Origin of the sequence: Streptomyces sp. NBC_00012 (assembly GCF_045040875.1) — a bacterium.
GTDB lineage: Bacteria > Actinomycetota > Actinomycetes > Streptomycetales > Streptomycetaceae > Streptomyces.
This window is the reverse complement of the sequence record NZ_CP108309.1, coordinates 6,065,932-6,179,701: the sequence shown is the minus strand read 5'-3', so window position 1 is coordinate 6,179,701 and position 113,770 is coordinate 6,065,932. Positions and strand designations below refer to the sequence as shown.

101 protein-coding genes, 1 tRNA gene, 4 pseudogenes and 1 riboswitch (2 of these 107 running past the window's edge) are annotated in these 113,770 nt (G+C 71.1%); of the genes and pseudogenes, 57 read left to right on the top strand and 49 right to left on the bottom strand.

All coding sequences use genetic code 11. The features are described from left to right. Both OHA19_RS28355 and OHA19_RS28350 read right to left on the bottom strand, forming a co-directional pair. Positions 1-624, bottom strand: the 5' portion of a protein-coding gene (locus OHA19_RS28355; RefSeq protein ID WP_405712153.1) for a Nif3-like dinuclear metal center hexameric protein. Its footprint begins 219 nt before the window's first position; 624 of the gene's 843 nt are visible here — the first part of the coding sequence; it begins with the start codon at positions 622-624; its stop codon lies beyond the left edge, outside the window. Positions 625-707: 83 nt separating this feature from the next. Then, positions 708-1,748, bottom strand: a complete 1,041-nt coding sequence (locus OHA19_RS28350; protein WP_405712155.1) for an ABC transporter substrate-binding protein — start codon at positions 1,746-1,748, stop codon at positions 708-710. A gap of 216 nt (positions 1,749-1,964) precedes the next feature. Between OHA19_RS28350 and OHA19_RS28345 the strand changes: the two genes are divergently transcribed. Then, positions 1,965-3,266: a hypothetical protein gene (locus tag OHA19_RS28345; RefSeq protein WP_405712157.1), complete on the top strand. Its 1,302-nt coding sequence runs from the start codon at positions 1,965-1,967 to the stop codon at positions 3,264-3,266. A gap of 531 nt (positions 3,267-3,797) precedes the next feature. On the opposite strand, the gene OHA19_RS28340 is transcribed toward OHA19_RS28345, so the two are convergent. The 3 genes from OHA19_RS28340 to OHA19_RS28330 are packed head-to-tail and all read right to left on the bottom strand — an operon-like array spanning position 3,798 to position 6,777. After that, a complete protein-coding gene (locus tag OHA19_RS28340) occupies positions 3,798-4,739 on the bottom strand; it encodes a 3-oxoacyl-ACP reductase (protein WP_405712159.1) in 942 nt (313 codons plus the stop codon). Positions 4,740-4,778: 39 nt separating this feature from the next. Next, positions 4,779-5,855, bottom strand: coding sequence for a Zn-dependent alcohol dehydrogenase (locus tag OHA19_RS28335; RefSeq protein WP_405712161.1), 1,077 nt, complete (start codon positions 5,853-5,855; stop codon positions 4,779-4,781). 49 nt (positions 5,856-5,904) lie between these two features. Next, on the bottom strand, positions 5,905-6,777 hold the full coding sequence (locus OHA19_RS28330; RefSeq protein WP_405752090.1) for a MaoC/PaaZ C-terminal domain-containing protein: 873 nt from the start codon (positions 6,775-6,777) through the stop codon (positions 5,905-5,907). Positions 6,778-7,056: 279 nt separating this feature from the next. On the opposite strand from OHA19_RS28330, the gene OHA19_RS28325 reads away from it, so the two are divergent. From OHA19_RS28325 to OHA19_RS28305, 5 genes and pseudogenes are all read left to right on the top strand, one after another. Continuing rightward, a complete protein-coding gene (locus OHA19_RS28325) occupies positions 7,057-8,007 on the top strand; it encodes an ABC transporter ATP-binding protein (RefSeq protein ID WP_405712165.1) in 951 nt (316 codons plus the stop codon). Then, a complete protein-coding gene (locus OHA19_RS28320; protein WP_405712167.1) occupies positions 8,007-8,729 on the top strand; it encodes an ABC transporter permease in 723 nt (240 codons plus the stop codon). The genes OHA19_RS28325 and OHA19_RS28320 overlap by 1 nt, the downstream gene beginning before the upstream one ends. An 11-nt stretch (positions 8,730-8,740) precedes the next feature. Continuing rightward, positions 8,741-10,099 (top strand): sensor histidine kinase, encoded by a 1,359-nt coding sequence (locus OHA19_RS28315; protein WP_405712169.1) that lies wholly within the window; start codon positions 8,741-8,743, stop codon positions 10,097-10,099. Between the two features lie 84 nt (positions 10,100-10,183). Next, positions 10,184-10,324, top strand: a pseudogene (locus OHA19_RS28310) (serine/threonine protein kinase); the annotation flags it as partial. Between the two features lie 300 nt (positions 10,325-10,624). Next, positions 10,625-11,257, top strand: a complete 633-nt coding sequence (locus OHA19_RS28305; RefSeq protein WP_405721403.1) for a response regulator — start codon at positions 10,625-10,627, stop codon at positions 11,255-11,257. Positions 11,258-11,272: 15 nt separating this feature from the next. Here the strand turns inward: OHA19_RS28305 and OHA19_RS28300 are convergent, their stop codons facing one another. The 3 genes from OHA19_RS28300 to OHA19_RS28290 form a co-directional block, all read right to left on the bottom strand. Then, positions 11,273-12,703 carry an MFS transporter gene (locus tag OHA19_RS28300; RefSeq protein ID WP_405712171.1) on the bottom strand — a complete coding sequence of 477 codons (1,431 nt, stop codon included), beginning with the start codon at positions 12,701-12,703 and terminating at the stop codon, positions 11,273-11,275. A gap of 119 nt (positions 12,704-12,822) precedes the next feature. Beyond that, the gene (locus OHA19_RS28295) at positions 12,823-14,019 is read right to left on the bottom strand and encodes a lipid-transfer protein (protein WP_405721406.1); all 1,197 of its coding nucleotides are present in this window, start codon (positions 14,017-14,019) and stop codon (positions 12,823-12,825) included. Between the two features lie 62 nt (positions 14,020-14,081). Continuing rightward, positions 14,082-16,274, bottom strand: a complete 2,193-nt coding sequence (locus tag OHA19_RS28290; protein ID WP_405712173.1) for an acyl-CoA dehydrogenase — start codon at positions 16,272-16,274, stop codon at positions 14,082-14,084. Between the two features lie 260 nt (positions 16,275-16,534). Between OHA19_RS28290 and OHA19_RS28285 the strand changes: the two genes are divergently transcribed. After that, the gene (locus OHA19_RS28285; protein ID WP_405712175.1) at positions 16,535-18,331 is read left to right on the top strand and encodes an MFS transporter; all 1,797 of its coding nucleotides are present in this window, start codon (positions 16,535-16,537) and stop codon (positions 18,329-18,331) included. On the opposite strand, the gene pepE is transcribed toward OHA19_RS28285, so the two are convergent. Next, complete coding sequence (pepE, locus tag OHA19_RS28280; protein ID WP_405712177.1) at positions 18,294-19,022, bottom strand: dipeptidase PepE; 729 nt, start codon at positions 19,020-19,022, stop codon at positions 18,294-18,296. The two genes, OHA19_RS28285 and pepE, sit on opposite strands and share 38 nt — an antisense overlap. Before the next feature lie 29 nt (positions 19,023-19,051). Beyond that, complete coding sequence (locus tag OHA19_RS28275; protein ID WP_405721409.1) at positions 19,052-19,879, bottom strand: IclR family transcriptional regulator; 828 nt, start codon at positions 19,877-19,879, stop codon at positions 19,052-19,054. Positions 19,880-20,031: 152 nt separating this feature from the next. Here OHA19_RS28275 and OHA19_RS28270 point away from each other — a divergent pair, with 152 nt between their 5' ends. From OHA19_RS28270 to OHA19_RS28260, 3 genes are read left to right on the top strand one after another with little or no spacing between them, the layout of a single operon-like run. Then, a complete protein-coding gene (locus OHA19_RS28270) occupies positions 20,032-20,985 on the top strand; it encodes a DUF1177 domain-containing protein (RefSeq protein ID WP_405752088.1) in 954 nt (317 codons plus the stop codon). After that, positions 20,985-22,376, top strand: a complete 1,392-nt coding sequence (locus tag OHA19_RS28265; protein WP_405712181.1) for a cytosine permease — start codon at positions 20,985-20,987, stop codon at positions 22,374-22,376. Before OHA19_RS28270 ends, OHA19_RS28265 begins: the two co-directional genes overlap by 1 nt. Then, positions 22,373-23,701 carry a M20/M25/M40 family metallo-hydrolase gene (locus tag OHA19_RS28260; protein WP_405712182.1) on the top strand — a complete coding sequence of 443 codons (1,329 nt, stop codon included), beginning with the start codon at positions 22,373-22,375 and terminating at the stop codon, positions 23,699-23,701. Before OHA19_RS28265 ends, OHA19_RS28260 begins: the two co-directional genes overlap by 4 nt. 119 nt (positions 23,702-23,820) lie before the next feature. Here OHA19_RS28260 and OHA19_RS28255 read toward each other — a convergent pair whose 3' ends face one another. The 4 genes from OHA19_RS28255 to OHA19_RS28240 all read right to left on the bottom strand — a co-directional run bounded on the left by OHA19_RS28255 (position 23,821) and on the right by OHA19_RS28240 (position 25,897). Then, a complete protein-coding gene (locus OHA19_RS28255) occupies positions 23,821-24,255 on the bottom strand; it encodes a VOC family protein (protein ID WP_405712184.1) in 435 nt (144 codons plus the stop codon). An 81-nt stretch (positions 24,256-24,336) separates the two neighbouring features. After that, a complete protein-coding gene (locus OHA19_RS28250) occupies positions 24,337-25,059 on the bottom strand; it encodes a hypothetical protein (RefSeq protein ID WP_405752085.1) in 723 nt (240 codons plus the stop codon). Between the two features lie 65 nt (positions 25,060-25,124). Further along, positions 25,125-25,334 carry a DUF397 domain-containing protein gene (locus OHA19_RS28245; protein ID WP_405712188.1) on the bottom strand — a complete coding sequence of 70 codons (210 nt, stop codon included), beginning with the start codon at positions 25,332-25,334 and terminating at the stop codon, positions 25,125-25,127. Positions 25,335-25,339: 5 nt separating this feature from the next. Beyond that, positions 25,340-25,897: a DUF5753 domain-containing protein gene (locus OHA19_RS28240; RefSeq protein ID WP_405753320.1), complete on the bottom strand. Its 558-nt coding sequence runs from the start codon at positions 25,895-25,897 to the stop codon at positions 25,340-25,342. A gap of 260 nt (positions 25,898-26,157) precedes the next feature. On the opposite strand from OHA19_RS28240, the gene OHA19_RS28235 reads away from it, so the two are divergent. The 4 genes from OHA19_RS28235 to OHA19_RS28220 all read left to right on the top strand — a co-directional run bounded on the left by OHA19_RS28235 (position 26,158) and on the right by OHA19_RS28220 (position 29,901). Then, the gene (locus OHA19_RS28235; protein WP_405721412.1) at positions 26,158-26,751 is read left to right on the top strand and encodes a class I SAM-dependent methyltransferase; all 594 of its coding nucleotides are present in this window, start codon (positions 26,158-26,160) and stop codon (positions 26,749-26,751) included. Positions 26,752-26,785: 34 nt separating this feature from the next. Next, positions 26,786-27,739 carry an N-acetylmuramoyl-L-alanine amidase gene (locus OHA19_RS28230; protein ID WP_405712190.1) on the top strand — a complete coding sequence of 318 codons (954 nt, stop codon included), beginning with the start codon at positions 26,786-26,788 and terminating at the stop codon, positions 27,737-27,739. Positions 27,740-27,930: 191 nt separating this feature from the next. Then, on the top strand, positions 27,931-28,773 hold the full coding sequence (locus OHA19_RS28225) for a hypothetical protein (RefSeq protein ID WP_405752082.1): 843 nt from the start codon (positions 27,931-27,933) through the stop codon (positions 28,771-28,773). 120 nt (positions 28,774-28,893) lie between these two features. Next, positions 28,894-29,901 carry an LLM class F420-dependent oxidoreductase gene (locus OHA19_RS28220; protein WP_405712194.1) on the top strand — a complete coding sequence of 336 codons (1,008 nt, stop codon included), beginning with the start codon at positions 28,894-28,896 and terminating at the stop codon, positions 29,899-29,901. A 41-nt stretch (positions 29,902-29,942) separates the two neighbouring features. Here the strand turns inward: OHA19_RS28220 and OHA19_RS28215 are convergent, their stop codons facing one another. The 7 genes from OHA19_RS28215 to OHA19_RS28185 form a co-directional block, all read right to left on the bottom strand. Beyond that, entirely contained in the window at positions 29,943-30,512 is a 570-nt protein-coding gene (locus tag OHA19_RS28215; protein WP_405712196.1) for a VOC family protein, read from the bottom strand. A gap of 4 nt (positions 30,513-30,516) precedes the next feature. After that, a complete protein-coding gene (locus tag OHA19_RS28210) occupies positions 30,517-31,593 on the bottom strand; it encodes a PHP domain-containing protein (protein WP_405752081.1) in 1,077 nt (358 codons plus the stop codon). Between the two features lie 92 nt (positions 31,594-31,685). Next, positions 31,686-32,462 carry a maleylpyruvate isomerase family mycothiol-dependent enzyme gene (locus tag OHA19_RS28205; protein ID WP_405712200.1) on the bottom strand — a complete coding sequence of 259 codons (777 nt, stop codon included), beginning with the start codon at positions 32,460-32,462 and terminating at the stop codon, positions 31,686-31,688. A gap of 40 nt (positions 32,463-32,502) precedes the next feature. Next, complete coding sequence (locus tag OHA19_RS28200; protein WP_405721415.1) at positions 32,503-33,054, bottom strand: hypothetical protein; 552 nt, start codon at positions 33,052-33,054, stop codon at positions 32,503-32,505. A 154-nt stretch (positions 33,055-33,208) separates the two neighbouring features. After that, on the bottom strand, positions 33,209-34,282 hold the full coding sequence (locus tag OHA19_RS28195; RefSeq protein WP_405752078.1) for a prenyltransferase/squalene oxidase repeat-containing protein: 1,074 nt from the start codon (positions 34,280-34,282) through the stop codon (positions 33,209-33,211). Beyond that, positions 34,279-35,046 carry a class I SAM-dependent methyltransferase gene (locus OHA19_RS28190; RefSeq protein WP_405712203.1) on the bottom strand — a complete coding sequence of 256 codons (768 nt, stop codon included), beginning with the start codon at positions 35,044-35,046 and terminating at the stop codon, positions 34,279-34,281. Before OHA19_RS28190 ends, OHA19_RS28195 begins: the two co-directional genes overlap by 4 nt. A gap of 50 nt (positions 35,047-35,096) precedes the next feature. Further along, a complete protein-coding gene (locus OHA19_RS28185; RefSeq protein WP_405712205.1) occupies positions 35,097-36,428 on the bottom strand; it encodes a glycosyltransferase family 4 protein in 1,332 nt (443 codons plus the stop codon). Between the two features lie 230 nt (positions 36,429-36,658). Here OHA19_RS28185 and OHA19_RS28180 point away from each other — a divergent pair, with 230 nt between their 5' ends. From OHA19_RS28180 to OHA19_RS28145, 8 genes are all read left to right on the top strand, one after another. Beyond that, positions 36,659-37,270, top strand: coding sequence for a TetR family transcriptional regulator (locus OHA19_RS28180; protein WP_405712206.1), 612 nt, complete (start codon positions 36,659-36,661; stop codon positions 37,268-37,270). 115 nt (positions 37,271-37,385) lie between these two features. Then, positions 37,386-37,736 (top strand): DUF4190 domain-containing protein, encoded by a 351-nt coding sequence (locus OHA19_RS28175; protein ID WP_405712208.1) that lies wholly within the window; start codon positions 37,386-37,388, stop codon positions 37,734-37,736. Between the two features lie 210 nt (positions 37,737-37,946). Continuing rightward, a complete protein-coding gene (locus tag OHA19_RS28170) occupies positions 37,947-39,188 on the top strand; it encodes a substrate-binding domain-containing protein (RefSeq protein ID WP_405752075.1) in 1,242 nt (413 codons plus the stop codon). Positions 39,189-39,191: 3 nt separating this feature from the next. Next, positions 39,192-39,983: an ABC transporter ATP-binding protein gene (locus tag OHA19_RS28165; protein WP_405712213.1), complete on the top strand. Its 792-nt coding sequence runs from the start codon at positions 39,192-39,194 to the stop codon at positions 39,981-39,983. A gap of 23 nt (positions 39,984-40,006) precedes the next feature. Next, positions 40,007-40,753, top strand: a complete 747-nt coding sequence (locus OHA19_RS28160) for an ABC transporter ATP-binding protein (RefSeq protein WP_405712215.1) — start codon at positions 40,007-40,009, stop codon at positions 40,751-40,753. Further along, on the top strand, positions 40,753-41,640 hold the full coding sequence (locus tag OHA19_RS28155) for a branched-chain amino acid ABC transporter permease (protein ID WP_072483430.1): 888 nt from the start codon (positions 40,753-40,755) through the stop codon (positions 41,638-41,640). The genes OHA19_RS28160 and OHA19_RS28155 overlap by 1 nt, the downstream gene beginning before the upstream one ends. After that, positions 41,637-42,794 (top strand): branched-chain amino acid ABC transporter permease, encoded by a 1,158-nt coding sequence (locus OHA19_RS28150; RefSeq protein ID WP_405712217.1) that lies wholly within the window; start codon positions 41,637-41,639, stop codon positions 42,792-42,794. The genes OHA19_RS28155 and OHA19_RS28150 overlap by 4 nt, the downstream gene beginning before the upstream one ends. Continuing rightward, entirely contained in the window at positions 42,791-43,675 is an 885-nt protein-coding gene (locus OHA19_RS28145) for an alpha/beta hydrolase (RefSeq protein WP_405712219.1), read from the top strand. The genes OHA19_RS28150 and OHA19_RS28145 overlap by 4 nt, the downstream gene beginning before the upstream one ends. Before the next feature lie 97 nt (positions 43,676-43,772). Here the strand turns inward: OHA19_RS28145 and OHA19_RS28140 are convergent, their stop codons facing one another. Further along, positions 43,773-45,758, bottom strand: coding sequence for a helix-turn-helix domain-containing protein (locus OHA19_RS28140; protein ID WP_405712221.1), 1,986 nt, complete (start codon positions 45,756-45,758; stop codon positions 43,773-43,775). 97 nt (positions 45,759-45,855) lie between these two features. Beyond that, on the bottom strand, positions 45,856-46,659 hold the full coding sequence (locus OHA19_RS28135) for a 3-hydroxybutyrate dehydrogenase (protein WP_405712223.1): 804 nt from the start codon (positions 46,657-46,659) through the stop codon (positions 45,856-45,858). 295 nt (positions 46,660-46,954) lie between these two features. Here OHA19_RS28135 and OHA19_RS28130 point away from each other — a divergent pair, with 295 nt between their 5' ends. Continuing rightward, positions 46,955-48,424 carry a PHB depolymerase family esterase gene (locus OHA19_RS28130; RefSeq protein WP_405712225.1) on the top strand — a complete coding sequence of 490 codons (1,470 nt, stop codon included), beginning with the start codon at positions 46,955-46,957 and terminating at the stop codon, positions 48,422-48,424. 228 nt (positions 48,425-48,652) lie between these two features. On the opposite strand, the gene OHA19_RS28125 is transcribed toward OHA19_RS28130, so the two are convergent. Further along, positions 48,653-49,393 carry a class I SAM-dependent DNA methyltransferase gene (locus tag OHA19_RS28125; RefSeq protein ID WP_405752072.1) on the bottom strand — a complete coding sequence of 247 codons (741 nt, stop codon included), beginning with the start codon at positions 49,391-49,393 and terminating at the stop codon, positions 48,653-48,655. A 188-nt stretch (positions 49,394-49,581) separates the two neighbouring features. Here OHA19_RS28125 and OHA19_RS28120 point away from each other — a divergent pair, with 188 nt between their 5' ends. Next, positions 49,582-49,917: a hypothetical protein gene (locus tag OHA19_RS28120; RefSeq protein ID WP_405712229.1), complete on the top strand. Its 336-nt coding sequence runs from the start codon at positions 49,582-49,584 to the stop codon at positions 49,915-49,917. Positions 49,918-50,066: 149 nt separating this feature from the next. Here the strand turns inward: OHA19_RS28120 and OHA19_RS28115 are convergent, their stop codons facing one another. Both OHA19_RS28115 and OHA19_RS28110 read right to left on the bottom strand, forming a co-directional pair. Then, the gene (locus tag OHA19_RS28115) at positions 50,067-50,300 is read right to left on the bottom strand and encodes a ferredoxin (protein ID WP_405712230.1); all 234 of its coding nucleotides are present in this window, start codon (positions 50,298-50,300) and stop codon (positions 50,067-50,069) included. Next, positions 50,300-51,760: an aldehyde dehydrogenase gene (locus tag OHA19_RS28110; protein WP_405712232.1), complete on the bottom strand. Its 1,461-nt coding sequence runs from the start codon at positions 51,758-51,760 to the stop codon at positions 50,300-50,302. Before OHA19_RS28110 ends, OHA19_RS28115 begins: the two co-directional genes overlap by 1 nt. Before the next feature lie 264 nt (positions 51,761-52,024). Between OHA19_RS28110 and OHA19_RS28105 the strand changes: the two genes are divergently transcribed. From OHA19_RS28105 to OHA19_RS28070, 8 genes are all read left to right on the top strand, one after another. Next, positions 52,025-53,065: an MBL fold metallo-hydrolase gene (locus OHA19_RS28105; protein WP_405712233.1), complete on the top strand. Its 1,041-nt coding sequence runs from the start codon at positions 52,025-52,027 to the stop codon at positions 53,063-53,065. A gap of 161 nt (positions 53,066-53,226) precedes the next feature. Then, a riboswitch (cobalamin riboswitch) is annotated at positions 53,227-53,362 on the top strand. A gap of 109 nt (positions 53,363-53,471) precedes the next feature. Then, positions 53,472-54,758: a prenyltransferase/squalene oxidase repeat-containing protein gene (locus OHA19_RS28100; RefSeq protein ID WP_405712235.1), complete on the top strand. Its 1,287-nt coding sequence runs from the start codon at positions 53,472-53,474 to the stop codon at positions 54,756-54,758. Continuing rightward, entirely contained in the window at positions 54,755-55,441 is a 687-nt protein-coding gene (locus OHA19_RS28095) for an SCO2322 family protein (protein WP_405712237.1), read from the top strand. The genes OHA19_RS28100 and OHA19_RS28095 overlap by 4 nt, the downstream gene beginning before the upstream one ends. Then, a complete protein-coding gene (locus OHA19_RS28090) occupies positions 55,438-56,607 on the top strand; it encodes an energy-coupling factor transporter transmembrane component T (RefSeq protein WP_405712238.1) in 1,170 nt (389 codons plus the stop codon). The genes OHA19_RS28095 and OHA19_RS28090 overlap by 4 nt, the downstream gene beginning before the upstream one ends. Continuing rightward, on the top strand, positions 56,604-58,316 hold the full coding sequence (locus tag OHA19_RS28085) for an ABC transporter ATP-binding protein (RefSeq protein ID WP_405712240.1): 1,713 nt from the start codon (positions 56,604-56,606) through the stop codon (positions 58,314-58,316). The genes OHA19_RS28090 and OHA19_RS28085 overlap by 4 nt, the downstream gene beginning before the upstream one ends. After that, positions 58,313-59,131, top strand: a complete 819-nt coding sequence (locus OHA19_RS28080) for an ECF transporter S component (RefSeq protein WP_405712242.1) — start codon at positions 58,313-58,315, stop codon at positions 59,129-59,131. The genes OHA19_RS28085 and OHA19_RS28080 overlap by 4 nt, the downstream gene beginning before the upstream one ends. Before the next feature lie 314 nt (positions 59,132-59,445). After that, on the top strand, positions 59,446-59,886 hold the full coding sequence (locus OHA19_RS28075; protein ID WP_405712244.1) for a transglycosylase SLT domain-containing protein: 441 nt from the start codon (positions 59,446-59,448) through the stop codon (positions 59,884-59,886). 260 nt (positions 59,887-60,146) lie between these two features. Next, positions 60,147-60,968, top strand: a complete 822-nt coding sequence (locus OHA19_RS28070; protein WP_405712246.1) for a hypothetical protein — start codon at positions 60,147-60,149, stop codon at positions 60,966-60,968. A gap of 92 nt (positions 60,969-61,060) precedes the next feature. Here OHA19_RS28070 and OHA19_RS28065 read toward each other — a convergent pair whose 3' ends face one another. Together OHA19_RS28065 and OHA19_RS28060 are read right to left on the bottom strand one after the other, a co-directional pair. After that, a complete protein-coding gene (locus tag OHA19_RS28065) occupies positions 61,061-62,347 on the bottom strand; it encodes an alpha/beta hydrolase (RefSeq protein ID WP_405712248.1) in 1,287 nt (428 codons plus the stop codon). A gap of 113 nt (positions 62,348-62,460) precedes the next feature. Then, positions 62,461-63,630, bottom strand: a complete 1,170-nt coding sequence (locus OHA19_RS28060) for a steroid 3-ketoacyl-CoA thiolase (RefSeq protein ID WP_405712250.1) — start codon at positions 63,628-63,630, stop codon at positions 62,461-62,463. 281 nt (positions 63,631-63,911) lie between these two features. Here OHA19_RS28060 and OHA19_RS28055 point away from each other — a divergent pair, with 281 nt between their 5' ends. Together OHA19_RS28055 and OHA19_RS28050 are read left to right on the top strand one after the other, a co-directional pair. Beyond that, complete coding sequence (locus tag OHA19_RS28055; RefSeq protein WP_405712252.1) at positions 63,912-65,162, top strand: cytochrome P450; 1,251 nt, start codon at positions 63,912-63,914, stop codon at positions 65,160-65,162. 84 nt (positions 65,163-65,246) lie between these two features. Further along, the gene (locus OHA19_RS28050) at positions 65,247-66,233 is read left to right on the top strand and encodes an AEC family transporter (protein ID WP_405712254.1); all 987 of its coding nucleotides are present in this window, start codon (positions 65,247-65,249) and stop codon (positions 66,231-66,233) included. A 196-nt stretch (positions 66,234-66,429) separates the two neighbouring features. Here the strand turns inward: OHA19_RS28050 and OHA19_RS28045 are convergent, their stop codons facing one another. Beyond that, positions 66,430-68,541: a bifunctional glycosyltransferase 87/phosphatase PAP2 family protein gene (locus tag OHA19_RS28045; protein WP_405712256.1), complete on the bottom strand. Its 2,112-nt coding sequence runs from the start codon at positions 68,539-68,541 to the stop codon at positions 66,430-66,432. 383 nt (positions 68,542-68,924) lie between these two features. Between OHA19_RS28045 and OHA19_RS28040 the strand changes: the two genes are divergently transcribed. The 5 genes from OHA19_RS28040 (at position 68,925) to OHA19_RS28020 (ending at position 75,184) form a co-directional block, all read left to right on the top strand. Then, positions 68,925-70,019, top strand: a complete 1,095-nt coding sequence (locus OHA19_RS28040) for a DUF2330 domain-containing protein (RefSeq protein WP_405752070.1) — start codon at positions 68,925-68,927, stop codon at positions 70,017-70,019. Between the two features lie 94 nt (positions 70,020-70,113). Continuing rightward, on the top strand, positions 70,114-70,608 hold the full coding sequence (locus OHA19_RS28035; protein ID WP_405712261.1) for a GNAT family N-acetyltransferase: 495 nt from the start codon (positions 70,114-70,116) through the stop codon (positions 70,606-70,608). A gap of 298 nt (positions 70,609-70,906) precedes the next feature. Then, the gene (locus OHA19_RS28030) at positions 70,907-72,304 is read left to right on the top strand and encodes an IS1380 family transposase (protein ID WP_405712262.1); all 1,398 of its coding nucleotides are present in this window, start codon (positions 70,907-70,909) and stop codon (positions 72,302-72,304) included. A gap of 207 nt (positions 72,305-72,511) precedes the next feature. Continuing rightward, positions 72,512-73,723, top strand: a complete 1,212-nt coding sequence (locus OHA19_RS28025) for an IS4 family transposase (protein ID WP_331734825.1) — start codon at positions 72,512-72,514, stop codon at positions 73,721-73,723. Positions 73,724-73,972: 249 nt separating this feature from the next. Next, complete coding sequence (locus OHA19_RS28020) at positions 73,973-75,184, top strand: IS4 family transposase (protein ID WP_331734825.1); 1,212 nt, start codon at positions 73,973-73,975, stop codon at positions 75,182-75,184. A gap of 202 nt (positions 75,185-75,386) precedes the next feature. Here OHA19_RS28020 and OHA19_RS28015 read toward each other — a convergent pair whose 3' ends face one another. After that, positions 75,387-77,723: an MFS transporter gene (locus OHA19_RS28015; protein ID WP_405712263.1), complete on the bottom strand. Its 2,337-nt coding sequence runs from the start codon at positions 77,721-77,723 to the stop codon at positions 75,387-75,389. A 49-nt stretch (positions 77,724-77,772) separates the two neighbouring features. On the opposite strand from OHA19_RS28015, the gene OHA19_RS28010 reads away from it, so the two are divergent. Both OHA19_RS28010 and OHA19_RS28005 read left to right on the top strand, forming a co-directional pair. Then, positions 77,773-78,729, top strand: coding sequence for a peptidoglycan-binding protein (locus OHA19_RS28010; protein ID WP_405712265.1), 957 nt, complete (start codon positions 77,773-77,775; stop codon positions 78,727-78,729). A 220-nt stretch (positions 78,730-78,949) separates the two neighbouring features. Beyond that, positions 78,950-79,612 carry an HAD-IA family hydrolase gene (locus tag OHA19_RS28005; protein ID WP_405712267.1) on the top strand — a complete coding sequence of 221 codons (663 nt, stop codon included), beginning with the start codon at positions 78,950-78,952 and terminating at the stop codon, positions 79,610-79,612. A gap of 110 nt (positions 79,613-79,722) precedes the next feature. Here the strand turns inward: OHA19_RS28005 and OHA19_RS28000 are convergent, their stop codons facing one another. Next, a complete protein-coding gene (locus OHA19_RS28000; RefSeq protein WP_405712269.1) occupies positions 79,723-80,457 on the bottom strand; it encodes an ABC transporter permease in 735 nt (244 codons plus the stop codon). A 267-nt stretch (positions 80,458-80,724) separates the two neighbouring features. Here OHA19_RS28000 and OHA19_RS27995 point away from each other — a divergent pair, with 267 nt between their 5' ends. The 3 genes from OHA19_RS27995 (at position 80,725) to OHA19_RS27985 (ending at position 83,648) form a co-directional block, all read left to right on the top strand. Next, the gene (locus OHA19_RS27995) at positions 80,725-81,369 is read left to right on the top strand and encodes an HNH endonuclease family protein (protein ID WP_405712271.1); all 645 of its coding nucleotides are present in this window, start codon (positions 80,725-80,727) and stop codon (positions 81,367-81,369) included. Between the two features lie 846 nt (positions 81,370-82,215). Continuing rightward, positions 82,216-82,671 (top strand): DoxX family protein, encoded by a 456-nt coding sequence (locus OHA19_RS27990; RefSeq protein ID WP_405712273.1) that lies wholly within the window; start codon positions 82,216-82,218, stop codon positions 82,669-82,671. Between the two features lie 305 nt (positions 82,672-82,976). Beyond that, complete coding sequence (locus tag OHA19_RS27985) at positions 82,977-83,648, top strand: DedA family protein (RefSeq protein ID WP_405712275.1); 672 nt, start codon at positions 82,977-82,979, stop codon at positions 83,646-83,648. Here the strand turns inward: OHA19_RS27985 and OHA19_RS27980 are convergent. The 4 genes from OHA19_RS27980 to OHA19_RS27965 form a co-directional block, all read right to left on the bottom strand. Next, a complete protein-coding gene (locus OHA19_RS27980; RefSeq protein ID WP_124717878.1) occupies positions 83,635-83,859 on the bottom strand; it encodes a DUF2277 domain-containing protein in 225 nt (74 codons plus the stop codon). The genes OHA19_RS27985 and OHA19_RS27980 overlap by 14 nt on opposite strands. A 123-nt stretch (positions 83,860-83,982) precedes the next feature. Further along, positions 83,983-85,317 (bottom strand): DUF1254 domain-containing protein, encoded by a 1,335-nt coding sequence (locus OHA19_RS27975; RefSeq protein ID WP_405712278.1) that lies wholly within the window; start codon positions 85,315-85,317, stop codon positions 83,983-83,985. 27 nt (positions 85,318-85,344) lie between these two features. Beyond that, positions 85,345-85,788, bottom strand: a complete 444-nt coding sequence (locus OHA19_RS27970) for a hypothetical protein (protein WP_405712280.1) — start codon at positions 85,786-85,788, stop codon at positions 85,345-85,347. Positions 85,789-85,922: 134 nt separating this feature from the next. After that, positions 85,923-86,618 (bottom strand): hypothetical protein, encoded by a 696-nt coding sequence (locus OHA19_RS27965; protein ID WP_405752067.1) that lies wholly within the window; start codon positions 86,616-86,618, stop codon positions 85,923-85,925. Between the two features lie 241 nt (positions 86,619-86,859). Between OHA19_RS27965 and OHA19_RS27960 the strand changes: the two genes are divergently transcribed. Continuing rightward, positions 86,860-86,934 carry a 50S ribosomal protein bL37 gene (locus OHA19_RS27960; protein ID WP_015034725.1) on the top strand — a complete coding sequence of 25 codons (75 nt, stop codon included), beginning with the start codon at positions 86,860-86,862 and terminating at the stop codon, positions 86,932-86,934. A 183-nt stretch (positions 86,935-87,117) separates the two neighbouring features. Here the strand turns inward: OHA19_RS27960 and OHA19_RS27955 are convergent. After that, positions 87,118-87,698 (bottom strand): annotated as a pseudogene (locus OHA19_RS27955) (flavoprotein). A 132-nt stretch (positions 87,699-87,830) separates the two neighbouring features. Between OHA19_RS27955 and OHA19_RS27950 the strand changes: the two are divergent. The 3 genes and pseudogenes from OHA19_RS27950 to OHA19_RS27940 all read left to right on the top strand — a co-directional run. Beyond that, positions 87,831-88,022: pseudogene (locus tag OHA19_RS27950) on the top strand (helix-turn-helix domain-containing protein); the annotation flags it as partial. 547 nt (positions 88,023-88,569) lie between these two features. Further along, positions 88,570-89,178, top strand: a complete 609-nt coding sequence (locus OHA19_RS27945; RefSeq protein ID WP_405712285.1) for a hypothetical protein — start codon at positions 88,570-88,572, stop codon at positions 89,176-89,178. A 438-nt stretch (positions 89,179-89,616) separates the two neighbouring features. Further along, positions 89,617-89,913, top strand: coding sequence for a GYD domain-containing protein (locus tag OHA19_RS27940; RefSeq protein WP_405712286.1), 297 nt, complete (start codon positions 89,617-89,619; stop codon positions 89,911-89,913). A gap of 167 nt (positions 89,914-90,080) precedes the next feature. On the opposite strand, the gene OHA19_RS27935 is transcribed toward OHA19_RS27940, so the two are convergent. Further along, positions 90,081-90,155: transfer RNA gene (locus tag OHA19_RS27935), tRNA-Val, on the bottom strand. 420 nt (positions 90,156-90,575) lie between these two features. On the opposite strand from OHA19_RS27935, the gene OHA19_RS27930 reads away from it, so the two are divergent. From OHA19_RS27930 to OHA19_RS27915, 4 genes and pseudogenes are all read left to right on the top strand, one after another. Continuing rightward, positions 90,576-91,292 carry a DUF4097 family beta strand repeat-containing protein gene (locus OHA19_RS27930; RefSeq protein WP_405721418.1) on the top strand — a complete coding sequence of 239 codons (717 nt, stop codon included), beginning with the start codon at positions 90,576-90,578 and terminating at the stop codon, positions 91,290-91,292. Positions 91,293-91,363: 71 nt separating this feature from the next. Beyond that, on the top strand, positions 91,364-92,731 hold the full coding sequence (locus tag OHA19_RS27925; protein WP_405712288.1) for a hypothetical protein: 1,368 nt from the start codon (positions 91,364-91,366) through the stop codon (positions 92,729-92,731). Positions 92,732-92,950: 219 nt separating this feature from the next. Next, positions 92,951-93,487, top strand: a pseudogene (locus OHA19_RS27920) (DUF4383 domain-containing protein); the annotation flags it as partial. A gap of 82 nt (positions 93,488-93,569) precedes the next feature. Then, the gene (locus OHA19_RS27915) at positions 93,570-93,794 is read left to right on the top strand and encodes a zinc ribbon domain-containing protein (RefSeq protein WP_093542989.1); all 225 of its coding nucleotides are present in this window, start codon (positions 93,570-93,572) and stop codon (positions 93,792-93,794) included. 69 nt (positions 93,795-93,863) lie between these two features. Here the strand turns inward: OHA19_RS27915 and OHA19_RS27910 are convergent, their stop codons facing one another. The 4 genes from OHA19_RS27910 to OHA19_RS27895 form a co-directional block, all read right to left on the bottom strand. After that, positions 93,864-94,523, bottom strand: a complete 660-nt coding sequence (locus OHA19_RS27910) for an O-methyltransferase (protein WP_405712290.1) — start codon at positions 94,521-94,523, stop codon at positions 93,864-93,866. Between the two features lie 47 nt (positions 94,524-94,570). Further along, on the bottom strand, positions 94,571-95,431 hold the full coding sequence (locus tag OHA19_RS27905) for an HAD family hydrolase (protein WP_405712292.1): 861 nt from the start codon (positions 95,429-95,431) through the stop codon (positions 94,571-94,573). Beyond that, positions 95,428-97,989 carry a phosphoribosyltransferase gene (locus OHA19_RS27900; protein WP_405712294.1) on the bottom strand — a complete coding sequence of 854 codons (2,562 nt, stop codon included), beginning with the start codon at positions 97,987-97,989 and terminating at the stop codon, positions 95,428-95,430. The genes OHA19_RS27905 and OHA19_RS27900 overlap by 4 nt, the downstream gene beginning before the upstream one ends. 207 nt (positions 97,990-98,196) lie before the next feature. Further along, positions 98,197-99,360 (bottom strand): HpcH/HpaI aldolase/citrate lyase family protein, encoded by a 1,164-nt coding sequence (locus OHA19_RS27895; protein ID WP_405712296.1) that lies wholly within the window; start codon positions 99,358-99,360, stop codon positions 98,197-98,199. Between the two features lie 220 nt (positions 99,361-99,580). Here OHA19_RS27895 and OHA19_RS27890 point away from each other — a divergent pair, with 220 nt between their 5' ends. Further along, positions 99,581-100,444, top strand: a complete 864-nt coding sequence (locus tag OHA19_RS27890; protein ID WP_405712298.1) for a TerD family protein — start codon at positions 99,581-99,583, stop codon at positions 100,442-100,444. Between the two features lie 102 nt (positions 100,445-100,546). Here the strand turns inward: OHA19_RS27890 and OHA19_RS27885 are convergent, their stop codons facing one another. From OHA19_RS27885 to OHA19_RS27860, 6 genes are all read right to left on the bottom strand, one after another. Next, the gene (locus OHA19_RS27885) at positions 100,547-101,281 is read right to left on the bottom strand and encodes a Tellurium resistance (protein ID WP_405712299.1); all 735 of its coding nucleotides are present in this window, start codon (positions 101,279-101,281) and stop codon (positions 100,547-100,549) included. 174 nt (positions 101,282-101,455) lie between these two features. Next, on the bottom strand, positions 101,456-102,598 hold the full coding sequence (locus OHA19_RS27880) for a DUF475 domain-containing protein (RefSeq protein ID WP_405712301.1): 1,143 nt from the start codon (positions 102,596-102,598) through the stop codon (positions 101,456-101,458). A 71-nt stretch (positions 102,599-102,669) separates the two neighbouring features. Next, positions 102,670-103,245 carry a TerD family protein gene (locus tag OHA19_RS27875; RefSeq protein WP_405712303.1) on the bottom strand — a complete coding sequence of 192 codons (576 nt, stop codon included), beginning with the start codon at positions 103,243-103,245 and terminating at the stop codon, positions 102,670-102,672. Between the two features lie 170 nt (positions 103,246-103,415). Then, positions 103,416-103,991: a TerD family protein gene (locus OHA19_RS27870; RefSeq protein ID WP_037696943.1), complete on the bottom strand. Its 576-nt coding sequence runs from the start codon at positions 103,989-103,991 to the stop codon at positions 103,416-103,418. Positions 103,992-104,137: 146 nt separating this feature from the next. Further along, positions 104,138-104,596, bottom strand: a complete 459-nt coding sequence (locus OHA19_RS27865) for a peroxiredoxin (RefSeq protein ID WP_388579896.1) — start codon at positions 104,594-104,596, stop codon at positions 104,138-104,140. A gap of 300 nt (positions 104,597-104,896) precedes the next feature. After that, positions 104,897-105,334: a DUF3052 domain-containing protein gene (locus OHA19_RS27860; protein WP_405712305.1), complete on the bottom strand. Its 438-nt coding sequence runs from the start codon at positions 105,332-105,334 to the stop codon at positions 104,897-104,899. 471 nt (positions 105,335-105,805) lie between these two features. Between OHA19_RS27860 and aceE the strand changes: the two genes are divergently transcribed. Further along, positions 105,806-108,547, top strand: a complete 2,742-nt coding sequence (gene aceE, locus OHA19_RS27855; protein ID WP_405752064.1) for a pyruvate dehydrogenase (acetyl-transferring), homodimeric type — start codon at positions 105,806-105,808, stop codon at positions 108,545-108,547. Positions 108,548-108,617: 70 nt separating this feature from the next. Here aceE and OHA19_RS27850 read toward each other — a convergent pair whose 3' ends face one another. Together OHA19_RS27850 and OHA19_RS27845 are read right to left on the bottom strand one after the other, a co-directional pair. Next, positions 108,618-108,995 (bottom strand): peptidase inhibitor family I36 protein, encoded by a 378-nt coding sequence (locus tag OHA19_RS27850; RefSeq protein ID WP_405712308.1) that lies wholly within the window; start codon positions 108,993-108,995, stop codon positions 108,618-108,620. Positions 108,996-109,204: 209 nt separating this feature from the next. Continuing rightward, positions 109,205-110,815 (bottom strand): MFS transporter, encoded by a 1,611-nt coding sequence (locus OHA19_RS27845; RefSeq protein ID WP_405712310.1) that lies wholly within the window; start codon positions 110,813-110,815, stop codon positions 109,205-109,207. Between the two features lie 117 nt (positions 110,816-110,932). Between OHA19_RS27845 and OHA19_RS27840 the strand changes: the two genes are divergently transcribed. The 3 genes from OHA19_RS27840 to OHA19_RS27830 form a co-directional block, all read left to right on the top strand. Then, entirely contained in the window at positions 110,933-111,610 is a 678-nt protein-coding gene (locus tag OHA19_RS27840) for a TetR family transcriptional regulator (protein WP_405752061.1), read from the top strand. A 273-nt stretch (positions 111,611-111,883) separates the two neighbouring features. After that, entirely contained in the window at positions 111,884-113,095 is a 1,212-nt protein-coding gene (locus tag OHA19_RS27835; RefSeq protein WP_405712312.1) for an alpha/beta hydrolase, read from the top strand. Positions 113,096-113,179: 84 nt separating this feature from the next. Next, positions 113,180-113,770 carry the 5' portion of a DUF4429 domain-containing protein gene (locus OHA19_RS27830; RefSeq protein WP_405712314.1) on the top strand. 378 nt of this gene lie beyond the right edge of the window, so only the first 591 of its 969 coding nucleotides appear in the window; its start codon is at positions 113,180-113,182; its stop codon lies beyond the right edge, outside the window.

Below are 113,770 nucleotides of genomic sequence, written 5' to 3'. Positions count from 1 at the left end.
GTCGGCGGTGAGGAAGGCGTCGACTCCCGCGGCGCGCACCGCGTCGAAGAGGCTGTCGCCGGAGCCGCCGCTCACGGCGACGGTGCGCACCGTCGCCGCCGGGTCCCCGGCGAGCCGGATGCCCTGCGCGGTGGCGGGCAGCCGGGCGGCCGCTCGGGCGGCGAACTCGGCCAGCGTCTCGGGGTGGTCGAGCACGCAGATCCGACCGAGGCCGCGCCGCCCCTCGTGGTCGGACGGGTCCGGCACGAGGGGGCCTTCGACGCGCAGGTCGAGCGCACCGGCCAGGGCGTCGGAGACGCCCGGGTCGGCGGTGTCGGCGTTGGTGTGGGCGACGTGCAGGGCGATGTCGTGCTTGATGAGGGTGTGCACGACCCGGCCCTTGAAGGTGTCGGCGGCGACCGTCGTCGTACCCCGCAGATAGAGCGGGTGGTGGGTGACGATCAGCTGGGCGCCGAGCCGGATCGCCTCGTCGGCGATCTCGTGGACGGGGTCGACGGCGAAGAGCACGCGGTCGACGGGTGCGTCGGGGTCTCCGCAGACGGTGCCGACCGCGTCCCAGCTTTCGGCCCGCTCGGGCGGCCAGAGAGCGTCGAGCTCGGCGAGGACATCAGACAGACGGGGCACAAGCAAAGGCTACCTGCCCTCCGTGCCCCGTCGCCCATGGCTGTGGCGGTCCGTGCGGACCGCCACGGTCTGCTCGGGAACGGTTACTTCACGAGGTCGGCGCGGAGGTCGTCGAGGACCAGGTCCGCGGCCGTGACACCGAGGCCGAGGTACCAGGTCTCGTCGGAGACGTTCTTGGCCCGGCCCTCCTTGACGGCCTTGAGGTTCTTCCACAGCGGGTTGGCCTGGGTGGTGTCGCGCTTGGTGGCCTTCACGTCGCCGTAGACACCGGTGAAGATCCAGTCGGCGTCGGCCTCGTCGATCTTTTCCGGGCTGATCTCCGCGGCGAGGTCGTCGATCTGCTGGTTCTTGGGCCGCGGCAGACCGGTGTCGTCAAGGATGGTGCCGATGAAGGACGCCTTGGCGTAGAGCCGGATGCGGTCCGGCAGGTAGCGGACCATGGAGATGGTCGGCTTGTCCGGGCCGATGTCCTCGCCGAGCTTCTTGGCCTTCGCCTCGTAGGCGCCGAGTTCGCTCTTCGCCTTGGCCGTCCGGTCCAGCGCGGCGGCGTTGAGGAGGTAGTTCTCCTTCCAGGTGAAGCCCGGACGGATGGAGAACACGGTCGGCGCGATCTTGGAGAGCGCCTCGTACTTGTCGGCGGCGCGCAGCTGGCTGCCGAGGATCAGGTCGGGCTTCAGGCCGGCGATCGCCTCGAGGTTGAGGTTGTTGATCGTGCCGACGTTCTTCGGGTTGCCCGCGTCCTTCTTCAGGTACGAGGGGATGGCCGCGTCGCCCTCGGAGGGGGCGTAGCCGACCGGCTTCACGCCCAGCGACACGACGTTGTCGAACTCGCCGACGTCCAGCACGACGACGCGCTTGGGGGCGGACTTGATCTCCGTCTTGCCCATGGCGTGGGTGAGGGTCCGGGGGAACTGGCCGGCCGCGGCGTCCGTCCCGTACGCCGCCGTCTTCTTCGCCGCGTCACCGAAGTCCTTGCCGCCGGTGGCGACGGCCGCCTTCTTGTCGCCGCCGTCCGACTTGGCCGAGCCGCCCGACTTCCCGTCGTCGCTCCCGCAGGCCGAGAGGGAGAGGGCGGCGGCGACCGCCAGGCCGACTGCGGCAGTACCACGACGACGAAGGGACATCACTTGCTCCAGTTGTAAAGGTCACGCAGGCGTAAGGGGCACACAGGCATTTATTAGGACTGCCTAACCTTACCCATCCGCCTCACACACAGCACAACCACCCCCTCCCTCTCCGGCGAATCAGGGCATCACCACCCTTATGTGTGAAGAGGCGGGTCTCGTGTTGTTCGGCAGGAAGTGCGAAAACTAACTTCGGTTGCCGGAGGTGATCAGCCCATGACTGCCTGTGCAATCGAGAGCGGGGCCGCGGAGGCGACCGGGGCCGCCGGAGACCCCGAGGTCCCCGGAGAAACGGTCCTGGAGGACAGCGCGCCGGACGACCCGCCGGACGACCCCGGCGGGCCGGACGACCCGCCCCTCGAAGCGGCCGCCGTCACGCTGCCCGTCACGCCCGCGTTCACGATCTCCGCGGACGGTTCGTACGCGGCCCGGCTCGCGCTCGCGAAAGTGGCGGCGGATCCGTCCGACGGGGCGGGCGAGGCGTGGTTCGTGGAGCGCTGGACGCTCGACGGGCACGAGCCGTACGCCGTGCCGCTCCCCCTCGGCCAGCCGGAGGAGCCGGACTCCGAGGTGCTGCCGCTGGCCGACGGGCGGGTGCTGATCCGGCGCCGGGTCGCGGACCGGCACACGGTGTCGCTGCTCTATCCGACCGGCCCCGGGACCGGTGAACTCCCGCTCGGCACCGTCGAATCCGCGGAGCTGACCCTGCTGCCGCCCTCGCCGGACGGCGTGAGCGCGTACGCGCTGTCGGCCGGCGCGCACACCACCTCCGTCTGGCTGGTGGCGGGCGGCGCCTTCGGGCCCGAGCCGGTCGCGGAGGTTCCGGGGCGCTGTTCCGGCGGCGTCTGGCTGGACCGGGCCGGCCGGATGCTGGCCCTGGACCGGGAGATGCCGGGCGGCGGCCCGGTCAAGGCGGTCGCCGTGGACCTGGAGCGGGGCGGCGAGGTGACGCCGCTGCTGCAGATCGCCCCGGACAGCAACGACCGGCTGCTGCTCGCCGACCCGGACAGCGGGCTGCTGCTGATCCGCTCGGACGCGCCTGGGCACGACCGGCTGGGGTGGGGCGTGCTCGGCAGCTGTCTGCCGGTGCGCTTCCCGGAGTGCCTGCGCCCGGCCGATGTGGCGGTGACGCCGTTCGCCGTGCAGCCGGGCCAGATGCTGATGCCGGAGAGCTGTGCGGTGGCGCTGCGGATCGACGGCGCTGCGGGCAGCTGGGTCGGGGTCTGGCGCCCGGCCGGGCGCCGGCTGCACCAACTCGCCGCCCCCGAGGGGTGGCAGGCCGGCCGCGGGGTGTGGACCCGGGACGGCGTGCTCGGGCTCCCGTACGCCGACGGGGACGTGGCGTGCGGTGTGGCCCTGCTGGAGGCGCCGGTGGACGACGAACGCGGCGTGTGGCCATCGTCGGCACCCGGAGCGGGAAGCGGTATGCAACCGTCCGCCGACGCCACGCCTCTACCCGTGTGCAAGCCGGTTCCGCTGGGCCAGGCGCCTCTCACGGGGCGCATGGTGCCTGGTTGAGACCGACCGGCAAGTGGGGGGGGTGGGAAAAGGAGCGGGGCTGGGTGCGTACGGCTGCAAGGCGGAGGATTGAGGCATGGCAGAGCCATGGTGATTGACGACAACGCCGCAGATGCGCGTGCCCAGCCCCGCGACGCCGCCCCCCGATTGCCGGTCGGTCTAAGATCTGGGCCCGGGCTGCGCAGCCGTGTCCGACGGTGACCGTGCCGGGGCGCGGCCGGCGTGATGGGCCTGGTGACACACATATGCAAGCGATCACAACGGGGTGACTTCCCACATGTCTGAAGCCCGAACCGACCCGACCCAGACGCGTCCGGCCGACGCCGACCGGGCCGAAGCCGGCGGCTACGGAAAACACCGAGGGGATGAGTCGGTGGACGACACGTCCGCACAGCCGCACGGCCGCCACCGTCGCCCCTCCGAGGGGGAAAGCCGGGCGGCCTGACCGCGCGGAACATCGACGAGGGACGGATGGGCCCCGGCAGCCGGCTCCGGCTGCCGGGGCCCATCCGTTTTCCCCGGGCGCCGCCGTCAACCCCGTTTCAGGCCGAGCACCTCCGCCGCGGCGAAGGTCTCGTTCGGCGGGCGGTCCTCGTAGTACGGCGAGATCAGCTCGTCCAGTTCGTCGAAGGAGAACGTCTCCTTCGACGAATCGAACTTCGCCGCCACCCTGGGGCGTTCGACGATCGCGACCATCCCGCCGTGCACCACGAGCAGCTGCCCGTTGACCTTGGCGGCGGCCGGGGAGGCCAGATAGCCGACCAGCGGCGCGACATGCTCGGGGGCGAGCGCGTCGAGCCGGCCGTCCGTCGGTTCCTGGAAGCCCGCGAAGACGTCCTCGGTCATCCGGGTGCGGGCCCGCGGGCAGATGGCGTTGGCGGTGACGCCGTACCTGGCCAGGGCCAGGGCCGTGGAGGTGGTGAGGCCGACGATGCCGCCCTTGGCCGCCGCGTAGTTCGGCTGGCCCGCCGAGCCGGCCAGGAACGCCTCGGACGAGGTGTTGATGATCCGTCCGTGGACCGGGCCGCCGGACTCCTTGGAACGGCTACGCCAGTGCGCGGCGGCGAAGTGCGTGGTGTTGAAGTGGCCCTTGAGGTGGACCCTGATGACCGAGTCCCACTCGTCCTCGGTCATCGAGAAGATCATCCGGTCGCGCAGGATGCCCGCGTTGTTGACCAGGATGTCGAGCTTTCCGTAGGTGTCGACGGCCAGTTCCACCAAGGCGCGGGCCTGTTCGTGGTCGGAGACGTCGCCGAGGTGCGCGACCGCCCGGCCGCCCGCGGCCCGGATCTCCTCGGCGACCTCCTCGGCGGGCGTCGCGGACGCCTCGCCGGAGCCGTCGCGGCCCGGCTGCCCGTAGTCGTTGACGACCACGGACGCGCCCAGCCCCGCCAGTTCCAGCGCTTCGGCGCGTCCGAGGCCGCGGCCCGCGCCGGTGACGATCGCGGACATGCCGTCCAGGGGAAGTGACATCGGAATCTCTCCAGTCCTCTCGGAAGGGGCGGGCGGTGGTCAGAGCTCGACGCAGGTGCGCAGCGACTCGCCGGTCCGCATCTGGTCGAGCGCGTCGTTGATCCCGTCGAGCCGCACCCGGTGGGTGATCATCGATTCGAGGTCGATCCGGCCGGCCCGCCAGAGCGCGATGGCCCGTTCGTACGAGCGGAGCACGTCGCCCCCGCCGTACATGGAGGGCAGGATCCGCTTCTCGTCGAAGAACAGCTCGAACATGTTGACCTGGAAGTTGTCGTCCATCGCGCCCGCACCGACGACGCACAGGGTGCCGCCGCGCCGGGTGTTCTCGTACGCGGTGCGTGCGGTGGCCGACTTGCCGACGACCTCGAAGACGTAGTCGAAGCCCTCGCCCGCGGTGATCCGCTGCTTGGCGTCGGCGAACTCGTCGGGCGACACCGCCTCGGTCGCGCCGAACCGCAGCGCCGCCTCACGCCGCGACGCGACCGGGTCCACGGCCACGATCTGGGCGGCGCCCTGCACCCTGGCGCCCTGGATGGTGGAGATGCCCACGCCGCCGCAGCCGATCACGGCGACCGACGAACCGGCCTCCACCCGCGCGGTGTTGATGGCCGCGCCGAGCCCGGTGGTCACCCCGCAGCCGATCAGCGCGGCGATCTCGAACGGTACGTCGTCCGGGATCGGCACCGCGCAGCCCGCGCCGACGACGACCTCCTCGGTGAAGGTGCCGGTGCCCGCGAAGCCGAACACATCGCCGCCGGGACGCTTGAAGTTGGGGGTGCCCGCGTTCATGAAGCCGGCCAGGCAGAGCTGGGTCTGACCCCGCTTGCAGGACGGACACGCCCCGCAGGCGGGCAGCCAGCAGACCAGTACCCGGTCCCCGGCGCTCAGCCCGGTGACGCCGTCGCCCACGTCCATGACCTCGCCGGCGCCCTCGTGGCCCGGGATGAACGGGGCGGGTTGCGGCAGCACCCCGCTCATCGCGGAGACGTCGGAGTGGCACAGACCGGTGGCCCGGATGCGGAGCCTGACCTTGCCGGGGCCGAAGCCCACCGCCTCGACGTCGTCGAGGACTTCGAGTTTCTCCTGGCCTATCTCGTGCAGTACGGCTGCGCGCATGGTGCGGCTCCCCTCATGGGCCTGCGGTCCTCTTGGAGTCGGTTCGGGTTCAGGAGTGTTCGACGAAGGTGTCGCCGAGGACCACGGCGTTGTCCCGCTCCACGGCCCTCACCTCGACGCGCACCTGGTTCTCGGCGGTCCACATCTCGATGCGGAGGGTCTCGCCGGGGAAGACGATCCCGGCGAAACGGGTGCGGTAGGAGCGGATACGGGTCACATCGCCGCCGAGGACCGTGTCGGTGACGGCCTTGAGCGTGATGCCGTAGGTGCACAGTCCGTGCAGGATCGGCCGGTCGAAGCCGGCGCGCGCGGCGAACTCGGGGTCGGCGTGCAGCGGGTTCCAGTCCCCGGAGAGGCGGTACAGCAGCGCCTGGTCCGGGCGGACGGGCCGTTCCACGATGTGGTCCGGGGCGATCGCGGGGTACGCGACCCGCTCGGACGGGCCGCGCTCACCGCCGAAGCCGCCCTCGCCCCGGACGTAGATCTGGGCGTCGTTGGTCCACAGCGGGCCCTCGTCGTCGGCTGCCTCGGTGCGCAGCACCAGCACGGCCGCCTTGCCCTTGTCGTACACCGCGGCGACCTTCGAGGTCTGTACGGCGCTGCCCTTCACCGGGATCGGCCGGTGCACCCGTACGCTCTGCCCGCCGTGCAGGACCGCGGCGAGGTCGATGTCGATGCCGGGCGAGGAGAGCCCGCCGACGACACCCATGCCGGCGCCCGCGACGGTGGCGAAGGAGGGCAGCACCTGGAGCCTGGACTCCAGCGTGTAGCGCAGCTCGTCGGGGTCGGTCGCGGCATCGGCACGGTCGGGGCCGGAGCCCGCACCGATCCCGAGGTGGTAGAGCTGGACGTCCTTGTGGCCCCAGCTGATCCGGGTGGATCGGGGTTCGGCGGCGAGAGCCTTTTCGGCATCAATGGGCATGGGAGAGCTGCTCCTTGATGGTGGGAAGACCTCGGCGCGGCCGTCCGCACCGTCGGCCGCACCGAGGTCGCGCGGGACCGGCCGCAACGCCCGTTCTAGAACGCGTTCTAGCCGATGAACCCATGTATAACGCAGCGCCCAGCAGTTGGGAAGACCAGTGCTGACGCAGCGTCAGATTCCTTGCCGGGCCTGCCTCCGCCCGGCCATGACATATGTCATGGCGAAGTCCGTACACAGCCGTCTGCCGGGGTCCATGGCGATCTCCGTAACGTCGGGTTCATGACGCAGACAACGGGGAACGGAGCCGCGGTGGACCTCACCGGGGTGGTCAGGACATTCGGCCGGGCGGAGCGCCGCGTACGGGCCGTGGACGGGATCGACCTGTCCATCGGCCGCGGCGAGACCGTCGCCCTGCTCGGCCGCAACGGAGCGGGCAAGTCCAGCACCATCCGGCTGCTGCTCGGCCTCGACCAGCCGGATTCCGGCACGGTGCGGGTGCTGGGCCGGACCGCCGACCACGCGGTGCGGGACGGTCTGGTCGGCGCCATGCTCCAGGACGGGCGGCCCATCCAGCGGGTCACCGTCCGCGAGCTGGTCGACTTCGTCGCCTCGACCTATCCGGAGCCGATGCCGGTCTCCGAGGCGCTGGCGCTGGCGGGCGTGAGCGAGTACGCGAACCGGCGCATCGACAAGCTCTCCGGCGGCCAGACCCAGCGCGTCCGCTTCGCCGTCGCGCTGGCCGGCAATCCGGAGCTGATCGTCCTGGACGAGCCGACCGCCGCCCTGGACGTGGAGGCGCGCCGCACGTTCTGGGACTCGATGCGGGCCTACGCCCGGCGCGGCAACACCGTCCTGTTCTCCACCCACTATCTGGAGGAGGCCGACGAGAACGCCGACCGGATCGTCGTCATCGACCGGGGCCGGATCGTCGCTGACGGCACCGGCGACGCGATCCGGGGCTCGGCGGGCCGCAGCCTCGTCTCCTTCGACCTGGCGGGCGGGCCGACCGGGGGCCTGGAGCTGCTGCCCGGCGTGGTCTCCGTCGAGGTGTCCGGGGACCGGGCACTGCTGTACACCGACGACTCGGACGCCACCGTCCGGGAACTGGCCCGCCTGGACGCGATCCGCGACCTCCAGGTCTCCCGGGCCACGCTGGAGGACGCGTTCCTCTCCCTCACCGCACCGGCCACCGCGACGCCCATGACCGATTCCCAGAGGGAGACCGTGTGATGTTCCGCTACATCGTGCTCGAAATCCGCCGGACCCTGCGCGACGCCACCTTCCTGATCTTCGGGACCGGGATGCCGGTGATGATGTACCTGGTCTTCACCAACATCGGCGGCGGCTCCGGCGTGGACGGCTGGAAGACCGCCTCGATGGTCGGCATGGCCGCGTACGGGGCGCTGGGCTCCGCCATGTCGATCGGTACGGGGGTCGCCTCCGACAAGACCCTGGGCTGGCTCCAGCAGTTGCGGGTCACTCCGCTCGCGCCTTCGCAGGCGGTCGTGGGCCGTGCGATCAGCGGTTCGGTGACGGTCCTGCCGACGATCTTCACGGTGCTGCTGGCCGGCGGGCTGGTCAACGGGGTGCGGCTGGACGCCTGGCAGTGGATCGCACTGGCGGTGCTGCTGTGGATCGGCGCGCTGCCGTTCACCCTGCTCGGCCTCGGCAACGGCTACCGGCTCACCCCACAGGGCACCGGAGTGGTCAACGTGGCCTGCCTGATGGGCTTCGGGATCGTCGGCGGTCTGTGGTTCCCGCTGGAGCTGCTGCCCGAATGGCTGCGCTCCATCGGCAGGTTCACCCCGGCCAACCGCTTCGCCGACCTGGGGTGGGCGACCACCACGGGCCACGCGCCCGGCGCCGGAACGATCGCGGTGCTCAGCGCCTGGCTCCTGCTGTTCGGCACGTACGCCGTGATCTCGTACCGTCGGTCCGCGAGGACCGTGTGACAGGAGTGGACATGGCCAGGAACGGAACGGACACACCCGCGGGCGGCCGGCCGGGCCCGTGGCGCCGCCGGCGCAGGAGGGGCGAGGAGCGGCGCCCCGGCCCGCCCGGCCCGTTCGCCCTGCTGCCCTGGCTGCTGATGGGGATGGGCTCCTTCTCCAATCTCTTCCAGGGCGAGGCGGCCAATCCCTGGCTCGGTGGTCTGGGACTGCTCGCCTTCAACTCCCTCTACGTCTCCGTGGTGTTCCGCGGCTTCCGCAAGGAGAAGCGCGAGAGCCCGGTGTCGTACTGGCTGCTCGCCGCGATGGCCGCCATCACCCTCGCGCTGGCGATCGGCTACGGCGGGAGCTGGCTGCTCTTCTTCCCGCTGCTCTCGCTGGCCTGCGGCGCCATCCTGCGCAACCGGCAGCTGGCGGTCGGCGTGCTCACGCTCGCCGCGGTCGCCACCGCCGTGGCGGTGTGGCGCGGCAACGGCAGCTCGGACCCGTGGACGATCGGCTACGGCACCTTCATCTCGGGAGCGGTGACCGCCGCGATCCTCACCCTCGCGGAGACCGTGATGGAGCTGCGCGCCACCCGGCAGGAACTGGCCCGTACCGCCGTCGAGAAGGAGCGGCTGCGCTTCTCCCGCGACCTGCACGACCTGCTGGGCCACACGCTCTCGGTGATCGTGGTCAAGTCGGAGGCCGCCCGCCGGCTCGCGCCGCGCGACGTGGACGCCGCGCTCGCCCAGGTCGCCGACATCGAGTCCGTCGGCCGCCAGGCGCTCACCGAGATCCGTGAGGCCGTCACCGGCTACCGGGAAGGCAGCCTGGCCACCGAACTGGACCGGGCCCGGTCCGCCCTGACCGCCGCCGGCATCGAACCGGTGCTCCGCCGCTCGGGGCCGCCGCTCGCCCCGCAGACGGAGGCGCTGCTGGGCTGGGTGGTGCGGGAGGCGGTCACCAACGTGGTGCGCCACTCCCATGCCACCACCTGCTCGTTCACGGTCGCCGGCAACGCCGACCGGGTCCGCCTGACGGTCACCGACGACGGCCGCGGCCCGGACGTCCCTCCCGTCCCCGGCATCGGCGGCACCGGCCTGACCGGCCTCACCGAACGCCTCGCCACGGCGGGCGGCTCGCTCCGGGCGGGCCCGGAGCCCGGCGGCGGCTTCGCCGTCACGGCGGAACTGCCGGTGGACGGACCGGGGCCGGACGGGCAGGAGGAGCCGGAGGAGCCGGACGGGTCACACGGGTCGGACGGGTCGCACGGGTCGCACGGGTCGGACGGACCGGACGGACCGGACGGACCGGGCGGATGCGACGGGTCGGACAGGTCGGAACCGTCGGATGAACCGGAACCGTCGGAAGGGCCCGGCGTGAGCGCCTGAGTGCCGCGTCACGCGACGTATCCGGCAAGGGCACCGGAAGCGGTCCGCCTCCGGAGAGACGGGCCGCCGTCCGGTCAGCCCATGATCCGCCCCACCGCCGGCATCTGGGCCTTCGGCGTCCTCGCCCGCCTCGTCCTGACCGGCACGCTGCCGCTTCCCGGCGGCACCCGGGCCGCCCGCAGGGACGCCGTGGTGCGCTACGCCCGCGGCACCGATCCCTTACGTTGGCAGCGTCTGCTTCTTCACCGCCGCCGACGGAGGCGGCCGCATGTGCGCCTGGGAGGGCGACGAGAGGGACTGGCTGGAAGGCGAGACCCGGTGCAGCCGGTCGAGCCGGCGACATCCACGCCTCCCAGGTCATCTATTACGCCGAGAAGTACTTGAAGAACCGCCTCGGCTGCGTGCCCGCGGGCAGGCGCGTCAACCTCTCCGCTCCGGCCGGCCCTCGTTCGCACGTCTGGGCCAAGCGCTGCTGCCCCCCGCCCGCTCCGCCGTCCCGGGCCCTACGCTGGGGGCGTGAACGAGATGCCGCAGGATCACCCGCCGGCCACGTCCGTGCGGGTGCTGCTCGCCGAGGACCAGGGGATGATGCGGGGCGCGCTCGCGCTGCTGCTCGGCCTGGAGCCGGACATCGAGGTCGTGGCGCAGGTCGGTGCCGGGGACGAGATCGTGGACGCCGCGCTGCTGTCCCGGCCGGACGTGGCGCTTCTGGACATCGAACTGCCGGGCCGCAGCGGGCTGGACGCCGCCGCCGATCTGCGCACGGAGGTGCCGGACTGCCGAGTGCTGATCCTGACCACGTTCGGCCGCCCCGGCTATCTGCGCCGGGCGATGGAGGCCGGGGCGGCGGGGTTCCTCGTCAAGGACGGTCCGGTCGAGGAGCTCGCCGTCGCGATCCGCCGGGTGCTGAGCGGGGAGACGGTGATCGACCCGGCGCTGGCCGCCGCCGCGCTCAGCGCCGGCCCCAGCCCGCTGACCGCGCGGGAGCGGGACGCGTTGAACGCCTCGGTGGACGGGGCGACGGTCGCCGACATCGCGGCGAAGCTGCATCTGTCCGAGTCGACGGTGCGCAACTACCTGTCGGCGGCGATCGGCAAGACCGATACACGCAACCGGATGGAGGCGGTCCGGGCCGCTCGGCAGCAGGGGTGGCTCTGAGGGCTGTCCCGCGTCTCAGCGCCGGTCCGACCGATGGCGCGGCAGCCAGAGCGCCATCAGCAGCAGCCCGCCCAGCAGTATCGTGCCGGCCGTCCGGAAGGCGAGGGCGAAGCCGGCCGTGAGCTCCTGCGGTCCGGTGCCACCCGCCGTGCGGGCCGCCGCAACGGTGGAGAGCGCGGCGAGACCGAGCGCACCGCCCATCGTGCGGGAGGTGTTGACGAGGCCGGAGACCAGACCCGCTTCGCCGGGGGCCGCGCCGGTGATGGCCAGCGAGGCGAGCGGGGTGGACGCCAGGCCCGCGCCGGCCATCATCAGGACGCCGGGCAGGCAGACCGAGGTGAGGTACGAACCGTCGGGGCCCATCGTGGACTGCCAGCCGAAGCCCGCCGCGGCGATCGCCGTACCGATCAGCGCCAGGTTCTTCGCGCCGGTCACGGCCATCACCCGGGGCGCGCACTTCGCGCCGAGGACGATGGCCAACGACGTGGGCATCAGGGCCAGTCCGGCCTCCAGCGGGGAGTAGCCCAGCACGGCCTGGGCGTACACGGTCATGAAGTACCACATCGAGAACGTCGCCGAACCGATCACGAACATCGCCGCGTTGGCCGAGGTCACCGCCCGCGTCCCGAGCACCCGGAGCGGCATCAGCGGCTCCGCCGTCCGGGCCTCCACCACCACGAAGACGCCCAGCAGGGCCACTCCGCCGAGCAGCGGTGCCAGGGTCGCCGTCGCGGTCCACCCCGACTCCTCGGTCTGCACGATGCCGTACGCGACGCAGGCGAGGCCCACCGTGACGAGTACCGCGCCCAGCAGGTCGATCCGCCGCCGGTCCCCGGTCCGGCCCTCCACGAGCCGGACCGCGGCGCCGGCCAGCACGAGCACTCCGACCGGCACATTGATCAGCAGCACCCAGCGCCAGGAGAACAGATCGGTGAGCGCCCCGCCGATCAGTCCGCCGGCCGCGCCGCCGCCCGCTCCGACGGCCATCCAGGTGCCTATCGCCTTCGTCCTGGCCGGGCCCTCGGGGACTGCGGTGGTGAGCAGCGTCAGGGTGGCGGGGGCGAGCACGGCGGCGCCGAGCCCCTGCGCGGCGCGGGCGGCGAGCAGTTGCCAGCCCTCCTGGGCGAGCCCGCCGGCCAGGGAGGCGGCGGTGAACAGGCCGAGGCCTACGAGGAACATCCGCTTGCGGCCGTAGATGTCCGCGGCGCGTCCGCCGAGGAGCATGAATCCGGCGAACGCGATCGAGTAGGCGTTGAGCACCCACTGGAGCCCGGCGGGGCTCATCCCCAGGTCCGAACGCATCGACGGCAGGGCGACGTTGACGACGGACACGTCGAGCACGACGAGGAACTGACCGACACAGGCGGCGAGCACCGCCGCCCAGGTGCGGGTGCTGGTCCGCTCCAGCGGCGGCACGGGCGTCTTGACGTCAACCATGGCCGTCATACTCGCACCCGCACATCGCCCCGTACATCGGTATTCGGGCCCAGGGCATTTCGTCCGGATCGGGCCGGACCCCGCGATCCCGGCCCGATCCGGACGGACAGCCCCCAGGCCCTGTCGGCCTACCGCCGCAGCAGCGTCACCACCGCCGCGCCGCCGAGCCCGATGTTGTGGGCCAGGCCGACCCGGGCCCCCGCCACCTGCCTGTCTCCCGCCTCGTCCCTGAGCTGCCAGGTCAGTTCGGCGGCCTGGGCGATGCCGGTGGCGCCGAGCGGGTGTCCCTTGGAGATCAGCCCGCCGGACGGGTTGACCACCCAGCGGCCGCCGTACGTGGTGGCGCCCGACTCGACGAGTTTCCCGGACTCGCCCTCGCCGCACAGCCCGAGCGCCTCGTAGGTGAGGAGTTCGTTGATGGAGAAGCAGTCGTGCAGTTCGATGACGTCCAGGTCGGCGGCCGAGAGCCCCGACGCCTCGTAGACCTGCCGGGCGGCGGCCCGCGACATCGGCAGGCCCACCGCGTCGATGCAGGTCCCCGAGGCGAAGGAGTCGCCGGTGTCGGTGGTCATGGCCTGGGCGACGATCTCGACCGCGCGGTCGCCCAGGCCGTGACGCTCGACGAAGCGTTCCGACACCACGACGGCGGCGGCCGCGCCGTCCGAGGTGGGGGAGCACTGGAGTTTGGTCAGCGGGCGGTGGATGGACTTCGCGGCGAGTATCGCCTCGACCGTGTACGGGTCCTGGAACTGGGCGTACGGGTTGTTCACCGAGTGCCGGTGGTTCTTGGCGCCGACCGCGGCGAGCTGCGCCTCGGTCGTCCCGTACCGCTCCATGTGCTCGCGGGCCGCGTTGCCGAAGATCTGGGCGGTGGGCGGGCTCATCTCGAATCCGTGGGCGGCGGCCATGATCCCGTAGTGCCGGGCGACGGGCGAAGTCTTGAAGTCGGCGGCACCGCCGTCCGCGCCTCCGCCGCCGAGTGCGCCGCGCGTCATCTTCTCGAAGCCGAGCGCGAGGACGCAGTCGCTGCCGCCGCCCTCGACGAACTGACGGGCCATCATCAGGGCGGTGGAGCCCGTGGCGCAGTTGTTGTTGACGTTGTAGACGGGGATCCCGGTCAGGCCGAGTTCGTACACCGCGCGCTGACCGGCGGTGGAGGGCTGGAAGCAGTAGCCGACGACGGCCTGCTGGATCTGCTCGTACGCGACCCCGGCGTCGTCGAGTGCCGCCGTCCCGGCCTCCTTCGCCATGTCCCAGTACTGCCAGTCGCGTGTCTCGGGCTTCTCGAACTTCGTCATTCCGACGCCGACGACGTACGCCTTCATGAGCTTCATGGGCTTCGCGTGGTTCGTGGGCTTCGCGGGCTTCATGGCAAGTCCCTTCGATTTCAATCGCGCGGGAGGCCGAGGATGCGCTCGGCTACGACATTGAGCTGAACCTGGGTGGTGCCGCCCGCGATGGTCAGGCAGCGGGACATCAGGAAGCCGTGCAGGGCCCGCTCCCCCGGTCCTTCACCGGCCGCGCCCGCCGGGCCGAGCAGTTCGAGGGCGAGTTCGGCGACCTTCTGCTGGTGGGTGGTCTGGACGAGCTTGCGGACGGAGGCGCCCGCGCCGGGTTCGAGCCCGGAGACCTGCTGCATCGTGGTGCGCAGCCCGATGCAGCCCAGTGCGTGGGCCTCGGCGGCGAGTGCTCCGATGCGGGCCCGGCAGGCGCCGTCGAGTTCGCCGGAGCGGGCGATCAGCGCTTCCAGGCCGGTGTCGAAGGTCATCTGGTCGGCCATGTGGACGCGTTCGTTGCCCAGGGTGTTGCGGGCTACCTTCCAGCCGCCGTCGGGCTCGCCGACGACGGCGTCGGCGGGCAGCAGGACGTTGTCGAAGTACACCTCGTTGAAGAGGGCGTCGCCGGTGATCTCCTTGAGCGGCCGGATCTCGATGCCCGGGGTGTTCTTCATGTCGACGAGGAAGTAGCCGATCCCCTGGTGCTTGGGGGCGTCCGGGTCGGTCCTGGCGAGCAGGATCCCGTGGTCGGCCCACTGGGCGGCGCTCGTCCACACCTTCTGCCCGTTGATCCGCCAGCCCTCGTCGGTCCGTTCCGCCTTCGTGCGCAGCGAGGCGAGGTCGGATCCCGCGTCGGGCTCCGAGAACAGCTGGCACCACAGGAGTTCGCCGCGCAGGGTGGGCAGCAGGTAGCGCTCCTGCTGCTGCGGCGTCCCGTGGGCGATGAGCGAGGGCACCACCCAGGTGGCGATCCCGAGGTCGCTCAGCTTCACCCCCGCCTCAGCCAACTCCCGCTGAATGACGAGTTGTTGCACGGGACCGGCGCCCAGGCCGTAGGGGGCCGGGAGGTACGGGGCGGCGTAGCCGGTCGGAGCGAGGACGCGACGGGCCTCCTTCGGTCCGAGGCCGCGTGCGGCGGCGACCGCCTCGCGCGCCCCGGCCCGGTGGCCGGCGGCCCCGGCGGGCAGTTCGAGGGCGAGTGAGCGGCGTGCCCCGCCCTCGGCCAGCCGGACGGCCCGCAGCCGGTGGGTGTCGCCGGTCCCGAGCAGTTGCCGGGCCACCAGGGCCCGGCGCAGATACAGATGGGCGTCGTGCTCCCAGGTGAAGCCGATGCCGCCGAGGATCTGGACGCAGTCCTTGGCGCAGCCGTACGCGGCGTCGAGGGCGTCGGACGCGGCGAGGGCGGCGACCATGGACCGTACGTCCGGGTCCGGGTCCGGGTCCGTCTCCTCGTCGGCGGCGCGGGCCGCGTCCCATGCCAGCGCACGGGCCTTCTCGACGCGTACGAGCATGTCGGCGCAGAGGTGCTTGACGCCCTGGAACCGCCCGATGGGGCGGCCGAACTGCTCGCGGACCTTGGCGTGTTCGGCGGCGGTGTGCAGCGCCCTGGCCGCCGTTCCGCAGGCTTCGGCGGCGAGGAGGACGGCGGCGAGGTCGCGGACGCGGGTGGTGTCGGTCCGTACGAGGCGGCCGGCCGGGACGAGTACGCCCTCGGCATGGACCTCGGCAGTGGGCCGGGTCGGGTCGGCGCCCCGGTGCGGGCGCGCGGTCAGCCCCGCGGTGGCGGAGTCGACGGCGAACCAGAGGGTGCCGGTGGCCGATTCGGCGGGCAGGAGCAGCAGGTCGGCCTCGGCGCCGGAGAGGACGGGCGGTGCCGTGCCGTCCAGCAGATGGCCGTCCTCGTGCTCGACGACGGTGAGGGTGCCGGGGCCGAGGGCCACGGCGCCGATGCGCGTACCGGCCGCGAGGTCGCGCACGAGATCGTGCGGGCCCGCCGTGTGCAGTACGGCGGAGGCCAGTGCGCTCGACAGGTACGGGCCGGGGAGCGCGGCCCGGCCGGCCTCTTCGAGGACCACCGCCAGATCGAGGAGCCGGCCGCCCCCGCCCCCGTGCTCCTCGGGCAGATGGATGGCGAGCAGGCCCTGTTCGGCGAGCCCGTCCCAGTACCCGGGGCGCACGCCGGGGGTGTCGGGGGCCTCCGCGTCGAGAAGCGCCCGGATCTCCTTCGGCGGTACGGCGCGCGCCAGCCAACCTCGTACGGCCTGCGCCAACTCCCTGTGTTCTTCGGTGATTCCGATGCCCATGCGGATCCTCGCCGGTCGCAGCCACTGGAACGGCGCAAGAGTAGAACACGTTCCATTCTGACGGAAGGTCAGATGGCGGCCGATCTCCGCGCGTTCCGGGCCGAGTGCGCCGTCGTGCCCCCGTTCGCACCGCGTTCACCGGAATACCTCACGCACCTGGAAGGTTTCACCCTGCACACACTTGGCGGTCGGGCGCTGCCCGCCCGCACCGCCCGCATGCCTCTCCAGACCCTCGATCACGCCGCCCGGAGGCCGCACGTATGCCACAGACGACGAACGGACAGCACGCCGGGGAACTCCCCGATCCGAGGCCGCGCAGGGCGGGCGGCGGGGTCGTTCCCGTGCTCGCCTTCGCGGGTATCACCGTCGCGGTGATGCAGACCCTGCTCGTCCCCGTCATCAAGGACCTGCCCGCCCTTCTGCATACCGACCCGTCGAACGCCACCTGGGTGATGACCGCGACGCTGCTCGCGGGGGCCGTCGCCACCCCGATCATGGGGCGGCTCGGTGACCTCTACGGCAAGCGGAGGATGCTGCTCGCCAGCCTCGCCGTGATGGTGGTCGGCTCATTGATATGCGCCTCCACCGACGATCTCGTGATCATGATCATGGGACGCGCGCTCCAGGGCTTCGCCATGGGCGCCATCCCGCTGGGCATCGGCATCATGCGCGACGAGCTGCCGCGCGAGCGCCTCGGCTCGGCGATGGCGCTGATGAGCTCCTCGATCGGGGTCGGCGGCGGCCTGGCACTGCCCGCCGCCGCGCTGGTCGCCCAGCACTCCGACTGGCACACCCTGTTCCTCGGCTCGGCCGGTCTCGGAGTGCTGTCGATGGCGCTCACCGTCCTGGTGGTGCCGGAGCCCACCCTGCGCGCCCCCGGCCGGTTCGACCTGGTCGGCGCGCTGGGGCTGTCGCTCGGCCTGGTCTGCCTGCTGCTGCCCATCACCAAGGGCAGCGACTGGGGCTGGACCTCCGGCAGCACCCTCGGGCTGATCGCCGCCTCGCTGGTGATCCTCGTCCTGTGGGGCCTGTTCGAGCTGCGCAGCCCGGCCCCGCTGGTCGATCTGCGGACCACGGCCCGGCGCGAGGTGCTGCTCACCAACCTCGCCTCGATCATGGTCGGGGTCGCCTTCTACGCCGTCTCGCTGGTCCTGCCGCAGCTGCTCCAGCTGCCGGCGTCGACGGGGTACGGCCTCGGGCAGTCGATGGTGGTCGCGGGGCTGTGCGTGGCGCCGCTCGGCCTGACGATGATGTTCGTCGCCCCGCTGTACGCCCGGCTGTCCGCCCGCCGGGGCCCCAAGGTCTCCCTGATGCTCGGCATGCTGGTCATCGCCATCGGTTACGGGGCGGGGCTCGGGCTGATGAGCGCCGCCTGGCAGACCGTGGTGATCGCGGTGGTGCTCGGCGCCGGCATCGGGCTCGCCTACTCCTCGCTGCCCGCGCTGATCATCGGGGCCGTCGATCCGTCCGAGACCGGCGCGGCCAACGGCCTGAACACACTGATGCGGTCGATCGGCACGTCGGTGTCGAGCGCCGTGATCGGCATGGTGCTGGCGAACACCTCGGTGCACACCGGCGGGGTCGCGCTGCCCTCGATGGAGGGGTTCCGCATCTCGTTCCTGATCGCGACGGGTGCGGTGGTGATCGGGCTGGTGCTGGCCTCGTTCCTGCCGTCGCAGCGCGAGGCGATGCGCCCGGCGCTGCTGGCGAGCAGCGACGAGGACGCCCCGGCCCCGGTGCCGGGCGCCTCCCGCCCGGTCGCCGGCTCGGGCGGCTTCCGCGGCCGGGTGCTGGACGCGGACGGCGCCGCGGTGGCCCGCGCCAATGTCACGCTGATCAACCACCGGGGCCGCCAGGCCGGTCTCACCGTGGCGGACGAGGACGGCCACTACGCGCTGGCCGCCCCGCACGGCGGCGACTTCGTGCTGGCGGGTTCGGCCACCGGGTACGCGCCGAGCGCCCGCCCTGCCGCGTACCCGGGCGACGGCCTGCCGGTCGACGCCGATCTGGTGCTGGGTGTCAGCGCACCGGAGCGTCGAACCGCGGTGTCGTCGTGAGCAGATGAGAGACGTCCGACCCCGCCGGGAGCTCCTGCGGCCGCGCGCCGCGGGTGAACAGCCGGGCGGGGCGGGCGCCCTGCACCCGGGCCTGGCGCCCGTCGACCCGCAGCCAGGATCCCTCGCGCAGGCCGAGCACCGGCACGTCGTTCTCCTCCAGGAATTCGGTGAGCCGCTCCTCGCGGGTCTCGCCCTTGTGGGTGCTGGCCGGGTCCGGGTCCAGATAGTGCGGGTTGATCTGGAACGGGACGAGGCCGAGCGTCTCGAAGGACGGCGGCTGCACGATGGGCATGTCGTTGGTGGTGCGCAGGGTGGGCGCCGCCATGTTCGTACCGGCGCTGGCTCCCATGTACGGCAGCCCGTCCCGCACCGCCTCGGTCACGGCGTCCCGCAGCCCGGTCCGGTACAGCGCGCTCAGCAGCCGGAAGGAGTTGCCGCCGCCGATGAACACGGCGTCGGACGCGGCGAGTTCGGCGACCGGGTCGGCGTTCTCGTGGACCCCGCGGACGGTGATGCCGCGGGATTCCAGGGCCTCGCGGACGCGTGTGGTGTAGGCGGTGTAGTCGGCGAGCGCGTAGGGCACGAAGGCCAGCCGGGCGCCGTCGGGCAGGAACGCGGTGACGGTGTCGATGGCGTGTTCCAGATAACCGCGGCCGTGCTGGGTCGAGTTGGAGAGCAGCAGCAGATTCATCGGGTTCCTCTTGGTTCTCTTCCGGATCGTCAGGTGGTGCGGGGGCGACGGGTGCGGGGCTTCGGGCGCTGCGGAGGGTGGGTGAGCCGTCGCTCCAGCAGCTGGGCCGCGTGGCGCAGTGCGTCGAGCCGGTCGTCCGGCGCCTCCCGGAAAAGCTCTTCGGCGCCGCCCAGGCTGAGGCTGCCGTACGGCTCGCGCCCCAGGAAGACCGGTACGGCGACGGTCGCGATGCCGGTGTCGTACTCGCCGACCGTGAAGGCGTACCCCTGGGCGCGGACCTTGAGGAACTCCTCCTCCAGCCGGTCCGGGTCGGTGACCGTCCGCTCCGTGAAGCGGGCCATCGGGCGGCCCCGGAAGAGCCGGTGGCGCTGTTCGTCGGGCAGATACGCGTAGTACGACTTGCTGGTCGCCCCGGCGTGCGCCGGGTAGAGCTCGCCGACCAGCGGGTAGTAGCGCAGCGGCCCGGCCTCCCCCTCCTCCGCGGCGACGCACCGCATGTGGAAGCTGTCCGGCAGGCAGAAGAGCACGGTGTCGCCGGTGACCCGGCGCAGCTCCTCCAGGACCGGTCCGGCCAGCAGCTCCAGCGATCCGGAGCGCTCCCAGAGCCGGCCCAGGCGCAGCACGGCGGGGCCGATGCGGTAGCGGCGGGTGACCGGGTCGGAGACCAGGAAGCCGCGCCCGGCGAGGGTGGCGAGCAGCCGCTGGGCCACCGAGGTGTCCCAGCCGAACTCCTCGGCGACCTCGGTGACGCCCCAGTCGGGCCGGGTCCGCTCGAAGGCGAGCAGCACCAGGAGCGCCCGGTCGACGGTTTGCAGGGCTCCGGCGGGGGTGCGCCGGTCCAGATCGAAGTCCGCCATCGTCATCTCACCATTCAGACCTGAATTGCAAATAACGGGAAACAGTTGCGTTCAACGCTATCCGATCCCGAATGTGGCCTCAGCACCCCGCCCCGCGCTTCCCCCGTCGAGCGCCTCGGCCCGGGTGCCCGGATGAGCGAGAAAGGCCCCCCATGTTGAAGTACGTACTGGACATCGTCGATCTGCTGGACGATCCCCAGGTCAATGGCAAGACGGTCGTCGAGTACCTCGACTCCGTGAGCGGGACCGAGGGCTCGTCCGCGCAGGTCACCACGGTCGCCGGCGAGCAGGGCTCGACCGACTTCGTGATGGTTCGCATCCCGGGCGCCCGAGGGCGTACGTCCGGGGGCGACGCCCGCACGCTGGGCGTGGTGGGCCGGCTCGGCGGCATCGGCGCCCGGCCCGAGGTGACCGGTCTGGTCTCCGACGCCGACGGCGCCGTCTCGGCGATCGCCACCGCCGCCAAGCTGCTCGACATGCGCCGCCGCGGCGACGTACTGCCCGGTGATGTGATCGTCGCCACCCACATCTGCCCGAACGCGCCGACCGAGCCGCACGACCCGGTGCCGTTCATGGGCTCGCCCGTGGACATCGCCACCATGAACCGCCACGAGGTGACCGGTGAGATGGAGGCCGTGCTCTCCATCGACACCACCAAGGGCAACCGGATCATCAACCACAAGGGCCTCGCCCTGTCGCCCACCGTCAAGGAGGGCTGGGTGCTCCGGGTCAGTGAGCAGCTCGGCGAGCTGCTGGCCGTGGTGACCGGTGAGCCGTTGGTCACGTACCCCGTGACCACGCAGGACATCACCCCGTACGGTAATGGGGCACACCACATCAATTCGATCCTTCAGCCCGCCACCGCGACGGCCGCCCCGGTCGTCGGTCTGGCCATCACCTCGGCCGCCGCGGTGCCGGGCTGCGGCACGGGCGCGAGCCACGAGACGGACATCGCGTCCGCCGCCCGCTACGCCGTGGAGGTCGCCAAGGCCTACGGCAGCGGACAACTGGACTTCCACGACGCGGTGGAGTTCGACAACCTCGTCAGCCGTTACGGGTCGCTGGCTCACCTCCAGACCCTCGGCCGCACACCCCAGGAGTCCTGATGGCAGCCACCCCGCAGGCCGAGACCGTGGCCCCCGAGACCAAGGCCATCGGCAGCGACGACTACGCGCTCTCGCGCGTCCCGCGCGACAAGCGGTTCGGCTTCTGGTCGATGCTGCTCCAGTGGCTGGCCCAGTCCGGCTCGATCTCGCAGTTCACCCTCGGCGCCACCATCGGTGTCGGCATGACCTTCGGGGACGCCTTCCTCGCCTTCACGCTCGGCGCGGTAATCCTGGAGATCGTGATCTTCGCGATCGGCCTGGCCGGTATGCGCGAGGGCCTGGCGACGCCGATGCTGACCCGCTGGGTCGGCTTCGGCCGCAACGGCTCGGCACTGGTCAGCTTCGTGATCGCGGTCAGTCTGGTCGGCTGGTTCGGCGTCCAGAACACGATCTTCGGCAACAGCGTCTCGGCGCTGGTCGGCGGCCCGTCCTGGATGTGGTGCGTGCTGGCCGGTATCGCCATCACCGCGCTGGTGATCTTCGGCTTCAAGTACATGGCCGTCTTCGCCAAGATCGTGACCCCGCTGTTCTTCGCGATGGTCGCCTGGTCGATCGTCTCGACGCTGAAGGACCACTCGCTCAGCGAGCTGATCCACTCGCCGCCGCCCGGCCAGACCATCCCGCTGGCCGTCGCCGCCACCGCCATCGCGGGCGGCTACATGACCGGCGCGATCGTGTCCCCGGAGATGACCCGGTACAACCGCAAGGGCTCGCACGTCTTCCTGCAGAGCGCCTCGTCGATGATCCTCTCCGAGTACATCGTCGGCCTGACCGGTGTGCTCCTGGGTCACCTGGTCAAGAGCAACGAGGTCTCGCACATCGTGCTCTCCACCTCCGGCGCCTTCGGTGTCATCGTGGTCCTGATGTCCACCGCGAAGATCAACGACTGGAACCTGTACGGCTCCTCGCTCGGCGTCGTCAACTTCTTCCAGGTCGTCTTCGGCAAGCGGATCCACCGCGGCGCGGTCACGATCGTCCTCGGCATCGCGGGCACGGTCCTGTCCGCGGTCGGGATCATGACCCACTTCACCGAGTTCCTCTCCATCCTCGGCGTCGCGATCCCGCCGATCGGCGGCATCATCGTGGCCGAGTACTGGGTCGTGAAGAAGATGCGCAAGCCGCTGGACGAGACCCGCGAGTCCGAGACCCTGCCGAGGACCTCGCCGACCTGGGTCCCGATGTCCATCGCCATCTGGATCGCGGCGTTCTGCGTCGGCAAGTTCTACGACGGCGGCATCCCGGCCCTGAACTCGCTGGCCACCGCCTTCATCCTGTACAGCGCCCTCGGCCTGCTGGGCTGGGTGAAGCCGTACGGCACCTCCACCCTGGACGACGAGGACGACACCGCCGCCCCCGCCGCCCCCGCGACAACCCCTGTGGGAGCAGCATGACCACCCCCGACCCCACCGCCCCGCTCGTCCCGGCCTCGGCCGAGGCCCAGGACGAGGTCGTCGAACTCTGCGCCGAGCTGATCAGGTTCGACACCTCCAACCCCACCAGCAACGAGCGCGCGAGCGCCGACTGGGTGGTGGGCCGGCTGGCCGAGGTGGGCATCGAGTCCGAGCTGGTCGAGTCGGCCCCGGGCCGCGCCAGTGTCATCGCCCGGATCGCGGGCGCCGGCCCGGAGCGCGGCGCCCTCCTGGTCCACGGCCACCTGGACGTGGTCCCGGCCGACGCCTCCGAGTGGCAGGTCCCGCCGTTCTCCGGCGAGATCCGCGACGGCTACCTGTGGGGCCGCGGCGCGATCGACATGAAGGACACGGTGGCCGTCATGCTGGCCACCGCCCGTCACTTCGCCCGCACCGGCACCAGGCCCTCGCGCGATCTGGTCCTCGCCTTCCTCGCCGACGAGGAGGCGGGCGGCAAGTTCGGCGCCCACTGGCTGGTCGAGCACCGCCCGGAGCTGTTCACCGGGGTCACCGAGGCGATCGGGGAGGGCGGCGGTTTCTCCTTCGCCATCGACGACACCCGGCGCCTCTACCCGATCGAGAACGCCCAGCGCGGCATGGCCTGGATGGAGCTCACCGCCACCGGCCGGGCCGGCCACGGCTCCTCCCCCAACGACGAGAACGCGGTCACCGACCTCGCGGAGTCGCTCACCCGGATCGGCCGCGAGACCTTCCCGATCCGGCTGATCGAGCCGGTCCGCGCACTGCTGGAGGAGGCGGCCCGCCTCTACGGTGTCGAGTTCGACGAGAACGACGTCGAGGGCAGCCTCGCGAAGCTGGGCCCGGTCTCCGACTTCATGCAGGTGGTGCTCCGCAACTCCGCGAACCCCACCATGTTCGACGCCGGCTACCAGACCAACGTCATCCCCGGAAAGGCGACCGCCCGAGTGGACGGCCGCTTCCTCCCCGGCCACGAGCAGGAGCTGATCGACACCATCGACAGGCTCCTGCTCCCCTCGGTCACCCGCGAGTGGGTCAACCACGACATCGCGCTGGAGACGACGTTCGACGGCCCGCTGGTCGACGCCATGTGCGAGGCCGTACGCGCCGAGGACCCGGACGGCCACCCCGTCCCGTACTGCAACCCGGGCGGCACCGACGCCAAGGCCTTCACCCACCTCGGCATCCGATGCTTCGGCTTCAAGGGCCTCAAGCTCCCGCACGACCTGGACTACGGCCGACTCTTCCACGGCGTGGACGAACGCGTCCCGCTGGAGGGCCTGCGCTTCGGCGTCCGCGTCATGACCCGCCTCTGGCAGAGCTGCTGACGTCCCGGCCCCACCGACCAGCCCCGACCCGGGCTCACCCCTCGTACGCCCCCGCCGAGCACACACTGTGCCCGGCGGGGGCGTACGGCCTTGCGGCCGGGCCCGACGCCACCGACCTGTCACGCAGCAGCCGCACCGACGCAGAACTCGTTGCCCTCCGGGTCCGCCATCATCACGTGGTGCCCGTCGAACTTCTCCAGGACGGTCCCGCCGGCCCGCACCAGGCGTTCGGACTCCGCCTCGATCCGTGCCCATCGCTCGTCGGGACTGCCGTGCCCCGGCACCCGGACGTCGATGTGGAGCCGGTTCTTCGCCGTCTTGGGCTCGGGGACCTTGAGGATGCACAGGCGGGGGCCGACGCCGTCGGGATCGCAGAGCCACGCTCCGTCGTCCACGGAGTCGTCCTCCGGCAGGTCGAAGGACGCGAACCACTCCGCGCGTGTTCTGAAGGGAGCCGGCGGTGGCTCGTCGACATAGCCGAGGGCCGTCTTCCAGAAAACGGCGAGGAGTTGTGCGTCCGCACAGTCAAGCGTCAGGTCGATCACGGCTGCCATGGGGCGACCGTACTGCGCGCCTCTGACAGTCGGGCTCATGCCCGTGCTCATGGCCGTACGAAGAGACCTGAAGCCAGTGCATCAGTCGTCGAGCAGGTCACCGACCCGCTGCTCGTACTCCGTGAGCGCTTCGAGCACGCCCGGGACGTCGTGGAAGCCCGACCGGGCCGCGTCCAGGTACTCCCGCATCTCGGGACCGAAGTGCTGCCCGCCGATCTCGTCACTGTCGGGGATCGACCAGCCCAGTCCGCGGGAGTCGAGGAAGCCGTTCACCGCGGACAGCTCCTCGATGTGCCGGGCGAGCTCCCGAATCAGGTCGCGGTACATCTCCTTGGTCTCGGCGGATCCAGCGAAGATCTCCTCGTACCAGGTCTCGTACGTACCTCCGCCCGGAGCGAACGCGGACGCCAGGGCGGTCCACACGGGCCGCGCGACGAGCGTCGAGAAGACGCGCCGGCCGAACAGCGTCGCCGCCGGGTGCTCCTCGGACGAGTCGCTGACGTTCCGCTCGAAGTAGGCCAGCAGGTTCTCGATGTCCCGCGGCGGATTCCCGTAGTCGTCCGCGTACCCCGGGTCCATGACGAAGTCACCGGCCCGTGCGCGGCGGTGAAAGTATTCCGAGACCAGATCGGTGTGGGAGTCCTCCTCGATACCGTCGATCGAGCCGAGCCGGTTGTACTCTCCGACGATGCCGAGGGTGAGCGGCCGGTACCGGTCACCGACCGGCCGCAGCCCGACGAGTACCGCGTCGATCCCGCGCAGGCTGATCCCGGTGACGGCGCAACGAAAATCGTAGAAACCCATGCGGGCACCCTAATCAGCGGCGGAGGCCCCTGCCGCACGCGGCAAGGGCCTCCGTTCAAGAAACATCAGGCAACGGTGTCGCCGGACTTGACCTCATCGACGAACGCCGACCAGGCAACGGCAGGAAAGACACAAGCGCCCTGCCCCGGGTCCTTGGAGTCGCGAACGGCCATCCGGTGCCCGTCGAGCCGGGCGCCCTCGACGCATTGACCGCCCTGGTCGTTGCTGTAGCTGGACCTGAACCAGTGGGCACCGGCGAGCTCATGAGTGGTCATGTAAATCAATGCTTCTTGATTGCTTCTCTGATCATGCCGAGAGATTCCTCTGGCCCCACGGCAAGAATCTGGAGGTCGTTGAACGCCTCTTCGTACAGGCACACATCGGCGCGCCTCCGCGTGACCGAAGCCCCGCCGAGGTTCTCCAGGTAGACGATGGACTGCGCGTCGTCGAACCGAAGCAGTGTGAAGGCGCCGTTCATTCCAGGGTGTGCGCCCGCTTTGAAGGGGATGACCTGCACCCGCACCGAGGGCAGCTCGGCCACCTCCGCCAGATGCTCTATCTGCGCACGCATGACGGCCGGACCGCCGACCCGGCGGTGGAGAACCGCCTCATTGATGACCGCCGCGAACTTGAGCGGCGCCAGCTCGCGGCGGAGCGCCTCCTGCCGCGTCATCCGTACGTCGACGAGTCGGTCGATCTCGTCGGCGGAAAGTCTCTCGTGCGCGCGCCGGTGGATGGTGCGCACGTAGTCATCGGTCTGGAGGAGACCGGGGACGAACTCACCCCCCGCGTGCCTGAAACCGATCGAGGCCCTTGAGCGCTGTCGACGCGGTGAGATCGAGCTCGCGTCCGGAAGCCCGGTCACGTTCTACCGGCACGTCGACTGCGAGAACCCGCAGGGGCTCAGGAGGCGGCCCCGGCGATGACAACCCGGCCCCGGCCCCGCCGACACCACCGGCCGGGGCGTGCGGCACGATGGGGCGCCGTCGAAACACGTGCCCCGATCACCGTCCCCACCAGGAGGAACCCGTGCCCGCCGAGTCCGTCGTCGAGCCGTCGCCCGAGATTCTCGCCGCCTTCCAGGCCGCCAAGGGCTTCATGCCGGTGATCGAGGGACTCGCGCTGTACGCCGCCGCCACCGAGGCCGCCGCGTCGGGGCTGCCGATCCTGGAGGTCGGCACGTACTGCGGGCGCTCCACCATCCTGCTCGCCGACGTGGCGCGGGCGGCCGGTGTGACGGCGCTCACCGTCGACCACCACCGGGGCAGCGAGGAGCAGCAGCCGGGCTGGGAGTACCACGACCCGACCGTGGTGGACCCGGAGGTCGGGCGGATGGACACGCTGCCGACCTTCCGCAGGACCCTGCACGCGGCGGGCCTGGAGGACCACGTCGTGGCGCTGGTCGGGCGGTCCCCGCAGGTCGCGGCGGTCTGGGGCGGGAAGCTCGGGTTCGTCTTCATCGACGGCGGCCACACCGACGAGCACGCGAACGGCGACTACGAGGGCTGGGCGCCGCATGTCGCCGAGGGCGGGCTGCTGGTGATCCACGACGTGTTCCCGGACCCCGCGCACGGCGGCCAGGCGCCGTACCGCATCTATCTGCGAGCGCTGGCCTCCGGCGCGTTCACCGAGGTGTCCGTGACGGATTCGCTGCGGGTTCTGCGGCGGACGGGGGCGGGATCGGCGATCTGAGGCGGGCCGTCCGGGGCCCGGATAGCATCGCGTGGTGCCGTACGACGAGAGTGTTCCCCCCACCCGGCGCCGCCGGTCCCTGCTCGCCGCCACCGCGTTCGTCGCCGTGTGCCTGACCGCCGCGGGCTGCGGCGCGGGCGACGTCGGCGATGTGGGCGGCGGGGCGCAGGCCGAGCCCCGGCAGGGCGGCGGCGCTACCTCCGCCCCGCCGCCGTCGAAGAGCGCTCCGGCGCCGGAGAAGAAGACGTCCACCTCCCCCACCCCGTCCGCGAAGCCCTCGAAGCCGTCGAAGCCCACGGGCGGCGGGGCCACCGGGCCGCTGTCCGGGAAGACCGTCGTCATCGACCCCGGGCACAACCCGAACAACCATCTGCACACCCGCGAGATCAACCGCCAGGTGGACATCGGCACCACGCACAAGGAGTGCGACACCACCGGCACGTCCACCAACTCCGGTTACGCGGAGGCCCGGTTCACCCTCGATGTGTCGCACCGGCTGCGCACCCTCCTCCAGAAGCAGGGCGCGAAGGTCGTGCTGACCTACGACAACGACCGCGCGTACGGGCCGTGCGTCGACGAGCGGGCCCGGATCGGCAACGAGGCACGGGCCGATGCCGTGGTCTCGGTGCACGCGGACGGCTCCGCGGTCGGCAACCGCGGCTTCCATGTGATCCTTCCCGCACCGGTGCGGGGCGGGAAAGCCGACACCTCGAAGATCGTCGAGCCCTCGCGCGATCTCGGCACCAGGATCGCCGGCCTCTTCGTGCGCAATACCGGAAGCGCACCTTCCAATTACGTCGGCGGCAATAGCGGGTTGGACACCCGAAAGGATCTGGGCGGACTGAATTTGTCGACCGTGCCCAAAGTGTTCATCGAATGCGGCAATATGCGTGATCCGAAGGACGCCGCTCTGCTCACCAGCGCGGGCTGGCGCCAGAAGGCGGCCCAGGGCATTGCCGACGGCATCAGCAGCTACCTGGAGGGGTAGCAAGAGGTAGTTCTGAGGCGGAATTGGGGGGAAGTGCGTCCGAGGACCGGGCAGGGGCACAACCCGCCCGGGCAGACGATAGATTCATCCGTACGATGGGGGCCGCCCCCGAGCTTCGTGCCGTGCCCGCCGTACCCGTGCAGGCGGCAGCGACGACCGCCCCGACGAGACGACCGACTAAGGACCTTCACGTGAATATCCGCTCCCTCACTCGAGGCGACGGGGTGGTGATCGGAGCAGCGGTGGTGCTGTTCATCGCCTCTTTCCTCGACCTCTTCGGCTTCGACTGCCCCGCGGGCATCAACTGCTCCAACTACGACGCCCCGAACGCCTGGGACACGCTCGGTGTCCTGATGAGCATCTTCCTGGCCGGGATCATCGGTGCGGCACTGGTCGTTGTCGGCCGTTCCATGCCGGCCCGGAAGGTCGTCGGCCTCGACCTCGGCCAATTCGGCGCCGCCTTCTGTGTCTTCGCGCTCTGGGCCGGCTTCTGGACGACCATCGACGCCGATGACGCGGGCGCCGGAATGATCCTCGGCCTGCTGGCCACGATCGTGCTCGCGGGCGGCGCGGTCGCCACCCCGCTGGTCCCCGCGCTCAAGGCCCCGCTGGTGAGCGCCTCGGCCCCGAGCGGGGTGCAGGCCCCGTACGGCGGCCAGCCGCAGCCCGGCCAGGGATACGGCTACCCGGGCGCCCAGCAGCAGCCCTACGGCGGCCAGCCGGGTCAGCAGCAGCCCTACGGTGCGCAGCCGCAGCCCGGTCAGCCGCAGCCGCAGCCGCAGCCGCAGCCCCAGGGGAACGCCCAGCAGGCTCCCGCGGCGGGTGCGCCGACCGGCGACTTCACGCCGTTCTGGTTCGCGGTGCCGGTGGCCCGCCCACTGTACGGGGAGGACGGTTCGCCGTCGCCGATCGCCGAACTGGCGCCCGGCACCTGGTACCTCGCGGTGGAGCAGCGCGGTCCGGGCCTGATCGCCCAGACCCAGGACGGCCGTCGCGGTGTGCTCCAGGACACCACGGGCATCCAGCGCGGCTGAGCCCGCCACACGCGGTACGACAGCGGCCCTCCGCCCCTTCCGGGCGGGGGGCCGCTGTCGTACCCTCCGTCCGTACCTCATTTCCTGACGTAGCGTCAGAACTATTGGGAGGCGGCGGCCATGCGGCTCGGACTCGCGCTCGGATACTGGGGCCGCGGCCCGAACCCCGCCCATCTGGAGCTGGCCAGGGAGGCCGAGACGCTGGGGTACGCGTCGGTGTGGACGGCGGAGGCCTGGGGATCGGACGCGTTCACCCCACTGACCTGGATCGCCGCACACACCTCCCGCATCCGGCTGGGCACCGGCATCGCGCAGATGGCGGCGCGCACCCCGACCGCCACCGCCATGCACGCCCTCACCCTCGACCATCTCTCCGGCGGCCGGATGATGCTCGGCCTCGGGCTGTCCGGACCGCAGGTGGTGGAGGGCTGGTACGGGCGGCCGTTCCCGAAGAGCCCGCTGACCGCGACCCGGGAGTACGTCGACGTCATCCGCCAGGTCCTGCGCCGCGAGGCTCCCGTCGAGCTGGACGGCCGGTTCCACTCCCACCCGTACGACGGTCCGGACGCCACCGGTCTGGGCAAGCCGCTGAAGCCGATCACCCATCCGCTGCGGCCGGAGCTGCCCGTGCTGCTCGGGGCGGAGGGGCCGAGGAACATCGCGCAGACGACCCGGATCGCGGACGGCTGGCTGCCGCTGTACTGGTCTCCGATGCGCACCGACGTGTACGAGGCGTCGCTCACGGACCTGCCCGACGGATTCATGATCGCGCCGATGGCCCGCGCCCTGGTCTGTGACGACGTCGCCGAGGGGCTGCTGCCGGTGAAGGCGATGCTCGGCTTCTACATCGGGGGAATGGGCCACGCGGCCCGCAACTTCCACGCCGATCTGATGGCGCGGATGGGGTTCGAGGAGGAGGCGCGGCGGATCCAGCAGCTGTTCCTGGAGGGGCGCAAGCAGGAGGCGGTGCTGGCGGTGCCGGACGCCTTCGCCGATGAGGTCTCGCTCGTCGGACCGCGTCAACGGATCGCGGAGCGGCTGGAGTTGTGGCGCAAGGGGCCGGTCACCGATCTTCTGGTGACGGCGCCGGACCCGCACACCTTGCGGGTGCTCGCCGAGCTCAACTGAGGGCTGCCCCGTAATCCCTGGCGGGCGTGCGGCGGCAGCCCTCAGGGCCGGGCCGGGTCGGTCGGCCAGGTGCCGGTACCGCTCTGCGCGGGGCGGGCGCTCCGTCGTGCTGCGGTGCGCTCCCAGGGCTGGGGGTCGGGGTAGGTCAGGAGTTGCAGGGTGCTGCCCCACGGGGTACGCAGATACGCGAACCGGTTGTGCTCGCCCGCCTCGGGGCCCCGCAGCGGCTGCGGAGCGGCGAGCAGCGAGGCGCCCGCGGCCACGCAGTCCCGTACGGCCGCGTCCAGGTCGTCGGCGTACAGCGCCACGTGCTGCCAGCCGAAGTCGCAGGGCAGCACCGGGGGTTCGCGGCGGGGACCCTGGAACTCGAAGAGCTCGATGCCCGGACCGCCGCCGGGCAGGGCCAGCATCCTGATCGCCAGCTGCTGGGTGCCCGCCGGAACACCGAGCCGCCGCTCGACGTCCGGGCCACCGTTCGGTCCGTCCTGGCGGCGCAGGGTGTCGTAGAGCACCTCGGCGCCGAAGGCCCTCGCGAGGAAGAGGGTCGCGGTCTCCAGGTCGGGGACCGTGACCCCGATGTGGTCGATGCCTCGCACGCTTGTGGCCGTCATGGCTTCACCGCTCCTGTCCCGGGGCCGCACCGATGGCCCCGTCCGCCCCGGAGCGGGCCCGCTCCGGGATCGTGCCCGCGCGTGACCAGGCCAGGAGTTCATCGGCCGGCCAGGTGGTGACGACGCGTTCCGCCGGGACCAGGCACTCCTCGGCACGGGTGCAGCCGTGGATCTGCCAGTCCAGCTGTCCGGGCGCGTGGGCGTCGGTGTCGATGGCGAAGAGGGTGCCCGCCGCGACGGCGCGGCTCAGCAGCCGGCGGGGCGGGTCGAGCCGTTCCGGCCGGCTGTTGATCTCCACCGCGGTGCCCGCCTCCGCGCACGCGGCGAAGACCGCGTCCGCGTCGAACCGGGACTCCGCGCGCTTCCGGTCCGCGATCAGCCGCCCCGTGCAGTGCCCGAGGATGTTCGCCCGCGGATGACGGACGGCCGCGAGCAGGCGTCTGGTCATCGGGGCCGGGTCCATCCGCAGTTTGGAGTGCACGGAGACCACCACGACGTCCAGCTGTTCCAGCAGCTCGTCCTCCTGGTCGAGGGAACCGTCGGGGAGGATGTCGCACTCGATGCCGGTGAGCAGCCGGAACGGCGCCCACCACGCGTTGAGCTCGGAGACCTTCGCCAGCTGCCGGCGCAGCCGGTCCGGGGAGAGCCCGTTCGCCACGGTCAGCCGGGGCGAGTGGTCGGTGAGGGCCGCCCACTCGTGGCCCAGCTCCGCCGCGGTGCGGCCCATCTCCTCGATCGGGCTGCCGCCGTCCGACCAGTCGGAGTGCAGATGGCAGTCGCCGCGCTGGAGCGCGCGGAGCTCCTCGCCGCCCTCGGTGGGAGAGGCCGCGGCCTCCTCCTCCAGCTGTTCCAGATAGCCGGGCACGCCCCCGGCCACCGCCTCCCGGATCACCCGCGCCGTCTTCGGCCCGATGCCCTTGACCGACTCCAGCGAACCGGCCGCCGCACGCCGGCCCGCCTCGCCGTCCGCCATCGCGGCCACCGCGTCGGCGGCCGTACGGAACGCCCGCACACGGTAGGTGTCGGCCCTGCCGCGTTCCAGCAGGAAGGCGATCCGTTTCAGGGCGCGGGCTGGCTCCATCGGCACCTCCACGGGGCCGCCGGACACTGCGTGCTGTCCCTTCCAGCTTCGCTCAGCCCCGCCCGGCGCGCACAACGGCACCGGGTGACCGCTCAGCCGAACACGGCGCGCTCCAGCCAGAAGTCCAGCAGCTCCGCGTCACCGAGCACCTCGACCCGGTCGCTGTCCGCGGCCAGCCGCCGGTTGAAGACCAGCATGACGTCGGTGAGCGGGCCCCGCAGCGCGACGGTCGCCTTCTCGTGGGCGCGCCGCCAGGTGAAGCCGTCCTCGCCGAACTCGATCAGCCACTCGGCGTCCGGCGTGTCCGTGGCGTGCAGGTGGATGGAGCGCCCGGCCCCGGTCAGCGCGGCGGCCCGCTTGTCGCCCGCGGCCCGTACGAAGGTGACGATCTCCAGCCACTCCTCGATCGTGTCGGCGGCGAACTCCGGCGCCACCTCGTAGCCGGTCCCCGCGGTGAGTGCCGCGTCGGCGTGGTGGACGATCGTCTCGTGCGCCATCCGGCGCGCCCAGAAGCCGGTGCTCCCCTCCCAGCCCCAGGACCACACCTTCTGTTCCGGGCCCGCGGCCCGCAGCATCTCCACGGTGCCGGCCGTGCCGTCCGCCAGCCAGGCGTCGAGCGCGGCGGGGTCGTCGCTCCCGGGGGCGGAGTCCGGTACCTGCTCCGACGGGACCACCTCGGTGGCCCGGGTACGTACGATCTCACCGGCCCAGCGATGGGCCCGGCCGACGTGGAGGGCGAGCTCGCGCAGGGTCCAGTCGGGACAGGTCGGCACGGTGGCGCCGAGGTCCGCGCCACGAAGGGTGGCCCTCAACGCGTCGGTGCGGGCGATGATCTCGTCGCAGTAGCGGTCGTACGTCAGTCGGCTCATGCCACGCACCCTAGTTCGATCACGGGCCGAACCCCACCGATTACCCGCCGAGTTGGGAGGCGCTGGGCACCTTGTCCTTCACCTCGGCGCCCGCGCTGCTGCCGGCCGACTTGATGCCGTTGATCACGCTCTCGAAGGCGCCGATGTCGCCCGCGCCCGCCTCGCCCTTGCGGAGCTTGTCGCCGAGCGCCTTGAGCGATTCGATGCCCGCCGTCAGCGGTGCGACCGCCTTGGACAGCAGCGGGTCGCCCTTGGCGTTGACCACCGCCGCCTTCAGCCGGTTGTAGGTGAAGCCGCCCGCGAGCCCGGCCTTGACCAGGGCGAACGTCCGCCCGTCCGCGCCCTTCTTGAACTTGCCCGCCTTGTACGGCTTCACGATCCACTGGTACGTCGCACCGGCCGCGAGCCCCGCGTTGGCGACGAACCGCGTCTTGGCGAACTTCTGCGCCCCGGCCGAAGACGTGCCGCTCGGGGACGCCGAGCTGCTCGCACCGCTCTTGTCACCCCCGCCGCACCCGGTGGCACCCACGACCAGGGCGCAGCACAGCAGCAGCGGGACGACGGAACGGCGGAGCGGTACGGAGCCGGTCACGGCGGAACTGGGCACAGCGGGCCTCCCTGGCCGGGCACATCAGGGCGATCTCTACGCAGAGTGACGATCCCGCCACTCTTGGTAAGGTTCGCCCGGCCCGGGACGGCGTGCCACTCGGGAAACGCCGTCCGGGTCCACCTCCGCCGCACAGGACCTAACCGCAGCAGTCCGGCTCCAGCCCGCGCGGCAGGTGTTCGCCGCCGAAGACCTCCGCAGTCGCTTCGTCGCCGCCGAGCGCGGCCACGGCGAGCAGCAGCGATCCGGCCGTCCAGGTGGTGAGCTCCTGGGGCCAGAAGGCCCGGTCGCCCTCGAAGACGTACCCGGTCCAGTACATGCCGCCCTCGGCGCGCAGATGCTGGATGGACTGGAGGATCTCCAGCGCCCGGTCGGACTCGCCCATCACCCAGAGCGCCAGGGCGAGTTCGCAGCTCTCGCCGCCGGTCACCCAGGGGTTGGGCAGCACACAGCGCACCCCGAGGCCGGGGACGACGAAGCGGTCCCAGCCCTCCTCGATGCGCTCCTTGGCGGCCGCCGCGGTGAGCGCGCCGCCGAGGACCGGGTAGTACCAGTCCATCGAGTAGCGGCTCTTGTCCAGGAAGCGTTCCGGGTGGCTGCGGATCGCATGGCTCAGCGCGCCCGTCGCCAACTCCCAGTCGGGCTGCGGCTCCTCGCGCCGCTCGGCGATGGCGAGCGCGCAGCGCAGCGCCTGGTGGATGGAGGAGCACCCGGTCAGCAGCGCGTCGTCGACGGGGGTCCCGTCGGCCTCGCGCTTCCAGCCGATCTGGCCGCCGGGCTGCTGGAGCCGCAGGACGAACTCGACGGCGGCGTAGACGGTCGGCCACATCCGGTCGACGAACGCGTCGTCACCGGTGGCGAGGTAGTGGTGCCAGACGCCGACGGCCACGTACGCGCAGAAGTTGGTCTCCAGCGAGCGGTCGGTCGGCCGGTCCGGGTCCCCGTCGTGGTACGCGGCGTACCAGGAGCCGTCCTCGTTCTGGTGCCGGGCCAGCCAGTCGTACGCGCGCTCCGCGGCGGCGTGTTCGCCCGCCGCGTCGAGGGCCATGGCGGCCTCGGTGTGGTCCCACGGGTCGAGGTGGTGGCCGCGGAACCAGGGCAGTGCGCCGTCCTCGCGCTGCACGGCGAGGAGCGCGGCGACGGTCTCGGCGGCCTGCTCGGCGGTGAGGACCCCGGGCAGTACGAGGTGCTCGGTCTGCTCGGGAACGGTCACGCCTCGGCCTTGGTGAGGTCCTCGGACGCGGCGGCCACGGGCAGGTGCGGCTTGGTCGCGTACGCCACGAAGCTCTTGCCGACGACCGGGTTGAGCAGCTGCTCGGCGACCCGGGTGGCCATCGGCTTCTTCATGATGTCCCAGACCAGCAGCTTGTGGTACGCGCGAACCGGCAGGGCTGCGTCCTTGCCGTCGCGGCCCACCCCGAATGCGCACTTGAGCCACCAGTACGGCGAGTGCAGGGCGTGGGCGTGGTGGGTGCCGTACGGCTTGAGGCCGGCGCCGCGTATCTTGCCGAGGAGTTCGTCGGCCTTGTAGATCCGGATGTGGCCGCCCTCGACCTCGTGGTAGGCGTCGGAGAGCGTCCAGCAGACCTTCTCGGGGCCGTACCGGGGCACGGTGATCGCGATCCGGCCGCCGGGCCTGAGGACCCGGACCATCTCGGCGAGCACGCCCTTGTCGTCGGGGATGTGCTCCATGACCTCGGAGATGATCACGACGTCGAAGGACTCGTCGGGGAACGGCAGGTTGAGCGCGTCGCCCTCCATCGCGGTGGCGGTGGCGCCCTCGGGGGCCTCGCCGGCCTCCTTCATCGCGGCGAACCACTTCGCGACCTCGCGGATCTCCTCGCCGTTCTGGTCGAGGGCCACGACCTGGGCGCCGCGCCGGTAGCACTCGAAGGCGTGGCGTCCGGCGCCGCAGCCCAGGTCGAGCACTCGGTCACCTGCGGCGAGCGGGAAGCGGGTGAAGTCCACGGTCAGCACGAATGCCTGCTTTCGCGGTCGGGGGGCGGGGGCGGGAACGGTCGGCGGTGTCAACGACGGTGGCCGGGGCGCGCGGCACCGGACCGGGCGGCGATCGCCTCGCGGTAGAGGGCGGCGGTTCCGATGGCGGCCTGCTTCCAGGTGAAGCGGGAGAGCACCCGCTCGCGGCCCGCTCCACCGAGCCGGGCGCGCAGCTCCGGGTCGCCGAGCAGCCGAGCGAGCGCGTCGGCCAGCGCGCCGGCGTCGGCGGGCGGAACGGCCAGGCAGGTCTCGCCGTCCGGGCCCGCGACCTCGGGGATCGCGCCGCCGGTGGTGGCGACGAGCGGGGTGCCGGTGGCCATGGCCTCGGCGGCGGGCAGCGAGAACCCTTCGTACAGCGAGGGGACGCAGGCGATCTGGGCGCCGCGCACCAGGTCGACGAGCTCGGCGTCGCTGATGCCCTTGACGAACTCGACGGCGCCCTGGAGTCCGTGCCGCTCGATGGCCTGCGCGACCGGTCCGTCCTCGGCCCGCTTGCCGACGACCACCAGGTGCGCGTCCGGGTTGCCGGCGCGGAGCTTGGCGAGTGCGTCGACGAGGTGGACGAGGCCCTTCAGCGGTACGTCGGCGCTGGAGGTGGTGACGATCCGGCCGGGTACCTCGGCGACCGACGGGTCCGGCGACCAGAGGTCGGTGTCGGCGCCGATGTGCACGACGTGGATGCGGTCTTGGCGCACCCCGAGGTGGTCGACGATCTCCTGCTGGGAGGAGCCGGAGACGGTGAGCACCGAGGGCAGCCGGCGGGCGACCCGCTTCTGCATGCGGGTGAAGCCGTACCAGCGGCGTACGGAGGCGCGTCGGCGGCGGGTGCCGGCGGCGTCCAGGTCCAGCTGCCGGTCGACGGTGATGGGGTGGTGGATCGTGGTGACGAGCGGGGCGCCGAGGTCCGCCAACAGCCCGTAGCCGAGCGTCTGGTTGTCGTGGATGACGTCGAACTCGCCGCGGCGGGCGGCGAGATGGCGCCGCGCGCGCAGGCTGAAGGTCAGCGGTTCCGGGAAGCCGCCGGTCCACATGGTGGCGACCTCGGCGGCGTCGATCCAGTCGCGGTACTCGCCGCGCTTCGGGGTGCGGAACGGGTCGGGCTGGCGGTAGAGGTCCAGGCTCGGCAGCTCGGTGAGCGGGACGCCCTCGTCGAGCACCGGATAGGGCTGGGCGCCTATCACCTCGACGCTGTGGCCCAGGCGGGCGAGTTCGCGGGCGAGGTGGCGCACGTAGACGCCCTGGCCGCCGCAGAAGGGGTTGCCCTTGTAGGTGAGGAGTGCGATGCGCAACGGACGGTCGTCGGCGGTGCCGGACGTGTCGCTGCCCGTGCGGGGGCCCGACTCTATGGCCTCAGCGGTCACACTCGGCCCCCTTCTCCCTGCGTGTTCGCCGGAGCGTAACCGCTCACGCTAATCTAGAACAAGTTTCAGACTGGATCGTTCAATGAGCTACGAATCTACCGGCAGGTAGCGTCGGTGCAACGGCCGGATCAGGTGATTCGCGCCACCACCCGGCACGCTGGCATGCTGTGCGCCCCCGGGAGACCGAGCGCCTCCCTCCGGTCGCGGACAGAAGCCATGGATGGGGACACATGACAGCTGAGGCCAAGCCGGCATCGCCGCCCCTGACCGAACGGCAGGAGGCCCGCCGCCGCCGCATCCTGCACGCCAGCGCCCAGCTCGCCGGCCGGGGCGGCTTCGAGGCGGTGCAGATGCGCGAGGTCGCGGAGGAGGCCGGGGTCGCCCTGGGCACGCTGTACCGCTACTTCCCGTCCAAGATCCATCTGCTGGTCGCCACCATGCAGGACCAGCTCCAGCACATGCACACGACGCTGCACAAACGCCCCCCGGCCGGAGACGACCCGGCGCAGCGGGTCGCCGACACCCTGATGCGGGCCTTCCGCGCGCTCCAGCGCGAGCCGCATCTGGCGGACGCGATGGTGCGGGCGCTGACCTTCGCGGACCGCAGCGTCAGCCCGGAGGTGGACACCGTCTCGCGGATCACCACGGCGATCATCCTGGACGCGATGGGCCTGGAGCATCCGACACCGGAGCAGCTGTCCGCGGTCCGCGTCATCGAACACACCTGGCACTCGGCGCTGATCACCTGGCTGTCGGGGCGGGCGTCGATCGCCCAGGTGAAGATCGACATCGATACCGTGTGCCGGCTGATCGACGTGACGAAGCCCACGGAAGCCCCCTAGCACACACGGGCCCCGTTTCGTGGCGTTTCCAACACACTCCTCTCACCGTTCTGACCGAAAGGGCCACAAGCGGCTCTTTAACATGGTCATGACCAGCACCGATGGAGAGGACGTCATGACTGACCAGGCAGGCATTGCAGGCGACGCGACGGGGACGCAGGCCCCCGGCGGACCGGGATACGGCGCTCAGCCCCCGGCCGGCTACGGGTACCCGGGCGGTGCCCCGCTGCCCAGCGGCAAGGCGACCGCCTCGATGGTGCTCGGCATCCTCGGCCTCGTGCTCATCCCGATCATCCTGCCGATCGTCGCGCTGTGCCTCGGTATATCGGCCAGGCGAATGGCCGACCGCGGCGAGGGCGGCGGCCGCGGCCAGGCGGTCGCGGGCATCGTGATGGGCTGGGTCGGCATCGCGTTCGCCGTGCTCGGCATCACCGTTGCCACGATCCAGGGCATCAGCGCGATGTGACGGGCCACCGCCCGAGACCCGCGCTCCGCGTACCGGCCGCGCCGGGGAACCGTACGATCCGGTTCCCCGGCGCGGCTTTCGCGTTCCGGCCCCATGTGCGGCGCCCACATGCGCATCGCGCCAGGTGGGGCGCCCGGCACCATGTCGACAGCGGCACGGTGTTCATACGGTTCGGCGACATCACATGAACACGCCGAGGAGCCGGTCACCATGCGTCGCAGAGCCACAGGCACCGTCCGACACCGCAGATCCCTCTACGCCGCCGTCGCGCTGACCTCCGCCGGTCTCGTGCTCGCCGGGTGCACCGCCGCCGGGAAGGCCGGCGAGAGCGACTCCGGCGGGGGCGCGAAGGACGGGACCGTCAAGGTGGGGCTGGTGTACTCCCGGACCGGACTCCTCGCGGACTACGGGAAGCAGTACCGCGACGGGTTCATGGCGGGTCTGGACCACGCCACGAAGGGCACCGGCAAGGTGGCCGGGCACCGTATCGAGGTCACCGAGCAGGACGACGCGGGCGATCCGGGCAAGGCGGTCTCCGCGGCCAAGAACCTGATCGGCAAGGGCTACAAGGTGCTGGCCGGCACCACCGATTCCGGCGTGGCCCTCCAGATGGCGCCGCTCGCCGCCCAGAACAAGGTGCTGTACATCAGCGGCCCGGCCGCCACCGACGCCGTGACCGGCATCAACGACTACACCTTCCGCTCGGGCCGGCAGTCCTACCAGGACATCCTCACCGCCGGGACGATGCTCGGCGAGGCCAAGGGCAAGAAGGTCACGGTGCTGGCCCAGGACTCCACGTTCGGCCAGGCCAATGTCGCCGCGGTGAAGGCCGTCCTCGGCGCCAGGGGCGCGAAGGTCGGCTCCGTAATGGCTCCGCCCAGCGCCACCGACCTGACCCCGTTCGCCCGGCAGGTCAAGGCGGGCGGGCCCGATCTGGTCTTCGTCGCCTGGGCCGGCTCGACCGCGCCGGCGCTGTGGACCGCGCTGGACCAGCAGGGCGTGCTGGAGGCGGGCAAGGTCGTCACGGGCCTCGCCGGAGCGGCCTCTTACCCGGTCTTCGGCGACGCCGGTTCCAAGGTGTCGTTCCTGGCGCACTACTTCCCCGGCGCGGGCGGCGGCAACGCCGTGGAGAAGTCCATGCTCGACTCGGTCACCAAGGCCGGTGGCACCCCTGACCTGTTCACCCCCGACGGCTTCACCGCCGCGCAGATGGTGGTGCGCGCGGTGGAGGAGGGCGGCGCCACCGACACCGCCGCCATGGTGAAGGCCCTGGAGGGCTGGAGCTTCGACGGGGTGAAGGGCAAGGAGCAGGTCCGGGCAGAGGACCACGCCCTGGTGCAGCCGATGTTCGTCGCGAAGCTCAAGGGGAAGGGCGCCGGCGCCCGGCCGGAGCTGGTGAGCACCGCGCCGATGGACGAGGTGGCGCCGCCCGCGAAGCCCTCGGCGGGCTGACCGATGGCCGTACCGGACACCACCGCCGAGCACCCGGGCGGGGCGCGGACCGCCGCCCCGGTGCTCCGACTGGCCGGGCTCGGCTGGGGCGTCGGCGGGGCGACGATCGTCGAGGACGTCACACTCAGCGTCCACGAGGGCGAGTTCCTGGCCTTCATCGGCCCCAACGGGGCGGGCAAGACCTCCCTGTTCAACCTGATCAGCGGGCTGACCACGGCCACCTCCGGCACCATCGCGCTGGACGGCACGGACATGACGGCCGACCCCGCGCACGCACGGGCGCGGCGCGGCATCGGCCGCACGTTCCAGACGTCCAGCCTCTGGCCGGCGATGAGCGTGGCCGACCATGTCCGGCTGGCCGCCCAGGCGGCCCGGGGCGGCTCCTACCGGCTGTGGCGGCGGGCGCCCCGGTACACCGCCGAGGTGGACGGCGTACTGGAGCGCACCGGTCTGGGCCACCGGGCACGGGCGACGGCGGCCGAGCTGTCGCACGGCGAGAAGCGGAAGCTGGAGCTCGCGGTGCTGCTGGTGGGCGAGCCGCGCCTCATGCTGCTCGACGAGCCGATGGCCGGGGTCAGCGCGGAGGAGGTCCCCGCGCTGACCGAACTCATCCGCACCCTGCACCGGGACGAGGGCCGCACCGTGCTGATGGTCGAGCACCACATGGACGTCCTGCTGGGGCTGGCCGACCGGCTCGCCGTGATGCATCACGGGAGGCTGCTGGCGCTGGACACCCCCGAGGCAGTGACCGCCGACCCGACCGTCCAGCAGGCCTATCTCGGGGAGGGGCTGTGACGACCGGATCCCGGGGAGGGGCTGTGACGACCGCGACCCTGCTCGCCGTACGGGACCTGCGGGTCCTGATCGGCGGCCGGCACATCCTGCACGGCGTCGACCTGGACGTGGCCCGGCACGGCGTGACCGCGCTGCTCGGCCGCAACGGCGCCGGGAAGACCACGACCGTACGCGGCGTACTCGGCCTCGTCCCGCGCAGCGGCAGCATACGGCTGGACGGCGAGGAGACCGTGGCGATGCCCACCCACACCGTGGTGCGCCTCGGCATCGGTTACGCCCCCGAGGACCGGGGCGTCTTCGCCGGGCTGACCGTGGCGGAGAACCTGCGCCTGGCCGAGCGGCGTGGCGCCGGCGAACCCGCCTACCCGCTCGTCCATGAGCTGTTCCCCGAACTGAAGCGCCGGGAGCGGCAGTTGGCGGGGACACTGTCCGGCGGACAGCAGCAGATGGTGGCGATCGGCCGCACCCTGCTCAACGGCAACCGGCTGATCATCGCCGACGAACCCACCAAGGGCCTGGCGCCCAAGGTGGTCACCGAGGTCGCCCAGGTGCTGGAGCGGGCCGCCGAGGCGGTGCCGGTGCTGCTCGTGGAGCAGAACCTCGCCGTCGTACGGCGCCTGGCCCGGCACTGCGCGGTGCTCGCCGACGGCCGGACGGCCCACCAGGGACCGGCCGCCGAACTGCTGGGCGACGCGGAGACGGCACGGCGGCTGCTGGGTGTCGGACACGGCCCGGCCACCGAAGCACCTTCCGTGGAGGCGGATTCCTGATGTCCACCGTCGTACTGCTCACCATGACCGGACTCGGTCTGGGAGCCCTCTACTTCCTGATCGCGTCGGGACTCTCGCTGATCTTCGGCCTGATGGACGTGCTCAACTTCGCGCACGGGGCGCTGCTCTCCATCGGCGCGTACGGCACCTGGTGGGCGGCGTCCGGCCATCTGCCCGGCGCCGGTCCTGGCGGGGCGGGCTTCGTGCTCGCGGTCCTGTTCGGTACGGCGGTGGGCACCGCGGCCGCCGTACTGCTGGAACTCGCCGTCGTCCGCCCGCTCTACACCCGGCCGCGCGAGCAGGTGCTCGCCACGGTCGGGGTGGGGCTCGCCGTCCCGGCCCTGCTGTCGGGCATCTGGGGTTCGGACGCCCGTACCTTCCCGGGTCCGAAGGCGCTCTCCGGCACCTTCGGCCTGTTCGGCGCCCAGGTGCCGGTCAACCGGCTGGTCCTGGTCGCGGCGGCCCTCGTCGTGCTGGTGGCGCTGCGGCTCTTCCTCGGCCGCACCCGGCACGGTCTGGTCGTACGGGCCGGGGTCGAGGACCGGGCGATGGTCACCGCGCTCGGCATCGACGTACGGAAGGCCTTCACGCTCGTCTTCGCGATCGGCGGCTGCGTGGCCGCGCTCGGCGGGGCGCTCGGCGGCCTGTACTTCGGCTCGGTCGACCCGCGCCAGGGCACCTCGCTGCTGATCTTCGCGTTCGTCGTGGTGGTCACCGGGGGCATGGGTTCGGTGAGCGGCGCCGCCGTGGCGTCCGTCGTCATCGGCCTGGTCCAGCAGTTCGCCAACTACTACACCGCAGCGGGCCTCGGCGACCTGGCCGTCGTCGTCCTGCTCGCCGCGCTGCTGCTCGTACGGCCGCGCGGACTGACCGGGAGGCTCGCGTGAGCACCGCCACCGAGACACACCGCCGCACCGGCGAGGAACACCCGGCCGCGCAGGCCCCGACGGGGAGCACCGCCCGGCTGCTGCGCCGCTGGTGGCCCGCCGCCGCTCTGCTGGTCCTGGCACTCGCCCCCTTCAGCGCGCTGCCGGTGCCGGGGCTCCTGGACGGCCCGCTGGGCAGCCCGGGGAGCCTGCAACTCCTCGCCACCTGCCTGCTGTTCGGCGCACTGGCGACCGGTTACGACCTGCTGCTGGGCCGCACCGGGCTGCTCTCCTTCGGGCACGCGCTCTACTTCGCGGCGGGCAGCTACGCCACGAACACCTTCCTGCTGGAGGCGGGGCTGCCGTTCGCCGTGTCCGCGCTGCTCGGCGTCTGCTCCGGGATCGTGCTCGCGCTGGTCCTGGGATCGGTGAGCCTGCGGGTCACCGGCATCGGCTTCTCCATGGTGACGCTGGCGTTCGCCCAGGCCGGGTCGATCCTGGTCTCCCGCAACCCCGGCGGCCTGACCGGCGGCGAGGAGGGGCGGGCCGCCCCCGCCGATCTGCTGCCGTCCGGGCTGGTCGGCATCGAGAACACCGCCAACCTCTACTGGCTGGCCCTCGCCTATCTGGTCCTCACCCTCGCCGTCGTCCACCGGGCGGTCAACTCCCCCACCGGGCGCGTCTGGGAGGGCATCAAGGAGAACGAACGCCGAGTGGAGGTGCTGGGGCTGAAGCCGTACGGGTTCAAGCTCACCGCCTTCGTCCTGGCGGGCGCGCTGGCCGCGCTCGGCGGGCTGGTGCACCTGCTGCTCACCGGCGGCTCGACCCCGCAGACCACCACCTCCGACTTCACCCTGTCGCTGCTGGTGATGGTGGTGCTGGGCGGGTCCGGCACCCGGTGGGGGCCGATGGCCGGCGGCATCCTCTACACCTGGGCCGATCACCGGCTCGGTGATCTGGCCGGATCGGGCGCGGTCGCCGAGCTGCCCGCGGTGCTGCGGGTGCCGCTCTCCCAGCCGCTGTTCCTGCTCGGTGTGCTGTTCGTGGCCGTGGTACACCTGCTGCCCGGCGGCCTGGCCCGGCTGCCGTCCCGGCTGCGCGCGGCCCGCCGCGCGCCCGCCGGCACCGAAACGTCCACGGACAGCAAGTCCCGGAAGGAGAACGGACGCCCGTGATCGCTCACGAAGAGGTACGAGTCCCCGTGGCCGGGGGTGAGTTGGCGGTGCTGAGGTGGCCGGCCCGGGAACCCGGCGCCCCGGTCGTCGTCGCCCTGCACGGCATCACCGCCAACGCGCTGTCCTGGGGTCCGGTGGCGCGGCAGCTGGACGGCCGCGTCACCCTGGTCGCGCCGGATCTGCGCGGCCGGGCCGGGAGTTCGGCGCTGCCCGGCCCGTACGGGATCGCCGCGCACGCCGACGACGCGGCCGCCGTGGCCTCGGCGCTGGGCACCGGCCGGGTGGTGCTGGCGGGCCATTCGATGGGCGCGTTCGTGGCGGCGCTGGCCGCCGTACGGCACCCCGAGCGGTTCGGGCCGCTGCTGCTGGTCGACGGCGGCATCGGCTTCCCCGCTCCCACCCACCTCTCGCCGGACGAGCTGATGACCGCCGTGATCGGCCCGGCGATGGACCGGCTGTCGATGACCTTCACCGACCGGGCCGCGTACCGCTCGTTCTGGCAGGCTCACCCGGCGTTCGCGGAAGCCTGGTCGGACGAGGTGGACGCGTACATCCAGCGCGATCTGGCCGGGGACGAACCCGCCATGCACTCCACCTGCCGGATCGAGGCGGTGCGCACCGACGGCATCAACCTCTTCGACGAGGAGGTGCTGACGGCGGTACGGAAGCTGCCCGTCCCGGCGACGCTGCTGTGGGCGCAGCGCGGGCTGATGGACGAGGAGCAGGGGCTGTACGACGAGGCCCGGCTGGCGGCGGCGGACCTCGGGGGCACCCGGGTGACGCCGGTGGCGGTCCGGGACGTCAACCACTACACGGTGCTGACGGGGGACACGGGCGGCAAGGAGATCGCGCGCCGGCTGGTGGAACTGTCCGGCGGCTGAGGACGGCGGGGCGGCGGGACGGCCGGGCGGCGGGACGGCCGGGCAGCCGGACGGCCGGGCAGCCGGACGGCCGGGCAGCCGGACGTCGGGACACCCCCTACCGGTCCCGGCCGCCCGCCAGCAGGTGCAGCCGAAGCGCCAGTTGCAGCTCCAGGGCGCGCCCCGGCTCGTTCCAGTCGCGTCCCAGCAGCACCTGCACCCGGTCCAGCCGCTGCACCACCGTGTTGACGTGCACGTGGAGTTCGTCCTTGGCGCGGACGAGGCTGCCCCCGGAGCCGAAGTAGGCACTGAGGGTGCGCACCAGGTGGGTGCCGCGCTGCGCGTCGTACTCCAGCAGCGGGCCGAGCGTCGCCGAGACAAAGCCGTCGACGTCCTGCGCGTTGCCCAGGACCACGCCCAGGAAGCCGAGTTCCTCGACGCAGGCCCCTTCGCCCGTGCGCCCGAGGACCCGCATCGCGCGCAGGCAGCGGGCGGCCTCCCCGTACGCGGCGGCCAGTTCCCGGGCGCCGCGCGCCGGGCCGGTGGCGGCGACGGTGACGGTGGTCTGGGCGAGCCGGCCGAGCTGGGCCGCCGCCGCGCGGGCCGCGGCGCCCGCGGCCGGCCCGGGGTCCCCGGCCTCCACCAGCAGCACCACAGCCCCGGCGTGTTCCGCGCTCACCCCATGGATGCCCCCGCCGAACAGATAGCGCATCGCGGCGGGGGCCAGCCGCTCCCGGGCCCCGCCCTCGGCCACCAGCAGCAGATGCGGACGGTCCAGGTCGATGCCCAGGCGCCGGCCGCGTTCGGTGAGTCCGGCCGGGTCGCGGTCCACGTCGGTCAGGAGGTCGGAGATCAGCTCGCCGCGGATCCGGTTCTCGGTCTCGGCGACGGTGCGCCGCAGCAGCAGGAGAAGTCCGGTGACCACCGAGGCCCGCTCGAACAGCCGCCGGTCGGAGTCGTCGAGCTGCCCGCGCCGGTGCAGGACAAGACCGGCAAGGAGTTCCCGCCCGGCGAGGACCGCGCAGATCCACCGGCCGTCGCGGTGCACGGCGCGGGCGCCGGTACGGGACTCCTCGGCGGTCTCGGCCAGCCATCCGGCGTCCATGCCGTCCGCCGCGAAGTCCGCTCCGTCGGGCCGGACGGCCGCCAGGGGCCGCCCGCCGGGGTCGTGGATGGTCAGCGGGGAGTCCAGCAGCCCCGCGACCGCCGCCGCGACATCCTTGACGTCCCGGCCGCGCAGCACCAGGTCGGTCAGCCGGTCGTGGGACTCCTCGGCCCGCCGCATGGCCGCCGAGTGCGCCCGTACCGCCGCGTTGGCCTCGGCCAGCTCGGCGTTGGCGCCCGCCAGTTCGTCCAGCGCCGAACGGGTGTCGGCGAGCGCGCGGGCGGTGTCGATGGCGATCGCGGCATGGGCGGCGAGCGAGCAGAGCAGGGCGACCTCGTCGGGGCTGAAGACGCGGGGCGCCCGGTCGGCGGCGAAGAGGACGCCAATGACCTTTCCGGTCCCGCCGCGGCTGGAGCCGAGGAGCAGCGGCACGCCCAGGATGGCGACGAGCCCCTCGTCCAGCACCCCGGCGTTGATGTTGCGGGTGTGGTGGAAGCGGTCGTCGGTGCGGTAGTCGGGGGTCGCGTACGGTCGTGCGGTCTGCGCCACCAGGCCGCCAAGACCGTGGCCGAGCTCCAGCCGCAGCCGCTGGAAGACCACCGACACCGATCCGTCGGTGACCCGCATGTAGGTGTCCCCCGCTTCCTCGTCGGGGAGGGTGAGGTAGGCGGTGTCCGTGCCGAGCAGCATCCTGGCCCGGCGGACGATCGCCTTCAGCACGTCGTCGAGGTCGCGGGAGGCGGCCAGGTCGCCCGCGGTGTCGAAGAGCGCGGTCAGCTGGAGCTCGCGACGGCGGTGCTGGCGCAGGGCGCCCCTGATCCGCAGGGCGGTGGCGGTGGCCCGTTCCACCTCCGCCAGGTCGCCGGCGGGCACCCCGGCGGCCCGCGCCCGCGAGGAGACGGCGCCCAGCAGCTCGGCGGGGGCGTCGTCGGCCAGCAGGTCGAGCAGGCGTCGCAGATGGGGCGCGGCGGAGGTGGCGGAGGTGGACGGTTCAGACATGGGCGGCCGGGATTCGTAGGGGGGCGGGGATTCGTAGAAGGTGGGTGATTCGTAGGGGCGGGTGGTCAGTCGGCGGTCCGGCCGCCGTTCTGGGAGGTCAGTTGGCGGTCCAGCCGCCGTCCATGGAGAGCGAGGTTCCGGTGATGTGCCCGGTGCGCGGCCCGCAGAGCCACAGCACGGCCTCGGCCACATCGTCGGGCTCGATCAGCCTCTTGATCGCGCTGCGTTCCAGCATGACCCGGCCCACCACCTCCTCCTCGGAGATGCCGTGCGCACGGGCCTGGTCCGCGATCTGGTTCTCGACCAGCGGGGTGCGTACGTAGCCGGGGCAGACGCAGTTGCTCGTCACCCCGTGCTCCGCCGCTTCGAGCGCGACCACCTTGCTGAGTCCCTCCAGTGCGTGTTTGGCCGTGACATAGGCCGATTTGTAGGGGCTGGCCCGCAGTCCGTGCACCGACGAGATGTTGACCACGCGCCCCCAGCCGCGTTCGTACATGCCCGGCAGGGTCCGGCGCAAGATGCGGAACGGTGCCTCCACCATGACGCGCTGGATCAGCGCGAAGCGGTCCGGCGGGAATTCATGCACGGGCGCGACGTGCTGGAACCCGGCGTTGTTGACCACGATGTCCGCGTCGTCGGGCAGGGTGTCCACCGCGTCGGGGACGGCGAGATCGATCACCCACGCCGTCCCGCCGATCGCCTCCGCCAGGCTCTTCGCCGCTTCGGCGGCCTTGTCCACCACATGCACATGGGCGCCGGACGCCGCCAGGGCCTGTGCGCAGGCCCGCCCGATACCGCTCGCGGCGCCGGTCACCAGAGCGGTGCGCCCGGCGAGTGGGGTCGCGGGGGGCGGGAGGGTGAGCGGGGCGGGCCCGGGGTCCGGGCACTGAGGAGTCTCCATGGCCGTCACCGTAAGGAGGCCGGGGCCCACGTCACACGGGGTCGGCGCACACACCGTCACACACCGGCATGGTGGCGGCGTACATGGGGCGGTCCGGCGGCGGGCCGGCGGTGCGCCGGGGCGGGCGCCGCCCGGCAGGCGGCAGTTCGACGACAGGCCCGGGGGCGCAACGGCGGTGCCGCACACAGCCCGGGGCGGGCAGTGTCCGCCTGGCCCATGGGCGCGGGCTCCCCCGCCCCCTAGCGTCCGCACCGCGGTTCCCCCAGGAGCCGAACACCCCCACAGGGAGGCACCCGTGCGCCCATCGATCCTGCGACGCCTGCTCCGGCGCGTCGCCTCCACCGCCGCTCTCGCCCTCGTCGCGGCGACGCTGAGCACGGCCGCGGCGGTACAGCCGGCCGCGGCCGCCGGCGGTCTGCAACAGGTCACCGGCTTCGGCTCGAACCCCGGCAACCTCCAGATGTACGAGTACGCCCCCGCGTCCCTGCCGGCCAACGCGCCGCTGGTCGTCGCGCTGCACGGCTGTACGCAGACCGCGAACGACTACTACGCCTCGTCGGGCTGGCCGAAGTACGCCGACCTGTGGGGCTTCGCCGTGGTCTTCCCGCAGACCTCGGCCGCCAACAACGCGCTGTCCTGCTTCGGCTGGTTCGATCCGGCCGAGGACAGCAGGGACCGGGGCGAGGCCGCCTCGATCGTGCAGATGGTGGAGTACGCGAAGCAGCGGTACGGCTCGGACGGCCGCCGGGTGTACGTCACCGGCCTCTCGGCGGGCGGCGGCATGACGGCCGACCTGCTGGCCGCCTACCCGGACGTGTTCGCGGGCGGCTCCGTGGCCTCGGGCCTGCCCGCCCAGTGCGCGACGAGTCAGGCGGGCGCGTCCGGCTGCCAGACCGGACCGCAGAAGCTGACGCCCGCGCAGTGGGGCGACAAGGTGCGCGGCGCCCACCCCGGGTACGCGGGGCCCTGGCCCCGGGTGGCGATCTGGCAGGGCACCGCCGACTACACCGTGTATCCCGCCAACGCCACGGCCCTGCGCGACCAGTGGACGGACGTCTGGGGCATCGGCCAGACCCCGTCGGCCACCGACAGCCTCCCCGGCAACACCACGCGCAGCGTGTACGACGACGCCTCGGGCGATCCCGCGGTGGTGACGTACTCCGTCTCCGGCATGGGCCACGGTCTGGCCGTGAGCCCCGGCTCGGGCGCCGAGCAGTGCGGGGCGACGGCCGCGTACTTCCTGAGCGCCATCTGCTCGACGTACCACACCGGCGTCTTCTGGGGCCTGGACCGGGACGTTCCCGGCGGTGGGGGCCAGCTGCCCGCCCCGACCGGACTGCGGGTCACGGGCGTCACGGCGGACAGTGTCTCGCTGTCCTGGGACGCGGTGGCGGGCGCGGGCTCGTACGCGGTGCACCGCGACGGCACGAAGGTCGCCACCGCCACCTCCACCTCGTACACGGACCCGGGTCTCACCGCCGGCACGGCGTACCGCTACACGGTGACGGCGCTCGACGGATCGGGCACTCCCGGCACCGCCTCGCCCCAGGTGACGGCGACCACGACCGGCGGCGCCCCGGCGCGGTGCTTCACGGCGACCAACTACGCGCAGGTGGCGGCGGGCCGGGCCCGCACGGCGGGCGGATACGTGTACGCCAACGGCTCGGACCAGAACATGGGCCTGTACAACGTCTTCGTCACCCACACCCTGCGGGAGTCGCCGCCGGGATACTTCGTGATCGCGGACACGGGGTGCGCGGCCTGAGGGACGTCCCGTGCCCGGCCCCGGGTGTGCGGCCCGAGGGGCGCGCCCGTGGGGCGCCCGGCAGTGTGTTTCGGCCTCGTTTCCGAGGAATCCTTGGTCAGAGGTTGAACATTTCGCACCTGTTGGTTGACCGATTGTTTGACGGAACAGGGCAGTTGGAGCCGCATGCTTCCGCCCGGCGGGAATTTCGGGACGGGCGCGGCCCGTTCGGCGGCCCGGTGGCCGGCCTCAGGCCGGCTTGCGCCATACGGAGATGTGCTTCGTGGAGTCCTGGGTGAACGGCGCCCCGTCCCAGTCGGCGACGCGGCGTTCCGGTTCGAGCCCCGCGATCCGCGCCATCAGGTCGAGCTCCGCGGGCCAGGCGTACCGGTGCCGGGAGTCGCTGCGGCGGTAGCGGCCGTCGTCGCCGTCGCGGGTGAAATGGTGCGAGACGAGAATCTGCTCGACCAGGTCGGAGGTGTCGAAGCCGAGATGCCGCTCGGAGACGTCGAACGGCACCGCGACCTGGCCGGGCGGCAGGAACCGCAGTGGCGGCACACCCAGCTCGATGACGAATCGGCCACCGGGCTCCAGATGACGTGCGGCGTTGCGGAAACATTCGACCTGCTCGTCCTGCGTGAGCAGGTTCGTGATGGTGTTGTAGACGAGATAGACCAGGGTGAACTTTCCGGGGACGACGGTGGTGGCCATGTCCCCGACGGACACCGGAAGCGCGCCCTCGTCGATCTTGCGCCGCAGCACCGCCGCCATGTGCTCGGACAGTTCGATGCCCACCACCGGAACGCCGCGTTCCCTGAGTGGCACGCCCACTCGTCCGGTCCCGATGGCGAACTCCAGCGCCCGGCCGTTTCCGGCGAGCTCCGCCAGAAAGGCGAGCGCCGGTTCGAGAAAGGCGGCCGAGGATTTCTCCGCCTCCTCGGCGTCGTAGCGGTCGGCGGTCGCAAAGGTCCACATTTCACTGCTCGTCACGGGCGGCTATTTTGCCGGACACCGAGAGGCACTGTCGAGGCATTTACCGCAGGCCCGGCCGGACGCGAACGCACCGCCTCCGGCCGTCGGCACCCCGGCCGCCACTGGAAGCCCATGTCCGCCCGTACCGCCCATATCGGCTGTGCCGACGGGCGACGTTAGACTGCACTTCCGGAAACTCGACACACATGGACGCATTCATGATAATTGCTGTAGCCATTTCCGTCATCATCACCGTGGGCGTCATTTCCTACATCGTTCACCTCTTCCGCCGCGACCATATGATCCGATGGCACGGGCGGGATGTTCTGGCCCTGGTGGAGGACGTTCGTTATGTCAGTTCGAATGATGGCGGATCCACCACGATAAAATATCGACTCTCCTGGCAGGAGGACGGCGAAACCAAATACGTGGAAGGCAGGGACACCATTCCCGCCTTTTACTCGTCCAGGGTACAAAAAGGCTGCGAGATCGATATCAAGTACCTGGACGACGACCATCTTCATTTCGTCTTCGATAAGTAGACCGGGCGCGAACGGCGTTGGTGCGGGGAATTTCCGCCGCATGCACGGACGCCGGGCCCGGGAACGCCGATGCCTGCCGGGCGTCGAACCGACCGGCAGGCAAACAGGCAGGCAGAAGTCGGACGCGGCTACGGAACAGCCCTCAGCCCTCAGTCCTCCGGCGGGAAGACGACCTCCCCCGTCCCGATCAGCGTGATCGTGATCGCCTCGACCGGGCACCCCTCGGCAGCCACCAGGACCTTCTCGTCGGCGTCGGTCTCCGGGGCCGCCGGGCGCGACTGCCGGGCGGAGTCCAGTGCGAATCGGCCCGGCGCGTGGTTCAGGCACATCCCGGAGCCGATGCAGATGCGCCGGTCGACCTCGACGGTCCAGCGGTCCCCCATCACGCCCCCTCGTATCCGGCCGGCAGGTGGATCATCTTGTGCTCGAAGTACTCGCCGTACCCCTCGGGCCCGAACTCCCGTCCCAGGCCGGAGTTCTTGTACCCGCCGAACGGGCCGAGCATGTCGAGACTGAAGGTGTTCACGCTGTACGTACCCGTCCTGACCCGGCGGGCGATGTCGATGCCGCGTTCGGTGTCGGCGGTCCAGACGCTGCCGCTGAGGCCGTATTCGGAGTCGTTGGCGATCCGTACGGCCTCGTCCTCGTCGCCGTACGGCAGCAGGCAGATGACGGGCCCGAAGATCTCCTCGCGGGCGATGCGCATGGAGTTGTCCACGTCGCCGAAGAGGGTCGGTTCGACGTACCAGCCCCGCTCCTGGGACGCCGGGCGACCGCCGCCGGTGAGGATCTTGGCTCCCTCGTCCTGACCGATCCGGATGTAGTCGAGCGAGCGCCGCTGCTGGCGCTGCGCGACCAGCGGCCCCAGCTCGGTGGCCGGGTCGAGCGGGTCGCCGACCTTCAGCGCACCCGCCGCGGCGGCGAACGCCTCGGCCGTCTCGTCGTAGCGGGAGCGCGGCACGAGGATGCGGGTCTGGGCCACGCACGCCTGGCCGTTGATCATCCAGGCGAAGGGGACGATGCCCGCGACGGCGGTGTCCAGATCGGCGTCGGGGAGGATCACGGCGGCGGACTTGCCGCCCAACTCCAGTGTGACCCGGGTGAGATTGCGGGAGGCGACCTCCATCACCCGCCGCCCGGCGGCCACCGACCCGGTGAACGACACCTTGTCGACGCCGGGATGCCCGACCAGGTACTCGCTGACCTCGCGGTCGGCCGGGAGGATGGAGAGCACGCCCTCCGGCAGCCCCGCCTCGGCGGCGATCTCGGCCAGGATGTAGGCGTCCAGCGGAGATTCGGGCGAGACCTTGAGCACGGCTGAGCAGCCGGCCAGCAGCGCGGGCGCGAGTTTGGCGGCGGCGGTGAACTGCGGGACGTTCCACGGCACCACGGCCGCGACCACCCCGACCGGCTCCCGGCGCACCAGCAGCGGCCCGAGCGCCCCGGTCCGCCGCTCCTCGTACGCGAAGTCGCGGGCGACGGTGATCGCCGAGTCCCACACCATCATCGCGGCGAGCGCCTGCACCATGACGCTCGACGTGTACGGGGTGCCGTTCTCCGAGCTGATGACCCGGGCGATCTCCTCGTACCGCACGGCGAACGCGTCCTTGATCCTGGTCACCACCGCGATCCGCTCGTCCAGGGTCATCCGGGGCCACGGCCCCTCGTCGAACGCCCGCCGCCCGGCGGCGACGGCCGCGTCCACATCCGCCTCACAGGCGTGCGGCACCCGGCCGATGACCTCTTCGGTGTGGGGCGAGACGACCTCGATCGTGTCCCGGCCCAGCGGATCGACCAACTCCCCGCCGATGAACAGTTTTCCGTGTTCGACAAGCTCGGTCATGGCTGCTGCCTCCCGCGGCCCGGCGCGTTGCCCGAATCGGCATCCGGCTCGACATCCGACTCTGGATCTCTGACTCTACATCTGACTGTGCGTCAGAACTGATACCAGTTCCAGTTCCAGGAGTCCACAGCCGCGACAACACCCCGAACCAGATGGTCGACCGGGGCTACTACTGGAACAAGTTCTCGTTACAGTGGGCGCGGTGCACCCAGCAGTGGGCGCGACGCGCCACGGCCGCACGTCGCCGAGAGAGATGGGGTCCTCATGACGCAGGTGACCGACCACGGCGGGGGCGTGCACAGCATCAAGGTGCCCATCCCGGACAATCCGCTCGGCCACACCCTCGTGCACGTCCTGGACACCGATCGGGGACCGGTCCTGATCGACACCGGATGGGACGACCCCGAGGCCTGGGACACGCTCGTAGCCGGACTCGCCGCCGTCGGCACGGAAATGGCCGACATCCACGGTGTGGTCATCACCCACCACCACCCCGACCACCACGGGCTCTCCGGGCAGGTGCGCGAGGCCTCCGGGGCCTGGATCGCCATGCACGCGGCGGACACCGCGATCGTGCGCCGTACCCGGGAGTCCGAACCCGGCAGGTGGCTGACGTATCTCGCGGCCAAGCTCACCGCGGTCGGGGCGCCCGAGGAGCATCTCGCGCCGTTGCGGGCCGCCGCGGCCGACGGGGGCAGGATGCGGACGCTGCCGGGGCTGCGGGCCGCGCTTCCGGACCGGGAGATCGTGCCCGGTGAGCTGCTCGATCTGGCGGGGCGCAGGCTGCGGGCGATCTGGACGCCGGGGCACACGCCGGGGCATGTGTGCCTGCACCTGGAGGAGGCGCACCCGGGCAACCTGCCGGGCCGGGGGCGGCTCTTCTCGGGGGATCACCTGCTGCCGGGGATCAGCCCGCACATCGGGCTGTACGAGGACCCGGACGACGCCACGGTCACCGACCCCCTCGGCGACTACCTCGACTCCCTGGAGCGCATCGGCAGGCTCGGGGCCGCCGAGGTGCTGCCCGCCCATCAGTACGCCTTCGCCGATGCGACGGGGCGGGTGCGGGAGCTCCTCGGGCATCACGAGGAGCGGCTGACCGGGCTGCTCGGTCTGCTGGCCGATCCGCTGACGCCCTGGGAGCTGGCCGAGCGGATGGAGTGGAACCGGCCCTGGGAGCAGATCCCGCACGGCTCCCGGAACATCGCCGTCTCGGAGGCGGAGGCGCATCTGCGGCGGCTGGTGAAGCTCGGGCGCGCGGAGGCGGTGCCGGGGAGCGATCCGGTGACATACATCGCGGTGTGATCGGTGGCGGTCCGGTGGTGGGCGGCGCCGGGCGGGCAGTGGCCGTCCGGTGGTGTGCGGCGCCGGGCGAGTGGCGTACGTGCCTCGCTCGCACCGGTGCCGGTGATCCATGTCCCGGTGTGAGCGGGGGCGCTCCTCCCGGCCCGGAGCCCGGCCGGCGCCGCCCGGTAGAGTGTGCGGGTCGTCATCATGCCCGTTCAGGGGGAAGCCGGTGCGAATCCGGCGCTGACCACGCAGCCGTGAACCGTCTTCGCAGGCGGTGAGTCGGAATGCCCTGTCCGCGGTCGTGACCGGCTCGGACCACCGGATCCCCCGGTGGTCGGCACCGTCGAGGTATACGGAGCCGGAGCCTGGTGCCTGAGCGTGCCTGTGCCCGGTTCACCCCGCAGGAGAGGCCCCGCCCGCCATGACCGTACGTCGCAGCGCAGCAACGCTCGCCGCCACCGCCGCCGTGCTCTGCGCGGCCGCTGCGCCGGTCGCGGTGGCAGCGCCGTCCCCGTCGCCCTCGCCCTCCGTCGCGCTGCCGTCCGGGTTGTACGGCACGAAGGACCCCACCTACGACGGCGTGTGGCGGCAGTCGATGGCCTTCCTCGCCCAGCGGCTCGAAGGGGTCACCCCGGCCGCGAAGTCGGTGGACTGGCTGATCTCCCAGCAGTGCGCCGACGGCTCCTACGCCGCGTTCCGGCCGGACGCCGCCAAGCCGTGCGACGCGAAGACGGTGCGGGACACCAATGCCACCGCGGCCGCCGCCCAGGCGCTGGTCGAGGTGGGCGGGCACCGCGAGATCGTGAACAACTCGGTGCGCTGGCTGAAGTCCGTGCAGAACGAGGACGGCGGCTGGGGCTACACCGCGGGCGCGCCCAGCGACGCCAACTCCACCTCCCTGGTGATCGGCGCCCTCGCCCGGCAGGGGCAGCGGCTCGCCGACATCACGACCCCCGGTGGCAAGACGCCCTACGACCCGCTGCTCGCCCTCGCGATCCCGTGCGACGGGAAGGACGGCGGGAAGGACGGCGGCGCCTTCGCGTACCAGCCCGGCAAGAAGGGCGAGCTCGTCGCCAACGCGGACGCCACCGCGGCCGCCGTGCTCGGCACGATGGGCAAGGCGATGGCGGTCGGGAACAACGCCGCGGGCAAGGCACCGAGCTGCCGGACCGGTTCCGGCCTCACACCGGAGCAGGCCGCCCAGAACGGCGCCCACTACCTCGTCGGCGCCCTCGCCGGCAGCGACCACCTGAACCTGGCGCCGATGCCCGGTGCCACCGACACCACCCCGCAGCCCGACTTCGGCAACACCGCGGACGCGGTCGTCGCCCTGTCCGCCTCCGGCCACCAGGACAAGGCGGCCGGGGCCATCGGCTGGCTGAAGAAGAACTCCGCGGACTGGGCCGGCCAGAACGGCCCAGCCGCCTACGCCCAGCTGATCCTGGCCGCCCACGCGACCGGCGACAACGCCCGGGACTTCGGCGGCGTCGACCTGGTCGCCCGGCTGAACGCGGCCGGCCCCGAGCCCGCCGCCGTGGTGACGCCCGATCCGTCCGCCGCCACCGGGTACGAGGCCACGGAGAAGGACCAGGTCCACAGCGGCGACGACGTGATCGGGGGCGTGTGGTGGTACATCGGCATCGGCCTCGTCCTCGCCGCGATCGCGTTCTTCCTGATCAGTGGTCGCCGGAAGAACAGGCAGCTGTGAGGCGCGCGGGACGGGCCACCGCGCTGCTGGTGGCCCTGGGCGCCGTCCTTGCCGTGCTCGGCGCGGGACCGGCCCAGGCGGCCGGCTACCGGTACTGGTCGTTCTGGGACACCTACGGTTCCGGCTGGACGTACGCCACCCAGGGCCCGTCCCTGGTCCGGCCCGAGGACGGGGCGGTGCAGGGCTTCCGGTTCTCGGTGAGCGAGGACTCCCAGGACTCCGCGAAGCCGCGCCGCGCCCCCGACTTCGTAGAGATCTGCGCCGGCACCCCGCCCAAGGACGGCACCAAGCGGATCGCGCTCGTCATCGACCCGGGCACGGCCGCGGACGCCCCGGCCGGTGAGACACCGCCCGCGCCGCGTACCGCGTGTGCGCGGGTCGCCCCGGACGCGAGCGCCGCGGAGGCGCTCGCCTCGGTGGCGAAGCCACTGCGCTACAACAGCGACGCGATGCTCTGTGCGATCACCGGCTACCCGGCCTCGGGCTGCGGCGAGCAGGTCTCCGGCGACGGGAACGGGACCGGGACGCCCGCCGCGTCCTCCTCCGCTTCACCGGCCGGGTCCGCGGCCTCCACCGCCGCCGGCGGTTCCGGCGGCGGCCCGTCCGCCGGGTTGCTCGTCGGTGTCGGCGCCGTACTCCTCCTCGGCATCGCCGCGGTCGTGCGGGCCCGCCGCCGCGGATGACCGTCCAGACCAGCGGCACGGTCCTGGCGCGCCGTCGTCCGCTGCGCGCCCCCGAGGTGAACCGGAGCAACGCCCTGCCCGCCGGGGCCTGGTGGCTGTGGGCGCTCGGCCTCGCCACCGCCGCGTCCCGGACCACCAATCCGCTGCTGCTCGGGCTGCTGGTGGCGGTGGCCGGCTATGTGGTCGCCGCGCGCCGTACGGACGCGCCGTGGGCCCGTTCGTACGGGGCGTTCATCCGGATCGGGCTGTTCGTCGTCGGTGTGCGGCTGGTCTTCTCCGTCTTCCTCGGTTCGCCGATCCCCGGTACCCACACGGTGTTCACGCTCCCCGAGGTGCCCCTGCCCGACTGGGCGAAGGGGGTCAGGATCGGCGGCCGGGTCACCACCGAGCAGCTGGTCTTCGCGCTGTACGACGGGGCGAAGCTGGCCACGCTGCTGATCTGTGTCGGGGCGGCGAACTCGCTCGCCAACCCGGCCCGGCTGCTGAAGTCGCTGCCCGGTGCGCTGTACGAGGCGGGGGTCGCCGTCGTCGTCGCGATGACGTTCGCGCCGAACATGGTCGCCGATGTGATGCGGCTGCGCACCGCGCGGCGGCTGCGGGGCCGTCCGACCGGCGGTATCAAGGCGGTCCTCCAGATCGGGCTGCCGGTCCTGGAGGGCGCGCTGGAGCGGTCGGTCGCGGTGGCCGCGTCTATGGACGCGCGCGGCTACGGGCGCACCGCCCAGGTCCCGGCCGCCGTCCGCCGCACCACGAACCTCCTCACGCTCGGCGGGCTGCTCGGGGTGTGCGCCGGTACGTACGGGCTGCTGGCCGCGCAGGGCGCGGTGTACGGGCTGCCGCTGCTGATCGCCGGGCTCGCCGCCGCGCTGGCCGGGCTGCGGCTCGGCGGGGCCCGTTCGGTCCGTACCCGCTACCGGCCCGACCGGTGGGGCGCGCGGGCCTGGCTGGTGGCGGGTTCGGGTGTCGCGGTGGCGGTGGCGATGATCTGGGCGGGCGGTGTCGACGAGGCGGCGCTGCACCCCGGGGTCGTGCCGCTGGTCGCGCCGGTGCTTCCGCTGTGGCCCGCGGCGGCGGTGCTGATCGGGCTGCTGCCCGCGGTGGTGGCGCCGGTGCCGCCGGTGGCGGGTGCGCCGGTGGGTGCGCCGAATTCCAAGGAGATCCAGTGATCCGGTTCGAGCAGGTCTCGGTGCGGTACGAGGGGACGGAGCGCCCCACCCTGTCCGGGGTCGATCTGACCGTGCCCGAGGGCGAGCTGGTGCTGCTCGTCGGCCCGTCCGGGGTCGGCAAGTCGACGCTGCTGGGTGCCGTTTCCGGTCTGGTGCCGCACTTCACCGGCGGCACGCTGAGCGGCCGGGTCACGGTCGACGGGCGCGACACCCGTACCCACAAACCACGCGAACTCGCCGATCTGGTCGGCACGGTGGGCCAGGACCCGCTCTCCCACTTCGTCACCGACACGGTCGAGGACGAGCTGGCGTACGGCATGGAGTCGCTGGGACTGGCCCCCGACGTGATGCGGCGGCGGGTCGAGGAGACCTTGGACCTGCTGGGGCTCGCCGAGCTGCGCGACCGGCCGATCGCCACGCTCTCCGGCGGTCAGCAGCAACGGGTGGCGATCGGCTCCGTCCTCACCCCGCACCCGAAGGTCCTGGTCCTCGACGAGCCGACGTCCGCGCTGGACCCGGCGGCTGCCGAGGAGGTCCTCGCCGTGCTGCAACGGCTGGTGCACGACCTGGGTACGACGGTCCTGATGGCGGAGCACCGGCTGGAGCGGGTGGTGCAGTACGCGGACCGGGTCGTCCTGCTGCCCTCGCCGGGCGCCGCCCCGGTCATGGGCGCGCCCGCGGACATCATGGCCGTCTCCCCGGTCCACCCGCCGGTCGTCGCGCTGGGCCGGCTGGCGGGCTGGGATCCGCTGCCGCTCTCGGTCCGCGATGCCCGGCGCCGGGCGGCGGACCTGCGTGAACGGCTCGCGTCCGGGCGGCCGCCCGCCCCGGAGCCGACGGCCGCTCCCGCCCCGGTGCCCCTGGCCCCCTCCCCCGTGCGGCGCGGCGCGCTGGCCCGGCTGCTGGGGCGCGGCGCCCGAACCACCGAGCTCCCCGAGTCCGTCGCCGACGCCCCCGCCCGGGCCGAACGGCTCGGCGTACGGCGCGGGCGCGTCGAGGCGCTGCGCCGGGTGACGCTCACCGTCGCCCCCGGCGAGACCGTCGCCCTGATGGGCCGCAACGGCGCGGGCAAGTCCACCCTGCTCGCCACTCTCGTCGGCATGGTCGAGCCCACCACCGGCACCGTCCTCGTCGGCGGCCGGACCCCGCACCGCACCCCGCCGCGCGAGATGGTGCGCCGGGTCGGGCTCGTACCGCAGGAACCGCGCGATCTGCTGTACGCGGACACCGTCGCCGCCGAGTGCGCCGCGGCGGACAGCGATGCGGGCGCCGCCCCCGGCAGCTGCCGGGCCCTGGTCTCCGAGCTGCTGCCCGGCGTACCGGACGACACCCATCCCCGTGATCTCTCCGAGGGCCAGCGCCTCGCGCTCGCCCTGGCCGTGGTGCTCACCGCGCGGCCCCCGCTGCTGCTCCTGGACGAACCGACCCGTGGCCTGGACTACGCGGCGAAGGCCCGGCTGGTCGGGGTGCTCCGCGGCCTCGCGGCCGAGGGCCACGCGATCGTGCTGGCCACGCACGACGTGGAGCTCGCGGCGGAGCTGGCGCACCGGGTGGTGATCCTCGCCGACGGGGAGGTCGTCGCGGACGGGGAGACCCGGCAGGTGGTGGTCTCGTCCCCGGCGTTCGCCCCGCAGACCGCGAAGATCCTCGCCCCGCAGGAATGGCTGACCGTGGCCCAGGTGCGCGCCGCGCTGGGAGACCCGTCATGAGCGGGCGCCAGGCGCGGCCGGTGCGGCTCGGGCCGCGTGCGATGGCCGCGCTCGTCATCGTCAGCGCGATCGGCGTGGTCGCGTTCGGCTGGCCGCTGCTGGCCGGGCCCGGTGCCGGTCTTGCGCACTCGCAGGACGCGCCGTGGCTGTTCGCCGCGCTGCTGCCGCTGCTGGTCGGTGTGGTCGTCGCGACGATCGCGGACTCCGGTCTGGACGCGAAGGCGGTGGCGATGCTGGGGGTGCTGGCCGCGGTCGGCGCGGCGCTGCGCCCGCTGGGGGCGGGCACGGCCGGGCTGGAGCCGATGTTCTTCCTGATGGTGCTGAGCGGCCGGGTGCTGGGGCCGGGCTTCGGCTTCGTGCTCGGCTCGGTGACGATGTTCGCCTCCGCGCTGCTCACCGGGGGGGTGGGGCCGTGGATGCCGTTCCAGATGCTGTCGATGGGCTGGTTCGCGATGGGCGCGGGCCTGCTGCCGGGACCGGACCGGCTGCGCGGCCGGGCCGAGCTGCTGATGCTGGCGGGGTTCGGCTTCGTGGCGTCGTTCGCGTACGGCACGGTGATGAACCTGTACGGCTGGACGATCGTGCCCCCGGCCGGCTCGGGCGTCTCGTTCCACGCGGGGGACCCGCTGACCGACAACCTGGTCCGCTTCCTCGCGTACTGCGCGGCCACCTCACTCGGCTGGGACCTGGGCCGGGCGGTGCTCACCGCGGTGCTGACGCTGGCCGTCGGTCCGGCGCTGCTGAAGGCACTGCGCCGGGCCGTCCGCCGCGCCAACTTCGAGGCCCAGGTCACATTTGACGCTCCTCGCGAGTGAGGGCTCCCACAGGACCTTTGTCCTCGACTATGCGGCGTAGTAGCCGAATCCTCGGGCGCACGGCCCGCCCGGCACCCCTTCCGACGTGCGCCGGCGCCGCCCGGACGGCGCCGGAGCCGGCCGGGGCCTCCGTGGCTGGGTACGAGGCGGGCTCGTACCCGGGGTCGTTGCCATGGCTGAACGCCGCCGCTAACACTGGATGAGTCGCCGAGCACCGCTGGGTCCGCCGAACCGGACCGCGGTCGAGGAAGACCGGTCCACCGTACGATCCGGACCGGCCCGCGACTCCCCCGTACCCGACGTCAGGACTCTCTGTGTCGTTCGCCCGTAGCATCCTCGCCAAGCCCCGCACCGCCCGCCGCAAGTCCGCCGTCGCCGGCGCCGCCGTACTCCTCGGCGCCACCGGCCTGGGCCTCGGCGTCACCCCGGCCATGGCCGCTCCGGCCGCCGCGCCGACATCCGTCCCGGCGGGCGCGCAGGCCACGGCGAGGGCGATGATCGGCGACGCCGCGCAGTTCCAGTGCTTCAGCAACATCGTCCAGCACGAGAGCGGCTGGAACCCCAGCGCGACCAACGCCTCCTCCGGCGCCTACGGTCTCGTGCAGGCCCTGCCCGGCTCGAAGATGGCCTCCGCCGGTGCCGACTGGAAGACCAACCCGACCACCCAGATCAAGTGGGGCATGGACTACATGAACTCCCGCTACGGCAGCCCGTGCGGCGCCTGGTCGTTCTGGCAGGCCAACCACTGGTACTGAGCCGACCAGCGATACCGGGCCGGCCGGCGGTACTGAGCCGACGGCTCGTACGCAGGCCCGCGCGAAGGCCCCGACCACCGGTCGGGGCCTTCGTCGTGTCCGGCCCCGGCCCCGGCTTCGGCTCCTGCTCCTGCCCTCCCACCCGCCCGAGCAGATAGGGCACTTCATATCACTTGGCCAACTTAATTACTCGTTAGTCCATCTAGGCGCATTTGGCTCGCCCGTCCGTTCCCAGCGGCGACCGGCGCGTTGTCCCTTCCGTGGAACCACGAGAATTCTGGGAGCGGAACACCGTCCTGGCGGAAGCTTTCTGCGCCAGCGACGAACGCATGCGCCGCGCACAGGCGCTGCTGGACGAGACACAGGCGGAGCGGAGCCGCACGCTGGCCGCTTTCGCCGTCACGGTCGGCGACGACGGTTCGATCGCGGACTTGATGGGCCTGAACGAACGCGAAGTGCGATTAGCACGACGCACCGTCGGCCGCAGCGACGCACGATCCCTTGCCGAAAAACTCCTGAACCAGAACAAGTCGGCGGCGGGCAAACCGTCGGGGACGCCGTCCGCCGCGCCGGAACACCTCCAGCCGCGCCCGGCCGACAAGAGCCCCGCGCCGCCGGACACCCCGAAGCCCGTCCCGCCCCGGGCACCGACGGTGACCGTGACCGCGGCCGCGCCCCCAGTCCCGGCCGCGCCCCCGCCAACGCCGCCGCCCCCTGCGTCGGTTCCGGCTCCGACACTGACACCGGCTCCGGCTCCGGCGACAACCGGGGTCCTGGCCTACATCCCGTCACCGGCTCCGCCCGCCGAGGTGGAGCACACCGTCGTCTGGTCGCAGAGCATGGATTCCGTGCTGCTGTGGAGCTGGGAATCCGGCCTCGATCTGCAGACGGTGGCCGCCGAACTCGGCCTGGACGTCCGGGCGCTGCTGATGCGCGTACAGGAACTCGCCAACGACGGGCTGCTCACGCTCGCGACCCCGGTCGCGGACGTCGGGCGGTCCGGGCGCCACCGCCGCCACGAGGAGGGATACGCCTCACTGTTCAGCCCCACCGCCACCTTCCCCACCCACGTGCCGTACTGAGGCACGCACCTCCGTCGCCCCGGCGACGCGGCCCCGGCCGGCGGACCGGCCGGGGTTCCCCCCACTTCTCCCGCCCCGCGGGCCCGGCGCGCTCAGCGTCGCGCGGCCACCGTGTCGAACCAGCGGACGATCTGCGGACCCGACTTCATGTACGTGGCGTTGTGGTCGGCCCCGCCCTGGTCGATCACCGGGGCTTCGACGCCCCGCGCTGCCAGATCGGCGGCGCAGCTACGGGCGTTGGCGATCGGGACGTCGGTGTCGCCGGACGAGGAGTAGAGCCGCACCGGAACGTCCGGCTTCCAGGCGCAGTTGCCGTCCTGGGCGCGTGCCGCGGCCAGCAGGCCGCCGGTGGGGTGCTGGAGCCGGCGGTAGAAGTCGTCGGTGAGCAGCTCCTTCAGCGTCGCGGGCAGGGCCGGGATGATCTCCTCCTCGCTGTGGTTGGTGTCGAAGAGGTCGTCCACGACGGCGGCGTACGGCTTCCGGAACGCCTCGGCGGGGTCCTTGTAGAGCGGGTGCAGCCTGCTCTGCGCGGTGAGGTAGTACGACATGTAGAAGACGGCGCTGGTGTCGTTGACCCTGCCGTCGAACAGGGCGGGCGTCTCCGCGTGCTCGATGTCGTACGGGCCCGATACCGGGGCGAGCGCCCGGAGCCTGAAGTGCCGGTCCGCGCCGTCGCCGAGCGCCTTGCCCAGGGCCATCGCGACCTGGCCGCCCTGGGAGAAGCCACTGGCGTACACATCGCCGGTGAGCGGCCGGTCCAGGCGCCGCGCGGCGGTGCGTGCGGCCCGAAGCATGTCGACGGAGGCGGTGACGGACGACTTGGTGTCCATGTACGGGTGGCGTCCGGGCCCCTTGCCGAGGCCCAGGTAGTCGGGCGCGGCGACGGCACGGCCCGCCGAGGCGTGGAGGTACGGGGCGAAGCGGCCGAAGTCCTCGCCGACGGAGGGTGCGTAGTCGCGGTGGGCCATGGTGCCGTGGGTGTCGGAGACCAGGTCGAGACGGTGCGGGCCGCCCTTGGGCAGGGCGAGGAGACCGGTCGCGGTGGTCGGTGCGCCCTGCGGGGTGACCGTGCGGTAGGTGAGGCGGTAGGCGCGCAGTCCATGGTGGACGGTACCGGTGTCCATGCCGCCCGCGGCGAGGAACCGGGCGACCTCCGCGCGGTCGAGGTCGGCCACGGGGGTAATGCCCAGCAGGGCTCCTCTGCCGTGCGCGATGCGCGGCTCCGACGCCCCGGGGGCCCCGACGAGCTGCTGTGCCACGGCCGGTGCGACACCGAGGGCGGCCAGGACCATCACCGCGGCGGCCGCCGCCGTCCGGCGGGCGATGCGTCGCCGCTTGCGCGAAGTCCGGTTGGCCGTACGGCTTTTGTCGTTTTCCATGGCCACGACGCTAGGCGGCCGGGCGACGCGCCGACATCGGCGTGGGCCCCCGGCCCGGGGTGCACCTGACAACACCCCGGACCGGGGGCCACCCTTCTACGGGGTGAATCCGGTCAGAGCCGCTGGATGATCGTCCCGGTAGCCAGCGCACCGCCCGCGCACATCGTGACGAGGGCGAACTCCTTGTCGCGGCGCTCCAGTTCGTGCAGCGCCGTGGTGATCAGCCGGGCCCCGGTGGCGCCGACCGGGTGGCCGAGCGCGATGGCTCCGCCGTTGACGTTGACCTTTTCGAGGTCCTGCTCGAAGACCTGCGCCCAGCTCAGCACCACCGAGGCGAAGGCCTCGTTGATCTCGACGATGTCGATGTCCTTGAGCGACATCCCTGCCTTGCCGAGCACCGCGCGGGTCGCGTCGATCGGCCCGTCCAGGTGGAAGTGCGGGTCCGAGCCGACCAGGGACTGGGCGACGATCCGGGCGCGCGGTTTGAGCTTGAGCGCGCGCGCCATCCGCTTGGAGGCCCACATGATCGCGCAGGCGCCGTCGGATATCTGCGAGGAGTTGCCCGCGGTGTGGATGGCGGTGGGCATGACCGGCTTGAGCCGGCCGAGCCCCTCCATGGTGGTGTCGCGCAGCCCTTCGTCCTGGTCGACCAGGCGCCACATGCCCTGTCCGGCCGCCTGTTCCTCCTCGGTGGTCGGCACCTGGACGGCGTACGTCTCCCGTTTGAACCGCTCCTCGGCCCAGGCGACGGCGGCCCGCTCCTGCGAGATCAGCCCGAGCGAGTCGACGTTCTCCCGGGTCAGTCCGCGCTTGCGGGCGATGCGCTCGGCGGCCTCGAACTGGTTGGGCAGATCGACGTTCCACTCGTCGGGCCAGGGCTTGCCCGGTCCGTGCTTGGAGCCGCTGCCCAGCGGTACCCGCGACATGGCCTCGACGCCGCAGCTGATGCCGACGTCGATGACTCCGGCCGCGATCATGTTGGCCACCATGTGGGAGGCCTGCTGCGAGGAACCGCACTGGCAGTCCACGGTGGTGGCGGCGGTCTCGTACGGCAGGCCCACGGCGAGCCAGGCGTTGCGGGCCGGGTTCATGGACTGTTCGCCGGCGTGGGTGACGGTGCCGCCGACGATCTGTTCGACGCAGTCGGCGTGAATGCCGGTGCGGCCGAGGAGTTCTCGGTAGGTCTCGCCCAGCAGGTAGCCGGGATGCAGATTGGCGAGCGCCCCTTGGCGCTTGCCGATGGGGGTGCGTACGGCTTCGACGATGACGGGTTCCGCGGCCATGAGCTCGTCCTCTCTCGCACTTCCGCAGGGGCGTCCCGGCGCCCGCGGGTGGAACTAGTACGCGTTCTAGTTCTGCAAGCAGTCTTATGAGGCTTACCCCCGGTACGCAAGAGTGCTGCACGCTCCTTGCGCACCACTTCATACCGGCCTCACTCACCCTTCACGCAACAGAACGGACCGCCGCTCTTGCCAGTTGTAGAACTCGTTACTACCTTTCCGTCAACATCTGATGGGCCGTCAGGCAACGCCGGGGCGGCCCTCGGACCGACCTGGAGCTGCCGATGTCCTGCCCCCATCTGCCCGAAGGGTTCGACTTCACCGATCCCGATCTGCTCCAAGCCCGCATCCCGCACCCCGAGTTCACGCAGATGCGGCAGACCGCACCGGTCTGGTGGTGCGCACAGCCGGCCGGCATCTCCGGCTTCGACGACGAGGGCTACTGGGTCGTCACCCGGCATGCGGACGTCAAGTACGTCTCCACCCACCCCGAGCTGTTCTCCTCCAACACCAACACCGCGGTCATCCGCTTCAACGAGTCGATCAGCCGGGACCAGATCGAGGTCCAGAAGCTGATCATGCTGAACATGGACCCGCCCGAGCACACCCGGGTCCGCCAGATCGTCCAACGGGGCTTCACTCCCCGGGCGGTGCGCTCGCTGGAACAGGCGCTGCGCGACCGCGCCCGCTCGATCGTCGAGACCGCGCTCGCCTCGGCCGACCAGGACGGATCGTTCGACTTCGTCACCAACATCGCCGTCGAGCTGCCGCTCCAAGCCATCGCCGAACTCATCGGCGTACCGCAGGAGGACCGGTCCAAGATCTTCGACTGGTCCAACAAGATGGCCGCGTACGACGATCCCGAGTACGCGATCACCGAGGAGGTCGGCACCGAGGCGGCCATGGAGATCGTCTCGTACTCGATGAATCTGGCGGCCGCCCGCAAGGAGTGCCCGGCCAAGGACATCGTCTCCCAGCTGGTCGCCGCGGAGGGCGAAGGCAACCTCTCCTCCGATGAGTTCGGCTTCTTCGTGATCCTGCTCGCCGTGGCCGGCAACGAGACCACCCGCAACGCCATCAGCCACGGCATGCACGCCTTCCTCACCCACCCCGACCAGTGGGAGCTCTACAAGCGCGAGCGCCCGGCGACGACCGCCGAGGAGATCGTCCGCTGGGCCACCCCCGTGGTCTCCTTCCAGCGGACCGCCACCCAGGACACCGAGCTGGGCGGGCAGCGGATCAAGAAGGGCGACCGGGTCGGGCTGTTCTACTCGTCGGCCAACAACGACCCCGAGGTCTTCGAGAACCCGGAGGCCTTCGACATCTCCCGCGACCCCAACCCCCACCTCGGCTTCGGTGGCGGCGGTCCGCACTTCTGCCTCGGCAAGTCCCTCGCCGTGATGGAGATCAACCTGATCTTCAACGCGATCGCCGACGTACTGCCCGATCTGCGGCTGGTCGACGATCCCCGGCGGCTGCGCTCGGCATGGCTCAACGGGATCAAGCAGCTTCAGGTCAGCACCGCCAGGAGCTGACCCGCTGCCGTCCGTACGCCGGAGACGCGCCTCCCGCCGCACCCCGCGCGGGAGGCGCACAACGGCGCGAGGATCATGGCGGGCATGCACGCCCTGCTCTCCGCCTTCGCGCCCATCTGGATGCTCACCGCGATCGGTTACGCGGTCGGCCGCAGCGGACTGCTCGGCGCGCAGGCGGATGTGGTGCTCGGCCGGTTCGTCTTCCATGTGGCCATGCCCGCCGCCCTGTTCACCATGGTCTCCGGGGCCCGGCTGACCACCTTCGCCAACTCCTCGATGGTGGCCTTCGCGGCGGGTACCGCGCTGGTCTGCGGTCTCGGATTCCTGGCGGCCGGCCGGCTCTTCGGACGGGGCACGGCGGACCGGGCCATCGGCAGCATGGCGTCGGGCTACGTCAACTCCGCCAATCTCGGCATCCCGGTGGCGGTCCAGGTGCTCGGTGACGCGTCGTTCGTCGCCCAGATCATCCTGTTCCAGGTCCTGTTGGTCTCCCCGGTGATCCTCGCGCTGCTGGACTCGGGGGCGGGGACGAAGCCGGGCTCCGGGAAAGCGGTCGCGTTCCGGCGGATGCTGACCATGCCGGTCCGCAACCCCATCATCATGGCCTCGTTGCTCGGGGTGGCCGTGTCCGCGCTCGGACTGCGGCTGCCGCACGCGCTCGCGCACTCCTTCGATCTGCTCGGCGCCGCCGCCGTACCGACGGCCCTGATCACGCTGGGTCTGTCCCTGAACGCCCGTCCGGCAGCCCCCGGTTCGGCGGAACTCGCGCAGAACACGGCACAGCCGACGCGCACGGCGCGTGCCGAGGTCGCCGTGGCGGTGGCACTCAAGACGCTGGTCCAGCCCCTGATAGCCCTGGCCGTCGGCGGACCGCTGCTGCATCTGCCGGAGCACCAACTGCTCGCCGTGGTGCTCTGCTCGGCGCTGCCGACCGCTCAGAACGCCTTCGTCTACGCCCAGCAGTACGGTCTGGACACCCGGCCGGCCCGCAACGCCGTGGTGGCCTCGACGGTGGTCTCCATGGGCACGCTCTCCCTCGCCGCCTGGGCCCTGGGAACGACCGGCCCCTGAGCCGTTCGAGTGGCGGACTCGGGCCGACGGGCGGATGCTGGTCAGGCGGCGATCCACGCCGAAGGGGTGCCAGGACGATGTGCTCGTCCCGGCACCCCTTCGGCCCTTCGGCCCTTCGGCGCTTTGGCGCTTTGGCGCTTTGGCGCTTTGGCGCTTTGGCGCTTCGGCCCTTCGGCGCTTCGGCGCTTCGGCGCCGTCAGAGCTGCTTGCTGCCCAGCGCCTCGTCCGTCGATCTCGGTTCCGGTACCGGCGCCGACAGCTCCGGGCCGCCCTGCGCCTTCGCCGCCGCCGGTACGGCCATCGGCCGCAGCTTCTGCGGCCCGGCCAGCACACGGGTGAGCCCGAAGCCGAGCGTGACCACGACCGCTCCGCCCACCGCGTCCAGCACCCAGTGATTGGCCGTGGCGACGATCGCGGAGACCGTGAACAGCGGGTGCAACAGCCCCAGCGCCTTCATCCACATCCTCGGGGCCAGCACGACGACGACCACACCGCACCAGAGCGACCAGCCGAAGTGCAGCGAAGGCATCGCCGCGTACTGGTTGGTCATCTGGGTCAGACTCCCGTAGTCCGGCTTCGCGAAGTCCTGGACGCCGTGGACCGTGTCGATGAAACCGAGCCCCGGCATCAGGCGCGGCGGGGCCAGCGGGTAGAGCCAGAAGCCGACCAGCGCGAGCAGAGTGGTGAAGCCGATGGTGCTGCGGGCCCAGCGGTAGTCCGCGGGGCTCCGCACGTAGAGCACACCGAGGATCGCCAGCGGCACGATGAAGTGGAACGTCGAGTAGTAGTGGTCGAAGAAGGACCTCAGCCCGCCGACGTCCACGACCGCGTGGTTGACCCGGTGTTCGATGTCGATGTGCAGCAACCGCTCGATGGAGTGGATCTGGCGGCCGTGGTGTTCGGCGGTGGCGCGGCCGGCCGTCGCCGCGAGCCTGACGTGGGCGTACGCGGAGTACACGACCCTGATCAGGAGCAGTTCCAGCAGCAGGTTGGGCCGGCTCAGCACCCGCCGCCAGAGCGGCAGCAGCGGGATCCGGCTCCAGCGGGCCGGGGCGCCGCGGTCCGTGGGAACCGGGTGCTGCCAGTACTCCGAGGCACGCGGCAGGAACGGCACGGCACAGGCCGTGGCGAGCGCGGTGATCAGCAGCACGTTGTCGCGTACGGGGAAGATCGCCTCGATGTTCGGCAGCAGCATCGTTCCCGGCAGCGTGATGACGAGGACCACGACGACGGGCCAGACCAGCCGGTCGCGGGCCCGCTTCCCGGCCCGGCCGACCACGGCGAGCAGTACCCAGAGCAGCTGGTACTGCCAGGCGGTCGGCGCGACGGCCACGGCGACGCAACCGGTCACGGCGACGGCGAGGAGCCACTGCCCGTCGCTCGCGTACCGGGCGGCGCGGCGCAGCCCGAGGAAGCAGACGGCAGCCGCCAGCACCACGAAGAGCGCGATCTCCAGCGGGCCGGTGAGCCCGGACCGGAGCAGTGCGCCGTGCAGGGACTGGTTGGCGAGGCTGTCCGCGCTGCCACCGAGCCCCGTGCCCGCGACATGGTGCACCCAGTACGTCCACGAGTCGCCCGGCATCGCGGCCCAGGCGAGCGCCGTGCAGGCGGCGAACGCCACGCCGCCGGTCGCCGCGGCCTGCCGGCGCCCGGTCAGCCTGAGAAGCACGACGAAGAGCAGCACGGTCGGCTGGAGTGCGGCCGCCGTCCCGGTCAGGATGCCCGAGGCGCGTTCCCCGCGGACCGCGAGACAGCCCAGCAGCACCAGCAGGACCGGCAGGACGCTGGTCTGCCCCAGGTGCAGCGCGTTACGGACCGGCAGCGAGAGCATCAGCAGGCTGATCGCGACGGGCGCGGCCGGCAGCGCGGCGCGGCGGGACACCGGCCCCGGCAGCGCGCGTGCGGCGACGATGCCCAGCGCGGCGACGAGCAACAGCGAACCGAAGGTCCAGACGACGCCCAGGTTCTCTTCCGCGGTACGGGTCAGCGGTTTCAGCACCAGTCCGGCGAACGGGGTGCCGGTGAACCGGTCGCTGTCGTACAGCGGCCCCTTCACATGCGGGACGCCGTTCTCACCGATCCAGGTCGTCAGACCGTTCAGCCGTGCGCCCGGTGGCTGCCATATCGCCACCGCCATCTGCCGTACGGCCAGTGCGGCCACGATCAGCCAGAGCAGAACACGGGCCGCCCCGGTCCTCGCTCCGGTCGCCGGATCTCCACGCACACTGTGCTCCGCATTCGCCACGCTGCGCCGGCCCTCCCGCCGTTCCGGTGCCCGCCCCTCGATCCGGGCGCGCTGTGAAACCATCGCATTACGCTACGAGACAGACCCAATCAGACCCGTACGGACTTGACCGTCATGCCGGTCTTATCCGAATAAGCGTTCGTCCGGGCGATCGGTTCCGGTGCTCGGGGCTCGGGGCCCTGGTGCTCGGGGCTTGAGCCCCCGGGCGCCGCCCGCGCGCCTGCCGGTCCGGGCCGGAACGGAACCGGAACCGGACCCACGGCCCGTACGTCCTCCCCCGTGTTGTCGATCACGTTGTCGATCACGGGGGAGCCGGACGGGACATGCGGTGCGCAAGGGAGAAGCGGGGCGTGCGAAGCGCGCGGGACATGCAGGGTGCGCGGGGCGTTCGGAGCATTCGGAGCAAGGAGCGCGGGTGGCCGGCGCGTGCGCTGTCACTGCTGCTGATGCTGGTTTCGCTGCAGTTGGGGTCGCTGATCAGCCCGGCGTACGCCTGTGGCTGCGGGGCCATGGTCCCGAGCAGGGACAGCCAGGTCTCGGTCGACCGGGAGACGTCGGTGGTGGGCTGGGACGGCCGGACCGAGCAGATCGTCATGCGGCTCACGGTGCGCGGGGACGCCCCCGAAGCGGCCTGGATCATGCCGGTGCCGCACCGGGCGAGCGTGGAGCTCGGTGATCCCGGCCTCTTCTCCGAACTCTCCGTCCTCACCGAGCCCGAGCTGGTGACCAGGCACTACTTCTGGCCCCGCTCCCACGACTGGCCGTTCTCCGCGTCCGGCAACGTCGGGGACGGGGCCGCGGCTCCCTCCGCCGCGGCCCCGTCGGTCGAGGTGGTCGGCCGGGAGCGGCTCGGCCCCTTCGATGTGGCACGGCTGGCCGCGACCGACCCGGAGGCGCTGGAGAAGTGGCTCCGGGACAACGGCTTCGACCTGCCCGACCGACTGGCGACCGCGCTGAAGCCCTACGTCGACCAGAAGTGGGAGTACGTCGCGATCCGCCTCGCCCCCCGCGAGTCCGGCACCCGGCTCGTCGGCACGCTCGACCCGTTGCGGCTGCGCTTCGCCAGCGACCGGCTGGTCTACCCGATGCGGCTGTCGAAGCTCGCCTCGACGCCGCAGCAACTCGGCCTGTACGTCCTCGCACCGCACCGGATGGAACCGCGCGGTTCCATCGGCGGCGATACGCCGGAGGTAACGTTCGCGGGCAGGATCGATCCCCGGTCGGCGGTGGACGACACGACGGCGCTCCGGGAGCTGACGGGCGAGAAGCCGGTGTTCCTCACCGCGATCGAGCAGTCCTTCCCGTACCCGGAGCGGATCGACGGCGATCATCAGCTGCGCGCGGCCGCCGCCGACACCCTGTACCGGCCGATGGTGTACGAGAACCGGCTGCTCACCGTGGGCGGCATCCCCGCCTGGGTGCTGTCACTGCTCGCGGCCGTGCTGGTGGCGGCCGTCGCGGCGCTGCTGGTGCTGCGGGCCCGGCGGCGGCGTGCGGTGCCGGGCACGGTGCCGCCTCCGGCGTCGGCTCCGACGAGGTGAGCGCCGGAGGATCCGAACACTTGCGTACGGGGTGAAGGGCGGTACCCGCCAATCCGTTGGCCCACTTGATCGTGTGCAGGTCAGAATGACCGGCATGACCTGGACGCTGGCCCCTGAACCGTTCGACTCCCCCGACTCCTCGCTCCTGCGCCGCGACTACTACGACGAGGTCGCCAGCCGCTACTGGGGACGGCCCGCCACCGCCGGGGAGATCGACGAGGGGCTCACCGACGACGGGGCCGACCGGCTTGTCCCGCCCACCGGTCAGTTCGTCGTCGGCCGGTTCGACGGGAGGCCCGCGGCCTGCGCCGGGCTGCTGGTGGTGGACGCGGACACCGCGGAGCTGACCCGGGTGTTCGTTCGCCCCGAACACCGCGGCACCGGCGGCGGCGGACTGCTCCTGGCGGCCGTCGAGAACGCGGCGCGCGCCTTCGGCATACGCACGCTCCGGCTCGACACCCGAAACGACCTGGTCGAGGCACGGGGGCTGTACACCAAGCACGGCTATCGGGAGGTCCCGGCGTTCCACCGGCGGCAGTTCGCGGAGCACTGGTTCGCGAAGGAGCTGAGCGTGACGCCGCGCGCCTAGGGTCTTTCGTTTGGATCAGGCCGGATCAGGCCGGATCGGAGAGCGGTGCCGTGCGTCGCAAGGCGGAGGAGGGAAGCGACGCGGAGCGTCGGTGACCGACGACAACGCGGCGAGGTGCGTCACCGGGGCACGCGAGCCCGGCATGATCCGGCCTGATCCAAACGAAAGACCCTAAGCCTCGATCCACCGGGTGATGGTTCGCCCAGTGCCTGGACATGAAAGTGGAGATGCACTCTGACCTGGGAAAATAGGAGTTCTCTAGGCTTCTACTCAACCAGTTCGGAGGTGCATCTCCGGGATGCATTCTTCCACGCCGCCACGTGCGGTGTCCGCTGTGTTCGATGACCCGAACCTGGTTGCGCATGCCGGGCTGGTTCCGGTGATGCGGCTGGCCGAACGGTGTGGGCTGTCGGACCTGGTGACGCAGAAGGTGAAGCTGACCGGGACGACGAACGGCGCGGGGGCTGCGGCGGACTCCAAGATCAGCAGCATCGTGGCCGGCATGGCGGCGGGCGCGGACAGTATCGACGACCTCCGCGTGCTGCGGCACGGGGCGATGCCGACGCTGTTCGGCGGTATTCGCGCCCCGTCCACACTGGGCACCTTCCTTCGCGCGTTCACCCACGGTCACGCCCTCCAACTCCATGCTGTGCACCGCAGATTCCTGGCCGCGCTGGCCGCACGCACTCCACTGCTGCCCGGCTCTGGAGAGAAGGCGTTCATCGATGTCGATTCCACCCACAAACGCGTCTACGGCCGGACCAAGCAGGGCGCCGAGTACGGCCGGTTCAAGGGCATCCGCACCCTGCACCCCCTCCTCGCCACGGTCTGCACCCCGCACGCACGGCCGGTCATCGCCGGGGTGCGGATGCGACGCGGCAAAGCAGCAGACTCCCGAGGCGCCCCGAAATTCGTGAGCGAGGCCCTGGCCACCGCCGTCGAGTCCGGCTGCACCGGCCTGCGCATCCTGCGGGCCGACTCGCAGTTCTACAACGCCGGGGTGATCGCCGCCTGCCACCGGGCCGGAGCCCACTTCTCGCTCACCACCGGGATGAACCCCTCCATCAAACGAGCCGTCCACAGCATTCCCGACGAGGCCTGGCAGCAGATCAGTTACCCGACCGCGGTGCCCGACCCCGAGACCGGTGAACTCATCTCGGACGCCGAAGTGGCCGAGATACCCGAGTACACCGCGTTCGCGAGCCGAAAGAAAGCGGAGCGGGTCACCGCGCGGCTGATCGTGCGTCGGGTCCGTGACCTGGCCAAACCCGCCGTCGTGGGCGAGCAGGGCGAGTTGTTTCCCGTCTGGCGCTACCACCCCTTCTTCACCGATCAGCCTGCCGCAGCGCTGCGGGCCGAGCGGGAACACCGGCACCATGCGGTGGTCGAGCAGGTCATCGCGGACAGCAAGGCCGGTGCCCTGGCCCATCTGCCGTCCGGGCACTTCCACGCCAACGCTGCCTGGCTGACCCTGTGGGCGATGACCTACAACCTGCTGCGGGCCGCAGGTTCCCTGGCCTCCGCGATCCACACCAAGGCCACCACCGCCACCCTCCGGGCCCATCTGGTCCAGGTCCCGGCCCGGATCGCGCGATCCGCACGACGCATCACCCTGCATCTGCCACACAACTGGCCCCGGGAGCAAGCCTGGGCACACCTCTTCGACACCGTCCACGACCCACCCGCACCGGCCTGACAGCCCCTGACCACCCCGCCCGCCAGGGCCCGACCGGAACCGAACCCGTGGAAAAGCTGGGCAGACCAGCAGATACCACCTGCCCATCCACGACCACCGACCGAAACCAGCTCACAAAACGATCAAGAGATCATCTTCAGAGCACGTCGGTGGATCGAGGCTAAGTGCAATACCGTTCAGTTAAGTGCTTCTGGGTTATCGTGGGGGATGCCGCGTTCTGGTTGGGTGAAGCCGTCGTCTGATGTCCGGTTGTCGGATTTGGTGTCTGTGGGGTTGCTGACGCGGGTGTTTCCCGCGGATGTGGTTGACGCGGTGATCGAGGAGGCGGGGCGTACCGAGCGGCGTCACCGGTCGTTGCCCGCACGGGTGATGGCGTACTTCTCGATCGGGATGGCGCTGTATTCGGATGGCTCCTACGAGGATGTGTTCGCGCAGCTCACGGACGGGCTGTCGTGGGCGTCGGGGTGGTCGGAGTCGTTCACGCCGCCCTCGAAGTCGGCGATCTTCCAGGCCAGGTCTCGTCTGGGGTTCGAGCCGGTGCGGGATCTCTTCGCTCGGGTTGCGCGTCCGCTGGCGGGGCCTGGCACGCCGGGGTCGTGGCTGGCCGGGCGTCGCCTGGTGGCGATCGACGGGACGTGCCTGGATGTGGCAGACACGGCAGCCAACGCGGAGTTCTTCGGGCGGCCCGCTTCCAGCCGGGGGGAGCGGGCCGCGTTTCCGCAGGCCCGCCTGGTGGCATTGGCGGAATGCGGCACCCATGTGGTCTTCGACGCTGCCACCGGCCCGTGCAGCGTGTCGGAGATCGAGTTGTCCCGGCAGCTCGTCGGGCGGCTGGAGCCGGGCCAGCTGGTCCTGGCAGACCGGGGCTTCTACGGGTTCCGCCTCTGGCAGCAGGCCGCGGCCACGGGTGCGGATCTGCTCTGGCGAGTGAAGACGAACCTGCGGCCCCGGTATCTGGAAACCCTGGCCGATGGGTCCTGGCTGGCCCGGATCGTCCCGACGTCGGGCACGAACCGGGCCACGACGGAGCCGCTCACGGTCAGAGTGATCGACTACACGGTCGATGACGGCCGGGACAACGCCGAGGAGTACCGGCTGTTGACCACGATCCTCGACCCTGCCGAGGCCGGCGCCGAGGACCTCGCAGCCGCCTACGCCCAACGGTGGGAGATCGAGACCACCTTCGACGAGCTGAAAACCCACCAGCGCGGGCCCCGCGCGGTACTGCGCTCGAAAGCCCCCGACCTTGTCCAGCAAGAAATCTGGGGACACCTGTGCTGCCACTACGCCATCCGCACCCTGATGGCCGACACTGCCGCACTCTCCGGCCACGACCCCGACAGAGTTTCCTTCGTCAAAGCCCTCCGCATCGCTCGCCGTTCAGTCGCGCAGAGCGCATTTCCCCCCTCCGGGCGCTGACGCAGCCGACGCGATCTGGCATCACGCCATCCGATGGCTCACCCAACACCTCAACCCAACACGCCGAAAACGCTCACACCCCCGAGTCGTCAAACGCAAAGTCCTGAAATGGGCCGCGAAACGCTCCCACCACACACACTGGCCCCAGCCCAAACACAGCCCCCACATCACCATCCAAGCCACTAACTGAACGGTATTGAGGCTAAGTGCAATACCGTTCAGTTAAGTGCTTCTGGGTTATCGTGGGGGATGCCGCGTTCTGGTTGGGTGAAGCCGTCGTCTGATGTCCGGTTGTCGGATTTGGTGTCTGTGGGGTTGCTGACGCGGGTGTTTCCCGCGGATGTGGTTGACGCGGTGATCGAGGAGGCGGGGCGTACCGAGCGGCGTCACCGGTCGTTGCCCGCACGGGTGATGGCGTACTTCTCGATCGGGATGGCGCTGTATTCGGATGGCTCCTACGAGGATGTGTTCGCGCAGCTCACGGACGGGCTGTCGTGGGCGTCGGGGTGGTCGGAGTCGTTCACGCCGCCCTCGAAGTCGGCGATCTTCCAGGCCAGGTCTCGTCTGGGGTTCGAGCCGGTGCGGGATCTCTTCGCTCGGGTTGCGCGTCCGCTGGCGGGGCCTGGCACGCCGGGGTCGTGGCTGGCCGGGCGTCGCCTGGTGGCGATCGACGGGACGTGCCTGGATGTGGCAGACACGGCAGCCAACGCGGAGTTCTTCGGGCGGCCCGCTTCCAGCCGGGGGGAGCGGGCCGCGTTTCCGCAGGCCCGCCTGGTGGCATTGGCGGAATGCGGCACCCATGTGGTCTTCGACGCTGCCACCGGCCCGTGCAGCGTGTCGGAGATCGAGTTGTCCCGGCAGCTCGTCGGGCGGCTGGAGCCGGGCCAGCTGGTCCTGGCAGACCGGGGCTTCTACGGGTTCCGCCTCTGGCAGCAGGCCGCGGCCACGGGTGCGGATCTGCTCTGGCGAGTGAAGACGAACCTGCGGCCCCGGTATCTGGAAACCCTGGCCGATGGGTCCTGGCTGGCCCGGATCGTCCCGACGTCGGGCACGAACCGGGCCACGACGGAGCCGCTCACGGTCAGAGTGATCGACTACACGGTCGATGACGGCCGGGACAACGCCGAGGAGTACCGGCTGTTGACCACGATCCTCGACCCTGCCGAGGCCGGCGCCGAGGACCTCGCAGCCGCCTACGCCCAACGGTGGGAGATCGAGACCACCTTCGACGAGCTGAAAACCCACCAGCGCGGGCCCCGCGCGGTACTGCGCTCGAAAGCCCCCGACCTTGTCCAGCAAGAAATCTGGGGACACCTGTGCTGCCACTACGCCATCCGCACCCTGATGGCCGACACTGCCGCACTCTCCGGCCACGACCCCGACAGAGTTTCCTTCGTCAAAGCCCTCCGCATCGCTCGCCGTTCAGTCGCGCAGAGCGCATTTCCCCCCTCCGGGCGCTGACGCAGCCGACGCGATCTGGCATCACGCCATCCGATGGCTCACCCAACACCTCAACCCAACACGCCGAAAACGCTCACACCCCCGAGTCGTCAAACGCAAAGTCCTGAAATGGGCCGCGAAACGCTCCCACCACACACACTGGCCCCAGCCCAAACACAGCCCCCACATCACCATCCAAGCCACTAACTGAACGGTATTGAGGCTAAGTGTCCCGTAATCCCTGACGGGGTTCAGGGGCCGCGTGGTCCCGCTTCGGCTCGGGGCTGTGCGGCCGTTCCTTGCTCGACCCGTTCGTCTCCGCGGTCAGTTCCTCCACGAGCCTGACCAGGTCGGTCGGCCGGTCCGGACCCCACCAGTCCCCCAGCAGCTCGGCCATGGACATCTCACGTGCCTCCGCGAGCTTCACCACGGCTTCCGAGCCCGCCTCGGTGAGTACCAGTTGCACGCCCTCGCGCCGGACCAGCCCGCGTTCCTCCAGCTGCCGGGCCGCGTCGCTGATCACCCGCAGCGGCACCGGGGCGACGTCGGCGAGCATGGCCGGTTCGACCGTGCCGTGCCGTCTGATCCGCAGCAGCATCCAGCTCGCCGCGGGCAGCAGGTCGTAGCCGGCCCGATCGGTGATCTTCACGTAGACCTCGCGGCGCCCCGCACGCGTGGCGAGCACCGAGAGAGCTCGGGCGCATTCGTCGTACGAGGACCGCTCGACCGGGTTCGACGCCAGGGTCTCGGTGACCTCCGGAGCGGTCACCGAACCGCGCAGCTTGTCCTCCTTGAGGAACCAGGCGAAGACGAAGGCGATCAGCACGACGGGCGCCGCGTACAGGAACACGTCCGTGATCGACGTCGAGTACGCGTGGAGCACCGCCGGCCGCAGCGCGGGCGGCAGTTGCCCGATGGCGCGCGGGTCGGAGGCCAGCCCGGCCACGCTGGCCCCGGGGGGCAGCGGATGGCCGGCGAGTGCGGCGGCCAGTTTGTCGATCAGCCGGTTGGTGAAGATCGTGCCGAACACGGCGACGCCGAACGAGGCTCCGATGGAGCGGAAGAAGGTGGCGCCGGAGGTGGCGACGCCGAGGTCCTCGTACGTGACGGAGTTCTGCACGACCAGCACCAGGACCTGCATCACCAGGCCGAGCCCCGCACCGAAGACGAAGAAGTAACTGCTCATCTCCCAGGTGCTGCTGGTCTCCGTGAGCCGGTGCAGGAGCAGCAGCCCGATGGCGGTGAGGCCGGTGCCGGCGACCGGGAAGACCTTCCAGCGGCCCGTACGGCTGACGATCTGGCCGGAGGCGGTCGAGGTGAGGAGCAGGCCCAGCACCATCGGGAGCATGTGCACACCGGACATCGTCGGCGAGATGCCGTGCACCACCTGGAGGAAGGTCGGCAGGTAGGTCATCGCGCCGAACATCGCGAAGCCGACGACGAAGCTGATGACGGCGACGAGGCTGAAGGTCCTGATCCGGAAGAGCTTCAGCGGGATGACGGGTTCGGCGGCCCGGCGCTCCACGTACACGAAGGCGATCAGCAGCAGCACGCTCAGAACGGCGAGACCGATGATCTGCGCCGAGCCCCAGGCCCAGGTGGTGCCGCCGAGCGAGGCGACGAGGACCATGCAGGTGGCGACGGAGGCGATGAGGAAGGTGCCGAGGTAGTCGATGGTGTGCTTCGTGGCGCGGGCCGGAATGTGCAGTACGGCGGCGATCACGAGGAGCGCCACGACACCGATCGGCAGGTTGATGTAGAAGACCCACCGCCAGCTGAGGTGCTCGGTGAACAGACCGCCGAGGAGCGGTCCGAGGATGCTCGTCGCACCGAAGACCGCACCGAACAGGCCCTGGTACTTGCCTCGTTCGCGCGGCGCGACGATATCGCCGACGATCGCCATCGACAGCACCATGAGCCCGCCGCCGCCGAGCCCTTGAAGGGCCCGGAAGCCGATGAGCTGCGGCATGTTCTGGGCGATTCCGCAGAGCGCCGAGCCGATGAGGAAGATGACGATGGCGGCCTGGAAGAGCTTCTTGCGGCCGTACTGGTCGCCGAGCTTGCCCCAGAGCGGGGTCGCCGCGGTCGACGCCAGCAGATAGGCCGTGACCACCCAGGAGAGATGTTCCAGGCCGCCGAGATCGCTGACGATGGTCGGCAGTGCGGTGGAGACGATGGTCTGATCGAGTGCGGCCAGGAGCATGCCGAGGAGCAGCGCACCGATGGCCACGAGGACCGACCGCGTGGAGCGCTCCTCGCCGTGGGCCGGGGTCGGGGCCGTGGGGCTCAGGTGCTGGGCCATGAACATCTCCTCGGGTCCGCTACATCCCCATCCTGGCCTTTTCGTGCCGTTATGGCCTGCTGAGTCAGTGTTACGGGAGGGGGTGCGGCATCGACACCGGAGCGGGTGCGGCGTCGGAACGGGAGCCGGGTGCCGCGTCGGTGCGGGAGCGGGTGCCGCGTCGGCGCGGGAGCCGGGTGTCTTGTCGACGCGGGAGCGGGTGCGGCATTCGGTACCGCGTTGGGCATTCCGGAAGCGCGCTGCATAATCGCAGGGCATTCAAGGGGAGGGGCCCACAATGACCGGACATATATGCCCGGAGTGCGGTATGGACAGCAGACCCGGCGCCGGAGCCGGGTGCGTATGTGCGCGTCGGGCCGCCGAACAGCACCGGGCCGCCCAGCGGTCGGCGGCCGAGAAGGCGGAGATGGCCGCCGCCGAGGACTTCGATCCGCTGCGGATACGTCCGTACGTGACGCTGGGGGTCGACGGGGCCCCGGCCGGCGTCGACGAGGCCCCGCAGGAGCCGGGACCGCGCCACCTCCCGCAGGACGCGGCCACGACGATGCCGCTCTTCCTCGGCCCGGCCCCGGCGGGCCCTCTGCCCGGCACCGGCGATCCCGCTGGCCCCACTGGCCCCACCGGCCCCGTCGACATCGCCGGGGCACCCGACAGTGAGCCCGGCGGGCCTCGACGCCGCCGCCCCGTCGCGGCCGTCGCCGTGGGGGCGGCCCTGGCCGTGGCGATAGGCGCGGCGGCCTTCGCGGCCGGGCTGCTCGGCGGCGGCAACGGGGACACGGACCGGCGGCAGGCCCTGCCCGGCGCAGCGGTCGACGTGCCCGAGGCGAGCGTCCCCGCGACGAAGCCGGCACCGTCCTCCGTACCGCCCTCGCCCTCCGCGCCGGCCTCCGTGCCACCGTCCGCCCCGGCCTCGCCCTCCCCCTCGGCGAGCGCCTCGCCGTCCCCCTCCGCGTCCGCCGCCTCCTCGCCGCCGGCTTCCGTCGCGCCCTCGCACCCCACGAGCAGTCCGCCATCGGCGGAACCGCCCGCGTCCCTGGCCGGGCCCACGCTGCGCCACGGCGACCAAGGGCCCGCGGTGGCCGAGCTGCAGCGCCGCCTGGAGGAGATCTGGCTGTACCACGGGCGCGACGACGGCGACTACTCGAACCAGGTCGAGCACGCGGTGGGCGTCTACCAGTCGTACAAGGCCATCGAGGGCGACCCACCGGGGGTGTACGGCCCCAACACCCGCCGCGCCCTGGAGGCGGAGACCACGGGCCGGTGACCGGCCTGCCCCGCGCCGGGCCCGTCCCTACAACTCCGCACCGTGCCGCGCCGGCCACCCGAAACCAAAGGAATTGGCTTTCTCGGACAGGTTTTTGTATCGTGATGGAACAAAGTAGCCTCCGCCCGCCACCCCTGACCGGCGGGCGAGGCTGCTTGTTCTCTTTCCCGCGTCGTCGCTTCCGGGCGCCGTCGCTCCCCCCGCGTTCTGGAGCCCGCCCATGCCGGCCACCGTCATCACCGCCCGCGCCCTCCTCCTGGACATGGACGGCACCCTGGTGAACTCCGATGCCGTCGTGGAGCGCTGCTGGCGGCGCTGGGCACTGCGCGAGGGGCTGGACCCGGAGGCCACGCTCAAGGTCGTCCACGGACGGCAGGGGTACGCCACCATGGCGGTACTCCTCCCGGACCGCCCCATGGAGCAGAACTACGCGGACAACCGGGTCATGCTCGCCGAGGAGACCGCCGACACCGACGGCGTCGTACCGATCGGCGGCGCCCCCGCCTTCATGGACGCGATCGCCGCACTGCCGCACGCCCTGGTCACCTCGGCGGACGAGGCACTGGCCCGGACCCGGATGACCGCGTCGAGCCTGCGGATTCCCGACGTCCGCGTCACCGCCGAGAGCGTCGGCGCCAGCAAGCCGGACCCCGAGGGCTTCCTCAAGGGCGCGGCCGAACTGGGCTTCGACCCGGCGGACTGCATTGTCTTCGAGGACTCGGAGGCGGGCATCGCGGCGGGCCGGGCGGCGGGCATGCGTGTCGTGGGCGTCGGCCCGCGCGCCGGGGCACTCTCCCCCGACGCGCATGTCGAGGACCTGACGCAGATCCGGGTGGAAGCGGCCCCGGACGGCTCGATCCGGCTGTACATCAGCGCGCGATAGCCCGCGCACCCGCACGCACCCCCACACGCAGCAGGCGCAGCACACGGAACACGTGCAACACGGGCGCAAGGCGGGCGCGGGAGTGCTTCGCCTCCGCCCCCGCACCGGCGTCACACCCGGTACAGCCGCCCCCGCGCCACCAGCTCCAGCACCGTCGTGACGGCCACCGCCTGCACGGCCATCAGGGCGACCAGCACGAACAACTGCACGGCCCCCGCCTGCACCGGTGAGGCGCCGCCCAGCAGCATGCCCACGAAGGCCCCGGGCAAGGTGACGAGCCCCACCGTCCGGGTCTGATCGAGCCCCGGCAGCAACGCGTCCGACGCCGCGGGCCGGGCGACCTCCAGCCGCGCGTCACGGTCGAGCAGCCCGAGCGCCATGCCCGCCTCCACCTCACCGCGCCGGGTCGTGAGCTCGTCCAGCGCCCGCCTCCCGCCGAGCACGGTCGCGGTCAGCGCACCGCCGATGAGGATGCCGGTCACCGGGATCAGCGCGATGCCCCGGACCGGCACGAGCCCGGTGAGCAGCAGGAGCGCGACCACCGGAACGACCCCTGCCGCGATCGGCAGCGCCGCCCACCACCAGGTGCGATTGCGGGTGATCCGGCGCCCCGCGGTCCGTACCGCCACGGCGTACATCAGCGCCAAGAACCCGAGCAGCGGCGGCAGCGAACGGACCACCCAGCCGATGAGCAGGGAAACCGCGGCGAGTTGGACCGCGGCCCGCAGCCCGGCCAGCAGGATCTCGCGCGACCGGCCGAGCGAGGCCAGAGCGGCGACCGCGGCCGCCGCCGCGAGCAGCAGGGCGAGTACGACCCCGAGCGTGATGTTGACCGGTAGCAGCACGCCGCAACCCTACGACCGGACCGGCCCGGACCCTCCACGCGAATCAGCCGCCGGCGCCCAGCAATTGCCGCCGCGTCAGCCTGTGCGCCCGCGCAGATGCGGACGTACGCCCCCATGCTCCAGCCCTGTTCGTCAGAACTCTTGATGTGACGTGACCATGTCGCCACTCTGTTACCTGGTGCCCACCCCACGGAAACCTGGCACGGCCACGATGGCCGGGCTTCACGGGTCACCCGTCCAAGGTCCCCCCACATCGAGGGAGTTCGTATGTCTGGTGTCTACGCGCGTCGCATCGCCGTCGTCGCCGCATCCGCCGCTTTCGCCGCAACCAGCGGCCTGCTCACCGCCCCCACCGCACAGGCCGCCATGCCCACCCCGGTCTCCGCCTCGACCGCCCGCACCTACCTCAGCCAGCTGACCGTCGCCGCGGAGGGCTCGTCGACCGGCTACAGCCGTGACAAGTTCCCGCACTGGATCACCCAGTCGGGCGCCTGCAACACCCGTGAGGTCGTCCTGGAGCGCGACGGCACGAACGTGACGCAGGACTCCAGCTGCGCCGCAGTCAGCGGCACTTGGTACTCGGAGTACGACGGCGCCACCTGGACCGCCGCCTCCGATCTGGACATCGACCACATGGTTCCGCTCGCCGAGGCCTGGCGGTCGGGCGCCAGCAGCTGGACGACCGCCGAGCGCCAGGCGTACGCCAACGACCTGACGCGTCCTCAGCTCATCGCGGTCACGGACAACGTCAACCAGGCCAAGGGTGACAAGGACCCGGCCGAGTGGATGCCCTCGCGCACCGCGTACAAGTGCACGTACGCGCGCGCCTGGGTCCATGTGAAGCACTACTACGACCTGACCGTCGACTCGGCCGAGAAGAGCGCCCTGCAGTCCATCCTGAACGGCTGCTGAGCGGGCTCGCCCGACCTTCCTCGACCGTTCGTTCCATACGGGTACGGAGCCGTGCACACCGCACGGCTCCGTACCCGTATGCGCTCCCCTTCCCCGCGCCCGCCCCCGGCGCGTTTTCGGCCGAGTACGGCCGACCCCGGCCGACGCCCGCGCCTCTCGGGAGGCCGCCGAGCGGCGGTGGCCGTCGTACGGCACCGAGCAGAGCCGCCGGGCCCGCAGAACCCCTTCGTCACCCCGGCCCGCACGGAGTCGGGGCGCCTCACCGACACGGCCCCCGTCGCCACTGGTCCACAAATCGTCGCCGGAGCGTTCGCAGCCGTACGCCCTCCGAACACTCCGGCGACGTTTTGTTCAGCGTCAGGTGATACACCCCATACACGCACAGCGGAACCGCGCGGCCCGTACAGGCGTCAGGCAGCGCCCCGAGCCCCGCATCCGGCAGCTGACCTGCCCCGCCCGTACGCACCTCACCCCCGGACGCCCCGGCGCCGGTTTCCGCTCCGACCGGAGCCGGACAGGACGCCGGACCGGCGGGACGCTCGCGCGACAGGGCCGGGCGATGGCGCCATCGGCCCAGTGGTACACCACCGGCGGACCGCGGCTCGGCGACCGCTCCACCCCTCTCACCCCGCATGGCCGGAAAGCTGCGCCGCCATTGGTTCAGGCCAAGACAGCAGAGAGAGGTTCGCAGTTGGAGGCGGTGCCGAACCGAATCCTGACCTAGAACCATGAGGTGACTTTCAGCCAGTCGACAGAATGTTGAACTTGCAAGCATTGGTGAGGTTTCCCTAATCTGAGGCACCCGATCGGTTCACGTCCCCACCAGACCGAAGGAGCCCTCCCCCCATGCACACACGTCTGAACCAGGCTCAGCCCTACGCACTCGGCCTCTTCCGGATCGTCATCGGCCTGTTCTTCACCTGCCACGGCGCGGCCTCGATCTTCGGCATCCTCGGCGGCTCCATGAACGGCGGCTCCATACCCGCCGGCACCTGGCCCGGCTGGTACGCGGCGGTCATCCAGCTCGTCGGCGGCGCCCTGGTGACGGTCGGACTAGGCACCCGCATCGCCGCCCTGGTCTGCTCCGGCTCCATGGCATACGCGTACTTCAAGGTCCACCAGCCCGAGGCGCTGTTCCCGCTGCAGAACGGCGGCGAGCCCTCGGCCGTCTTCTGCTGGGCGTTCCTGCTGCTGGTCTTCACCGGCCCCGGCGCACTGGCCCTGGACCGGCTGTTCGGCCGGGGCGGCACGGAGCACGACAGGTCCCGCGCGTCCGAGCAGGCACCGCCCATCACGGTCTGATCCGCACCCGTCGGCACCTGCCACCCACGGCCCGCTCCCTCCGGCACCCGCAGTCCACGGACCGCTCCCCCGCACCCGCCGCCCACGGCCCTTCTCCCGCAGCCGGCACGGGCCGTTCCTCACGTACATCCGGTGCCGGACACCGGAACCGGTGCTTCCCATTTCCGGATGTACGTGAGGTTCCCAACATCATTCGTATTTATTGATCACCGGATGAACGTCAGGCGTACGCTCTACAGCTGACCCTGCCGCTCCTGCCGCTCCCCTGCGACGTCGCGGCGTTGTTCCGAATCGGGGAGTAGTAGGTGCTTGAGAGTGTGGGCGCGCTGACCAGCAGCCCATGGATCTACGCCGTGGTCGCGCTTTCCGTGGTCCTGGACGTCTTTCTGCCCCTGCTGCCCAGTGGGGTCCTGGTGATCACCGCGGCCACGGCCGCCGCCGCCGGTTCGACGACCGTCGCGGGCGCGGGCGCCGCCGAGCAGGCGACCGAGGTCCCCTCACTCCTCGCTCTGATCCTCTGCGCCGCCACCGCCTCGGTGCTCGGCGACCTCGTCGCGTACCGGCTGGCCTGGCGCGGCGGGGAGCGCCTGGACCGGGCCATAGCCCGCTCCCGCCGCCTCACCTCCGCGCAGGAGCGCCTCGGCGCCGCCCTCGCCCGGGGCGGCGGCATCCTCGTGATCATCGCCCGCTTCGCCCCGGCCGGACGCTCGGTGGTCTCGCTGGGCGCGGGCGCCGCGCACCGCGAGGTCAAGGAATTCCTGCCCTGGTCGGCCCTGGCGGGCGTGGCATGGGCCGGTTACAGCGTGGGCCTCGGCTACTTCGGCGGCCAGTGGCTCGGCGCGACCTGGGTGGGCACGGCCGTCTCGGTCCTCGCCCTGTTCGTGGCGGGCGCCCTGGCCGCCTACCTCATGCGCCGCCCGGCGGCGGAGGCGGCCGCCGCGGCATCGGCGACCGCCCCGGCCACTACGGCGTCCTGACCGCGCCCCGGACCTCCAGCCCGTCCAGCAGTCTGACGGTCGCCTCGGTGATCTCGTCGACGGCCCGGTCGAACACCTCCTGGTTGTGCGCGGCCGGTGCGCGGAAGCCGGACACCTTGCGCACGAACTGCAGGGCGGCGGCCCGGATCTCCTCCTCGGTGGCCTCTTCGGGGATGGCTGGCGGGCGAAGGGTCTTGATGCTGCGGCACATGACTCAAGTGTGAACCGCACCACTGACAACCACCCGCCTCGCGGCCCAGACCCGCTCCCCCGAACTCCCCTCACCAAGTCCGTTCCCCGCGCCGGACCGCTCCCCTCACCGGGTCCGCTCCCCTCACCGAACCCGTTGGACGGCGGGGATCTCATACGTGCCGTCGAGAATCCCGGCCCCCGGCGCACAGAGCCCGAGCACGGACCGGAAGTCCCCGTCGGGCGTGGGCAGCCAGTTCGCCGCCGCGACCGGATCGTCCGGCCGCTCCCGCTGGACCCGGACCGTCAGCGAACCATCCTCCGCGTACGCGGGGCCGCGCCCCGCCGAGGTCTCGCCGATCCGCCGACCGGCCATGTCGTACACGGCCAGGGACCAGCCCGCCCCGGCCGGCGGCCGGCCTTCGAAGCGCAGCACGTAGGAGTGGGCCCCGTTCAGCCGCGCGCCCCCGACGTCACACAGGGTGTGGGCGTACACCGCCTCGTAACCGTGGACGCCCCACAGCGCGTTCCGTGCCGCCACCGCCCTGGTCCGGTAGGACGACGCACGGTCGGCGATCCGCCACTCCGGGGAGTCGATGGTCCCGACGCCGTAGTGGTCGAGGTTGTAGTCGAAGAGATGTGGCTCCATCACCCACCCCCCGGGCATCGCATCGGCCCCGCTCGCCTCGTCCACCAGTGCCCTGCCCCGCGCCGCCCCCTCGGTCAGGGCGCGCACGAGGCCGGCATCGGCATGGACGTAGGGCGAGGCCCCTTCCTCCAGCAGCCCCAGCCGCTGGAACCGGTCCTGATACGCCTGGTCGGGCGCGGACGGAGGGAAGTCGGCCATCCACACCCTGAGCTGCTCGAAGAACCGCAGCGGCTCCGGTACGTCGGGGTCGGGTGCGGGCAGCCCCGTGCGGTGCGTACCCGGTTCGACGTATGTGATGGTCAGCTGTTCCTGGAACGCGCGGACCCGCTCCTGCCCGTCCGGGCCGTGGCCGCCGCCGGTGTCGCAGGCACTGCGGCCGATGACGGTGACGACCGAGGTGGGCGCGTCTATGACCCCGAGCACACCGTCGGGCACATCGCCCGCCCAGCCCGGGGGAACGACGAGCCAGTCACCGGCCCGTCGGATCGCACTGGCCCTGCGGCCGACGTACGCGAAGTTGTTGGTCCACGCATCGACGAACTGCAGCACGCGGTACACGCCGCCCCGGTGCACACCGTCCGGGTCGGGGACGTGGAGCAGGACCGGCCCGCCGGAGAGGTCGAGATGAGCGACGGACCGGACGGTGTCGTCACCGACGGACACGAAGGGTGTGTCGGCAGGCACCGGCCGGTCCGCGTGCGCGAAGTGGTTGAAGGGGGTGGGAGCCAGCGGGCCGAAGCCCGTGTACATGGCACCCTCGACGACCGACAGGTCCCGGACCAGCGGATACCCGTAGACGTACGCCTCGGCGGCAAGAGCAGCGAGTTCCACCGCTGCCTCCCGGCCTCCGCGCTCCCCTCAGATGACCGCCCTCGATTGGTCGGTGCACAGCGCCCAGATCACGAACACGTCGATGGCGATGGAGATGATCGCCCAGAGCGGCTGGTACGGCAGCCAGACGAAGTTGACGATCACGCTGATGGCGGCCAGCACCACACCCGTGGCACGGGCCCATTCGGCACCCTTGAGGATGCCCCAGCCGACGACGCCGAGGACGATGCCGAGGACGAGGTGGATCCACCCCCACGAGGTCACGTCGAACTTGAACGTGTAGTTCCTGACGTGCGTGTAGACGTCGTCGGTGGCGATACCGGAGATGCCCTTGATCACTCCGAGGACGCCGTCGACGAGCAGCAGAACACCGGCGAAGATGATTCCACTGGCCGCCCAGGGGTTGATGTCCCCCTGGCCGGCGGAACCGGCGTGGCCGGCGTGGCCGGACGTGGGCGCTGAGTGAGCCATCGGAACTCCTTGGGCCGGATCGGGACTGCGGGACAGAACCGACCCTGCGCGCCGCCCCACCACGCGACCACCCGGACGCGCCCATCCGGGTGAACCTCGCCGCACGGGCTCGACCATGCCGATCGCGGGCGTCGCTACGACGAGGGAAGCCGCGTCACCTTCGAGACCTTGCACGTCATCTTGCCCGGAACCTTCCCCAGCCCCTGGGCCTTCTGCACCGACTTCTGCCCCGCCGCCAGGTCGGTCGCCGTCGCCAGCCCCGAAGCCCGGCGCGTGCCGTCCCCGTCCACGAACTCCACGGACACGATGTAGGACGCCTGGGTGTCGGCGTGGTTCACGATCTCCACATCCGCGTCCGGCCACTCGGTCAGCGAGTCCACCTGACACCGGGTGATCCGCACATCGCCCTCGGCATCCGTACCTTCCAGGGCCGGCAGCTCCGTGGGCGCGTCGGAGGCGCCGTCCGGCGCGGGCGCACCGCTCGCAGCGGGAGACCCGCTCTCCGTCGCCTCCACCGCCGACGGCTTCGACCTGGCCGAGGGCGAGTCGCCACCGCTGGTCACGGCGATCAGCACACCGAGCGCCAGCAGCACGGCCACCCCGCCGACCACGGACAACGTGACGATCAGTCCGGTACGGGACTTCCTGGGCGGCTGCGGACCGCCGTACACCCCGGTGTCGGGCTGCGGCCAGTGCTCGTACGGCGACGAGGACGGCGGCTGCTGACCGAGCTGTGGCTGCTGACCGGACTGCGGCTGCTGACCGAGCTGTGGCTGCTGACCGGACTGCGGCTGCTGACCGGGCTGGGGCGGCGGATAGCCGTACGACATGTATCCCCCCTGGGACGGTGCTGACGTGACCAGGACACGTTACGGCGAGCCGGGGCCTGGCTGTCCCGCAGGGGAGGCCCGAGGGCTAGGAACGGTTACGGACATGAACGGCGAACGCCCCCGACACCGACACTGGCCTTCACCGGCTCGTCGAAGCCCTCGCCAACACCCCTGATGCGGCCGCGACGGGCCGAACCTAAACTGGCGAAGGCCGAAGAACCCCAGGTGAGGGAGGCAGGTCATGGCCAAGCGAGGAAACAAGCGCCGCGCCCGCAAGAAGAAGAACGCCAACCACGGCAAGCGCCCCAACGCCTGAACCGAGTCCCCTCGGTGCCCTGAGAAGCGCATGCTCCCCAGGGCACCGGCCTCTTCGGTACCGCACCGGTGCTGCTTCGGCGCTACAGACCGCGAAGCGCCTCATCATGGAGATCGTCGTAGGCACTCCAGCAATCGATGCTGCCGTCGTCGTTTCAGGCTTCCCATCGCGCTCACCGGAAGATCATTTCTCGCCCTCCCGCGGCGCCCCGCGGTCCGGCTGCGGAGTGCGGTCGGGCCGCACGGCGCCGACCGCGTCCAGAGCGAGATGCCAGGGAAACCCCTCCGGCCGACGCTCGCCCGGTTGGTTCGGCTCGAAGCCACCCTCCCCGTACAGCACCGTCACCCCGGCGTCCCGCAGCGTCTGCAAGGACCGGCCGAACTGCGGATGGCGCGCGTAGGCGGCGTTCACGCACGGCATCGTCACCGTGGGAATCCGCTTCCCGATGGCTTCGGCGGCCACGCCGACGACGAAGCTCGAAGTCAGCCCGAGCGCCCAGTGGTTGACCGTGTTGAAGGTGGCCGGGGCGAGCAGGATCGCGTCCGCCGGGGGCCATGCGTCCGGTTCGCCCGGCATTTGTACTCGGAGCGCACCGGGTGTCCGGTCAGCTCCCCCAGCTCCGCCAGTTGCGGCCCCACCCACTTGGCCGCTGTCGGCGTCAGCCCCAGACACACGTCCCATCCCCGGGCCCGGGCGTCCTCCACAACCCGGGCCGCGTCGAAGACCGGCGGCGCAGCGGAACCGAACAGGTACAGGGTCGTCATTCACCCATCCCATCCCGCCGGGCCCCGGGCGCGCAACCGCCCCTGAACCGGGTGAAATCGGGGGCGAGTCCCGGTCCGGCGCCGCACGGCGCGGGTACCGTCCCGGATGACGGTTCAGGAACGGAGACCGGTATGCCCCGACTGGACGGCAATCACACAGGTGCCCGGATCAGGGAGCAGCGGAAGCTGGCCCGCCTGACTCAGCGACAACTCGCGGAACGGATCCCGTACTCCTACAGCCTTCTGAACCAGGTCGAATGCGGCGCCAAGCCTGCGAACCTCGACTTCATCGCGGCGTTGGCACGGGCCCTGCGAGTCGACGTCTGGTGCGCCGCACCCCTGTCGAACGCGGCCGCCCACGACCTCGGCCCACGCACCGTGAACGCGCACGGGAGCGCCGCCCGTTGGTTTCCTCGTTGCTGCCCCACGTGCTGGAAGAACCACTCCTGATCACGCTGCCGAGGCGAGCCCCGGGTGAACGGGAACGACCGCACCCGCCGAAGGCGCGTCTGGAAGCCGCAGGGCGTTTGGCGCGCGGCACCGTCGATAGCCGCTCTGAAGACCTGGCACTGATTGCGGATACGCCCTCGCCGGTCACCCTGCCTACAGCAATGCCGAGTTGGTGAACGGTCTCCTGCGCCGTCACCGCTGCAAGTGGCCACGGTTGACCGCTTGATCCGGAACGAATCCGGAGCACACAGCGGCCAGGGCCCGAATGGTCGGTGGCCGATCCTCAGCGCCACTGGCCTCTTCCGTGCCATTTGTGCGCCTGCCGTGCGCCGCTGCCATCTTGCGTGCCTCGCAGACGCCACGCACGGTTTCAGATGTTGCTGCTCGGCACTCCGGCACTCAACAGGGACGGCGGTATCTCATGGGTTCGGCAAGTACGTGGGCACGTGCAACCTTCGGTGATGTGGCTGGCGACCTGGTGGACGTGATTCCGGCTTGCCTGCTCCGGGCTCATGCAAGGGCTCGCAATGGGCACGAAGGGGTCCACACTCAGACTCTTGAGGCATATGGCCACGGGTTGTATGCCGTGCAGTACGAGGAACTTGCCGTCGGCCTTGGAGCCTTGGAGGATGCCACGCCGGTGCGCCTTCACGGGCGCACCATGGTGATCGTTGCCGACCATGTGATCTATCCGATTCGCTACGCGAAGAAAAATGTTCCGGTCACAGCCGCTCGCCTGCGGCGGGCTACGGGGTTCCGTGCCGAACTGATTCGCCGGCATGGCCCTGAGCCCATGCAACAGATGCTCGATCTTGGCCTGGATGAGCTCGAAGAGTCCGAAGTCCACCCCGACCTTGGGCTCCTCCCCGAGAACATCCGCCTCGTTCTGGTCGCCTACGCCTGCTCCATGGACCAAGGCATGATGCGTGTCGAATGGGGTTCCGCGGAACTGCGCCAAGAAGACCGGTATCTCATCTGGCACCACCACGAGCCACTACCTCTGGATGGCCGGTTGACCACCGCATTGTGAGTTCGATCAATCCGTCCCGGTCTCGTCTCCGCGCGGCTACACCCACGTCGTCCAGGACACGCAGCGCGAGGCTGTGAGTCACCTGGACCGCATGCTGAAGCGGCGGCGTCCCGACCGTGAGTGACCGCACCCACTGATGTCAGAAGTGGATGTCAAAGGCCCCCAACCATGATCGGTTGGGGACCTTTGCACTGGTGGGCGCGGACGTTGTGAGTTCGATCCGCGATATCAGCGGCCCTGGATCGCTACGACTGTATGACTGCGTCTACTCCGCAGAGAACCGCGGCGACCGTTGGTGTCCGCTGTCGTTGGTGTCAGCCTGCCCCTCGATGCCTGTGGTCGCTCGTATTGCTCGTTCGGGTGCGTATCTCGTGCAGGTTCTAGCCCAAATGTCCAGGATTATCCTCACGATGTGTCTCCTCGTGAAGGTGAAAGAACATGCCGACGTACGTCACCTTGCTGAGCTGGACCGATCAAGGGGTCCGAAACTACAACGACACCGCAAAGCGCTCCGAGGCCTTCGGGTCAGCGGTACAGAAGCTCGGGGCGAAGCTCCTGAGCATCTACTGGACCGTCGGTCCGTACGACCTCGTGGCCATCGTCGAGGCGCCCGACGACGAAACTGCCACGGCAGCACTCCTGCAGCTCGGTGGGGTGGGCAACGTCCGTTCCACGACTCTGCGGGCCTTCGGCCCAGAGGAGATGGAGCGCATCATCGCCAAGGCGGCTGGCTGACGACCCACGTCGTCCAGGACACCCAGCGCGAGGCAGTGAGTCACCTGGACCGCATGCTCAAGCGGCGTCCCGGCCGTGAGTGACCACGCCCATGACCGACCGCACCCGTTGATGTCAGAAGTAGATGTCAAAGGCCCCCAACCATGATCGGTTGGGGGCCTTTGCACTGGTGGGCGCGGACGGTTTCGAACCGCCGACATCTGCTTTGTAAGAGCAGCGCTCTACCCCTGAGCTACGCACCCGTGGATGAGGCAACAGCGTACATGGACTACGGCCCGTGGTCACAAACGATTCCCGGCGGCAGCGACGGGGGCGCCCGTCGACGAGGTGACGACGGCCTCCGTGCGGGTGCCGGTCGGGCTCCGTGCGGGTGCCGGTCGGGCTCCGCACGGGTGCCGGTCAGGCTCCGCACGGGTGCCGGTCAGGGCTCACGCAGGTGCCGGTCGGGGCTCTCACGCAGGCTCGGTCGGGCGGGGCTCTCACGCAGGGGTCGGTCGGGGGTTATCCCCACCCCTCGTACGGTGGCCGTCCGGATTCCGGTGGGGCGGGCGCGTACGTACGGTGAGGGTCGCAGCATCGGAGCATCCGCCGTACGACCTGGGGGAAAGATCATCGTGGCAGTCCGCACCCGCACTCTCATCGCGTCCGGTGGCGCCGTGCTCATGGCCCTTGTCCTCTCCGGTTGTGGCAGTACGGACGTCAGCGAAGCGCCTGCCGAGCACAAGTCGTTCGCGTTGAGCGGGAAGACGCTGACCATCCGTTCCGGGCAGTCCTCGCTGGAGCTCATGCCGGCCGATGTGAAGGAGGTCGAGGTGACCCGCCGGTTCGACGGTTGGGTGATGTTCGGGAACGGGCCCGATCCCCGGTGGGAGATGCGGGACGGCACGCTCACCCTCGGAGTGAAGTGCGAGGCGCTGATCAGCGACTGTCAGGCGGAGCATCAGGTGAAGGTGCCGCGCGGGGTGGCGGTGGTCGTCGAGGGGGACAACGGGAAGGTCGTCGCCTCCGGCTTCCGCACCCCGCTCACGCTCGGCGCCGACAACGGAAGGGTGACCGTCCGGGACTCCACCGGGCCTCTGGAGCTGAAGAGCGACAACGGGGACATCGTCGCCGAGGGGATCTCGGCGAAGTCCGTCTCGGCGCGGTCCGACAACGGCAGGATCCGGCTGGGGTTCACGGCCGTGCCGGATCTCGTGGACGCCGTGAGCGACAACGGCGCGATCACCATCGATCTGCCGGGCGGCGCCACGAAGTACACGGTGGATGCCACCGCCGACAACGGGCGCACCTCGGTGGAGGTGCCGCGCGGCGACGGCAGCGGTCATGTGGTGAAGGCCCGGAGCGACAACGGCAAAGTCACCGTCCGGAGCGCGAACTAACCGGCCCGTGTGTTCGTCCTTACCTGGTGGGAGAATGTACCGGGCAGGGCGAAACGGCACGGGAGAGGGATGTGACGGCGACACACGCGCAGCCGCGGGCGAGAGCGGGTGGGGGTTCCGCCGTCAGGGATGTCTTCGCGCTGATGCTGTTGCCGGTACCGCTGCTCGCCGCCGCGTTGCCGGCCGCCTTCGCCGGTGGCGGTACGAGGCGCTGGTTCGGCGGGCGCGGGGAGAGCCAGCGCGCCGAGGCGCAGGCCGCGAAGGACGCCGCCGCTTCGGCCTTCTACGAGCTGGACACGGCCCAGCGCGATCTGCGGATCTCGATCGAGACGATCACCGCGGTGGACAGCTCGCCCGCCGCGCGCAAGGCCGTGGACGACTTCGCGGCCCTGGGGCGGCGGATCGACGAGGCCAGCCACACATACATCACCGCGGTCGACGCGCACGATCTGGACCGGGACGATCTGGAGCCGTCGGTCGCCTCCCGCGCGCGGGCCGAGCTGACCACGGCCAAGGACGAGCTGGTACGGGTCAAGGCCGAGCTGGACCGGTTCGCGCAGGGTCTCGGTCCGCTGCTGGGCAGCGCGGAGACGCAGCTCGCGCGGCTCGCGCCCGCCGTGGAGCGGGCCCGGCAGGCGTTGCTGGGTGCGAGCAACGCTCTGGACACGGTGCGCGCGTCCGGGCTGCGCGCGGATGAGCTCGCTGCCCGCCTGGCGGCTCTCGCTCCCGAGCTGACCAAGCTCAACCAGGGCGCCGGCCGGCACGGCGTTCCGGAGACCCTGGAGCGTGCCGACCGGGTGCTGCGCGATGCCGAGGCGGTGCGGGCCGAGGCGGCCAAGCTGCCCGAGCGGGCCGCCGAGATCGACCACCGGCTGGTGTCGTTGCGTACGCGTGCCCAGGCATTGACCACCCGGGCGGGGTCGGTGGAGCCGGTGCTGAGCGAGTTGCGGCGGCGGTTCTCGGCTGTGTGCTGGCAGGATCTCCAGCCCGTTCCCGAGCAGGCGGCCGTCAATGTGCGGCAGGCCGAGGAGAAGCTGAAGGAGGCCACCCAGGCGCGGGACGAGCAGCGGTGGGCCGATGCGACGTCCCGGCTGAGCACCGTCCGCGCCTTGCTGAACGCGACGGACGAGGCGGTGTCCGCGGCCGGTGACCGGCTGCACCGGCTGGACGCAGTGGCCAAGGATCCGCAGCAGGAGATCCAGCGGACCCGGTTCGCGGTCCGCGACGCGCAGCGCCTGGCCATGGACGGCCGCAGCACACCCGATCCGCGCCATGCCCGGCCGCTGGACGATGCCGTGGCCCGGCTGGATCGCGCCGTCGCCGCGCTCGACGGGCGTCACCCCGACTACTGGCACTTCCTGACCGAGACCGAGGCGGTGCGGCGGACGGCCGCGCGGGTGGTCTCCGAGATCCGTGAGGAGCGCGGGGCGGGCGCGTGAGCCGTCCGGGCTCCGCACCACGGCTCCTCGCGTTCTCGCGTTCTCCGGTGTGCGGCGGCGACTCGCCGGTGCGCCAACGGCCACGGATCGCGTTCTCGCGTTCCTCCCGTGCGCGGCGGCGACTCGCCGATGAGCCAACGGCCACGGATCGCGTTCTCCCGTGTGCGGCGGCGGCACCTGGGGCGGATCCTGGTAGTACGCCCGAAGGAGACGAGCGACATGGCCACCCATGTGCTGCACCCCACGGGGCGACGGGCCCCCCGCCGCCGCAAGGCCACCCGGCTCGACAAGCATCTGCCGGTCGATCACCGGCTCAGCCGCGTCTACCGGGTCGGAGCGGGGCTGATGGGGCTGGTGCTGCTCGCCTTCGGTGTCCTGGGACTGATCAACAGGATCGGTTTCTTCAGCACCGGCGGAGCCACCGTCGCGGGCCTCAACACCAACGGCGCCCTGAGCGTCCTGTCCATCTGCGTCGGCCTGCTCCTGTTCATCGGGATGGTGATCGGCGGCAACTTCGCCTCGACGCTCAACATGGTTCTGGGCATCGCCTTCATCCTCAGCGGCTTCGTCAATCTCGCGCTGCTGGAGACCGACTACAACTTCCTCGCCTTCCAGATCCAGAACGTGCTGTTCAGCTTCGTGGTCGGCCTGATGCTGATGGTCTTCGGGATGTACGGGCGGGTCAGCGGCGGCCTTCCGCACGACAACCCGTACTGGCGGGCGCGCCACCCCGAGGAGGCCGAGCAGGAAATGCGGCTGAGCCGGAGAGCGACCACGCAGCCGATGCCGGTTGTCCGGCGTAGCTCCTGGGCCCGCCGGTCACGGTTAGCCTGGGGCCATGCCTCGTTACGAATTCCGCTGCCGCTCCTGCGGAGACACGTTCGAACTCAGCCGCCCGATGGCCCAGTCCTCCGACCCGGCCTCCTGCCCCGCCGGGCACTCCGACACCGTGAAGCTGCTCTCCACCGTGGCCGTCGGCGGGTCGTCCGCCAAGTCCGCTCCCGCCGCTCCGTCGGCCGGTGGCGGCGGGGGCGGCTGCTGCGGCGGGGGCTGCTGCGGCTGAGAGCGGGTGGCCCCGGGCCGTCCGGGGCCACCGCCAGGGCCTGCTCGGCCCTGATCCGCCGGACGGGCTCTAACGCTTGCGGGAGAGGGTCAGGCCGTCGGACACGGTCAGCAGCACGCTGTCCATCCGCGGATCGGCGGCCACATGGTCGTTGAACTCCTTGATCGCCGCCGCCGCGCCGGTCGCGCGCGGGTCGGTCACCCCGCCGTGGAAGAGCACGTTGTCCGTGACGATCAGGCCGCCCTGCCGCATCCGGGGCACCAGCTCCTCCCAGTACGGGATGTAGTTGCCCTTGTCCGCGTCCAGGTAGGCGAGATCGATGTGCGGCTCGGCCGGCATCGACCGCAGTGTGTCGAGCGCGGGGGCGATACGGAGCTCGATCCGGTCCGCGACACCCGCCTTCTCCCATGCCTCCCGGCCGTAGGCGGTCCACTCCTCCGAGATGTCGCAGGCGATCAGCCGGCCGTCGGCGGGCAGCGCCTGCGCCATCGACAGGGCGGAGAACCCGGTGAACGTCCCGACCTCCACGATGTGCCGGGCCCCGGTCAGCCGGACGAGGAAGGCGAGGAGCGGTCCCTGTTCCTCGGCCGACTGCATGCCGGCGTGCTCGGGCAGGCGTGCGTACGTGGTCTCGACGAGCTCGCGCTGCACCGGATCGAGCGGTGGGTTGTGCGCCAGCATGTACGCGTACAGCTCGTCCGTGATCTTGGTTTCGTTGCCCTTGGTCATGCTGCGCTCCTCGTCCGTCGATCGGCCGGTGACGTCTCCGTCCGGTGTCAGGACGATCTTGCCTCACCGGCGGCCCGGAGGAAGTGCCGGAGGATCTCCTCGCCCGCCGCCACACCGCGCCCGGCCGTCACTTCGGCGTGCGGGGCGCTCCAGCCGGAGTCGGCCAGTTCGCCGTGGGCCGGGCGCCAGGCGCGGTCGGCCGCGAGGAGCAGGTCGGCGTCCAGGAGGCTGTCACCGGCGGCGAGGGTGAGTGTGGCGCCGGTGCGCCGGGCCACCTCGTTCATGGCGGCGCTCTTGGTGAGCGGGCCGGGAACCGCGTAGATCTTGCGGCCCTGGAGGGAGACCGTCCAGCCACGCGTCAGCGCCCACTCCCCCAGTTCCTTGACCCAGTCCTCGGGCAGCAGCGGGCGTTCCACCACGAGATAGGCGAAGAGGTCCTCGGCGACCCGTTCCTTGAGCAGCCAGGCGGGGTCTGCCGCGGCCAGGAGGTGGGCACGGACCTCGGCGAGGGACGCGCATTCCTCGGCGAGCCTGCGGGCCACCTGCCGTTGCCAGTCGGGGTCGGACTCGCCGTCGACGAGCAGGTGTCCCCCGTTGGCGCAGATCGCGAACCGGGGTGCGGGACCGGGCAGGTGGACGCGTCCGTACTGTTCGCGGGTGCGGGTGGTCGTCGGGACGAAGACCGTGGTGCGGGCCAGTTCGTCGAGCAGTGCCGCCGCCGTCTCCGTCACGTAGGAGAGCGGCTTGTGGTCGTACACCTCCACGCAGAGCAGCCGGGGGGCCTCGGCGTCCGGCACGGCGAGCTGAAGCGCTGCGGAGGAGTAGATCAGGGTGCGGTCGAGGTCGCTGGCGACGAGCGTCACGGGGGCGCCGGCATCGGCCGTCGCCGGGGGCGCGGGGGTGGTCACTTGGACTCCACCGCCTTGCCGTCCGCGCCCGTCGCGCCCCTGGTGTACTTCGGGTGGATCAGACCGACGCAGGTGTACGGGAGTCCGTCGACCTCCTCCACCGGTACGCCGCGCTGCTCGGCCAGCAGACGGATGTGCTCGAGGTCCGCGCCCGCGCCGCGCTTGGCGAGGATCTTCCACGGGACGCGGCGCAGCAGTACGCGGGTGGTCTCGCCGACGCCCGGCTTGACGAGGTTCACGTCGTGGATGCCGTACTCCTCGCTGATGCGCTCCACCGCGGCCCAGCCCTCCCAGGTGGGCGCGCGATCGGCTGCGAGCAGCTCCTTGACCTCGGCGTCCACGGCGTCGACGACCGCGTCGAAGTGGGCGGCGACGGTGTCGAGGAAGTGGCCGGACACATCGGTGTCCGCGAGCTCCCGGTAGAACTTCGCTCCGTGGAAGTCCTCGGGTCCGACCAGGTCGGCACGCAGGACGGTCCGCGAGATCAGCCCGGAGACCGTGGAGTTGAGGCAGGCGGACGGGATCAGGAAGTCCTCGCGGGTGCCGTAGGTGCGGACGCAGCCGCCCGGGTCGGCCAGTACCGCGATCTCCGGGTCGAACCCGTCGAACTCGGCGAGCGCCGCGGACAGTTCACGGGTGATCGCGCCCTTGCCGGTCCAGCCGTCGACGAAGACGACGTCCGCCGGGTCGTGGTGGGCGGCCAGCCAGCGCAGGGCGTTGGCGTCGATGCCGCGGCCCCGCACGATGGAGACGGCGTAGTGCGGCAGATCGATTCCGTGCCGGTGCCGGGCCCAGCGGCGCATCAGCACGCCGACGGGCGTGCCGGCCCTGGCGAGCGAGACCAGCACCGGGCGGGGGGTCCGTTCGGCGAGGACCGTCTCGGTGACGGTGCCGACGGCGCGGGCGACGCGGGCGGCCGACAGCTCCAGCGCCGCCCCGAACAGCTCCTGGTACTGGGCGGACGGCTGGTACTCGACCGGCAGCGACTCGGCGTAATGCGCGCCGCCGCTCTGTATCGCCTCCTCGCGCTCCTCGGTGGGCGCCTCCAGCTCGGTGTCCGAGAGGTCCTGGAGCAGCCAGCCGACCTCGTCGGGCGCGTAGGAGGAGAAGTCGGGGCCGCGGAGGGGCTCGGGCAGCATGGGGGGTTCCTGCCGTTCGGAGGCGTACGGGTCGGGGGCCGACCGGGCGTACGAGGGTATGTACGAGGGGACGACCGCGAGCAGGACATGGTCGGTGTGGGCGGCGAGCTGCGCCAACAGGCCGTCGGGGGCGTGGAGTTCAGGGGTGTCGGCGGCGGAGTCGACGGCGAGCACCACGGCGTCGAAACCGGCGCCCGCGACGTTGTACGCGTACCGGTAGCCGGGCCCGTCGGCCGGGTTGTCATGTGCCGGGAAGACCAGCCGGGTCCGTATCGCATAGCCCGGGTCGTCCACGGCGAGGACGGGCGAACGCGTGGTGGTGGAGTAGCGCACCTCGGCGTCGGTGTGGTCCTCCAGGGCCGTGCCCAGCCGCAGGGGGGCGTACATCAGCTCCTCGAAGCCGAGGACCAGTACGCGGCGGGCGTCGCCCAGGGCTCCGGCCATGCGGGCGGCCATGGCGGGGAGGGCGGGTTCCAGGGTGGCCCGGTGGGCGGGGGTGAAGCCGTGCCGTCCGCCGTCGGGCACACCGGCGGGCCACCGGAGATCCACCCGGGTGCAGGGCCGGAGGCCGGGGGCGGGAGTGGCGGACGAGGCGTCGGCGGCAGGGCCGGCCGCCTCCGCGGCGACGGGGCCTGCCTTCTCGTGCCCGCCGGCTGCCTCGGGCTCCGACTCGTGCGCGGCGACCAGTGCCTGGCCCTTCTCCAGGACGCCCTCCGGGAGGGTGACCGTGCCCGAGCCGCGCGCCACCAGGTCGACGCGAGCACCGATCTCCGCGGCGAACTCGGCCAGCCGTCCCCGGTCGTCCGGCGACCTCATGTCCACCAGGGCGACGATGACGTATCGGCTCCGCGGATAGCGCTCGTGCAGTGCGCGGATGGTGTTGAGCACGGTGTTGCCCGTGGAGAACTCGTCGTCCACCAGCACCAGCGGCGCATCGGAGACGGCGGCCGGCGAGGATGCCGGGCCGCGATCGCCCGCCAGCAGGTCCGGGTCCTCCGGGAGCAGCAGATGCGAGGTGGCGTGCGAGTGGGACTCCTCGAAGCCGCCCGCACGCACCACGCCCTCGACGGGGCGGCGGGTCGAGTGGAGGTACGGTGCCACGCCCAGCCCGTCGGCGACCGCGTGGCCGAGGCCGGTGGCCGTCTCCGCGTAACCGAGCACGACGGCGCGGCGCGCCTCGGTGTCACCGAGGAGTTCGCGCACCCGCCGGCCGAGCTCGAATCCGGCGCCGTACACCACGGAGGGCTTCTGCGGCACATGCTTGCCGAGCACGTTCGACACGAGGAGATGGGCCCGCTTGGGGTTGCGGCGCAGGGCGAGCCCCAGCAGGTCCTTCAGCTCCCTGTCGCCGTCGGGCGTCCCGTCGCCGACGAGCTCGACGCCCAGTCGTTCCGCCACCCAGCTGCCCGACCACACCACGTCCGCCGTCTCCTTCTCTGCCGTTGCCGCTCGTCCGGCCGCTCTGCCGTTGCCAGCCGTCGTCCGCCGTCCGGCCGCTCTGCCGTTACTGCTCGTCGTCCGCCGTCCGGCCGCTCTGCCGTTGCCGGCCGTCGGCCTTGCCGTTCATCTCGTTTGCCGTTCATCTCGCGCTCGATCAGCGGGACGCCTTCGCGCCCCGCAGCGCGCTCACTCCGCCAGGCCCGCGGCCAGCAGCTCCACGAAGCCGGCGTCCTGCCTGGCCACGCCGAAGACCTCGGCCCGCAGCAGGGTCCGCTCGGCCCAGGCGCGGTGCGGCTTCACCTCGTTCATCTTGTTCGTGTACGCGGAGCGCATGACTCCACCGCCGCCGCGCTCCGGCCGCAGGATGTCCTTCGCGTCGCTGTACTCCTCGTGGCTGACCACGGACAGCGCGTGCACGGGTGCGACGTGCGAGGGGTGGATGCAGGTCTTGCCGAGCAGGCCGTTGGCCCGGTCGAGCTCGATCTCGCGCAGCAGGCCGTCCAGATCGTGCTCGATCAGCGCCGTGCGCAGCTCCTCGGCCCGGCCCTCCAGGAAGGGGCTGCGGCGCAGCTGGGGCTTGAACATGCGCTCCTGGAGCCGGAAGTACTCCCACACCGGCCCGGTGATCGTGAAGCCGGTGCCGTCCGCGCGGCCCAGCACGTTGACCACGTCGGCGATGACGGCGCCGACGATGTGCACGTCGTACGCCGTCATGTCAGGCGCCCTGCGCAGTCCGTACGCCGAGCAGAAGTCGGTGACGCCGAGCCGCAGCGCGAGCACCCGGTCGCGGTACTTGTCGACGGTGCGGGCTATTCCCTGGAGCGTTTCGCCCCGGGTCTCCAGATGCAGCAGCTCGGGCGATTCGAGAACGGGCATCGCGAACAGGCGCCGCCCGCATGCCTTTTCGGCGTTGGTGAGCGCTTCCATGAAGGGCACACCACGCTCTTCGGTGAACTTCGGAAGTACAAAACCAGACAACATCCGGACCGTGTCACCGAGACGGTGCACCAGGTCGCCCATCTGACCCGGCTCCCGGACCCGGATGAAAAGCAGCGGCACCTCGACACCGCGCGCGCCGAGGTCGGCGAACTGTCTGACCAGGTTCTCCTCGGCACCGGCGACCTCGGAGTCGTCGATCGAATCCTCCAGGCACAGCACCATCGAGACAACGCCACGCCCGGCCTGCTTGATGACGTCGTCAGCAAGTCTGGGACGGGTGGCGGGGCTGTACAGGGTCGCTCCCAGGGCGGCCGACAGCACGCGGGCCGACGAATCCGGACCGAACTCGCACGGCTCCTGGAAGAACAGCCCCTCCCTCGTAGCGGGCGCAATATGCCCGAAATGACGCATGTAACTCCCCCGAACTGACCGACCGGCCGGAAAACGCATGGCCGGTAATAGTACGTACGGACGGGTGTCAAGAGTTCCCCACGTGCATGAATTCCGGGTAACTCGTCCATTTCCCGATGGGTCGGAACGCCTCGGACCGTCTTCTTCCGGCGCGCCCCGAAGACATCCGGTACGACCCCCGCGTTGTCCGCGCGGGCAGCCAGCAGGCAGGATGACGGGCATGACGCACGCGATGGTGAAAGGCTCGAACGTCCCTCTGGACGCCATGGCCGTGAGGGCCGTGCTGTGCTGGACCCCGGGCGCCGGAGTTCCGGATGTGGACGCCTCGGCCCTGCTGCTCGGAGCCGGTGGCCGCGTGCGCTCGGACGAGGACTTCGTCTTCTACAACCAGCCCCGCCACCCCTCCGGCCTGGTACGACGGCTGCCGAAGCGCAGCCTCCCCGAGGGGCTCACGGACACCATCGAGGCCGACCTGGGCGGGCTGGACGCCTCGGTCGAGCAGGTGGTCGTCGCCGCGTCCTCCGACGGCGCCGCATTCGCTCAGGTGCGCGATCTGCGCATCCTGCTGTACGACTCGGCGTCGGCCGGCGGTGAGCCGCTCGCGGTCTTCGACGTGCGGCCCGAGACCGGCGAGGAGACGGCGATCATCTGCGGCGAGCTCTACCGGCGCGGCGATGGCTGGAAATTCCGAGCCGTGGGGCAGGGCTATCCGACCGGGTTGGTCGGGCTGGCGACAGCCTTCGGCATCTCGGTCGACGAGACCGCGGCCGACCCGGCCCCGTCGCAGGCGGCACCCCCCGCGCCCGCGCCGGTAACAGCGCCCGGGTTCCCGCCCGCGCCGCATTTCCCTCCGGCGACGGCGCCCGGCCCCGACTCACAGGTCACGGTCCAGCACCAACAGCCCGCGTACGGCTATCCGCAGCCCGCCGCGGCCCAGCCGGCTCCCCAGCCCGCATACGGGTACCCCCAGCCCGCCGCCGCCCAGCCGGCCCACGGCTATCCGCAGCCGGCCGCCGCCGCGGCACCCGCCCCGGACCCGAATTTCGTGCTGCCGCCGCAGGGACCGCAGTTCGTACGATCCTGAGGCCGGAGGCGAAGCCGGAGCTACACAGGCATCGGCGTCGGCACCACCGGCACCACCACCGATCCGAAGCGCCCGCCCCGGCACCATGCGCCGGGGCGCCGCTCAGGTCCGGGACTTGTAGCCGCGTCCCCACTGCATGCCGAAGCCGTACAACCGGTCCAGCTCCGACTGGAATCCGTAGACGAACTTCACCTCGCGCCGCACGATCAGCTCGTCCTTGATGTTCTCCACCGTGAACACGGCGCAGGAGCGGGCCTGCGGGGCCCGCTCGTCGAGCTCGATCTCGATCCGCGGGCCGTTGCCCGGGTAGAGCGTCACCTTGGCGTGCGTACGGTCGAAGGCCGGTGTCTGGTCGTAGATGTAGACGAAGAACAGCAGCCGTTTGATCTCGTCGCGCTGGTCGAGATTGACGTAGACGGTCTCACCCGAGGGCGCCCCGAAGCGGTCGTCCCCGCTGAGCCGGATGTACGGCGGCCCGTTCAGATCGCCGATGAGGTTGCCCAGCGGCTGGACCACACCCTTGGTGCCGTCCTTCAGCTCGTACATGCAGCCCAGGTCCAGGTCGACGTTGACCATGCCCTGGGTGTGCGCCTGGACCACATCGGGCTGGAAGAGCTTCAGCGGCCGCAGCAGCCGGCCGCTCTGCCGCGACCGGCCCATGATGTCCGACGTACGCATCTGCCAGGAGAGGTTGACCCGCAGATTACCGGTCAGCGCCCCCTGCTTGGTGAGCGAGACCGTGGCGTGCCGCCGGGTCAGCACGATGGAGCTGGTCGCCGCGCTGCCCGACTCGAACTGTGCCTCCCGCCGCGGCCACAGGCCGTCCCAGAACGCCATCCCCAACCCCCATGCATCTCAGTAGAAAAGTGCCCCGGTCCCGTGGCCGCCCCGTGCCTCGCCGGGGACGCCCACAGCACTGCGGGGCGGCCGCGGGGCCGGGTCCGGATGTCTCCGGAGAACCGTTGCCTCACGGACCGCCCCGCTTGAGAGCGTTCCTCAATCCCTACCGGGTCACACCCCGGACGGGACTTCCGCCTTGGAACCCTCTCCTTCGCCGCCTTCGGCTTCCAGCGCCTTGTTGCGCCGGACCGAGGACCAGAACGACCAGGCGATCAGCACGACGCCGGTCAGGCCGGTGATGAGCTCGTTGATCTGGTACTGGATGGTGACGAGCAGGAGCACGGCCAGCGCGCCGATGGCGTAGTGGGCGCCGTGCTCCAGGTAGACGTAGTCGTCCAGGGTGCCCTGACGGACCAGGTAGACCGTGAGCGAACGGACGTACATGGCGCCGATACCGAGGCCGAGGGCCATCAGCACGATGTTGTTGGTGACGGCGAAGGCACCGATGACGCCGTCGAACGAGAAGGAGGCGTCGAGCACTTCCAGGTAGAGGAACATGAAGAACGCGGCCTTGCCGGCGAGTACGACGGAAGAAACCTTCTTGCCGGACCGCTTGGCCTCTTCCTCGGCCTCGTGCTCGCGCTCTTCCTCCTCCTCCAGCTTGTTCTCGAAGAAGCCGGAGAGACCGCCGACGATGAGGTAGGTGATCAGACCCGCGATGCCGGAGAGCAGGACGGTCTCCGCCTTGTCCGCGTGGCCGCCGCCGTGCTGGTGCGCGTTGGTGGCGAAGGTCATGGCCGAGATCAGCAGCACGATCAGCGCGATGCAGACCGAGAGCATGTCGACCTTGCCGAGCTTGGCGAGCGGGCGCTCGATCCAGCGCAGCCACTGGATGTCACGGTCCTCGAAAATGAAGTCGAGGAAGATCATCAGCAGGAACATTCCACCGAAGGCGGCGATCGCCGGGTGGGCGTCCGTGACCAGTTCCTGGTAACGGTCGGGCTGGTTGAAGGAAAGATCGACAGCCTCGATCGGACCCAGCTTGGCGGTGATGGCCACGATCACGACGGGGAAGACCAGCCGCATACCGAAGACCGCGATGAGCACGCCGATCGTGAGGAAGATCTTCTGCCAGAAGGCATTCATCTTCTTCAGGATTCCGGCGTTGACCACCGCATTGTCGAAGGACAGCGAGATCTCCAGGACGGAAAGAATCGCGACGACACCGAAGGCTTCCCACCCCCCGTAGATCACCGCTGCGACCAGGCCGAGCGCGGTAACCGCGAACGACCAGCCGAAGGTTTTCAGAAGCACTGGCTTACCCCATCGTGTATGTAACGGGTCTCCCCCGAGATGTACGGGGCTCCCCCGCGCCGTGCGCGGCTTTACGAAACGTTGACCCCGAAGTCTAGAGCGATACCGCGCAGCCCGGACGCGTACCCCTGTCCCACTGCTCGGAACTTCCACTCGCCGTTGTACCGATAGAGCTCACCGAAGATCATCGCGGTTTCCGTCGAGGCGTCTTCGCTGAGGTCGTAACGCGCGAGTTCCTGGCCGTCCGCCTGGTTCACCACGCGGATGAACGCGTTGCTGACCTGGCCGAAGGTCTGGCCCCTGCTGTCGGCCTCATGGATCGAGACCGGGAAAATGATCTTGTCGCAGTGCGCCGGTACCTGGGTGAGATTCACGATGACCGATTCGTCGTCGCCCTCGCCCTCACCCGTGAGGTTGTCACCGGTGTGCTCCACGGAGCCGTCGGGGCTCGTGAGGTTGTTGTAGAACACGAACCATTCGTCACCGAGCACCCGGCCCGACTGGCACAGCAGCGCGCTGGCGTCGAGGTCGAAGTCGGCACCCGTGGTGGATCGTGCGTCCCAGCCGAGCCCGACCAGTACCTGGGTGAGGTTGGGTGCGGCCTTGGAGAGGGAGACATTGCCTCCCTTGGCGAGCGTGACGCCCATGGTGTGTGTCCTCCCCGATTCGATGAACCGTCTGCCGGCTCCGTCGAGCCGTCCAGGCCCCCGAGCCGTCTGTCGAGCGCGTCCGGCGCCGCACAGGGGTGCGGCGCCGGACGGGGTACTGCCGGCGTGACCCGGGCCGCGCCTCGACGGCCCGGCCCGGTCGCGCCCACTCAGACGTTGACGCCGAAGTCCTGCGCGATGCCGCGCAGCCCCGAGGCGTACCCCTGACCGATGGCACGGAACTTCCACTCCGCCCCGTTGCGGTACAGCTCGCCGAAGACCATGGCGGTCTCCGTCGAGGCGTCCTCGCTGAGGTCGTAGCGGGCCAGCTCGCTGTTGTCGGCCTGGTTGACCACGCGGATGTACGCGTTGCGCACCTGGCCGAAGCTCTGCTGCCGGGTCTCGGCCTCGTAGATCGAGACCGGGAAGACGATCTTGTCGACATCGGCCGGGACACCGGCCAGGTTCACCTTGATGACCTCGTCGTCGCCCTCGCCCTCACCGGTGAGGTTGTCACCGGTGTGCTCGACGGAACCGTCGGGGCTCTTGAGGTTGTTGAAGAAGACGAAGTTTCCGTCGCTGCCGACCTTGCCCTCGGCGTTCGTCAGCAGTGCGCTGGCGTCGAGGTCGAAGTCACCACCGGTGGTGGTGCGAGCGTCCCAGCCGAGACCGACCACGACCGCGGTCAGGTTCGGTGCGGCCTTGGTCAGCGAGACGTTGCCGCCCTTGCTGAGGCTGACTCCCACGAGTCCTCCCATTGGTTTCCTTGGGGGCCGGCACATGCCGGCGCCTCCACTTGCGTTGGCATCCGATCAACGACTGGATCCTAGTGACCGGTTCCCGGCGAAGCAGGCTTTTAGCCAGGTCGCGCACGGATCCACCGGATACCGGATCAGAGCGCGCCGAGCGCCTTGACGTAGTCGTTGAGGTCACGGGCGTCGGGCAGACCGTTGACGACGGTCCAGCGCACCACGCCCTCCTTGTCGATGATGAAGGTGCCGCGCACCGCGCAGCCCTTCTCCTCGTCGAAGACGCCGTAGGCCCGCGAGGTCTCGCCGTGCGGCCAGAAGTCCGAGACCAGCGGGTATTCGAGGCCCTCCTGCTCGGCGAAGACGCGCAGGGTGTGAATGGAGTCGTTGGACACGGCGAGCAGCTGCGTGTCGTCGTTCTCGAACTTCGGCAGCTCGTCGCGGAGCGCGCAGAGCTCACCCGTGCAGACGCCCGTGAAGGCGAACGGGTAGAACAGCAGCACCACGTTCTTCTCGCCACGGAAGTCGGAGAGCTTCACGGTCCGGCCGTGGTTGTCCTTCAGCTCGAAATCCGGGGCCTTGGTGCCGACCTCGATCGCCATGAGAAGCGTCCCTTCGCTACGTTCACCGGGCTGGGCTGTCCGGGTGGCTCCCACCCTACGCAGAGCCCGCAGCGGGCCACGAAGCGCCCGCGCTAGGGCAGCGACGCGCCGGAACGGCCCGCCCGGCTGCCGCGCCCCGGTGGCCGCACGAAGTCCCCGGTGGCCGCGCAGAGCCTCCGGGGACCGCACGAAGCCTCCGGCCATACGAAGGCCGCTCGCACGAAGCCCCCGGTCGCACGAAGGCCCCCGGCGGCTCGGTGCCGTCGGGGGCCTTCAAGGCGAATGCGTGGCGAGCGTGTTTCAGCGCTTGGCCTTGGCCGCCTTCGGCGTGACCAGGCGGCTGCCCGCCCAGTCCTTGCCGGCGTTGATGCTCTTGGTCTGGGAGAGACCGGCCGTCTGTGCGGCCTCGTTGATGTCGCTCGGTTCGACGTACCCATCACGGCCGGTCTTCGGCGTCATCAGCCAGACCGTACCGCCGTCCTCGATCAGACCAATGGCATCCACCAGCGCGTCCGTAAGGTCGCCGTCCTCGTCGCGGAACCACAGCAGGACGGCATCTGCGACGTCCTCGTAGTCCTCATCGACGAGATCCTGGCCGATTGTGGCTTCAATGCCCTCACGGAGCTCCTGCTCGACGTCGTCGTCGTAGCCGATCTCCTGGACCACCTGTCCGGGCTCGAACCCCAGGCGTGCTGCCGGGTTGGTCCGCTCCTCCGCGTGGTCCGCGGTCGCGCTCACGGGTTGCCTCCTGATCATGTTTCGGAAAATGCTTGTGGCCACGCGCGTGCGCGGGGCGTTGGCCGTAGTCCACACGGGAGCGGCGGATCGCGCAAGTACCCAGCGTGCGAGACCGCCTAAACGGTGACGTTCCCTGCCACGTCGCCGCACTGTCGGCGGATCCCCTGCGGGGCCCGGCGCTACCGTCCACACCCTTTACGTCCTTCCACAGCTTATGCCGTTTCGGTCCGCCATTCGGAGTCGAACATCCTTTGGGAACGCTTGGACGGGTTGGGCGTATGGTTGCGGTTTGGCCCGACCCATCCCCGCGCTCCGGCCGCAATGTCTCGCAACACGGCGGTTACCCCTCGGTAGAGATGACGTTTGCGCCCTCGCGGTACACGATGGTGATGGCGCACTTGCATACATCCCGGGGGCATGTTCTCCCTCCATCAGGCCCCGAAGAGCACCACCGAACAGCGAAGGAATAGCGTGGCTTCCGGATCCGATCGCAACCCGATCATCATTGGCGGCCTGCCGAGCCAGGTCCCGGACTTCGATCCCGAAGAGACCCAGGAATGGCTCGACTCGCTCGACGCCGCGGTCGACGAGCGAGGCCGCGAGCGGGCCCGTTATCTGATGCTCCGGCTCATCGAGCGCGCGCGTGAGAAGCGCGTCGCCGTGCCGGAGATGCGCAGTACGGACTACGTGAACACGATCGCCACGAAGGACGAGCCGTTCTTCCCCGGCGACGAGGAGATCGAGCGCAAGGTCCTCAACGCGACCCGCTGGAACGCGGCCGTGATGGTGTCGCGCGCCCAGCGTCCGGGCATCGGCGTCGGCGGCCACATCGCCACCTTCGCCTCCTCGGCCTCGCTGTACGACGTGGGCTTCAACCACTTCTTCCGGGGCAAGGACGACGGCCTGGGCGGCGACCAGATCTTCTTCCAGGGGCACGCGTCCCCGGGCATCTACGCCCGCGCCTTCCTGCTCGACCGCCTGAGCGAGGCCCAGCTCGACGCCTTCCGCCAGGAGAAGTCGAAGGCGCCCAACGGCCTGTCCAGCTACCCGCACCCGCGGCTGATGCCGGACTTCTGGGAGTTCCCGACCGTCTCGATGGGCCTCGGCCCGCTCGGCGCGATCTACCAGGCCCGGATGAACCGCTACATGGAGGCGCGCGGCATCGCCGACACCTCCAAGTCCCATGTCTGGGCGTACCTGGGCGACGGCGAGATGGACGAGCCCGAGTCGCTCGGCCAGCTCTCCATCGCCGCCCGTGAGGGCCTGGACAACCTCACCTTCGTGGTCAACTGCAACCTCCAGCGGCTCGACGGCCCGGTGCGCGGCAACGGCAAGATCATCCAGGAGCTGGAGTCGCAGTTCCGCGGTGCCGGGTGGAACGTCATCAAGCTGGTCTGGGACCGCTCCTGGGACCCGCTGCTGGCGCAGGACCGCACGGGCATCCTGGTCAACAAGCTGAACACCACGCCGGACGGCCAGTTCCAGACGTACGCCACCGAGTCGGGCGCGTACATCCGTGAGCACTTCTTCGGGGACGACCCGCGGCTGCGCGACATGGTCAAGGACATGACCGACGACCAGGTCCTGCACCTGGGCCGCGGCGGTCACGACCACAAGAAGGTCTACGCGGCCTACGCGGCGGCCAAGGGCCACAAGGGCCAGCCGACGGTGATCCTGGCGCAGACGGTCAAGGGCTGGACCCTGGGCCCGAACTTCGAGGGCCGCAACGCGACCCACCAGATGAAGAAGCTCACGGTCGAGGACCTCAAGCGGTTCCGTGACCGGCTGCACATCCCGATCACGGACAAGCAGCTGGACGAGGGCTACCCGCCCTACTACCACCCGGGCCGCGACTCGGAGGAGATCCAGTACATGCACGACCGCCGCAAGGGTCTGGGCGGTTACGTCCCGACCCGGGTGGTGCGTGCGAAGCCGCTGGTCCTGCCCGAGGACAAGACGTACGCGACCGCGAAGAAGGGTTCGGGTCAGCAGTCGATCGCCACCACCATGGCGTTCGTCCGCATCCTGAAGGACCTCATGCGGGACAAGGAGATCGGCAAGCGTTTCGTGCTGATCGCGCCCGACGAGTACCGCACCTTCGGCATGGACGCCTTCTTCCCGAGCGCGAAGATCTACAACCCGCTCGGCCAGCAGTACGAGGCGGTGGACCGGGATCTGCTGCTCGCGTACAAGGAGTCGCCGACCGGCCAGATGCTGCACGACGGCATCTCGGAGGCCGGCTGCACGGCGTCGCTGATCGCCGCCGGTTCGGCGTACGCCACGCACGGCGAGCCGCTGATCCCGGTGTACGTCTTCTACTCGATGTTTGGTTTCCAGCGCACCGGTGACCAGTTCTGGCAGATGGCCGACCAGCTCGCGCGCGGCTTCGTGCTGGGTGCGACCGCCGGCCGTACGACGCTGACCGGTGAAGGTCTCCAGCACGCGGACGGCCACTCGCAGCTGCTCGCCTCGACCAACCCGGGCTGTGTCGCGTACGACCCGGCGTTCGGGTACGAGATCGCGCACATCGTCAAGGACGGTCTGCGGCGGATGTACGGCGGGACCCCCGAGGAGAACGAGGACGTCTTCTACTACCTCACGGTCTACAACGAGCCGATCCAGCACCCGGCCGAGCCGGAGAACGTGGACGTCGAGGGCATCCTCAAGGGCGTCTACCGCTTCAAGGCCGCCGACCGGGGCGAGATCCCGGCCCAGATCATGGCGTCCGGTGTGGCGGTCCCGTGGGCGGTCGAGGCGCAGCGGATCCTCGCCGACGAGTGGAACGTCCGGGCGGACGTCTGGTCGGCGACCTCCTGGAACGAGCTGCGCCGCGAGGCCGTGGACGTGGAGCGGTACAACCTGCTGCACCCGGAGGAGGAGCAGCGCGTCCCGTACGTCACGCGGAAGCTCTCCGGCTCCGAGGGTCCGTTCGTGGCGGTCTCGGACTGGATGCGTTCGGTGCCGGACCAGATCGCGCGCTGGGTGCCCGGTGCGTACCAGTCGCTGGGTGCGGACGGCTTCGGCTTCGCCGACACCCGTGGCGCGGCCCGCCGGTTCTTCCACATCGACGCGCAGTCGATCGTCCTCGCGGTGCTCACCGAGCTCGCGAAGGAGAACCGGATCGACCGTTCGCTGCTGAAGCAGGCCATCGACCGGTACGAGCTGCTGGATGTCACGGCGGCCGCTCCGGGCGCGGCCGGCGGCGACGCGTAGGGCCGGCAGAGTACGTACGAAGGGCGGCGGGGCCGGGAGGTCCCGCCGCCCTTCGGCGTTCGGAGGCCGGTCAGTTCTCCCAGACCTTGAAGGCCCGGACCTGGTACGGCGACCGGGGCACCCAGGTGCCGCCGCCCGGGTAGGTCTCGAACTCACCGGTCTCGGCGCATTCCGCCGACTGGTACGTGGTGACGGGGCGGCCGGTGCGGTTGGCGAGCGCCTGGACACTGCTGCCCTTCGGCAGCGGTACGCAGCTCTCGATGTCGATCGTGGACAGCTCGTGGGTCCGGCGGGTGCCGGCGAACTCCGGCTCGTCCCAGAGGCAGAGCTGACCGGCGCCGCAGGATCCGAGCCGGACGGGCGCGGAGTGGGCGGCGGTCTGCGGGATCAGGGCGGTGGCGGCCAGGGAAGCGGCGGCCAGGGTGGTGGCAAGAACGGTCGTGCGCATGGAAATCGTCCCCCGTGGTGGTGCGAATCAGTTGCATGCACCCTGACCTGCGAAGAAGCGCCGGGGGAAGAGGGTGCGGGGCACGCCACCCTGATAGGCGACAGCCCCGCCGGAAGGGTCCGGCGGGGCTGTTGTACGCACTGTGTTGACGCGTGGGCGCATGGCCCGGGGACGTATGGGCGCAGGGCCCGGGGCGTCACGGTGTCCGGTCAGATGTGACCGGCGCCCGCTCCCGCCTCGGCGTTCGCACCGCGCTTGGTGAGCGTGGCGACCAGCGCGGCGACCACCGCGACGACGCCGGCGACCATGAACGCCGTGCTCATACCCGACACGAAGGTGTCATGGGCGACGCCCGCGATCTTCCCCGCGATCTCCGGCGGGACCTTCCCGTCCACCGGCGGGATGCCGACCTTGACGGCCGAGGAGGCCTGGTCCAGCTGCTCCGGGCTCAGCGGCGGGAGCTGAGCCGCCTTCCAGTTGTCGCCCAGCTTGGAGTCGACCTGGGAGGCCATGACGGCACCGAGCACCGCTGTACCGAGGCTGCCGCCGACCTGCATGGCGGCCTGCTGGAGACCGCCCGCGACGCCGGAGAGCTCCATCGGGGCGTTGCCGACGATGACCTCGGTGGCGCCGACCATCACCGGGGCGAGGCCGAGGCCGAGCAGACCGAACCAGATCGACATGGTCAGCGTGGAGGTGCCGATCTCCAGCTGGGACATGCCGAACATGGCGACCGCCGTGCACACCATGCCGCCGACCAGCGGGACCCGCGGGCCGAACTTGGTGATCATGGCGCCCGCCAGCGGCGAGGCGACGATCATCATGCCGGTCAGCGGCAGCAGGTGCAGACCGCTGTCGACCGGGCTCAGACCGTGCACGTTCTGGAGGTAGAAGGTGACGAAGAACAGCCCGCCCATGAACGCGAAGGCCATCAGCACCATCAGGACCGCCCCCGCGGACAGCGGAATGGAGCGGAACATCGCGAGCGGGATCAGCGGTTCCCTGACGTTCTTCTGGGAGAGCGCGAAGACCACGAACAGGGCCAAGGCGGCGCCCAGGAAGCCGAGTGTCCTGTAGTCGCCCCAGCCCCACTCGGATCCCTTGATGAGCGCCCAGATCAGGCAGAACATCGCCTGCGACAACAGCACGATGCCGCCGATGTCGAAGGAGCGCGGCGCGTTCTCGGCGCGGTGGTCCTTGAGGATGACCAGGCCCAGCACCAGCGCGATCACACCGACCGGCACATTGATGAAGAAGACGGACTGCCAGCTGACGTGCTCGACGAGCACGCCGCCGAGGATCGGACCACCGGCGGTCGAGGCGCCGATCACCATGCCCCAGATGCCGATCGCCATGTTCAGCTTCTCGGCCGGGAAGGTGGCGCGCAGCAGGCCGAGCGCCGCGGGCATCAGCAGGGCGCCGAAGAGGCCCTGGAGCACTCGGAACACGATCACCAGCGTGACGCTGTCGGAGAGGCCGATGGCCCCGGATGACGCGGCGAAGCCCACGACACCTATGAGGAAGGTCTGACGGTGACCGAACCGGTCACCGAGTTTGCCCGCGGTGATCAGGGAGACCGCGAGGGCGAGCATGTAGCCGTTGGTGATCCACTGGACGTCTGCGAGCGAGGCGTTCAGATCCTGCTGGATGGCGGGGTTGGCGATCGCGACGATCGTGCCGTCGAGCGCGACCATCATCACGCCGATGGCCACGGAGAAGAGCGTCAGCCAGGGGTGGCCGCGCAGCCCCTTGGCCGGTGCGGGAGCGGCGATTTCCTTCGGCTCCCGCGACGCCTTGTCGACGGTGGTCTGACTAGTCATGTCCGGGACATTAGTGTCAGCCGCTGACAGTTGACAAACCATTTCACAAGTCAGTAACTGTCATGTAGCTCACAGGTACGCTGAGCTGGATAAATCAGGAGAAAGAAGGCCAGTCGAGTGACCGCTGGGCAGCAGGCCGCGCATCCGACCGGGCTGCGCGAACGGAAGAAGCGACGCACCCGGGACGCCCTGCTGCACGCCGCCCTCGATCTTTTCACCACGCAGGGGTACGACGAGACCACCGTCGACGAGATCGCCGAGGCCGTGGAGGTCTCCCAGCGCACGTTCTTCCGCTACTTCGCCAGCAAGGAGGAGGCCGCCTTCGCCATCCAGGACATGGTGGAGGCGCGCTTCCTCGCGGAGCTGCGCCGGCGCCCCGCCGCCGAGACCCCGTTCGAGGCGCTGCGCAGCGCGGTCCTCTGCGCCTGGAACAGCATCGACGAGACGATCAAGGAGATCGTCACGGTCGAAGTCCACATGCGCACGTACCGGATGATCGAGTCGACGCCTTCGCTGCTCGCCGCCCATCTGCGCCGGTGCACGGGCCTGGAGAACCAGATCGCGCTGCTGATCGCCGGGCGCGAAGGGCTCGACGTGGACGAGGACCCGCGGCCGAGGGTCGCCGTGGCCGCGTTCTGCGGGGTGCTGCGGGTGACCGGTCAGCTCTGGGGGCGGGGCCGGGACGCCGGGGTGGACTCGCTGCGCACCCTGACCGAGGCGTACCTGGACCAGCTCGGACCGGCCCTGGCCGGCAACTGGCGTACGGAGTCCGGCGCGGCGGCGGGCGCCGCGTAACGACGCGGGGCGGGGCCTCGGGGCCAGGGCGGAGCCGCGGGCCGGGCGTCGCCCCCGCCCGATGTGCCGCACGCCTCAGTGGAGCGGCATGACCGACTTCACAACAGCCGTGCCCCGGCGGCCAGATACAGCCTCCAGGTACCGCTCCGAGCGCCTGAGCGTACGCGTGACAACCACACAGCGTGAAAAGTGCGGCACTGAATTCCCCGCAGCGGAGTGATGTGTGTCACCCTCTTCACGGCTGCCGTCGTGCGTCTCCTAGTGTGGGCCGAAGTGACTTCCTTCGACTCCTCCCCCACGCTCACCGCATGGCGCGCGCTGCTCGCCGTCGCGGTCGTGTTCGTGATGCTGGCGACCACTGGGTGGACCGCCGTACGTCACCAACGCTCCGACGAGCCACGTACCGTCGCACTGGCCGCCTGGGCGCGGGGCCGGGTGGCGGGCCATGCGCTGCCGGACGCCGACGCGCCGCCGTACCGGCTGGCCCACTTCTTCGCCACGCTCACGGCCGCGCAGCGCGCCGGGCTGGCCGACAAGTACCCCTTGGTCGTGGGCAATCTGAACGGCGCGCCGGTGACTCTGCGCTACCGCGCCAATCGGCGCGCCGTGGTGCAGGCGCGGAAGGTCGAGCGGCAGCGCATGCACGATGTGCGGCTCTCCCCCGACGGCCGCGCCGAGGCGGTCCGCCGGATGCACCGCTTCGGTTCGATGCTCGCCCGCGGCCGTCACTTCCTCGCCTTCGACCCGTCCGGGAAGGGCCGCGCCGCGGAGGTGTTCGGCAGTCTCGACCGGGCCGAACGGATCTCCGTGATCGTCCCCGGCGTCGACACCAATCTGCTGACGCTGGAGCGGCCCGAGCCCAAGGTGAACGCCGCCCCGGTCGGCATGGCGAAGTCGCTGTACGCGGCCGAGCGCGCCGCGCGCCCCGGCACCCGTACCGCCGTCATCGCCTGGGCCGACTACACCACGCCCGCCGGGATCGGCATGGACGCGGCCCTGGGCAACCTCGCCGAGCGCGGGGCGGTGCGGCTGAACGCACTGGTGGAGGCGTTGCCCGGCGGCGCCCCGGTCTCGTTGTTCTGCCACAGCTACGGCTCGGTGCTGTGCGGGGTCGCCGCACATGAACTGCCCGCCAGGGTCGGCGACATCGCGGTGGCCGGCAGCCCCGGCATGCGGGTGGAGAACGCCGCGCAGCTGCGCACCGGGGCCAGGGTCTGGGCGATGCGCGACCGGGGCGACTGGATCGAGGACGTACCGAACCTGGAGCTCGGCGGCCTGGGCCACGGGGCCGACCCGGTCGACCCCGGCTTCGGCGCGCGGATCGTCTCGGCGGGCGACGCGGTCGGGCACAGCGGCTATTTCGAGCCGGGCACCGAGAGCCTCGGCAACTTCGCCGCCATCGGCGTGGGCGCCTACGAGTCGGTGAGCTGCGCGCCCGCCGACAACACCTGCCACGAAACAATCACCGGAAGCCGGGCCGTCTGACCGTCACAAGGCCTCGGTGAGCCATTAATAGCAGCCTGCGCCGAGGGGGGACGTGTGGGGCAAGTGCCGCATACGATGAGGCACATGGGTGATGTGCTGGCCGGAATTCATGCCACCTGGGAGTTCGACACCGACTCCGTGCTCATCCGCTTCGAACGGGGGATCCGCACGCCGAAGCTCTTCCAGAGCCTGCGTGAACGCCGCGTGCCGCACGCGGCGCTGTCGTCGGTGACGCTCACCCCGGGCAAGCGGGGCACGGTGGTCCTGCGTGCCGTGCCGAGACACGGTGCCGACCCGCTGGTCGAGGCCGCGGCCGGGCAGCTGAAGGACGGGAACGATCCGTACCGGCTGGTGCTCCCCGCCGAGCGCGAGACGCTGGCCGAGTACTACGCGGACGAACTGCGCGCCCGGCTCGGCCCCGACGCGGCGGAGCCCGCCGACCGGTTCCTGGTCGCGGCGCCCGAGGCGCCGATGCAGTTCAAGGCGTACGACGGCCGGGCCGGCTTCGACGGGCACCGGGTCTCCTTCCGCTGGTTCTGGACGGGTGCCTCCACGGCGAAGTGGAAGGCCGGCGACCAGACGTTCCCGGTGACGGAGCTGAGCGGTGTCGAGTGGCGCTGCCCGGAGGGGTTCGAGGGCTACCTGAGGCTGGTGCCGAGGGGCCTGGAGAACGCG

Coding starts and splice junctions, on each gene's coding strand:
- OHA19_RS28350 (WP_405712155.1), bottom strand. CDS start 1,748: ATGTCCCTTCGTCGTCGTGGTACTGCCGCAGTCGGCCTGGCGGTCGCC.
- OHA19_RS28345 (WP_405712157.1), top strand. CDS start 1,965: ATGACTGCCTGTGCAATCGAGAGCGGGGCCGCGGAGGCGACCGGGGCC.
- OHA19_RS28340 (WP_405712159.1), bottom strand. CDS start 4,739: ATGTCACTTCCCCTGGACGGCATGTCCGCGATCGTCACCGGCGCGGGC.
- OHA19_RS28335 (WP_405712161.1), bottom strand. CDS start 5,855: ATGCGCGCAGCCGTACTGCACGAGATAGGCCAGGAGAAACTCGAAGTC.
- OHA19_RS28330 (WP_405752090.1), bottom strand. CDS start 6,777: ATGCCCATTGATGCCGAAAAGGCTCTCGCCGCCGAACCCCGATCCACC.
- OHA19_RS28325 (WP_405712165.1), top strand. CDS start 7,057: ATGACGCAGACAACGGGGAACGGAGCCGCGGTGGACCTCACCGGGGTG.
- OHA19_RS28320 (WP_405712167.1), top strand. CDS start 8,007: ATGTTCCGCTACATCGTGCTCGAAATCCGCCGGACCCTGCGCGACGCC.
- OHA19_RS28315 (WP_405712169.1), top strand. CDS start 8,741: ATGGCCAGGAACGGAACGGACACACCCGCGGGCGGCCGGCCGGGCCCG.
- OHA19_RS28305 (WP_405721403.1), top strand. CDS start 10,625: ATGCCGCAGGATCACCCGCCGGCCACGTCCGTGCGGGTGCTGCTCGCC.
- OHA19_RS28300 (WP_405712171.1), bottom strand. CDS start 12,703: ATGACGGCCATGGTTGACGTCAAGACGCCCGTGCCGCCGCTGGAGCGG.
- OHA19_RS28295 (WP_405721406.1), bottom strand. CDS start 14,019: ATGAAGGCGTACGTCGTCGGCGTCGGAATGACGAAGTTCGAGAAGCCC.
- OHA19_RS28290 (WP_405712173.1), bottom strand. CDS start 16,274: ATGGGCATCGGAATCACCGAAGAACACAGGGAGTTGGCGCAGGCCGTA.
- OHA19_RS28285 (WP_405712175.1), top strand. CDS start 16,535: ATGCCACAGACGACGAACGGACAGCACGCCGGGGAACTCCCCGATCCG.
- pepE (WP_405712177.1), bottom strand. CDS start 19,022: ATGAATCTGCTGCTGCTCTCCAACTCGACCCAGCACGGCCGCGGTTAT.
- OHA19_RS28275 (WP_405721409.1), bottom strand. CDS start 19,879: ATGGCGGACTTCGATCTGGACCGGCGCACCCCCGCCGGAGCCCTGCAA.
- OHA19_RS28270 (WP_405752088.1), top strand. CDS start 20,032: ATGTTGAAGTACGTACTGGACATCGTCGATCTGCTGGACGATCCCCAG.
- OHA19_RS28265 (WP_405712181.1), top strand. CDS start 20,985: ATGGCAGCCACCCCGCAGGCCGAGACCGTGGCCCCCGAGACCAAGGCC.
- OHA19_RS28260 (WP_405712182.1), top strand. CDS start 22,373: ATGACCACCCCCGACCCCACCGCCCCGCTCGTCCCGGCCTCGGCCGAG.
- OHA19_RS28255 (WP_405712184.1), bottom strand. CDS start 24,255: ATGGCAGCCGTGATCGACCTGACGCTTGACTGTGCGGACGCACAACTC.
- OHA19_RS28250 (WP_405752085.1), bottom strand. CDS start 25,059: ATGGGTTTCTACGATTTTCGTTGCGCCGTCACCGGGATCAGCCTGCGC.
- OHA19_RS28245 (WP_405712188.1), bottom strand. CDS start 25,334: ATGACCACTCATGAGCTCGCCGGTGCCCACTGGTTCAGGTCCAGCTAC.
- OHA19_RS28235 (WP_405721412.1), top strand. CDS start 26,158: ATGCCGGTGATCGAGGGACTCGCGCTGTACGCCGCCGCCACCGAGGCC.
- OHA19_RS28220 (WP_405712194.1), top strand. CDS start 28,894: ATGCGGCTCGGACTCGCGCTCGGATACTGGGGCCGCGGCCCGAACCCC.
- OHA19_RS28215 (WP_405712196.1), bottom strand. CDS start 30,512: ATGACGGCCACAAGCGTGCGAGGCATCGACCACATCGGGGTCACGGTC.
- OHA19_RS28210 (WP_405752081.1), bottom strand. CDS start 31,593: ATGGAGCCAGCCCGCGCCCTGAAACGGATCGCCTTCCTGCTGGAACGC.
- OHA19_RS28205 (WP_405712200.1), bottom strand. CDS start 32,462: ATGAGCCGACTGACGTACGACCGCTACTGCGACGAGATCATCGCCCGC.
- OHA19_RS28180 (WP_405712206.1), top strand. CDS start 36,659: ATGACAGCTGAGGCCAAGCCGGCATCGCCGCCCCTGACCGAACGGCAG.
- OHA19_RS28175 (WP_405712208.1), top strand. CDS start 37,386: ATGACTGACCAGGCAGGCATTGCAGGCGACGCGACGGGGACGCAGGCC.
- OHA19_RS28170 (WP_405752075.1), top strand. CDS start 37,947: ATGCGTCGCAGAGCCACAGGCACCGTCCGACACCGCAGATCCCTCTAC.
- OHA19_RS28165 (WP_405712213.1), top strand. CDS start 39,192: ATGGCCGTACCGGACACCACCGCCGAGCACCCGGGCGGGGCGCGGACC.
- OHA19_RS28155 (WP_072483430.1), top strand. CDS start 40,753: ATGTCCACCGTCGTACTGCTCACCATGACCGGACTCGGTCTGGGAGCC.
- OHA19_RS28140 (WP_405712221.1), bottom strand. CDS start 45,758: ATGTCTGAACCGTCCACCTCCGCCACCTCCGCCGCGCCCCATCTGCGA.
- OHA19_RS28135 (WP_405712223.1), bottom strand. CDS start 46,659: ATGGAGACTCCTCAGTGCCCGGACCCCGGGCCCGCCCCGCTCACCCTC.
- OHA19_RS28120 (WP_405712229.1), top strand. CDS start 49,582: ATGGACGCATTCATGATAATTGCTGTAGCCATTTCCGTCATCATCACC.
- OHA19_RS28115 (WP_405712230.1), bottom strand. CDS start 50,300: ATGGGGGACCGCTGGACCGTCGAGGTCGACCGGCGCATCTGCATCGGC.
- OHA19_RS28110 (WP_405712232.1), bottom strand. CDS start 51,760: ATGACCGAGCTTGTCGAACACGGAAAACTGTTCATCGGCGGGGAGTTG.
- OHA19_RS28105 (WP_405712233.1), top strand. CDS start 52,025: ATGACGCAGGTGACCGACCACGGCGGGGGCGTGCACAGCATCAAGGTG.
- OHA19_RS28100 (WP_405712235.1), top strand. CDS start 53,472: ATGACCGTACGTCGCAGCGCAGCAACGCTCGCCGCCACCGCCGCCGTG.
- OHA19_RS28090 (WP_405712238.1), top strand. CDS start 55,438: ATGACCGTCCAGACCAGCGGCACGGTCCTGGCGCGCCGTCGTCCGCTG.
- OHA19_RS28080 (WP_405712242.1), top strand. CDS start 58,313: ATGAGCGGGCGCCAGGCGCGGCCGGTGCGGCTCGGGCCGCGTGCGATG.
- OHA19_RS28065 (WP_405712248.1), bottom strand. CDS start 62,347: ATGGAAAACGACAAAAGCCGTACGGCCAACCGGACTTCGCGCAAGCGG.
- OHA19_RS28060 (WP_405712250.1), bottom strand. CDS start 63,630: ATGGCCGCGGAACCCGTCATCGTCGAAGCCGTACGCACCCCCATCGGC.
- OHA19_RS28055 (WP_405712252.1), top strand. CDS start 63,912: ATGTCCTGCCCCCATCTGCCCGAAGGGTTCGACTTCACCGATCCCGAT.
- OHA19_RS28050 (WP_405712254.1), top strand. CDS start 65,247: ATGCACGCCCTGCTCTCCGCCTTCGCGCCCATCTGGATGCTCACCGCG.
- OHA19_RS28045 (WP_405712256.1), bottom strand. CDS start 68,541: ATGGTTTCACAGCGCGCCCGGATCGAGGGGCGGGCACCGGAACGGCGG.
- OHA19_RS28040 (WP_405752070.1), top strand. CDS start 68,925: ATGCTGGTTTCGCTGCAGTTGGGGTCGCTGATCAGCCCGGCGTACGCC.
- OHA19_RS28035 (WP_405712261.1), top strand. CDS start 70,114: ATGACCTGGACGCTGGCCCCTGAACCGTTCGACTCCCCCGACTCCTCG.
- OHA19_RS28030 (WP_405712262.1), top strand. CDS start 70,907: ATGCATTCTTCCACGCCGCCACGTGCGGTGTCCGCTGTGTTCGATGAC.
- OHA19_RS28025 (WP_331734825.1), top strand. CDS start 72,512: ATGCCGCGTTCTGGTTGGGTGAAGCCGTCGTCTGATGTCCGGTTGTCG.
- OHA19_RS28020 (WP_331734825.1), top strand. CDS start 73,973: ATGCCGCGTTCTGGTTGGGTGAAGCCGTCGTCTGATGTCCGGTTGTCG.
- OHA19_RS28015 (WP_405712263.1), bottom strand. CDS start 77,723: ATGCCCTGCGATTATGCAGCGCGCTTCCGGAATGCCCAACGCGGTACC.
- OHA19_RS28010 (WP_405712265.1), top strand. CDS start 77,773: ATGGACAGCAGACCCGGCGCCGGAGCCGGGTGCGTATGTGCGCGTCGG.
- OHA19_RS28005 (WP_405712267.1), top strand. CDS start 78,950: ATGCCGGCCACCGTCATCACCGCCCGCGCCCTCCTCCTGGACATGGAC.
- OHA19_RS27995 (WP_405712271.1), top strand. CDS start 80,725: ATGTCTGGTGTCTACGCGCGTCGCATCGCCGTCGTCGCCGCATCCGCC.
- OHA19_RS27990 (WP_405712273.1), top strand. CDS start 82,216: ATGCACACACGTCTGAACCAGGCTCAGCCCTACGCACTCGGCCTCTTC.
- OHA19_RS27980 (WP_124717878.1), bottom strand. CDS start 83,859: ATGTGCCGCAGCATCAAGACCCTTCGCCCGCCAGCCATCCCCGAAGAG.
- OHA19_RS27970 (WP_405712280.1), bottom strand. CDS start 85,788: ATGGCTCACTCAGCGCCCACGTCCGGCCACGCCGGCCACGCCGGTTCC.
- OHA19_RS27965 (WP_405752067.1), bottom strand. CDS start 86,618: ATGTCGTACGGCTATCCGCCGCCCCAGCCCGGTCAGCAGCCGCAGTCC.
- OHA19_RS27945 (WP_405712285.1), top strand. CDS start 88,570: ATGGGTTCGGCAAGTACGTGGGCACGTGCAACCTTCGGTGATGTGGCT.
- OHA19_RS27940 (WP_405712286.1), top strand. CDS start 89,617: ATGCCGACGTACGTCACCTTGCTGAGCTGGACCGATCAAGGGGTCCGA.
- OHA19_RS27930 (WP_405721418.1), top strand. CDS start 90,576: ATGGCCCTTGTCCTCTCCGGTTGTGGCAGTACGGACGTCAGCGAAGCG.
- OHA19_RS27915 (WP_093542989.1), top strand. CDS start 93,570: ATGCCTCGTTACGAATTCCGCTGCCGCTCCTGCGGAGACACGTTCGAA.
- OHA19_RS27910 (WP_405712290.1), bottom strand. CDS start 94,523: ATGACCAAGGGCAACGAAACCAAGATCACGGACGAGCTGTACGCGTAC.
- OHA19_RS27895 (WP_405712296.1), bottom strand. CDS start 99,360: ATGCGTCATTTCGGGCATATTGCGCCCGCTACGAGGGAGGGGCTGTTC.
- OHA19_RS27890 (WP_405712298.1), top strand. CDS start 99,581: ATGACGCACGCGATGGTGAAAGGCTCGAACGTCCCTCTGGACGCCATG.
- OHA19_RS27885 (WP_405712299.1), bottom strand. CDS start 101,281: ATGGCGTTCTGGGACGGCCTGTGGCCGCGGCGGGAGGCACAGTTCGAG.
- OHA19_RS27875 (WP_405712303.1), bottom strand. CDS start 103,245: ATGGGCGTCACGCTCGCCAAGGGAGGCAATGTCTCCCTCTCCAAGGCC.
- OHA19_RS27865 (WP_388579896.1), bottom strand. CDS start 104,596: ATGGCGATCGAGGTCGGCACCAAGGCCCCGGATTTCGAGCTGAAGGAC.
- OHA19_RS27850 (WP_405712308.1), bottom strand. CDS start 108,995: ATGCGCACGACCGTTCTTGCCACCACCCTGGCCGCCGCTTCCCTGGCC.
- OHA19_RS27845 (WP_405712310.1), bottom strand. CDS start 110,815: ATGACTAGTCAGACCACCGTCGACAAGGCGTCGCGGGAGCCGAAGGAA.